This is a genomic window from Pantoea sp. X-Soil-YNGN-785, assembly GCF_059730585.1.
The window spans coordinates 396,018-511,360 of record NZ_AP035943.1 but is presented as its reverse complement, the minus strand read 5'-3'; the positions used below and the strand labels follow the sequence as shown (position 1 = coordinate 511,360).

Annotated in this window: 106 protein-coding genes and 1 riboswitch (1 of these 107 only partly in view); of the genes, 57 read left to right on the top strand and 49 right to left on the bottom strand. The window is 54.7% G+C overall.

Annotation, left to right across the window (positions count from 1 at the left end; translation table 11 throughout):
* Positions 1-111: 111 nt before the first annotated feature.
* The gene (locus AC6I8E_RS21030) at positions 112-1,182 is read left to right on the top strand and encodes a LacI family DNA-binding transcriptional regulator (RefSeq protein WP_095708041.1); all 1,071 of its coding nucleotides are present in this window, start codon (positions 112-114) and stop codon (positions 1,180-1,182) included.
* A gap of 183 nt (positions 1,183-1,365) precedes the next feature.
* Positions 1,366-1,692: a hypothetical protein gene (locus tag AC6I8E_RS21025; protein WP_013196093.1), complete on the top strand. Its 327-nt coding sequence runs from the start codon at positions 1,366-1,368 to the stop codon at positions 1,690-1,692.
* A 113-nt stretch (positions 1,693-1,805) separates the two neighbouring features.
* Here AC6I8E_RS21025 and AC6I8E_RS21020 read toward each other — a convergent pair whose 3' ends face one another.
* Entirely contained in the window at positions 1,806-2,579 is a 774-nt protein-coding gene (locus tag AC6I8E_RS21020) for a COG4705 family protein (protein ID WP_095708042.1), read from the bottom strand.
* 758 nt (positions 2,580-3,337) lie between these two features.
* Between AC6I8E_RS21020 and AC6I8E_RS21015 the strand changes: the two genes are divergently transcribed.
* A complete protein-coding gene (locus AC6I8E_RS21015) occupies positions 3,338-4,585 on the top strand; it encodes a diguanylate cyclase domain-containing protein (RefSeq protein ID WP_497824779.1) in 1,248 nt (415 codons plus the stop codon).
* Between the two features lie 107 nt (positions 4,586-4,692).
* On the opposite strand, the gene AC6I8E_RS21010 is transcribed toward AC6I8E_RS21015, so the two are convergent.
* Positions 4,693-5,076 carry a winged helix-turn-helix transcriptional regulator gene (locus AC6I8E_RS21010; protein ID WP_033784966.1) on the bottom strand — a complete coding sequence of 128 codons (384 nt, stop codon included), beginning with the start codon at positions 5,074-5,076 and terminating at the stop codon, positions 4,693-4,695.
* Between the two features lie 98 nt (positions 5,077-5,174).
* Between AC6I8E_RS21010 and AC6I8E_RS21005 the strand changes: the two genes are divergently transcribed.
* Positions 5,175-5,903: an SDR family NAD(P)-dependent oxidoreductase gene (locus AC6I8E_RS21005; RefSeq protein ID WP_497824778.1), complete on the top strand. Its 729-nt coding sequence runs from the start codon at positions 5,175-5,177 to the stop codon at positions 5,901-5,903.
* 620 nt (positions 5,904-6,523) lie between these two features.
* On the opposite strand, the gene AC6I8E_RS21000 is transcribed toward AC6I8E_RS21005, so the two are convergent.
* The 5 genes from AC6I8E_RS21000 to AC6I8E_RS20980 all read right to left on the bottom strand — a co-directional run bounded on the left by AC6I8E_RS21000 (position 6,524) and on the right by AC6I8E_RS20980 (position 10,145).
* Positions 6,524-6,910, bottom strand: coding sequence for a hypothetical protein (locus AC6I8E_RS21000; RefSeq protein ID WP_147788935.1), 387 nt, complete (start codon positions 6,908-6,910; stop codon positions 6,524-6,526).
* A 186-nt stretch (positions 6,911-7,096) separates the two neighbouring features.
* Positions 7,097-7,330 (bottom strand): hypothetical protein, encoded by a 234-nt coding sequence (locus tag AC6I8E_RS20995; protein WP_497824777.1) that lies wholly within the window; start codon positions 7,328-7,330, stop codon positions 7,097-7,099.
* Between the two features lie 273 nt (positions 7,331-7,603).
* Positions 7,604-8,080 (bottom strand): glutathione peroxidase, encoded by a 477-nt coding sequence (locus AC6I8E_RS20990; RefSeq protein ID WP_033784969.1) that lies wholly within the window; start codon positions 8,078-8,080, stop codon positions 7,604-7,606.
* Positions 8,081-8,248: 168 nt separating this feature from the next.
* Complete coding sequence (locus AC6I8E_RS20985; protein WP_236262739.1) at positions 8,249-9,271, bottom strand: NADP-dependent oxidoreductase; 1,023 nt, start codon at positions 9,269-9,271, stop codon at positions 8,249-8,251.
* Positions 9,272-9,326: 55 nt separating this feature from the next.
* Positions 9,327-10,145 (bottom strand): oxidoreductase, encoded by an 819-nt coding sequence (locus AC6I8E_RS20980; protein WP_201251247.1) that lies wholly within the window; start codon positions 10,143-10,145, stop codon positions 9,327-9,329.
* Between the two features lie 133 nt (positions 10,146-10,278).
* Between AC6I8E_RS20980 and AC6I8E_RS20975 the strand changes: the two genes are divergently transcribed.
* Positions 10,279-10,827 carry a TetR/AcrR family transcriptional regulator gene (locus AC6I8E_RS20975; protein WP_147789023.1) on the top strand — a complete coding sequence of 183 codons (549 nt, stop codon included), beginning with the start codon at positions 10,279-10,281 and terminating at the stop codon, positions 10,825-10,827.
* Positions 10,828-11,005: 178 nt separating this feature from the next.
* Here the strand turns inward: AC6I8E_RS20975 and AC6I8E_RS20970 are convergent, their stop codons facing one another.
* Positions 11,006-11,806: an SDR family oxidoreductase gene (locus AC6I8E_RS20970; protein ID WP_013196107.1), complete on the bottom strand. Its 801-nt coding sequence runs from the start codon at positions 11,804-11,806 to the stop codon at positions 11,006-11,008.
* A gap of 155 nt (positions 11,807-11,961) precedes the next feature.
* Positions 11,962-12,588 (bottom strand): LysE family translocator, encoded by a 627-nt coding sequence (locus AC6I8E_RS20965; protein ID WP_013196108.1) that lies wholly within the window; start codon positions 12,586-12,588, stop codon positions 11,962-11,964.
* A 269-nt stretch (positions 12,589-12,857) separates the two neighbouring features.
* Here AC6I8E_RS20965 and AC6I8E_RS20960 point away from each other — a divergent pair, with 269 nt between their 5' ends.
* Both AC6I8E_RS20960 and AC6I8E_RS20955 read left to right on the top strand, forming a co-directional pair.
* Positions 12,858-13,331, top strand: coding sequence for an Lrp/AsnC family transcriptional regulator (locus AC6I8E_RS20960; protein WP_497824776.1), 474 nt, complete (start codon positions 12,858-12,860; stop codon positions 13,329-13,331).
* A gap of 197 nt (positions 13,332-13,528) precedes the next feature.
* Complete coding sequence (locus AC6I8E_RS20955; RefSeq protein ID WP_147788932.1) at positions 13,529-15,112, top strand: methyl-accepting chemotaxis protein; 1,584 nt, start codon at positions 13,529-13,531, stop codon at positions 15,110-15,112.
* 80 nt (positions 15,113-15,192) lie between these two features.
* Here the strand turns inward: AC6I8E_RS20955 and AC6I8E_RS20950 are convergent, their stop codons facing one another.
* On the bottom strand, positions 15,193-15,663 hold the full coding sequence (locus AC6I8E_RS20950; protein WP_147788931.1) for a DUF1203 domain-containing protein: 471 nt from the start codon (positions 15,661-15,663) through the stop codon (positions 15,193-15,195).
* A gap of 472 nt (positions 15,664-16,135) precedes the next feature.
* On the opposite strand from AC6I8E_RS20950, the gene AC6I8E_RS20945 reads away from it, so the two are divergent.
* Positions 16,136-17,476: an MFS transporter gene (locus tag AC6I8E_RS20945; RefSeq protein WP_095708052.1), complete on the top strand. Its 1,341-nt coding sequence runs from the start codon at positions 16,136-16,138 to the stop codon at positions 17,474-17,476.
* A 1,223-nt stretch (positions 17,477-18,699) separates the two neighbouring features.
* Positions 18,700-19,392 carry a LuxR family transcriptional regulator gene (locus AC6I8E_RS20940; protein ID WP_013196114.1) on the top strand — a complete coding sequence of 231 codons (693 nt, stop codon included), beginning with the start codon at positions 18,700-18,702 and terminating at the stop codon, positions 19,390-19,392.
* Positions 19,393-19,405: 13 nt separating this feature from the next.
* Here AC6I8E_RS20940 and AC6I8E_RS20935 read toward each other — a convergent pair whose 3' ends face one another.
* A complete protein-coding gene (locus AC6I8E_RS20935; protein WP_013196115.1) occupies positions 19,406-20,044 on the bottom strand; it encodes an acyl-homoserine-lactone synthase in 639 nt (212 codons plus the stop codon).
* A 1,027-nt stretch (positions 20,045-21,071) separates the two neighbouring features.
* On the opposite strand from AC6I8E_RS20935, the gene AC6I8E_RS20930 reads away from it, so the two are divergent.
* Positions 21,072-21,317, top strand: coding sequence for a hypothetical protein (locus AC6I8E_RS20930; protein WP_497824775.1), 246 nt, complete (start codon positions 21,072-21,074; stop codon positions 21,315-21,317).
* A 210-nt stretch (positions 21,318-21,527) separates the two neighbouring features.
* Here AC6I8E_RS20930 and AC6I8E_RS20925 read toward each other — a convergent pair whose 3' ends face one another.
* Both AC6I8E_RS20925 and AC6I8E_RS20920 read right to left on the bottom strand, forming a co-directional pair.
* The gene (locus AC6I8E_RS20925; protein ID WP_346436249.1) at positions 21,528-22,475 is read right to left on the bottom strand and encodes a hydroxyacid dehydrogenase; all 948 of its coding nucleotides are present in this window, start codon (positions 22,473-22,475) and stop codon (positions 21,528-21,530) included.
* Positions 22,475-23,167 (bottom strand): RraA family protein, encoded by a 693-nt coding sequence (locus AC6I8E_RS20920; protein WP_110332012.1) that lies wholly within the window; start codon positions 23,165-23,167, stop codon positions 22,475-22,477. Before AC6I8E_RS20920 ends, AC6I8E_RS20925 begins: the two co-directional genes overlap by 1 nt.
* A 173-nt stretch (positions 23,168-23,340) precedes the next feature.
* Here AC6I8E_RS20920 and AC6I8E_RS20915 point away from each other — a divergent pair, with 173 nt between their 5' ends.
* The 3 genes from AC6I8E_RS20915 (at position 23,341) to AC6I8E_RS20905 (ending at position 26,548) form a co-directional block, all read left to right on the top strand.
* Positions 23,341-24,051, top strand: a complete 711-nt coding sequence (locus tag AC6I8E_RS20915; RefSeq protein ID WP_497824774.1) for an IclR family transcriptional regulator — start codon at positions 23,341-23,343, stop codon at positions 24,049-24,051.
* Between the two features lie 457 nt (positions 24,052-24,508).
* Positions 24,509-25,489 (top strand): DUF1852 domain-containing protein, encoded by a 981-nt coding sequence (locus tag AC6I8E_RS20910; RefSeq protein ID WP_107320420.1) that lies wholly within the window; start codon positions 24,509-24,511, stop codon positions 25,487-25,489.
* A gap of 27 nt (positions 25,490-25,516) precedes the next feature.
* Positions 25,517-26,548 (top strand): methionine synthase, encoded by a 1,032-nt coding sequence (locus AC6I8E_RS20905; protein ID WP_033735535.1) that lies wholly within the window; start codon positions 25,517-25,519, stop codon positions 26,546-26,548.
* A 222-nt stretch (positions 26,549-26,770) separates the two neighbouring features.
* Here AC6I8E_RS20905 and AC6I8E_RS20900 read toward each other — a convergent pair whose 3' ends face one another.
* Together AC6I8E_RS20900 and AC6I8E_RS20895 are read right to left on the bottom strand one after the other, a co-directional pair.
* Positions 26,771-29,857 carry an efflux RND transporter permease subunit gene (locus AC6I8E_RS20900; protein ID WP_497824773.1) on the bottom strand — a complete coding sequence of 1,029 codons (3,087 nt, stop codon included), beginning with the start codon at positions 29,855-29,857 and terminating at the stop codon, positions 26,771-26,773.
* Positions 29,854-30,963, bottom strand: coding sequence for an efflux RND transporter periplasmic adaptor subunit (locus AC6I8E_RS20895; protein ID WP_095708058.1), 1,110 nt, complete (start codon positions 30,961-30,963; stop codon positions 29,854-29,856). Before AC6I8E_RS20895 ends, AC6I8E_RS20900 begins: the two co-directional genes overlap by 4 nt.
* A gap of 557 nt (positions 30,964-31,520) precedes the next feature.
* Here AC6I8E_RS20895 and AC6I8E_RS20890 point away from each other — a divergent pair.
* Together AC6I8E_RS20890 and AC6I8E_RS20885 are read left to right on the top strand one after the other, a co-directional pair.
* Positions 31,521-32,150 (top strand): LysE family translocator, encoded by a 630-nt coding sequence (locus AC6I8E_RS20890; protein ID WP_370425556.1) that lies wholly within the window; start codon positions 31,521-31,523, stop codon positions 32,148-32,150.
* A 136-nt stretch (positions 32,151-32,286) separates the two neighbouring features.
* Entirely contained in the window at positions 32,287-32,715 is a 429-nt protein-coding gene (locus tag AC6I8E_RS20885) for a GFA family protein (RefSeq protein ID WP_497824772.1), read from the top strand.
* 15 nt (positions 32,716-32,730) lie between these two features.
* Here the strand turns inward: AC6I8E_RS20885 and AC6I8E_RS20880 are convergent, their stop codons facing one another.
* Positions 32,731-33,279, bottom strand: a complete 549-nt coding sequence (locus tag AC6I8E_RS20880; protein ID WP_497824771.1) for a P-loop NTPase family protein — start codon at positions 33,277-33,279, stop codon at positions 32,731-32,733.
* Positions 33,280-33,560: 281 nt separating this feature from the next.
* On the opposite strand from AC6I8E_RS20880, the gene AC6I8E_RS20875 reads away from it, so the two are divergent.
* The 7 genes from AC6I8E_RS20875 to AC6I8E_RS20845 all read left to right on the top strand — a co-directional run bounded on the left by AC6I8E_RS20875 (position 33,561) and on the right by AC6I8E_RS20845 (position 39,359).
* Entirely contained in the window at positions 33,561-34,445 is an 885-nt protein-coding gene (locus AC6I8E_RS20875) for a hypothetical protein (RefSeq protein ID WP_497824770.1), read from the top strand.
* 205 nt (positions 34,446-34,650) lie between these two features.
* Entirely contained in the window at positions 34,651-35,769 is a 1,119-nt protein-coding gene (locus AC6I8E_RS20870; protein ID WP_497824769.1) for an alkene reductase, read from the top strand.
* Between the two features lie 16 nt (positions 35,770-35,785).
* Positions 35,786-36,100, top strand: a complete 315-nt coding sequence (locus tag AC6I8E_RS20865) for an ArsR/SmtB family transcription factor (RefSeq protein WP_013196130.1) — start codon at positions 35,786-35,788, stop codon at positions 36,098-36,100.
* Between the two features lie 146 nt (positions 36,101-36,246).
* Positions 36,247-36,366: riboswitch (TPP riboswitch) on the top strand.
* Between the two features lie 131 nt (positions 36,367-36,497).
* A complete protein-coding gene (locus tag AC6I8E_RS20860; protein WP_033784984.1) occupies positions 36,498-37,442 on the top strand; it encodes an FAD-dependent oxidoreductase in 945 nt (314 codons plus the stop codon).
* Positions 37,426-37,623 (top strand): sulfur carrier protein ThiS, encoded by a 198-nt coding sequence (gene thiS / locus AC6I8E_RS20855; RefSeq protein ID WP_013196132.1) that lies wholly within the window; start codon positions 37,426-37,428, stop codon positions 37,621-37,623. Before AC6I8E_RS20860 ends, thiS begins: the two co-directional genes overlap by 17 nt.
* A 2-nt stretch (positions 37,624-37,625) precedes the next feature.
* Positions 37,626-38,381 (top strand): thiazole synthase, encoded by a 756-nt coding sequence (locus AC6I8E_RS20850; RefSeq protein ID WP_497824768.1) that lies wholly within the window; start codon positions 37,626-37,628, stop codon positions 38,379-38,381.
* Between the two features lie 9 nt (positions 38,382-38,390).
* The gene (locus AC6I8E_RS20845; RefSeq protein ID WP_497824767.1) at positions 38,391-39,359 is read left to right on the top strand and encodes a ThiF family adenylyltransferase; all 969 of its coding nucleotides are present in this window, start codon (positions 38,391-38,393) and stop codon (positions 39,357-39,359) included.
* Positions 39,360-39,368: 9 nt separating this feature from the next.
* Here AC6I8E_RS20845 and AC6I8E_RS20840 read toward each other — a convergent pair whose 3' ends face one another.
* Positions 39,369-39,782 (bottom strand): ASCH domain-containing protein, encoded by a 414-nt coding sequence (locus AC6I8E_RS20840; protein ID WP_013196135.1) that lies wholly within the window; start codon positions 39,780-39,782, stop codon positions 39,369-39,371.
* 223 nt (positions 39,783-40,005) lie between these two features.
* A complete protein-coding gene (locus tag AC6I8E_RS20835) occupies positions 40,006-40,548 on the bottom strand; it encodes a DsbA family protein (RefSeq protein ID WP_013196136.1) in 543 nt (180 codons plus the stop codon).
* A gap of 317 nt (positions 40,549-40,865) precedes the next feature.
* Here AC6I8E_RS20835 and AC6I8E_RS20830 point away from each other — a divergent pair, with 317 nt between their 5' ends.
* From AC6I8E_RS20830 to AC6I8E_RS20805, 6 genes are all read left to right on the top strand, one after another.
* The gene (locus AC6I8E_RS20830) at positions 40,866-41,135 is read left to right on the top strand and encodes a hypothetical protein (RefSeq protein WP_013196137.1); all 270 of its coding nucleotides are present in this window, start codon (positions 40,866-40,868) and stop codon (positions 41,133-41,135) included.
* A 465-nt stretch (positions 41,136-41,600) separates the two neighbouring features.
* Complete coding sequence (locus AC6I8E_RS20825; protein WP_013196138.1) at positions 41,601-42,194, top strand: fimbrial protein; 594 nt, start codon at positions 41,601-41,603, stop codon at positions 42,192-42,194.
* A 55-nt stretch (positions 42,195-42,249) separates the two neighbouring features.
* Positions 42,250-42,918: a fimbrial biogenesis chaperone gene (locus AC6I8E_RS20820; RefSeq protein ID WP_041456560.1), complete on the top strand. Its 669-nt coding sequence runs from the start codon at positions 42,250-42,252 to the stop codon at positions 42,916-42,918.
* A 123-nt stretch (positions 42,919-43,041) separates the two neighbouring features.
* Complete coding sequence (locus tag AC6I8E_RS20815; protein ID WP_497824766.1) at positions 43,042-45,492, top strand: fimbria/pilus outer membrane usher protein; 2,451 nt, start codon at positions 43,042-43,044, stop codon at positions 45,490-45,492.
* Between the two features lie 16 nt (positions 45,493-45,508).
* Complete coding sequence (locus AC6I8E_RS20810; RefSeq protein WP_497824765.1) at positions 45,509-46,618, top strand: fimbrial protein; 1,110 nt, start codon at positions 45,509-45,511, stop codon at positions 46,616-46,618.
* Positions 46,619-46,827: 209 nt separating this feature from the next.
* Positions 46,828-47,355, top strand: a complete 528-nt coding sequence (locus AC6I8E_RS20805; protein WP_013196143.1) for a sterol desaturase family protein — start codon at positions 46,828-46,830, stop codon at positions 47,353-47,355.
* Here AC6I8E_RS20805 and crtB read toward each other — a convergent pair.
* The 6 genes from crtB to AC6I8E_RS20775 form a co-directional block, all read right to left on the bottom strand.
* Positions 47,294-48,223, bottom strand: a complete 930-nt coding sequence (gene crtB, locus AC6I8E_RS20800; RefSeq protein ID WP_147788918.1) for a 15-cis-phytoene synthase CrtB — start codon at positions 48,221-48,223, stop codon at positions 47,294-47,296. The genes AC6I8E_RS20805 and crtB overlap by 62 nt on opposite strands.
* Positions 48,220-49,698 (bottom strand): phytoene desaturase, encoded by a 1,479-nt coding sequence (locus AC6I8E_RS20795; RefSeq protein ID WP_497824764.1) that lies wholly within the window; start codon positions 49,696-49,698, stop codon positions 48,220-48,222. Before AC6I8E_RS20795 ends, crtB begins: the two co-directional genes overlap by 4 nt.
* Positions 49,695-50,855, bottom strand: coding sequence for a lycopene beta-cyclase CrtY (gene crtY / locus AC6I8E_RS20790; protein WP_497824763.1), 1,161 nt, complete (start codon positions 50,853-50,855; stop codon positions 49,695-49,697). The genes AC6I8E_RS20795 and crtY overlap by 4 nt, the downstream gene beginning before the upstream one ends.
* A complete protein-coding gene (locus AC6I8E_RS20785) occupies positions 50,842-52,137 on the bottom strand; it encodes a glycosyltransferase (protein ID WP_095708069.1) in 1,296 nt (431 codons plus the stop codon). Before AC6I8E_RS20785 ends, crtY begins: the two co-directional genes overlap by 14 nt.
* Positions 52,138-52,146: 9 nt before the next feature.
* Complete coding sequence (locus tag AC6I8E_RS20780) at positions 52,147-53,055, bottom strand: polyprenyl synthetase family protein (protein WP_041456480.1); 909 nt, start codon at positions 53,053-53,055, stop codon at positions 52,147-52,149.
* 219 nt (positions 53,056-53,274) lie between these two features.
* Positions 53,275-53,805: a YtfJ family protein gene (locus AC6I8E_RS20775; RefSeq protein WP_041456481.1), complete on the bottom strand. Its 531-nt coding sequence runs from the start codon at positions 53,803-53,805 to the stop codon at positions 53,275-53,277.
* A gap of 171 nt (positions 53,806-53,976) precedes the next feature.
* On the opposite strand from AC6I8E_RS20775, the gene AC6I8E_RS20770 reads away from it, so the two are divergent.
* Entirely contained in the window at positions 53,977-54,204 is a 228-nt protein-coding gene (locus AC6I8E_RS20770) for a hypothetical protein (protein ID WP_313677350.1), read from the top strand.
* 42 nt (positions 54,205-54,246) lie between these two features.
* Here the strand turns inward: AC6I8E_RS20770 and AC6I8E_RS20765 are convergent, their stop codons facing one another.
* The 3 genes from AC6I8E_RS20765 to AC6I8E_RS20755 all read right to left on the bottom strand — a co-directional run bounded on the left by AC6I8E_RS20765 (position 54,247) and on the right by AC6I8E_RS20755 (position 57,249).
* Complete coding sequence (locus AC6I8E_RS20765) at positions 54,247-54,924, bottom strand: pirin family protein (protein WP_377798002.1); 678 nt, start codon at positions 54,922-54,924, stop codon at positions 54,247-54,249.
* 126 nt (positions 54,925-55,050) lie between these two features.
* Positions 55,051-56,781: a DUF2534 family protein gene (locus tag AC6I8E_RS20760; protein WP_497824762.1), complete on the bottom strand. Its 1,731-nt coding sequence runs from the start codon at positions 56,779-56,781 to the stop codon at positions 55,051-55,053.
* A gap of 45 nt (positions 56,782-56,826) precedes the next feature.
* On the bottom strand, positions 56,827-57,249 hold the full coding sequence (locus tag AC6I8E_RS20755; protein WP_497824761.1) for a DUF2946 domain-containing protein: 423 nt from the start codon (positions 57,247-57,249) through the stop codon (positions 56,827-56,829).
* Positions 57,250-57,467: 218 nt separating this feature from the next.
* Between AC6I8E_RS20755 and AC6I8E_RS20750 the strand changes: the two genes are divergently transcribed.
* Together AC6I8E_RS20750 and AC6I8E_RS20745 are read left to right on the top strand one after the other, a co-directional pair.
* The gene (locus AC6I8E_RS20750; RefSeq protein ID WP_497824760.1) at positions 57,468-58,406 is read left to right on the top strand and encodes a D-2-hydroxyacid dehydrogenase; all 939 of its coding nucleotides are present in this window, start codon (positions 57,468-57,470) and stop codon (positions 58,404-58,406) included.
* Between the two features lie 215 nt (positions 58,407-58,621).
* Entirely contained in the window at positions 58,622-59,575 is a 954-nt protein-coding gene (locus tag AC6I8E_RS20745) for an Rpn family recombination-promoting nuclease/putative transposase (RefSeq protein WP_147788912.1), read from the top strand.
* Between the two features lie 137 nt (positions 59,576-59,712).
* Here AC6I8E_RS20745 and glsB read toward each other — a convergent pair whose 3' ends face one another.
* The 5 genes from glsB to fucO all read right to left on the bottom strand — a co-directional run bounded on the left by glsB (position 59,713) and on the right by fucO (position 64,017).
* Positions 59,713-60,633 carry a glutaminase B gene (gene glsB, locus AC6I8E_RS20740; RefSeq protein ID WP_033784998.1) on the bottom strand — a complete coding sequence of 307 codons (921 nt, stop codon included), beginning with the start codon at positions 60,631-60,633 and terminating at the stop codon, positions 59,713-59,715.
* A gap of 91 nt (positions 60,634-60,724) precedes the next feature.
* Positions 60,725-61,924 carry a CynX/NimT family MFS transporter gene (locus AC6I8E_RS20735; RefSeq protein WP_497824759.1) on the bottom strand — a complete coding sequence of 400 codons (1,200 nt, stop codon included), beginning with the start codon at positions 61,922-61,924 and terminating at the stop codon, positions 60,725-60,727.
* Positions 61,925-62,098: 174 nt separating this feature from the next.
* Entirely contained in the window at positions 62,099-62,269 is a 171-nt protein-coding gene (locus AC6I8E_RS20730) for a YdgH/BhsA/McbA family protein (RefSeq protein ID WP_013196156.1), read from the bottom strand.
* 104 nt (positions 62,270-62,373) lie between these two features.
* Positions 62,374-62,547 (bottom strand): GhoT/OrtT family toxin, encoded by a 174-nt coding sequence (locus AC6I8E_RS20725; RefSeq protein ID WP_008924737.1) that lies wholly within the window; start codon positions 62,545-62,547, stop codon positions 62,374-62,376.
* Positions 62,548-62,868: 321 nt separating this feature from the next.
* Positions 62,869-64,017 (bottom strand): lactaldehyde reductase, encoded by a 1,149-nt coding sequence (fucO, locus tag AC6I8E_RS20720; protein WP_147788909.1) that lies wholly within the window; start codon positions 64,015-64,017, stop codon positions 62,869-62,871.
* A gap of 252 nt (positions 64,018-64,269) precedes the next feature.
* On the opposite strand from fucO, the gene AC6I8E_RS20715 reads away from it, so the two are divergent.
* Entirely contained in the window at positions 64,270-65,907 is a 1,638-nt protein-coding gene (locus tag AC6I8E_RS20715; protein WP_497824758.1) for a dihydroxyacetone kinase subunit DhaK, read from the top strand.
* Between the two features lie 5 nt (positions 65,908-65,912).
* On the opposite strand, the gene AC6I8E_RS20710 is transcribed toward AC6I8E_RS20715, so the two are convergent.
* The gene (locus AC6I8E_RS20710) at positions 65,913-66,791 is read right to left on the bottom strand and encodes a LysR family transcriptional regulator (protein WP_497824757.1); all 879 of its coding nucleotides are present in this window, start codon (positions 66,789-66,791) and stop codon (positions 65,913-65,915) included.
* A gap of 244 nt (positions 66,792-67,035) precedes the next feature.
* Between AC6I8E_RS20710 and AC6I8E_RS20705 the strand changes: the two genes are divergently transcribed.
* Positions 67,036-67,584 carry a YbhB/YbcL family Raf kinase inhibitor-like protein gene (locus AC6I8E_RS20705; RefSeq protein ID WP_370422891.1) on the top strand — a complete coding sequence of 183 codons (549 nt, stop codon included), beginning with the start codon at positions 67,036-67,038 and terminating at the stop codon, positions 67,582-67,584.
* A 52-nt stretch (positions 67,585-67,636) separates the two neighbouring features.
* On the opposite strand, the gene AC6I8E_RS20700 is transcribed toward AC6I8E_RS20705, so the two are convergent.
* Positions 67,637-68,503 (bottom strand): alpha/beta fold hydrolase, encoded by an 867-nt coding sequence (locus tag AC6I8E_RS20700; RefSeq protein ID WP_418163159.1) that lies wholly within the window; start codon positions 68,501-68,503, stop codon positions 67,637-67,639.
* A 177-nt stretch (positions 68,504-68,680) separates the two neighbouring features.
* Between AC6I8E_RS20700 and AC6I8E_RS20695 the strand changes: the two genes are divergently transcribed.
* The gene (locus AC6I8E_RS20695; RefSeq protein WP_497824756.1) at positions 68,681-69,268 is read left to right on the top strand and encodes a CGNR zinc finger domain-containing protein; all 588 of its coding nucleotides are present in this window, start codon (positions 68,681-68,683) and stop codon (positions 69,266-69,268) included.
* A 53-nt stretch (positions 69,269-69,321) separates the two neighbouring features.
* Here the strand turns inward: AC6I8E_RS20695 and proP are convergent, their stop codons facing one another.
* Both proP and AC6I8E_RS20685 read right to left on the bottom strand, forming a co-directional pair.
* Positions 69,322-70,788 (bottom strand): glycine betaine/L-proline transporter ProP, encoded by a 1,467-nt coding sequence (gene proP / locus AC6I8E_RS20690; RefSeq protein ID WP_497824755.1) that lies wholly within the window; start codon positions 70,786-70,788, stop codon positions 69,322-69,324.
* A gap of 295 nt (positions 70,789-71,083) precedes the next feature.
* Positions 71,084-72,277 (bottom strand): aminotransferase class I/II-fold pyridoxal phosphate-dependent enzyme, encoded by a 1,194-nt coding sequence (locus AC6I8E_RS20685; RefSeq protein WP_497824754.1) that lies wholly within the window; start codon positions 72,275-72,277, stop codon positions 71,084-71,086.
* A gap of 218 nt (positions 72,278-72,495) precedes the next feature.
* Between AC6I8E_RS20685 and AC6I8E_RS20680 the strand changes: the two genes are divergently transcribed.
* From AC6I8E_RS20680 to AC6I8E_RS20630, 11 genes are all read left to right on the top strand, one after another.
* Positions 72,496-73,308, top strand: coding sequence for a MetQ/NlpA family ABC transporter substrate-binding protein (locus tag AC6I8E_RS20680; protein ID WP_497824753.1), 813 nt, complete (start codon positions 72,496-72,498; stop codon positions 73,306-73,308).
* Positions 73,305-74,330 carry a methionine ABC transporter ATP-binding protein gene (locus AC6I8E_RS20675; RefSeq protein ID WP_497824752.1) on the top strand — a complete coding sequence of 342 codons (1,026 nt, stop codon included), beginning with the start codon at positions 73,305-73,307 and terminating at the stop codon, positions 74,328-74,330. The genes AC6I8E_RS20680 and AC6I8E_RS20675 overlap by 4 nt, the downstream gene beginning before the upstream one ends.
* Complete coding sequence (locus tag AC6I8E_RS20670) at positions 74,323-74,991, top strand: methionine ABC transporter permease (protein WP_095708083.1); 669 nt, start codon at positions 74,323-74,325, stop codon at positions 74,989-74,991. The genes AC6I8E_RS20675 and AC6I8E_RS20670 overlap by 8 nt, the downstream gene beginning before the upstream one ends.
* Before the next feature lie 3 nt (positions 74,992-74,994).
* On the top strand, positions 74,995-77,310 hold the full coding sequence (locus tag AC6I8E_RS20665; protein WP_312216221.1) for a molybdopterin-dependent oxidoreductase: 2,316 nt from the start codon (positions 74,995-74,997) through the stop codon (positions 77,308-77,310).
* A gap of 130 nt (positions 77,311-77,440) precedes the next feature.
* Positions 77,441-78,460, top strand: coding sequence for an isopenicillin N synthase family dioxygenase (locus AC6I8E_RS20660; protein ID WP_013196171.1), 1,020 nt, complete (start codon positions 77,441-77,443; stop codon positions 78,458-78,460).
* Positions 78,461-78,495: 35 nt separating this feature from the next.
* Complete coding sequence (locus AC6I8E_RS20655) at positions 78,496-79,299, top strand: MetQ/NlpA family ABC transporter substrate-binding protein (protein ID WP_033785173.1); 804 nt, start codon at positions 78,496-78,498, stop codon at positions 79,297-79,299.
* Positions 79,292-80,080: a methionine ABC transporter ATP-binding protein gene (locus tag AC6I8E_RS20650; protein WP_497824751.1), complete on the top strand. Its 789-nt coding sequence runs from the start codon at positions 79,292-79,294 to the stop codon at positions 80,078-80,080. The genes AC6I8E_RS20655 and AC6I8E_RS20650 overlap by 8 nt, the downstream gene beginning before the upstream one ends.
* The gene (locus AC6I8E_RS20645) at positions 80,068-80,736 is read left to right on the top strand and encodes a methionine ABC transporter permease (RefSeq protein ID WP_013196174.1); all 669 of its coding nucleotides are present in this window, start codon (positions 80,068-80,070) and stop codon (positions 80,734-80,736) included. Before AC6I8E_RS20650 ends, AC6I8E_RS20645 begins: the two co-directional genes overlap by 13 nt.
* Positions 80,737-80,745: 9 nt before the next feature.
* A complete protein-coding gene (locus AC6I8E_RS20640) occupies positions 80,746-81,816 on the top strand; it encodes an iron-containing alcohol dehydrogenase family protein (RefSeq protein WP_497824750.1) in 1,071 nt (356 codons plus the stop codon).
* A 97-nt stretch (positions 81,817-81,913) separates the two neighbouring features.
* Positions 81,914-82,531 (top strand): NAD(P)H-dependent oxidoreductase, encoded by a 618-nt coding sequence (locus AC6I8E_RS20635; RefSeq protein WP_497824749.1) that lies wholly within the window; start codon positions 81,914-81,916, stop codon positions 82,529-82,531.
* Positions 82,506-83,114 carry a TetR/AcrR family transcriptional regulator gene (locus tag AC6I8E_RS20630; RefSeq protein ID WP_110331975.1) on the top strand — a complete coding sequence of 203 codons (609 nt, stop codon included), beginning with the start codon at positions 82,506-82,508 and terminating at the stop codon, positions 83,112-83,114. Before AC6I8E_RS20635 ends, AC6I8E_RS20630 begins: the two co-directional genes overlap by 26 nt.
* An 82-nt stretch (positions 83,115-83,196) precedes the next feature.
* On the opposite strand, the gene malG is transcribed toward AC6I8E_RS20630, so the two are convergent.
* Genes malG through malE form a run of 3 tightly spaced genes read right to left on the bottom strand, consistent with a single transcriptional unit; the run spans position 83,197 to position 86,895 of the window.
* Positions 83,197-84,087: a maltose ABC transporter permease MalG gene (malG, locus tag AC6I8E_RS20625; RefSeq protein WP_013196178.1), complete on the bottom strand. Its 891-nt coding sequence runs from the start codon at positions 84,085-84,087 to the stop codon at positions 83,197-83,199.
* A gap of 32 nt (positions 84,088-84,119) precedes the next feature.
* Entirely contained in the window at positions 84,120-85,646 is a 1,527-nt protein-coding gene (gene malF, locus AC6I8E_RS20620; RefSeq protein WP_497824748.1) for a maltose ABC transporter permease MalF, read from the bottom strand.
* Positions 85,647-85,704: 58 nt separating this feature from the next.
* Complete coding sequence (gene malE, locus AC6I8E_RS20615) at positions 85,705-86,895, bottom strand: maltose/maltodextrin ABC transporter substrate-binding protein MalE (protein ID WP_033785017.1); 1,191 nt, start codon at positions 86,893-86,895, stop codon at positions 85,705-85,707.
* Between the two features lie 362 nt (positions 86,896-87,257).
* On the opposite strand from malE, the gene malK reads away from it, so the two are divergent.
* From malK to AC6I8E_RS20590, 5 genes are all read left to right on the top strand, one after another.
* Entirely contained in the window at positions 87,258-88,367 is a 1,110-nt protein-coding gene (malK, locus tag AC6I8E_RS20610) for a maltose/maltodextrin ABC transporter ATP-binding protein MalK (RefSeq protein WP_150015485.1), read from the top strand.
* Between the two features lie 43 nt (positions 88,368-88,410).
* Complete coding sequence (locus AC6I8E_RS20605; RefSeq protein ID WP_013196182.1) at positions 88,411-89,712, top strand: maltoporin; 1,302 nt, start codon at positions 88,411-88,413, stop codon at positions 89,710-89,712.
* A 98-nt stretch (positions 89,713-89,810) separates the two neighbouring features.
* Entirely contained in the window at positions 89,811-90,746 is a 936-nt protein-coding gene (malM, locus tag AC6I8E_RS20600; RefSeq protein WP_497824747.1) for a maltose operon protein MalM, read from the top strand.
* 194 nt (positions 90,747-90,940) lie between these two features.
* The gene (locus AC6I8E_RS20595) at positions 90,941-91,162 is read left to right on the top strand and encodes a type II toxin-antitoxin system Phd/YefM family antitoxin (RefSeq protein ID WP_013196184.1); all 222 of its coding nucleotides are present in this window, start codon (positions 90,941-90,943) and stop codon (positions 91,160-91,162) included.
* Positions 91,159-91,542 (top strand): type II toxin-antitoxin system death-on-curing family toxin, encoded by a 384-nt coding sequence (locus tag AC6I8E_RS20590; RefSeq protein ID WP_201251283.1) that lies wholly within the window; start codon positions 91,159-91,161, stop codon positions 91,540-91,542. The genes AC6I8E_RS20595 and AC6I8E_RS20590 overlap by 4 nt, the downstream gene beginning before the upstream one ends.
* 162 nt (positions 91,543-91,704) lie before the next feature.
* On the opposite strand, the gene malQ is transcribed toward AC6I8E_RS20590, so the two are convergent.
* Both malQ and malP read right to left on the bottom strand, forming a co-directional pair.
* Entirely contained in the window at positions 91,705-93,771 is a 2,067-nt protein-coding gene (gene malQ, locus AC6I8E_RS20585) for a 4-alpha-glucanotransferase (RefSeq protein WP_497824746.1), read from the bottom strand.
* 8 nt (positions 93,772-93,779) lie between these two features.
* Positions 93,780-96,182, bottom strand: coding sequence for a maltodextrin phosphorylase (gene malP / locus AC6I8E_RS20580; protein WP_497824745.1), 2,403 nt, complete (start codon positions 96,180-96,182; stop codon positions 93,780-93,782).
* 282 nt (positions 96,183-96,464) lie between these two features.
* Here malP and malT point away from each other — a divergent pair, with 282 nt between their 5' ends.
* From malT to yfiB, 4 genes are all read left to right on the top strand, one after another.
* Positions 96,465-99,167 (top strand): HTH-type transcriptional regulator MalT, encoded by a 2,703-nt coding sequence (gene malT, locus AC6I8E_RS20575; RefSeq protein WP_313677328.1) that lies wholly within the window; start codon positions 96,465-96,467, stop codon positions 99,165-99,167.
* Positions 99,168-99,529: 362 nt separating this feature from the next.
* Positions 99,530-100,090 carry a regulatory sequestration protein YfiR gene (gene yfiR, locus AC6I8E_RS20570; protein ID WP_497824744.1) on the top strand — a complete coding sequence of 187 codons (561 nt, stop codon included), beginning with the start codon at positions 99,530-99,532 and terminating at the stop codon, positions 100,088-100,090.
* 1 nt (position 100,091) lies between these two features.
* Complete coding sequence (gene dgcN, locus AC6I8E_RS20565; RefSeq protein ID WP_041456499.1) at positions 100,092-101,300, top strand: diguanylate cyclase DgcN/YfiN; 1,209 nt, start codon at positions 100,092-100,094, stop codon at positions 101,298-101,300.
* 2 nt (positions 101,301-101,302) lie between these two features.
* Positions 101,303-101,776: an outer membrane lipoprotein YfiB gene (gene yfiB, locus AC6I8E_RS20560; protein ID WP_033785025.1), complete on the top strand. Its 474-nt coding sequence runs from the start codon at positions 101,303-101,305 to the stop codon at positions 101,774-101,776.
* Between the two features lie 135 nt (positions 101,777-101,911).
* Here the strand turns inward: yfiB and iolG are convergent, their stop codons facing one another.
* The 4 genes from iolG to AC6I8E_RS20540 all read right to left on the bottom strand — a co-directional run bounded on the left by iolG (position 101,912) and on the right by AC6I8E_RS20540 (position 106,517).
* Complete coding sequence (gene iolG / locus AC6I8E_RS20555) at positions 101,912-102,922, bottom strand: bifunctional inositol 2-dehydrogenase/D-chiro-inositol 1-dehydrogenase (protein WP_107320387.1); 1,011 nt, start codon at positions 102,920-102,922, stop codon at positions 101,912-101,914.
* Between the two features lie 9 nt (positions 102,923-102,931).
* Positions 102,932-103,759 (bottom strand): TIM barrel protein, encoded by an 828-nt coding sequence (locus AC6I8E_RS20550; protein WP_497824743.1) that lies wholly within the window; start codon positions 103,757-103,759, stop codon positions 102,932-102,934.
* 91 nt (positions 103,760-103,850) lie between these two features.
* A complete protein-coding gene (locus tag AC6I8E_RS20545) occupies positions 103,851-105,293 on the bottom strand; it encodes a sugar porter family MFS transporter (protein ID WP_497824742.1) in 1,443 nt (480 codons plus the stop codon).
* Positions 105,294-105,614: 321 nt separating this feature from the next.
* Positions 105,615-106,517: a LysR family transcriptional regulator gene (locus AC6I8E_RS20540; RefSeq protein WP_107320384.1), complete on the bottom strand. Its 903-nt coding sequence runs from the start codon at positions 106,515-106,517 to the stop codon at positions 105,615-105,617.
* Positions 106,518-106,617: 100 nt separating this feature from the next.
* Here AC6I8E_RS20540 and AC6I8E_RS20535 point away from each other — a divergent pair, with 100 nt between their 5' ends.
* Together AC6I8E_RS20535 and AC6I8E_RS20530 are read left to right on the top strand one after the other, a co-directional pair.
* On the top strand, positions 106,618-107,685 hold the full coding sequence (locus tag AC6I8E_RS20535) for an SDR family oxidoreductase (protein WP_013196196.1): 1,068 nt from the start codon (positions 106,618-106,620) through the stop codon (positions 107,683-107,685).
* Positions 107,686-107,774: 89 nt separating this feature from the next.
* Positions 107,775-108,431: an SDR family oxidoreductase gene (locus AC6I8E_RS20530; protein ID WP_095707759.1), complete on the top strand. Its 657-nt coding sequence runs from the start codon at positions 107,775-107,777 to the stop codon at positions 108,429-108,431.
* A 176-nt stretch (positions 108,432-108,607) separates the two neighbouring features.
* Here the strand turns inward: AC6I8E_RS20530 and AC6I8E_RS20525 are convergent, their stop codons facing one another.
* From AC6I8E_RS20525 to AC6I8E_RS20510, 4 genes are all read right to left on the bottom strand, one after another.
* Complete coding sequence (locus AC6I8E_RS20525) at positions 108,608-108,907, bottom strand: helix-turn-helix domain-containing protein (protein WP_095707760.1); 300 nt, start codon at positions 108,905-108,907, stop codon at positions 108,608-108,610.
* Entirely contained in the window at positions 108,894-109,265 is a 372-nt protein-coding gene (locus AC6I8E_RS20520) for a type II toxin-antitoxin system RelE/ParE family toxin (RefSeq protein WP_201251293.1), read from the bottom strand. The genes AC6I8E_RS20525 and AC6I8E_RS20520 overlap by 14 nt, the downstream gene beginning before the upstream one ends.
* A 247-nt stretch (positions 109,266-109,512) precedes the next feature.
* Entirely contained in the window at positions 109,513-111,159 is a 1,647-nt protein-coding gene (gene fumA, locus AC6I8E_RS20515) for a class I fumarate hydratase FumA (protein ID WP_497824741.1), read from the bottom strand.
* A 156-nt stretch (positions 111,160-111,315) separates the two neighbouring features.
* On the bottom strand, positions 111,316-112,824 hold the full coding sequence (locus AC6I8E_RS20510; protein ID WP_013196201.1) for an anion permease: 1,509 nt from the start codon (positions 112,822-112,824) through the stop codon (positions 111,316-111,318).
* Positions 112,825-113,412: 588 nt separating this feature from the next.
* Here AC6I8E_RS20510 and AC6I8E_RS20505 point away from each other — a divergent pair.
* Positions 113,413-115,343, top strand: partial view of a flavocytochrome c gene (locus AC6I8E_RS20505; protein WP_312216202.1) — the 5' portion only. The gene runs 850 nt beyond the window's last position; only the first 1,931 of its 2,781 coding nucleotides appear in the window; the start codon lies at positions 113,413-113,415; the stop codon falls past the right edge of the window.

Genomic DNA, 115,343 nt, shown 5'->3' with positions numbered 1-115,343 from the left:
ACAATGTGAAGGTATTACTTTTGCTTTTTATTCGCGCAATGTGACTGCAGTAGTCTGGCTGACATCAGGGCTGTGATAACATTCCGCCATCGGTAATCAGGGATGCGAATTATGAAATCAAAAAATGCCACCTTAGAGGATGTCGCCCGTCATGCTGGCGTGTCGTATCAGACGGTATCAAGGGTTCTGAATAAGTCGGCAAACGTCTCGGAATCAACGCGTCGCAAGGTGGAACACGCAATTGAGACGCTGCGCTACGTCCCTAACCGGCTGGCGCAGCAGCTGGTGGGCAAGCAGAGCACAACACTGGGTCTGGTAACGACGTCGCTGGCATTGCATGCGCCCTCCCAGGTGGCCGCTGCGGTTAAACGTTATGCGAATGCTGCGGACTACCAGGTGCTGATCGCGATGATTGATGAGAACGTCAATCAAAGTTTGCAGGATTGCATCAATGAGCTGAAGTCTCAGCGGGTGGATAAAGTGATCATCAATGTCCCGCTGGAGAGCAGCGCTGCTGAGCAGGTTGTGCAGGAGAACGACGATATTCTCTGTCTGTTCCTTGATGTTGATCCCTACAGCGCAGTGTTTAACGTTTCGTTTAACCCGGCTGATGGCACGCGTGCCAGCGTTAAATATCTCTATGAGCAGGGGCATCGCGAGTTTGCACTACTGGCGGGTCCTGAGCAGTCGGTCTCCGCCAGGCTGCGCTTAAAGAGCTGGCTCGACACGCTGGAAAGCTACCGTCTGAAGCCGGTCAGCATCAGCCACGGTAACTGGGATGCGCAGAGTGGTTATAATGGCGTGCTGCAACTGCTGCGTGAAGCGCCGGAGTTCAGTGCACTGCTGGTGGGCAACGATCAGATGGCGCTGGGTGTGCTGAGTGCGCTGCATCAGCGCGGTGTGGCGGTGCCTGGGCAGATTTCGGTGATTGGCTACGATGACACCTATGAAAGTGCCTTTTTCCATCCGGCGCTGACCACGGTGTCGCTGGATCTCGATTTGCAGGGCAAAGAGGCGGTTGCGCGTCTGTTACTGGCCAGTGAGCAGGATGAGCAGCGTTCCTCCTCAATTCTGCCGGCAAAGCTGGTGGTGCGCAGCTCGACCGGTATCGCCGGACAACAGCAGCGAGATTTAAAGCAGATTGCAGAACAACTACGGCTGATTGCCAGCCGGCTTGAGTAGCAGGGGCCAGACAAAGATAAAAAAGCATAACAACACACCGCTGCTATGCTCAGATCAGGATAACGCTTCTGAATGTCAGAAAAATTACCCATTGCCTGAGCTGGTCGGTAAACGGGCACTTTTATTACCTGTAAGCCAGCCGGCATGCTCAGCCCGATTCCTCTCCATCCAGGATGTGACACTATGCTGTGGCTTGAACAGGGACTTTACCTCAGGATCGAAGAATTAGCGCATGGCCCCCGGCCGCTGCCGCTTTCCAGTGGCTTTACCCCGCAGACCGCTTATCGCGCGCTGGGCTGCTTTAACCCCTCTGAAACCTCGGATGCTTATTACATTCTTTCAAATGACCGCGACGAAATCTGGTTTATCTGCAACCGGCATCTTAGAACCGTTTTTCTTGATGCCAGCAACACGGCATTTCGGGTGAAAATGCAGGAGCCAGCAGAAAGTCTGCCCGTCCTCTCTGCTGCACATGAAGGGCGTATCGTTTCCATCGAGCGGCCAGCCTGATTTAACAGCCTGCGCGGACGATGACAGATCAGATAATAAAAAAGCCGCCATCACTGGCGGCCCTGACTACGTTTAAGAATAAGTGTGACCTGTAATTCTTCCTATAGCGCTTTTTAATTCGCGGGGGCGGTCTTCATTGCCGGGCGCTGTGGCAGGACCACCAGAAAAGCGATGATGATCAGTGCCAGCGTCAGCGAGGCGCCATAGCGGCTCAGTGCGAGTCCGCCCGAAGCAAGGGGTTTATCCAGGAAGTCACCGACAACCGCACCCAGTGGCCGGGTCAGGATAAAGGCTGCCCAGAACAGCGCGGTGCGTGACAGGGAGGTAAAGCGACTTGCCGCCCAGATGATCGCCAGCGCGCCGACAAACAGCAGGATCCCGCCATCATAACCCAGGCCTTCGCTGTCTGCCGTCCAGTCACCCAATGCGGTGCCCAGTGTCTGAGAAAACATAATGGTGACCCAGTAAAAACTCTCAGTAACACCGTTGCTTACCGAACTCACTGCAACCGTTCCACAGGTCATTTTCCAGAGGAAAAGAGAGAGGATCAGCAGAGTGCTCAGCAGCAGCGTACCGCCCAGATAACCAATGTTCAGTGAGCGATCGGCAAAGTCTGCCATCGTTGTACCGACGGTGGTCGTTGCCACGACGGTGAACCAGTAGATCCATTTATTGAAGCTGTTGCGATTGATCTGCACCACGACAGCGACCAGAAAGATGATGGCGAAAATCAGTGTTCCGGTCAGGTAACCGAGATTCATCGACATCGTCACCGCATCGCCGCCGGTTTCACCCAGGGTAGTCGCAGCGATTTTGGTCAACCAGAACGCCGCGGTAACGGCCGGCACTTTACTCAGAGCGTGAGAAGCTGTGTTGTTATTTTGCATAGGGTGATACTCCGGAAAAGCCCAACATGGGCTAATACAGCGGGGATGTTATAGGATTATTCTTAAGGAAAGATTAAGCTGGAGGCGAGTCGAGAGAAATTTTTGATGGGCTTTTTACTGCTGCTCTGAGAATAGAAATGCGCCACGATGTGCAGTTTTTTACAGGCTAAGCGCCATTATTATTCTGTTTTAAAGGCGTTTTTATACATCTTTCCTGCTATTAAATCGTCACAGCCCTGAAGGAATTTTCAGAATGGCTCAGATGGCTCTCTCTGTCAGCACATCATCTATGAGTAAAAAAATTAACAAATTGTGAGGCGCAATTAATTGCCAGCATCATAGCCTTTTCGGCCCGGCTATCTTTTCCCCCGTCATTCAGCCAGCGGGAATGTTATCACTGAGCGCCCCCCAAAACCCGCAGGGCTTTACTGAAGCAGCGATGTTCAGCCGGTTTCATGGTTCACAGCCCTCAGACAATATGCTGTGATTAAAGATTATGCCCCGATGAGCCGATATAAACAGGCTAATACTTCTGATACTGCAGCCTGACAGCTTTGCGTAATGCCACAGGAGAGGGCACCTCAGAAACCGCTGCCGGAAAGGCCTCAGTTTCCGCCAGCATTTATCACGGCCCGCAATACTGAACCTTTATGCATAGCCTCCCTCAGCTACAGGCAGGCATTAACGGTTATAATCAGGTCTGTAGCGACGTGTATTGAACTTATTTAAAATCGTCAGCAACGTCGGAGCCGGCCGCCATGAACCCAATGATCAAACCTTCTTTTACCGCTGTTTGGTCTACGGATGCCCAGGGGATCTGCATCGCCAGTCAGGAAACTCCTGCGGGTCTGATGCCTGAACTTAAGGGCGTGACGCTGAGTTCATGGCTAAGTCTGGCGCAGGCTGACGACGATGCAAAGATCGCGCTGCAGCTGACTGCAGCCCTGGAATTGCTGACGCCTTTCCATATTGAAGTGCCGATCCATTGTCTGGATGGCAAGACGCGTCGGGTCCTTGTTTCCGGCCTGCCGGATTGCCAGCCTGGCACCTCCCATCTGCAGTACAACGGCTTTATTCTGGATGTGACCGGGCAGCGTAAAGCACTGGAAGATGCGCTGCGCACGGCGGCGGAATATCGCCTTCTGATTGAAAACAGTACCGATCTGATTGCCCATTGTGACGCGGAAGGCAGATACGTATCAATTTCTCCCTCTTACAGCGAAATCATAGGCTGGACCACCGAAGAGGTTGTGGGGCAACTGGTGGTGGATTTCCTGCACCCGGATGACCGCGAATTAGCCACCGAAGCGCTGGGATGTATCTTCAGCGGCGGGGTACTGCCGGATGTTGTTGAGGTGCGCAAACTGCATCGCGACGGCCATTACATCTCACTGGGTACCAAAGCCTGTGGCGTCATCAATCCTAATTCAGGAAAAAATATTGGTGCCGTGCTGGTATCGCGCGATATCACGCGGGACAAAGAACGGATGCGTAATCTTGAGAAGCTGGCAACCCTGGACACGCTGACCGGGCTGCACAATCGTGCCTGGATTAACGAGAAGGTGGGATTCATGCTGGCGCAGGCAGACGATCAGGCCTATACCACTGTGATGTTTATCGATTTGAATGGGTTCAAGGCGGTGAACGATTTGATGGGTCACGCGACCGGCGATGCCCTGCTGCAACAGGTCAGTGAACGGCTGCGACACTGTATGCGTCCGGGCGATTCAGTGGCGCGTCTGGGTGGCGATGAGTTTGTCGTGGCTGCTAAGTGCAGCAATCACGAAGCCGCATCCGCGATTGCCCTGCGGATTATTGACAGTCTGCAGGCACCTTTCGCCATCGATAATATGGATGTTCGTATTGGCGCGGCGATTGGTATCAGCCTTGCCCGCTTCGGGACAGCAACGGCCAAAATGTTATTCGAAAACGCAGATAAGGCGATGTACCAGGCTAAAGCACGACGTGATGGTTCTTATCAGTTTTTTGAGCCAGCAGGGGAGTAGCCGTTGTATATGATGGCGGGTCTCCGCTTTCACTCCTGTCAGGCTTATCCTGAACTTATCTGCTCATCACCCTGCGCTATCATGCAGGAACGGTGCTCAGGCTAAGTTCATGCAGATTCTTCGTCATCCCGCCCTTCATCATAACCCGCCTGTGCCTGTTCCATGGCGCCTCCATGTTGCTTTGCCCAGTTCACCAGCGCGACAAAAGGCTCCTGCAATGTCCGGCCCAGCGGCGTAATCGCATATTCGACCGCCACTGGCGATGAAGCAATCACGCGGCGGCTCACCAGTCCGTTGCGTTCCAGCCGGCGTAATGCCTCTGTCAGAGATTTATGGGTGATGGGGTCGAGCCTGCGCTTGATGGCATTAAAACGCGAGGGCTGAGAGCACAATACGGTGAGGATTAAAACCGACCACTTATTCGCTACCTGTTCCAGGACAGGGCGGGTGCTGTTGATCTCGGCCAGTAGCTGAGTGATGTCAGTAGCCATGAGGTTTCCTTGAGGATATCTGGTGTACATCAGGTGCGTAATTGACACTAAATATAATAAATATACCATCAGGTGTCTAACCTCTATCCGGAGTCGCAATGATGAAACTGAATGGAAAAGTCGCCCTTGTCACCGGGGGTAATAGCGGTATCGGCCTTGCTGTCGCTCGTCGTTTTGCAGAGGAAGGTGCACGCGTGTTTATCACCGGCCGGCGGGAAGCACAGCTGGCTGAGGCAGTCGCACTGATCGGCGGTCAGGTCGAGGCCATTCAGGGCGATATCACCCGCACAGACGACCTTGCGCGTCTGTTCGAAACCCTTGGCACCCAAGCGGGTCGCCTCGATATCCTCGTCAACTCTTCAGGTGTGTCTGAACCGGCCAGCCTGGAGGAAACCACGGAAGAACACATCGATCGCGCTTTTAATCTGAATGTGCGAGCCATGGTGCTGACGGTGCAGCATGCGGTGCGATTGATGGGTGAGGGCGGCAGTATCGTGCTGTTGGGTTCCGTTGCAGGCGCGATAGCGAATCCCGGTTATGGCAGCTATTCCGCCAGCAAGGCTGCGGTACGGTCTTATGCACGCACCTGGAATAGCGAGCTGGCACCGCGCGGCATCAGGGTTAATACGCTGAGTCCTGGTCCTACCAACACGCCGATGTTTGACCGGGCCAGCGATGAAGTCAGGCAGACGCTGACCGCCCGGATCCCGGCAAAGCGGCTGGGACACCCTGAGGAAGTAGCGGCTGCGGCACTGTTTCTGGCTTCAGATGAAAGCAGCTATATCAGTGGCACCGAGCTGGTCATTGATGGCGGGATGATTGCTTAGGAGATTTTCGTCGAGTGATGGGGGATGGCTTAATGGCATGGCAGGGAGGGTTTGGACTCATTAAGACGCTCCCCCGATAAGAATGTGTCTAAGACTGATATTTATACCCTTAGATTTGTTCTGGTCCGTCTTTACTGTTCAGAGTCAGAAGTCAGTCCGCAGCGTAAAATCATATTGCGTCAGTTTATTATTTCTGCAGGTTTTTCACTTTCGGGAGACCAGTAACCCCCACTGCCATGATAGGTTTCAGCTCCCAGCACGAACGTGGTTCCGCAATGATTACAGGCGAAATGGTAATCAACGATATCCCCCCAAATCATCTGTTCAGCACATTCTGTAAAGGTAAACTGATTACAGTTTTTGGTGGTTGTAACTTCGGAAATTATCTCCTCTTTAAGCGCGTTATGTGCAATACGTATAGCTCGGCTCAACTGGCGAGGTTCTCGAATAATGTATTTAACACAGAGATCCTGACAGTACTTACAACTCATTCTGTAAAACCTCCTTTTTACCTGAATGTTCAGGTGAAGCGCTATCGCCGGGCGCTGCCTATCACTTCTGAAGAGGCAGTCGCTATCTCTTCGGAAAACTATAAATGTGTTCTATGCAATGATGTGTATTCATTGTGAAGCAGAACGTCGGTCCATAATCTCTTTCACGTAATGCTCAATACCAATGTGATGTTCACGGTTTATTGCAGAAATAAATGTCTGAAGGAAATCTGATGCTGAGTGAAGTGTATTTACAATCAGTTTATCGAAGTCTTTCTGGGTAAATCGGTCATAGCCTTTGAGCGTCGAGCGCTGAAGCAAGGTATGCGCAGTAATTTCGAGAACCGCGCGTCTGTAATCATCGGAAAGCAGAATATCAAGATCGTCCCGGCTGATCTCAAAGTCAAAGTTATAGCTCATGAAACCAGAATCGACAGGCAGTGAGTAGGTCAGCTTCCCATCCTCCAGTGTCACATGAGGCTCATATCCCTCACCCATAAGGTGTACTGACTGCATATTCATCTCCTATATTTTACTGGCGCTGGTTATTGCTAAAACGATTTCATTAATTGAAATCATTAATCAGACAGATTGAAGAGGGTTCTTAATCCCTGATGACTGCATGAATATCTCAGCCTTCCCTGACAGTTATCGAACCCGTTCCCCAGAACAGCATGACTGACTTTAACGACTAAGCGCTGCTTATCCCCTGACTTCCGTCCTGGCCTCCGCGACCACCCAGACCACCAGACCCGCCAGGGCCCGCGTTTCCGCCGTTTCCGCCTTTCCCACCTGGTGAGTTGTCGGACGATCCGCCGTTACCACCATTTCCTCCGTTAGCATCCCTGTTCGTATTTTTATAGTGATTATGGTGATGGTGTTGAGTGCCGGGTTCTGCACCAGCACCGTCGCCACCATTCCCGCCACGGCCTCCATTTGAAGCTCCATTGCCGCCGTTGCCGCCATTCAGACAATCGGTGCCAGAAACGCCATTCCTGCCATTCTGACCATCAGGGGAACCGCTTTGATCATCCAGACCATTCTGGCTTTCGCAGGCAGTGAGTTGCGTAGTGAGTAGGATCTGAGTATTCGCTGATACCGGCAGGCAAAATATCCCGAGCGAGAAGGAGACGAGGGATAATAAATGTCGGAACCTGAACATTGTTAATTCATCCTCCTGGTTGATGGTCACCCGCCACAGCCATGCCCTCAAAGGGCAGCAAGAATGGCGGCTTCCATTTTCTCCGGCGTGGTGGTTGGTGCAAATCGTTTAATCGGTTTACCGTCGCGCCCGATCAGAAACTTAGTAAAATTCCACTTAATACGACCACCCAAAACGCCGGGTAATTCATCTTTCAGGTAATGAAAAATCGGGTGCGTTGAGGTGCCATTGACATTCACTTTGCCAAACATCGGAAAACTTACCCCGTAGTTAATGTGGCATGTCTGCGCAATTTCGTCGGCTCCGCCAGGTTCCTGATTCCCAAACTGATTGCAGGGAAAACCCAGTACCACCAGCCCCTGATCGGCATATTTTTTGTAGAGGGTTTCGAGGCCGGCGTATTGTGGCGTGAATCCACAGTGACTGGCGGTGTTAACGACCAGCACGATCTTGCCAGCGAAGTCGGACATCGGTACAGGCTGGCCGTTCAGGCTGGTGGCTGTGAGTTTATAAAAGGCAGACATGTTGTAATCCTCAGTGCGGAAACTGTTTTACGCCAACATTAGCACAGAGCACATGAGGAAAGTGGAACATGGAGAGCAGGTACTGAGTGAGAAGGCCCGGCATCCGGATTTCAGACGTTATCGCCAGGCGCTGATGATTATTTCCGCTTCTGATGTAAATCCTGGTTGTTATTCATGATGAATTTTAACCACGACCTTACCCTTTGCATGTCCCTGTTGAAGCCAGTTAAGAGCATCCTGAGTTTCTGCAAAAGGGAACACACGGTCGATCACTGGCCTGATTTTTCCAGCTTCAATTAAATTGCTCATCTGCCCCAGCTGGTTGCCATCAGGACGAACAAAAAGAAAGGAATAATCCAGACCGCGCTTTTTTGACAGTCGCAAAATCCTGCGGCTCATCAGGCCAAATATCATCCGCAGAACGATATTGAGTTGTCTGGTACGCGCAAAATTAACGTCTAAAGGCCCTATCAGAGAGACTATTTTTCCGCCTGGCTTGAGGATGTTCATAGATTTCTCAATCGAATCACCCCGAAGCGTGCCGAGGACAAGATCAAAGCCACTCAGCACGTTTTCGAATTCCTGCTTTTTATAGTCAACGACTTGATCTGCGCCCAGCTGACTGACCCACTCCACATTAGCTGAACTGGTCGTCGTCGCGACCTTTGCGCCAAGATATTTCGCCAGCTGAATCGCAAAGCTGCCAATTCCTCCCGAACCTGCCGGAATGAACACCTTCTGCCCTGGCCGCAGACGGGCTCTCTCTGTGAAAGCCTGCCAGGCGGTGAGGCTGACCATCGGGAGCGAAGCAGCCTGAACGAAATCCAGATTTTCAGGTTTGATGGCCGCGAGACTTTCAGGGACCAGGGCAAACTCGGCCAGTGAGCCGTTGCCCCTGTCGAAAATGCTGGCGAACACTTCATCACCCGGACTAAAACGCGTTACCTGACTTCCTGTTGCAATAACCACACCCGCCAGATCACTGCCCAGAGTCGCTGGAAGTTTAAAATGTAAAACCGGTTTGAATATTCCCGTAGGGATCATGTTGTCTATGGGATTCAGACCCACAGCATAAACTTTCACCAGGATTTCATTGGGACCGGGGCTAGGGTAATCCACATTATCAAATCCCAGCTCAGGTGATTTTCCGTAGCGTTTAAACGTAAAGGCTTTCATCATGCTGGTTTTCATTTATTCATGCTCTCCAATAACACCCAGACCGTAGCCCGTTCCGAAAATTTCATTTTCAGATTCTCGTATCGAGCTGAAGGCTGTTCCGCACGACCTTATCCAGCAGGGTTGCAGGCGCAAAGCGGAGGACGAAATTCAGTTTTGCTGCGAGCGTTCCCGCCGTGTAGCGTATTTTTGGCCGTGAGGACTGGGCCGCTTTAAGCACCACCGCAGCCACGACCTCCGGACTTTCCGCTTCAGCCATTGCCTTACCGACCACTTTCTTCAACTTAGCCCGGATGAGTTCATACTCTTCAAGCTTCGCATCCGGTTCGATATTGTGGACTTCAAACTGCGTTTTTATGTATGCCGGCTCAATGACAGAAACCCTGATGCCCTGGGTGCGCAGTTCATGATCAAGTGCGCCTGTATACCCCTCGACCGCATGTTTACTGGCCGCATAGAGTGCGACATAGGGCAGTGGCACGACCCCCAGAATGGAACCGATATTGATGATGCGCCCGCTGCCCTGGCGACGCATGTAAGGCAGTACGGCGCGTGTCAGCCTGACGATACCCATGAAGTTTGTGTCGAAGATATGCTGCGCCTGTTCGACAGAACTCTCTTCCGCCGCTGCCGGAGCGACGCCAAAGCCTGCGTTGTTCACCAGCAGGTCTATTCGACCCTCAAGCTGCATCAATTCGTAAATAACACCCTCTACCGAAACGTCGTCAGTCACATCAAGAGCGAGTAATGGAAAGGGCTGTTTACTCGCCTGTGGGCCACGACGGCTGGTGCCATACACTTTATAACCCGCTGCTAAAAGTTTGTTCGCAGAGGCTTCACCAATGCCAGAAGAGGCGCCGGTCACCAGTGCTACACGTTTTTGGCTCATTCTGAGTACGCTCTTGTAATAGGGTTCGGAGGAATAACTGATTTAATGATGATGATCATAATCAATAAAGTCAACTTGTTTGATTATGATCATCATCAATGTATGCTTGGGTTCTGTTTCAGGAGGAAAAAACATGAAAGTGTCTAAAGAGCAGGTTCGCGAAAACCGGTTGCGGATCGTTGAAACGGCGTCAGAGCTTTTTCGTGAGCGTGGTTACGATGGGGTAGGCGTCGCTGAACTGATGTCAGCCGCCGGGTTAACACATGGCGGTTTTTACAAGCATTTTGGGTCGAAAGCGGATTTGTTAGCTGAAGCGATGAGTTGTGGTTTCACGCAGTCGGCAGAAAAAACCGAAGGGGTAAGTCGGGAAGCGTTTATTGAGTACTACCTTTCCCGTCAGCATCGCGATGACATGGGAAAGGGGTGCGTGATGTCGGCTCTGGGCACCGATGCAGCCCGGCAGTCTGAATCAATCCGCGAGACATTTGCGGCCGGGATTGAACGACAGATTGCCATCCTGGAATCCCAAAATGTCACGCGGGCAGAGCTGATAAATACCATTGCGCAGCTTGTTGGTGCATTGATGCTTTCGCGAGCCTGTCCGGATGGTTCCGGACTCGCTGATGAGATTCTGGAGGTCTGCCGGGCGCGTTTGCTCCGTCCTGATGCCAGTGGGATTTGAGCGGTGCTTTTCCGTTTAACTGGAACGAAGCCAATGTGACACAGGCTAGACTGCCCAGCCTGCTGGCATCTCATTTGCGGCAGCGGGAGCGCGTAATCCGGACTTCCCGTTCCGGATAGAGGTTCCACCAACAGGTTTCCAATCAGTCGATCACCCACCTGGTACAGTGACTTATGACTCAGCCATTATCGCGGAATCCGGGATAAAGACTCATTCCGCCATCAATAAACAGTGTGGTGCCGTGAACATAGTCGGAAAGGTCACTGGCCAGCCAGACCACCGCATTCGCCACATCTTCCGCCGCACCGATACGTCCGTAAGGGATGAGTTTTAACAGCGCTTTGCCCGCTTCGCCCTGAGTAGTTTCTTCGTTAATAGCGGTTGCGATAGCGCCAGGTGCGACTGAGTTTACGCGTATACGGTCTTCACCCACTTCCTGTGCCAGGCTTTTCATCAGTAAATCAACCCCGCCTTTTGAGGCAGCGTAGTTAACATGTCCGGCCCAGGGAATGAGCTGATGCACCGAGCTCATGTGAATGATCTTACCTACAGCCCGGCTGATCTCCGGGCGGTGCGCCTGGTCACGAAACTGACGCAGCGCAGCCCGAGCGCAAAGGAACTGCCCGGTCAGGTTCACATCCAGGACGGTATTCCAGTCTGCAAGCGACATCTCAATGGAAGGCGCATCTTTCTGCAGCCCTGAGTTCGCCACCAGAATATCCAGCCTGCCAAATTCAGCAATCGTCTGAGCAAAGAGATTTTCTACGTCAGCTTCCTTTGAGACATCACCCTTTACCGCAATGGCGCGTCCACCGTCTGCACGGATTTTGTCAACCAGTTCTTCGGCAGGTTCCGCCTGGCTGTGGTAGTTAACCACCACACCGGCACCAGCTTTGGCGAGTGCTTCTGCACAGGCATAGCCGAGACCTGAGCTGGCGCCGGTAACCAGCGCAACCTGATTTTCGAGTGATAAGATCATGAGGCTTCCTTAATTCTGTTAATGATGAGCGTCTTAACATGGACGAGTGCATAGGCCTGAGTCACTGAATTATAGATGCGAAGTGCAGGGTTGCCCGTGGTTTCGCCTGACATGCAGGGTCGGAAGGAGTTGATCCATAACAGCCGGTAATGAACTTAAAGCGTCTTTACCACCATCCCAGCCGCAGCCAGCATCATAATGGCTCCGGCTGAACGGAAAACGAGTCTCTGCGCTTTTGCACTGGTCAGAAGATGACGAATCCTGAGCGCGGCCAGAATAAAAACCGCACCAACACTTAACAGCACGAACACGGTAAGTGGAACCAGAATTCCTCCCCAAATCTGTAGCGAGACATTATCCAGAGAGATAACCAGAGGCAGTATCGCCAGATAGAAAGCGATGGTTTTAGGGTTCCCAAGCGTGATGGTCAGCCCTGAAAACCAGGCTGACGCCAGTTCTCGTTTTGTCGCTTTCTGGTCAATATTTATTGCCCGAGGCTGGTGGCACCAGAATTGCCATGCAAGCATGAATAAATAGAGTGAGGCAGCCCAGTTAATCATCGTGAAGACGGCGGTATAGCTATGAGACATCACTGCCAGGCCAAACACCGCAACAGATAAATAAATTAAATCCCCGAGAATAAGGCCAGCCAGCATGGTAAAGCCAGCTACCGCACCACCACTCACGCTGCGAGCGACTAATGCGGTCATTCCCGGCCCCGGAATTGCGGCGGCTAAACCGAGTGCAGTCATATAAGATATTATCAGAGCAATATCTGACATAATTCTTCCTTCCATAATATTATTTGAAGAGAGAGGATGTTTAATACTTTAAAAAAATGGTCTGTCCGTGATTTATTTAAAATAAGATCACGACATACACTCAATCTGAATTCAGTTTTCCACTTTTGCTATTCGTAATAACACGTTGAAAAAGTAAATATATTATGTCGCAATAAGCGGGAAAATTGTTACCTATATCATTTACTCAATACTGATTTTGTGGTAAGAATTACCCTTTATCAGTGCTATAACGAAAGGAATTTCCGACTATGACCCTAAGTCCGACAGATATGAAAATCCTCGAGATTTTACAGGACGATGCTCGCGTCACTAACCAGGTTCTGGCAGAAAAGATAAACCTCTCAGCTTCTCCCTGCTGGCGCAAAGTGCGCAGGCTTGAGGAAGAAGAAGTGATTCAGGGCTATCGTGCTGTTCTTGACCGCAAGAAAATCGGTCTGGGCGTGATGGTTTTCATTCGGGTCGTCATTGACAGTCATAGTGAGGCCGAGGCCAGAAAGTTCGAAGAAGAAGTAAGTGCGCTGGAGGACGTGGTGGCCTGCTATAGCATCGGTGGAGATGCCGACTTTCTGCTACAGGTTGTAGCATCGGATCTGGACTCCTATGCTGATTTCGCAATGTCAGTGGTACGCAGATTGCCAGGCATTAAAGAAATGCAGAGCATGTTTGTGCTTAAAGAGATCAAACCCCTCGTTTCTTATCCTATTAAGAAAATCGCTGAGTAGACTAACGCCGCCGGGACAGCCCGCGACAGAATATTTAGTTAATAGTCCAGATGTCAGTTACATCAGCATTAGAAGAATTTTACTGCATAAAAAAAGCCCTCAGGACTTGCTCAGCCATAAAGTCCATGCTTTACCGCGTCGATAACTGTTGTACCGGGATCTGCCGGGGCATTGATTGTTTTCACCACGGAAAAAATATGAAACTTAATCATTTTACGATAGGGCAAAGACTCAGTGTGATGGCCGCCATCCTGCTACTGGCGACCCTGCTTGTCGGTTTGCGAGGCATTACCCTGAATACTCAGGCTTTGCAGAAAAATACCGACATCATGGCAAGCGAAACGCGTGTCGCGGAGAGCATTGATACTGCACGTAATGCACAGGTTCAGTTTAAAATTCAGGTACAGGAGTGGAAAAACACCCTGTTACGCGGCACACAAGGCATGCGTGTTTTCGAAAAATACAAAGCGGCCTTCCTGGCGCAGAGTGATAAAACTCAGGCGCTACTCCATCAATTGCTGATACTGCAACCCGAACTGGGGATGGATACGACCCAGGTGAAACAGACGATCGAGCTACACGCTCAGCTCAGACAAAAATACCTGGTTGCGTTGCAAAACTACGACATCCAAAACCTCGCGAGCGCCCAGCTGGTTGATGGTCAGGTCAATGGCATCGATCGTGAGCCGACCAAAATGATTGATGACGTGGTTCATCGTACGCTGGCACATGCCCAGAAGCTCAATGAACAGATGACGGCGCAAAATCTCGCCCAGTATCAGGAAACCCGCATGACCTTATGGATCGCGATGGCGGGTATTTTGCTTTCCGGCGTATTAATCACTGCCTGGTTAATCCGCAGCATTACCCATCCATTGCGCGAAGCTGTCAACATTGCGCGCACAGTAGCTTCAGGCGATCTGCAGACCGTGATTCGCCCCAGCGGACGCGACGAAACCGCAGAGCTGATGACGGCGTTGCGAGAAATGAATATCAGCCTGACTTCCATCGTCTCTGGCGTTCGCACCGGCACGGAGAACATCGCCTCAGCCTCTGTTCAGATTGCCCAGGGCAGCCAGGAACTCTCCTCGCGTAATGAAGCGCAGGCAGGCGCGCTTGAAGAAACTGCAGCCTCCATGGAGGAACTGACTTCGGTGGTGAAAAATAACGCGCAGAACGCCTCTCATGCCAGCAGCATTGCACATGATGCCCGCTCCATTGCGGGTCAGGGCGGCAACGTGGTGGAAAAAGTCGTCCACACCATGAGCGAAATCCAGCAGTTCTCAAACGAAATTAACCAGATCATTACAGTCATTGATGGTATCGCTTTCCAGACCAATATTCTGGCCCTGAATGCTGCGGTCGAAGCGGCGCGTGCGGGTGCCGAAGGTCGTGGTTTTGCAGTAGTCGCGGCGGAAGTCCGTGCTCTGGCACAGCGCTCAGCAAAAGCGGCGAAAGATGTGCGTATCCTGATCGAACGTTCTGTGAATTCAATCGGGCAGGGCAACGAACTGGTTCAACATGCCGGTACGACAATGGAAGAGATTATTTTACGCATTCATCAGGTCAGTGAGCTGATTGAAAACGTTTCGTCGGCCAGTAACGAGCAAAGTGTCGGTATCGATCAGGTTAATCTGGCGGTCACCCATATGGACGCAGCCACGCAGCAAAACGCCGCGCTTTCTCAGCAGTCCACTGCTGCGGCGCAGGCTTTACAAGCGCAGGCTGAAATGCTGCTTGCCAGCGTAAGCGTGTTTAAAATTAGTCCTGCACGTGCTTAATCTTTGATGTCAGGGCAGGGTACTTCACGATATCTTGCCCTGACAGTTTTCAGCGTAAATAGAAGCCCGGTTCTGAATATTCATTCACAACGCTCAGCGCAACAGGAATAGCAACCCCGCTTCGCATTATGTATCTGAACATAACTCACCTGCGGATCGGCAAAAAAACGGCGCAGCAGAACTTCAGCAAAATTTCCTTCAGCTATGTCTGCCGCTATTAAAAAGTGTTTTTCATCATAAGCACGTAATGACAGCACTCTGTTGTGCAGGACTTCAGGTAATTCATTGTGGTAAATGCCTTGTTGGGTGCATCCCTCCCAGACATAAATCGCGTGCGTGCCAAAATAGGGTGTGTCTGCAGCCTGATAAATATGATTGATCAGAAGGGCGGTTTCACCTGCAGGAATATCACACAATGAGATTCTGTCGGGATAACCAGGATAGCTCTCCACCTTTTGACGTATTGCGTTGTGTTCTTTCAGATAGCTATCGCTCTGTCCAAAAAGATGAGTAAATGGCCCGGCATCCAGACCTGAGATTTTAAAATTCATGATATCGCCTGTCGTTTTCAGCAGTGAAGAATGACGTTATCGGATATCGTTTGGTGAGACTCGCCGTTTTCGGTCAGGGATTTTTGGGAACGAGACTGTCAGGGAATTGCACTAGATGTGTCCCCCCCCTCAGCCAGCTTTGACAACCTTACTCATGACAAACTTTTACGGATGTTAATACCTTTCCATCCGCGATAAGCCGTCAAATTGCCTTCACCTTTCTGCCCATCGCGCATCTCTGGTAACTTGTAAAAAATTCCCTGAACGCTACCCCGCTAACGACATATCCGTCACATAAAACAAAACTGCCATGTACTTTTTTGTGACAAATAACACAACCTCATTACATCCTCAGGCAGGGGCAAGATTTTATCGTGATAATGGTTTTACTTAGTACATTACTGTTTTACAGAGTACAACAAGCCGCTTTCTCCACTGCCCTTAAGCCGATGACAAAATTGTGAGGATCATCATGTCTGAAAAACAGCACATCACGACATTCTCTGCTGATATTGAGCAGCAGACCGTTAAGAAGGTGGTCTGGCGCATTTTGCCCTTTCTGATTGTCTGTTATCTGATTGCCATCATCGATCGCGGCAACATCGGAATGGCTTCGTTACAGATGAACGAAGATTTAGGGTTGTCGAAAGCCGTATTTGGTTTTGCAAGCAGCCTGTTTTTCGTGGGTTACTTCCTGTTTGAAGTTCCCAGTAACCTCGCCATGCAGAAAATTGGGGCAAAGATCTGGATCTCTCGCATCATGGTGTCGTGGGGCATTATTTCGGTCTGCACTGCTTTTGTTGAAAGTGCCAATACGCTCTACGTATTGCGCTTTTTACTGGGTGCAGCTGAAGCAGGATTTTTCCCTGGCGTAATTCTTTATCTGACGTACTGGATCCCGGGCAAGTACCGTGCGCGTGTGATTGCAACGTTCATGGTGGCAATCCCGGCGGCAAACTTTATAGGATCGCCTATCTCCGGTCTGATTTTGTCGCTCGACGGCTGGTTAGGCATGCGCGGCTGGCACTGGTTATTCATCCTGGAAGGTATTCCGGCGGTGATTCTGGGGATTGCCGCTTTCTTCTTACTCAGTAATCGTCCGACCGATGCCAGCTGGCTAAATCAGGAACAAAAAGCGTGGCTGAGCACGACTATTCAGGCAGAAAACGAGAAGAAAAAAGCGATTGGTCATATCTCGCTATGGCAGTTACTGCGTCATAAGCATATCTGGGTGATGGCACTGATTTATGCGGGGGCTTCTGCGGCGGGATCAACTCTGAGCGTCTGGTCTCCGCAACTGCTGAAATCGTTCGGGCTGGATAACTTCACAACCGGTTTAGTCAATGCGATTCCTTACGGTCTGGCATCCATTCTGATGATTGTATGGGGCAGAAGTTCTGACCGGAGCGGCGAGCGTCGCTGGCATACCGCGTTAACGCTGTTCCTGATTGCAGGTGGTCTGCTCTCCGCCTTTATCACCAACAGCCTGACCGGCAGTGTTGTCATCCTGTCACTGGTATTAATTGGTGCCTACTCAATGAAAGGACCTTTCTGGGCGCTGGCGTCGGGATGGATGTCTTCCACTACCGCTGCTGCGGGTCTGGCTGCTATCGGTGCGATGGCGAACCTGATTGGCGGAGGGTTAATGGTCAACGTTTACGGCATCATTAATCAGGCGACCGGCAGCCATACGCTGGCAATGATGCCACTGGCTATTCTCTGCGGCATCGGCGGTATTGCGGTGCTGGTTATGGGGCGCAAAAAAGAGTTAAACATCGAAGTTGACACTCACGCTTCGCCAGTCAGTAAATAACGTAGCATCACCTGCAGATGCTGAGCATTGCGTCTGCAGGTGAGTCCTTTCAGCTTTTACTGCCACAAGAACACTGTTTTAACTGCCAGAAAACTCAAGGCACATCCTGTGAACGTTCTTCCAAAGATATTAAGTCGTCGATAGACTCATTCAGCAGATACCAGATTAGGTTTTGTATTTCAGGTTCTAACTTTAAATAGTGATTTGACCCTACAAGTGAATTTAAATCCTCGCACATTAAAGTGATTGCTCAAAGCCTGCATCAGGCTGGAGCGAAGAAACAATTCCCTGTGGGCTAAAGCGTTAATATTATTGCCCTCAGAAAGTAGATATATCTGATGGAGCAATTTATATAATTCTTGTTTTACAAAGTTGGTGAGGGTTAATAAGAAAGTTCAGCAGTTGCTCAGGATCAGAAAAACAGGATGCAATCCAGGAAGCACTTCGTTTAAAAGGTGTGTGTCAGGCGTCAATACCTGCTGGAAAATCCATGATCCTAATCCCCGCCTGTTGAAGACAGAGCCATACCCGAACATAAGAGAACCGGTCTGATACAACGCACTGAAAAAACTCATTTTATCAGTCTGGCAGAATAACACGCCTGCTTAGTCATGTTCGCCACAATCAGGCATAACAAAACCACAATTTTAATGGCTCTGTTCATCCAGACCAGCCGGGCGCTGGTTAATATGCGGGCTATAGGTATTAACGTCCAAAAACATGTATACAAGCTATGAAACAGATCAACACAGCGTCTGCTGTCTTCAACTGACATTAACAGGCGTTTCCTCACTACAGGGAATGCCTGAAACCAGGGATTGAATGATAATGCATAAAGCAATGATGTATATGCGCAAAACAAGTGCTGATTATCAAGCGGTTACGGTTCTTATAATCTATTGCCTGTGCACTATCTTGTGACATTTCCTTACCAGGGATTTGTCAGGAAAGTTGCTGTTGTCGCTTCAGACAGGCCTGCATTATCCCGAACTCTCAACACTTATTCGGCTATTCCCATCTATCAGGGTGTTCTGTCAACGTCTCGATAACCGTCAGCAATCCCATGAACTCATCCTGTCCTCACTGTCTTAAGGCAGAAATGAGTGGAATATTGCTGTATGATGTCGTCACTTCGATAAGTGAGTTGGGTAAACATACGATTCAATGTCGTTTATGAACCCGATTATACTTGTAAGCCACTAAACCTGAAGGTAGCAACTGACGTGAAGGATACCTACTACAACGACCAAAAGATAAATTCGTTAATCAAGGATGAACTGGATGCGTTCTTTGAGGATTACCAGGGTGTTATCTATGCATACGCTATTATGAATAAAAAAGACCCTTCGCAGATGCAAATTATTAACAACAACCCGGCGTGGTTTGATGTTTACCTTGAAAGGAAATATCAGTTTATCGATCCCGTCATTATCCGTGGTTTGCGCTGCGTTGAAGACTACTTTTGGGAGAATGAAGTTATTTTGTCAGAAGGTTACAACCTTACCAGGATTTTCAACGAAAGTTTTCAATATAACATTTATCGGGGACAGACATTTCCTCTGCATGACTACCTGAATAATCTGGTTGTGTTATCTGTTATTGGGAAAAAGGAATTTGATTTTGATATTGATAAACATCGTGCAAAATTCATGAGTTTCCTTATTCATCTGCATCAGAAGACGCTCAATCTGTATAGTCAACATCAGCAGAAAAAGAATGCCTTTTTATCACCGCGTGAGCGACAGATTCTTAAGTGGGTCAGCGACGGCAAAACATATGCTGAGATTGCTATTATTTTATCTATTGCGGAGCGTACGGTAAAATTCCATATGGGTAATGTAATGAAAAAACTCGGTGTTAATAACGCAAGACACGCGATAAAACTTGGCGCAGAACTCCGCTTACTGGAAAACTGAGCCAGATACTCATTCAAAGATGGCATAAGTGCTGTAGCTTTTCACGAAGCCAGTCAGAGTGTTTGTCCTTGATGATGATATCCTCAATGACGTTACTGTTAGCAGGCATAAAAATGTAGTAGATATCTTCTCCCTTTTCGGAGAACCCTTTTTGAATTACCTCTGTTTTCCAGTTGGCGTGACGAAATATGGCATACATGCCGCGACTGACCACTGCGTACATCCCTGTATATTTCTTCTTCATGCAAAAAATAATCATTGCAAGAAATAATGCTTTACTGGCGGGTAAACCATCCAGTTTTGCAGCGTCACGTCGTTCTTTGTCTAAAAACAGGCGAGTAATTTCACAGCAGGGCATATCGGTAGGGAGACGACACACTGCTGAAAAGTACTTATGGAAAATTTCGCTCATCATCGTCGGCTGGGTAGAGTCTATGAATCGTGCACCGCATAGCAACTGTCCGTCGTGCACACCCAGTAAGTAAGTGGTGTTTTTATTGTCAAAAAAGTCCTTTTCCATGCCGTCAATGCATTCGACTTCCCAGTCGAGTCGATCCCGAAATGTTTTTCTTCTGAGCCGGTATAACTCATTCGCTTCTTCAACCGATAGTTGATCATAATCACGCAAAAAAAAATCAATAGCAGAACTCATTAACTCGCCCTCAATAATCACATGATGAAACTATTGCCCCTGCCCTTTAGGACAGCTTTTATTATATCGTACAGGTCTTATAATAAAAATGTGCCTGACCACTAAGCACTTTCATTGCCCGGCGGTCAGGTTATCAAAGACCAATGCAACACCAGGGAAAACCAGACGAGATTATGTAATATTCAAAGTCTCGCGTACAGAGTGCAAAAAGCATTCAAATAATAAAAATACCAGAATACGAAAAAAGTCAAATAACCATCATTAATTTATTGCCCCTTATTGTTTTAAGGGGCAAAATTTCCTGTTCAGTTAATCCAGTCAAATAATGAATGTAAAATTACGCATTGAGCGAGCAACATTGCTGTTCATTTGATAGCCAATGCAGTCAGTCTGCCTGGAAGTACTTCAGCAGTTAGCCAGCCAGCGGTATCATAAGGAATGATCAGTTGGTAATATCGAATTGTTTAACTTCTGATTTTCAATTTACCTGATTTGCCAGATTTTAAGAACGCTTCCGGCGATTCTGAGATCACCCGGCTCTGCAAAAATTATCAGCCTGCTGACAGTTATTCATTATTTTTCGCGCATGAAAAATATCTCTGAACCTATTTTTTCCGGGTATTAATCCTCGATACCGCCATCGACGTTCCCATCAAATCTATACTGCGTTGGCTCACCAGCTAAATTAAGCGTAACTTAATATCATGCTTAAAGGCCATGGCTCGTTAACGTGGCAAATAATTCAGGCTCTGATCGTTATCCGTCATGAGGCGGTTTATTGTTTTTCATCTGGATGTGGCATCAACTTATCGGTATTACCGGCAGTGACCCGTAATGAGGTTATCCTACCCTGAGAGAATGGCTCGCGACAGGATCGTATCTAATAGCTAAGTCTCAGTTTCAACAGGCATTTTCGTTAAAACTGTCACGTGCCCTAAAATCAGGGCATCGCGCTGGTGTGAGGCTTAATTTCCCCAGTGAGGTTATTCGCTTAAGACCTGATTTTGTTGGGGTGTACATCGTAAACATGGCAAAGGTTCTGACACAAAAAAATCCTTCAGGGCAACTAAAAAAGCTCTCTTTTCCGGTCACAATTCTGCTTGCTGAACAGGATGAGCTGTTTGATGTGAAACGAATGACTGAGTTTTTCAGCAGCTGCGGCAATTCACATTTAAGCAGTCAGGTCGTGAAAAAGTGCAGGCATCTCGATTGCATTTTTGAGCTGACCGACAGCATGAAAAAGCATTTCGCACGCCTGCCTTCAGGAATATGAGGCTCAGAACGGATGTGATGATTTAGACAATGAGAAAGCCTTTCTCATCAGTCTGACTTCAGCTGCTTACTAAAAGCAGACACGCATTATTCATAACCCACGTGCCTCGATGATAGCCTCTTCAGCGCCTTTAGTGATTGCAGAGACTCAAACCTGTAAAAATGCCGACTAAATACCGTTACAGCCTGTTTAGTCGGCTACAGAGATGGCTCAGGATACCGCGCTTTCGTTTTTCAGGGACTCCAGAACGTTCAGAATATTACTGGCCGCCACCGTACCCATCTTCACGTAGGAGTTATCACTGACGCCGCCAATGTGTGGCGACAGAATCACATTTTCAACATGCTGCCAGATATGCGGCGCCGTCAGAGGTTCAGTGGGGAAACTGTCCAGTGCGGCCCAGGCGACGGTGCCATCATTCAGCGCCGCTAAAAGCGCATCATCATCAATAAGACCGCCGCGTGCCGTGTTTACCAGGATGGCGCCTTTTTTAAACAACGCCAGTTTCTCTGCATTGATCATCTGGCGGGTCTGTTCGGTCAGCGGACAGTGCAGCGAAATAATGTCTGCCTGTTGCAGCAGATCATCAAGTGAAGCGGACTCACACTCATCAGGAAAGGTTTTTGCAAAAGGATCATAGGCGAGCACCTTCATGCCAAACGCCCGCCCAATGCGGGCAACGCGACCGCCAATTGCACCAAGCCCGACCAGACCCAGCGTTCTGCCTTCCAGCTCTACAGATTTATGAGTGGATTTGTCCCAGTGCCCCTGACGCATGCGCTGATCCAGCGTTATCACGGATTTGGCGCAGGCTAAAATCATCGCCCAGGTATGCTCGGCTACAGCGGCTGCGTTGGCACCCGGCGCAGACTGAACGCGGATATCGCGTGCCGCGGCTGCCTGTTGATCGATAACGTCAATGCCGCTGCCGTGTTTGGAAATCACGCGCAGGGCAGGTGCAGCATCCATGATGCGGGCATTAATTTTTCCGTAACGGACAATTATCGCCACCGGATTATGCTGCTGGCAGAGTCTGAACAGGGTATCTTCGTCGGGCTGTTTGCCTGCATAAACCAGACTAAACGCGTTCAGCAGGCTGACCGCCTGCGGAGCCAGATCGCTGGCCGTGACCAGAATGACGGGAAGTTGGGTTGTCATCAGAGCGTCTCCCCATCCGTCAGCATGCCAGCGGTTTGCAGGGCTTTCTCCAGCCACGGCGCGCGAAGGTCACCATCACGAATGGCCGCAATACGCCCGGTCTCGAAATCCAGTTTTTTCTGCGCCAGTTCGAGCAGGGCAGAGATCTCTTCACGCGGCAGAATCACCACGCCATCAATATCACCGATGACCAGATCGCCCGGCTGAATGGCTGCGCCCGCGACAGAAACCGGGTAGTTTACCCGTCCCGCAACAGATTTGGTCGGGCCACAGGGATTCAGGCCCGCGGCAAACACCGGGAAACCGTTCGCGCTCAGTGCATCGGCGTCACGAACCGCGCCATCAATGATGATCCCCGCGATGCCGGAGGCTTCAGCCTGGGTCGACATAATCTCTCCGATTAAGGCACAGCTGATATCGCCTTTGCCATCAACCACAATCACGTCGCCTGGCTGGGCGATTGCCAGTGCGGCATGGATCGCCAGATTATCGCCAGGCCGGACCTCGACGGTGATAGCGGGACCAGCGACTTTCATCGTGGAGGCTACCGGTTTGACGCGACCATGCAGCGTTCCGCGTCGACCGGCGACATCCGCCAGTATCGCGGCCTGGAACTGAGCCGCCTGTTTAACAAGTTCTGGCGCGACACGGATAATGTCGCGATTGATGAAGGTATTCTCTGCATGTGGCATAGATCATTCCTCTTTAGTTTTACCAGGTACAACTTAGTTGTACAATATAAAACTACTATATCGATGTTAATTCGCATCGCACCAGTGTTAAGCACTCATTTGTGATGTAAATACGATGTGAATCACAAATTGCGCGGTAAACTGCCTGCCGTCGCATACAGGAGGACGTACCAATGGGGAATGAAGGCGTAATTGCCGTAGAAAAAGCGCTGGCGCTGCTGGATTGTTTCAAACCTGGCGAGGAGTCGCTGACGCTTACCGCGCTGGCGCAGCTATCGGGTTATCACAAAACGACGGTCTATCGCCTGATGAACTCACTTGAGCGCATGAATTATGTGATTCGCCGCGACAATGGCGTCTATACCCTGGGGCCGAGGTTGCTCTATCTGGGCAAGCTCTATGAGCAATCCTTTCATCTGGCCAGCATTGTTCAGCCTGAGCTTCACGCTCTGGCGACCGCGACGGGCGAAAGCGCCTCATGGTATGTGATAGAAAACGATCAGCGACTCTGTCTGTTCAGAGCTGAGCCTTCTGAAGGACTGCGTGAAACGCGTCTGCCCGGCACCTTTCTGCCGCTGGATAACTCTGCCATCGGACAGGTGCTTCGCTACTGGGGAAAGAACGAACCCCTGTTTGAGGCTGTACCTGAACTACCGCTGTTTACCTCCGGGATGCGCGATCCACACATTGCGGCATTTTCCGTACCGGTGTTTGGAGAAGGCGACAGGCTGCTCGCTGCGCTGGCACTGACCGGGCCATCGTCACGTCTGACGCAGGCGAAGTGTGAAAGCGGACTGGGGAAACGGATGAAAGAAGCGGCCAGCCGACTTTCGGTTAAATCAGGCGCGCATAAAGTGACATGCGATAATTTTTACAAGATTTAGCAGACGTGAAGGGCACAGGTGATTCCGTGTCAGCGCTGTGCTCTTCCAGAGCGGCAAGATTTTCTGGCTGGAGTCGGTCGATTTAAGCCAGGGTGAATTAAGGGATGTCTGGCTTGCCTGAGTACTTAACTCTCAAAAGATCCGCCGCTGTGATGGAGTGATATTAAGTCATTGATACTTTTTAAAATAATTTACTTCCGGTGCGCCTTTAAACATTCTGATTTAACGTCAGATGTTTAATGGCACGCTGGCCGCATGAAAAATCCCCCACTTTCCCGCCTCAACATGAATTTCCTTCATGTTCGTTGAAATTTAATCACTTTTTTTCAACCGGATGTTGAGGCATAAAGTAAGAATTGTTAATAACTTTGAGTCATATGACTGGGTGTTAAGGGATAGCAAAGCTGCATAACCCTGAAGCAACAAATCATATCAGCGACCAGGATACCCGATAGCGATGAACAACTTAGCCTTTACCCTCAAGCGCATTCGTTTCGACGAAAACTATAACCCTTCGAAAAATACGCGGGCGACGACTAACTTCGCGAATCTGGCGCGTGGCGAAAAACGCCAGGAAAACCTGCATAACGCCCTGGCGATGATCGACAACCGGTTCAACGCGCTGGCGCACTGGGATAACCCAAAAAGCGACCGTTACGCTGTCGAACTTGAGATTATTTCTGCTGAGCTGAATCTTCAGCCAGGCAGCAACGACGAATCGTTCCCGGCGATTGAGATTCTGAAAACCCATATCGTCGATCACAAAACCGGTGAACGTTTCGAGGGGATTGTCGGCAATAACTTCTCCTCCTACGTGCGTGATTATGATTTCAGCGTAGTGCTGACAGAACACAATAAAGGCCAGACTGAATTCAGTCTGCCGGATGATTTCGGCCAGCTACACGGCAACATTTTTAAAAGCTTCGTCAACTCAGCGGCCTATAAAGAAAACTTCAATAAGTCGCCGGTCATCTGCCTGAGTGTGTCGAGCAAAAATACCTATGTGCGTACCGGTAATGTGCATCCGGTGCTGGGCATCGAATACCAGCAGGATGCGCCTTCGCTGACTGATTTTTATTTTGGAAAAATGGGCCTGAAAGTGCGTTTCTTTATGCCGCAGGGCAGTGTTGCGCCGCTGGCCTTCTACTTCCATGGTGACCTGCTCAGCGATTACACCAATCTTGAGCTGATCAGCACGATCAGCACCATGGAAACGTTCCAGAAGATCTATCGCCCGGAAATCTACAACGCGAATTCTGCAGCCGGACAGTGCTATCAGCCAACGCTGCAGCATCAGGATTATTCATTAACCCGCATCGTTTACGATCGCGAAGAGCGCAGTCGTCTGGCCGTTGAGCAGGGTAAGTTTACTGAGGCGCATTTCATCAAGCCGAATCAGACACTTCTCGCACAATGGTCTGCTGAATCCGTTCTTTGATTAATTAAAAACAAAAGGTCACCTGCTATGAAAACTTTATTACCGACATCCACTGCGGGCAGCCTGCCTAAACCGTCCTGGATCGCGCAGCCAGAGGTGCTCTGGTCACCTTGGAAACTGCAGGATGAAGAGTTAGTTGACGGTAAAAGAGATGCACTGCGTCTCTGTCTGGACGACCAGGTTCGCGCCGGCATTGATATCGTCAGTGATGGTGAGCAGACCCGTCAGCACTTTGTGACGACGTTTATTGAACACCTCAGCGGCGTAGATTTTGAGAAGCGTGAAGTGGTCCGCATCCGTAATCGTTATGACGCCAGCGTGCCGACCGTGGTGGGTGAAGTCTCACGTCAGAAGCCGGTATTTGTTGAAGATGCAAAAATCCTGCGCAAGCTGACCGATCGTCCTATTAAATGGGCGTTGCCGGGTCCGATGACGATGATCGACACCCTCTATGACAATCATTATAAAAGTCGTGAAAAGCTGGCCTGGGAATTTGCAAAAATCCTCAACCAGGAAGCGAAAGAGTTAGAAGCCGCGGGCGTTGATATTATTCAGTTCGACGAACCAGCCTTTAACGTCTTCTTTGATGAAGTGAATGACTGGGGTATCGCCGCGTTAGAGCGAGCTATTGAAGGGCTGAAGTGTGAAACCGCCGTTCACATCTGCTACGGCTACGGCATTAAAGCGAATACCGACTGGAAGAAAACGCTGGGTACAGAGTGGCGTCAGTACGAAGAGGTCTTCCCGAAACTGCAGCGTTCAGCTATCGACATCGTTTCACTGGAGTGCCAGAACTCGCGCGTGCCGATGGATCTGATCGAGCTGATTCGCGGTAAAAAAGTCATGGTTGGTGCTATCGACGTGGCTACTCATGAAATTGAGACACCGGAAGCAGTCGCAAACACGCTGCGCAAAGCGCTGCAGTTCGTGGATGCTGAAAATCTCTATCCTTCGACTAACTGTGGCATGATTCCTCTGCCGCGTCAGGTTGCCAATGGCAAATTGCATGCGTTGAGTGCGGGTGCCGAGATTGTCCGCAGAGAAATTCTGGGAAAATAATCTTTTCCTGAGCAGTTCAGTCCGGCTTCAGATGCCTGAAAGCCGGACTGAGGCTGCCCTTACTTTTACTTTGTCTGTCCCGCTATCCATCTCTGTAGGCTCTTCATTCCACTCCTCTTAAATCACGTTGAGATTCCCTGCTATGAAACCTCAGTAACGTAATCCGCTATGCTGTCGGGCGTGAATCACCTGGTCAGCGAGCACGCCCGTTGCAGATTACGTTCAGCTCAGCGTTTCGTCAGCGGAGCGGGGGTGATCCGGGCGGATTCTGAACCAGATCGCGTACATCGCTGGCAGGAATACCAGCGTAATCAGGGTGCCGCCTAATGTTCCGCCAATCAGGGTATAGGCCAGCGTTCCCCAGAATACGGAGTGCGTCAGCGGAATGAAGGCCAGAATGGCAGCCATTGCCGTCAGCAGCACCGGACGCGCACGTTGTACCGTTGCTTCCACCACCGCATCAAAAGGCGAGAGTCCTTCATGTTCATTATGGTGAATCTGGCCTATCAGGATGAGCGTGTTACGCATCAGGATGCCCGATAGCGCTATCAGTCCAACCAGTGCATTGATGCCAAACGGCTGGTTAAAGAGAAGTAGCGTCGGCACTACACCAATCAGTCCCAGAGGCGACGTCAGAAAGACCATCACCATCGCCGACATCGAACGCACCTGCAGAATGATAATCAGCAGCGTCATGGCGATCATAATCGGGAACAGCGGTGCCATTGCTTTGGTCGCTTTACCAGATTCTTCAATCGAGCCCGCCTGTTCAATGCGGTAGCCCGCTGGCAGTGAATTGATGATGGGCTGCAACGCGTTGAGCATCTGCTTTGAGACATCCGGCGGCTGCAGATGCTCAGCAATATCACCGCGCACCGTCAGCGTCGGGGTGCGATCGCGGCGACGCAGAATCGGATCTTCCATGCGTACGTCAACGTCGCCAATCTGAGAGAGCGGAATACGCTGACCTGAGGAACCGACTAAGGTAAAGCCCGCTATTCTGGCCGGATCGAGGCGGATGTTACCCGCTGCGCGTCCCATAACCTGCACGGAGCGGATATCTTCACGCACTGAGGTAATCGGAACGCCAGAGAGCAGGAACTGAAGCTGCTCTGCCACCGCATTCGATGTCAGCCCCACGGCCTGCAGGCGATCCTGATTAAGCGTGAAATGCAGCGTCGGCACCCTTGGACCCCAATCCGTATTAACTGTTCTCATCAGCGGACTGGCCTGTAGCACTGCCTCTACGTCGGCTGCGATGGTGCGCAACGTGTCGGCATCCGGCCCCATGATGCGATATGCCACCGGATAGGGCGAGTAGGGACCAAACACCAGCTGTGTCACGCGGATGCGCGCCTCTGCTGCAAGTCCATCAGCCGCCGCCTCGCGTAACCGGTGCTTAAGTGCTTCGCGCGCTTCCTGGCTGTCCGTCAGCACAACTATTTTTGCAAATGAGGGGTCAGGCAACTCGGGAGCCATGGCCAGATAAAAACGCGGTGATCCTTGTCCGATATACGATGTGACGATTTTTGCCTCCGGCTGCTTCTGCAGCCAGGCTTCGATTTTTGCCGCCGCGTTGCTGGTCTCCTCAATAGCGGTGCCATAAGGCATCTGGACTTCCACCAGCACTTCCGGGCGGTCAGAGGTGGGAAAAAATTGTGCGTTAACCATCCCCATGCCGAGCACGGCAAGCGTAAACAGAGCCACCACCGAACCGGCTACCAGCCATTTACCTGCGATGACGCGGCCCAGAATATAACGGAAGCGGTTGTAATGGCGGGTGTTATAAATCGCGGTATGTCCTCCCGCCACCGTTTTGATCTCCGGCAGCATTTTCACGCCAAGATAAGGCGTAAACACCACCGCGACTATCCACGAGGCGATCAGGGCGATACCGACAATCCAGAACATATTGCTGGTGTACTCACCGGCAGTAGACTGTGCAAAACCGTTGGGCATAAAGCCCACAGCGGTAACCAGCGTACCCGCCAGCATCGGTGCCGCCGTATGACTCCATGCATAAGCAGAGGCTTTGATGCGGTCATAACCTTCTTCCATTTTGACCACCATCATTTCAATCGCGATGATGGCGTCATCGACCAGCAAACCCAGGGCAAGGATCAGCGAACCCAGCGTGATGCGATCGAAATTTTTGCCGGACGCCTCCATCACAACAAACACGATAGCCAGCGTCAGTGGCACGGCTGCGGCGACCACTACACCAACCCGCCAGCCCATACTGACAAAGCAGACCACCATGACCACCAGCAGGGCGACAAAAAACTTGATCATGAATTCGTCTACGGCTGAACTGATGTTGACGGCCTGATCGGTGACCTTCGTCAGCGTCATACCCAGCGGCATGTCGTCATTAATTCTGGCCGTTTCCTCATCCAGTGTCTTACCGAGATCACGGCCATTCCAGCCGTCGCGCATAACGACGCCTAACAACAGCGCCTGTTCGCCCTGATTACGCACGATAAAGGTCGCCGGATCTTCATAGCCTCGCTCCACAGTCGCGACATCTGAAAGGCGCAGTGTTCGGCCCCCGGCAACGACAGGCGTCTGGCGAATCTTCTCCAGGGTGTCGAAGGCGCCATCAAGACGGATAAAAATCTGGGGACCGCTGGCATCTATTGAACCGGCCGGGGTCAGCACGTTCTGACTGTTCAGGGCAGAAAAGATATCCTGGGGAGAAATGCCGAGCGTGGCCAGCCTGTCATGAGAGAACGAGATAAAGATTCGCTCACTCTGTTCACCAATAATGTTGACCTTTTTTACGCCGGGTACATGCAGAAGCTGCTGGCGCAGCGATTCAGCATCCCTTGCCAGCAGACGCTGCGGCTCCCCCCTGGCCTTAAGCGCAAATAAGGCAAAAGTCACATCAGAGAACTCGTCATTAACCATCGGTCCGATAACGCCCGCGGGCAGGCTGCTGGCTTCATCACCGACTTTCTTGCGCGCCTGATAGAACTCTTCCTGTACCTGTGAAGGCGGCGTGCTGTCCTGCAGTGACAGCAGGGTAAACGCCAGACCCGGACGGGTATAGGTCTCACTGCGGTCGTACCACTTAAGCTCCTGCAGACGCTTCTCCAGCGGCTCAGCAACCTGATCCTGCATCTCCTGCGCTGTAGCACCCGGCCAGGCCGTGATAAGGGTCATCTGCTTGACGGTAAAAGGCGGGTCTTCCGCTCGCCCCAGTTCGAAGAACGACAGGATACCGGCGACAGTAATCAGAATGATCAGGAAGAGGGTAATCGAGCGCTCGCGCACAGCCAGCGCCGAGAGATTGAAACGTTCCTTGCTCATGGATGACTCCCCGCGCTGCGCTCGTTGCCTTGCGGTGCCGTGCGCACTTTTTCACCCTCATGAAGCAGGTGCGCGCCAAGCGCAACGACCTGCTCACCCGGCTTGAGGTTTCCGACAACGCCGGCATTGTCATCCCCAAGGTTGATCACCTGCACCGGTCGCCATGAGACGGTTGTGGGCTGACCTGAAATGCCCCAGACGCCCGGCCCTTTCCCCGGATCGTAGAGCGCGGCTAAGGGCACGTTCATGACCGAAGCTTTGCTGGCGTTTTCCGCGATGTTAAGCGTGACGGTCGAGCCGAGCGGTGCATTAGCCAGTGAACCTTCCAGGACATATCTCGCTTCAAAGGTTCGCGTCACCGGATCAGCGGCATCGGATAGCAGGCGTAACCTGGCGGGCACCTGTTTATCGCCGGAGCCATAAAGCGTGGCCTGAGCATCGCTGTCCGGCGCAGGCCTGAGCGTCTCCGGTAATTGCACAATGGCCTCGCGCTGACCGGCTCTGGCGAGGCGGATAACGGCCTGTCCGGCACTGACCACCTGACCCGGTTCTGCCAGCGTATCCACGACAACGCCATCGGCGTCGGCCAGAAGCACCGCATAACCGGTTGCATTCTGCGCGACACTGGCCTGGGCCTGTGCGGCTCTGAGATCGGCTCTTGCCGTATCGGCGGCGGCCTTTATCTGGTCGTAGGCTGATGCCGACACGGCACCCGTCGCGACAAGGCCGCGATAGCGCGCTTCATCCTGCGTGGCTTGCTTAGCCCGTGCCCGTGCTGCCTCCACAACCTGTTGCTGAGCCTGAGACTGCAGTGTCAGGTCAATCGGATCCAGACGCATCAGCGGCTGACCGCGTTTGACCGCCTGACCGGTATCCACCAGACGTTCAAGGATTTTGCCTTGTACTCTGAAACTGAGATCGCTTTGAATCCGGGCGACCACAACGCCGGTAAAGGCGTGGGTTCGTTCTATCGCGCTTACCACGATTGCAGTCCGCACCAGAGGAGCCTGGGTACGGGGATCGTCGCGGGTGGAAGGTTCACCGCAGGCCACCAGGGCCAGCGGCAACACGTAAACAGCAAGGGTGGCGGATTTAAGCCTGAGCATGAGTTCCCTTAAAGCGGTAACAGGATAGTTTGCGCATTTTCATTCCTGTGACCAAATAAGTCAATGGTCACAAATGGCTGAATTTTCGTCATGAACAGATCAAGATATGTCACCGTGAAGGGGTTATTAAAAGGGTCATGGCAGCTGAAGAGGGGTGATATCAGGGGATGAGGGCAAAGAGAGCGGTTCCTGGACGCCTTGCATTTTTTGGGCGGCAGGCACAGTGCATTTGTGAATGCTCAGGAGATCGGCATCGGCAAAGTTTGCCCCCTAACGTCAGTGATCCTGATTGACAGGAAGTGACCATTGTTTGATTAGGTCACTGATTGTGAGTGATGTCAGGCATAACGATGTTGCTCCAGCTTACGCGGGAAGCAACGTCTGAATAGCCATTAACGCGCAACTGCCACTCTGTAAGGACAGCTTATCGCCGCCGTACCTGCTGCCTGCCGGTTCTTATTAAGCCGCATCCGTAAAACCTGCAATATGTGAATGATTAGTAAATTTCTTTGCCAGCGGATATAACATATTGATAACCTCGCATCGCAGAGAAAAATATGGCGCTTTCACACGAGTTAATTCTGATTTTTACGACCTATTTTGTCGCGACGGCCAGCCCTGGACCGAGCAATATGGCGATAATGGGGACAGCGATGAAAAAGGGCAGAGGTGCCGCGCTGGCGCTGGCTGCGGGTGTCGTGAGTGGTTCGATGATCTGGGCGCTGCTCGCAGCCTGCGGTGTGCTGACCGTGCTGACAACCTTTGCTCAACTGCTGATTACGTTAAAAATTGGCGGCGGAATATATCTGCTCTGGCTGGCGTTTAAAGCCGGTAAATCTGCATTACGCCGCACGGAAGCCGGTGAATTTAAAACCAGCGATACCCGGGTCGCTTATGGCAGCCTGTTCCGTCAGGGTATCCTGATGCATATCGGCAACCCCAAAGCGATTCTGACCTGGGTGGCGATTATGTCATTTGCCCTTAAACCGGATGCGGTCGCCTCGACGTTACCGATGATCATCTGCGGCTGTGCGGCGATCTGCATGGTTGTATTCGGTGGCTATGCTTTGCTGTTCTCGACAGCTGTAATGAGCGCTTTTTACCGCCGCATTCGTCGCGGGCTGGATGCGCTATTAGCCTGTTGCTTTGCGCTGGCAGGATTGAAACTGGTCTTCAGCCGCAACTAATTACAGCTAATGATGGCGGAGCGTCATCCGTTTTGATTCATCACCCGGAACGATCAGGTGATGAGCCGAAGCGGCAGCAGGCGATGCAATCCGATAGCCCGCGCACAACCCCGAATCCTGATTCAAAAGGCGAAAAATGAAAGGCTCATGTCTGTGTGAAACCGTTATTTTTGAGATTTCGGTAACCCCCATGCTCTATTACCGCTGTCACTGTTCACTGTGCAGAAAGCAGACCGGAACCGGTTATAACCTGGCAACGCTGATAAAAGAGCGTGATTTTGCCTGGATAGCAGGCGAAAGCCAGATCGCGTCGTGGCGTAAACCAACAGGTTATCGCACTGACTTTTGCGTCAGCTGTGGTTCTGCCGTTCCAAACCGATTGCGCGACCGGCCTTACATCTGGCTTCCGATCGGCTTACTGAATACTCCAGTCGCGATGCACTGCATAGGGGATTATTGTACCGATGACGCCATGCCGTGGGACCATACCCGCTCAGAGACTAATCATGCGGGGCCAGTAACGTCGCTGAATGCACTGCTGACGAGCTTAAAGATTGTTGATTAATCACAGCGGTGTGGGTTACTTATTTTTTAACTTTAAGCCCCAGTATTCCGAACAGGCTTTAATCTCGTGTGGAGAATGAAGCAGAACTTTTGGCAATCTGGCCTGGTCGTAAAGCGTCTGATGATACTTACGATTCTGCGGGGCAGTACGGATAATATATTTCAGCATCTCCAGGGTTACGGACTCTCTGCTCATCCCGAGCCCCCCTATTCGCGGTGTCGATGAATAACACCTGCGAATATAACGCAGCAGTGCCACGGTCACTTTTACATCCAGAAGAATCAATCCCGTGGCATGAGCAAAGCGTTCCTCAATGCATTTTGTATAATTTCCCTCCATTACCCATTTTTCCTGACTCACTGCATCTGCATGCAAATGGCGAAATGCTTCCGGTGCTCTGGGAATCCATTGACTATTCGGAAGATGGTGAAGTTGATCAAGATGAACAACAGGTAAATTCGTTTTGCGGGAAATAGCCTCAGCTAAGGTAGATTTGCCACTGTTTGAAGGACCCATAATACAAATGCGTGGTCCCAGCGCCTCTAAAGTGAGTGCACTATTCACTATATCTCCTTTGAATTTTCCCTTCTTAAATGAATAACGGCCTGCTGACATGATGCTTTTCTATGCAACTTGCAAGGTTTAAATCTCAACTGGAATGTGTTGACCTGCGAGAGGCGTAAATAAAGGCTGCTGAAGGCATTATGAATCAAAATCATGTCAAAGCGTATCTGATGATCTGGTTTTCAAATAATCCACCCTCCTCACGGATTGTATTTTTTTCGGTAAAGATTTGTTACATCCTGCCGATTAATTACTCAATCAATCAAACCGTAGAGGGCATTATGGTACTAATCAATGGACTTACAGACGGCGTGGCAAATAGCTATGTCGCTTCCGGCGCAATCAAATCATCTTCAGGCGACAATACCGAGTCTGTTACCGGAAAAAGGCTTCCCGACACTGTAGTTATCATCTCTCAGGAGGCAAGAGACCGCCTGATGCAGGTCGTTGCTGAACCTGTCTCCGTTGAACAGCAGGATAAAACCCTGAACGATCTGCTGGCAAGCCGATCAGCTCATCAGGGACCCACGTTTAATCTCGGTTATGCGCTTTTCAACGATCCCTATACAAACTGGGATGCAAGGACATTCCGTCCGCTACTGGATATGACGACAGATAACACCCAGGCCAGTATGGATGAATTTGCGGGTGCGCTTCATCAGGTGCTCGCTGAAGGTCAGGTGGGACAAAATCAGTACGACAACAGTGATACCTCTGAAGCGATGACAATAACGTTGACGCAGGTGAAACTGCACAAACTTATTGAGAAATATGTTCCGGATGACAAGCGGAAGCAGGCGACGGGCATTGTTGATGAAATGATCGACGGTAAAGTGGCATTCCGCGAAGAGCGCACGCTGCTGGGGGCACAGCAAAGGCTGGATATCGCGCATCAATATGGCACCCGTGAAATCGTGGCGGATGCGCGTGATTATCTCACCCAGGTAAAGAGTGGCTCCGCGCGGCCACAGAATGAACTGGCCAGAATGTTTGAAGCGACAAAATCGGGCAGTGACATGAACGCCATTTTCAGCGTGTTTGCCGATGTGATTCGTTCCACGCCGAATCCAGACAACAAAGCGCAACCCTCAATCGATGACGCACTTAAACAGCTGGAGGTTTATCGCCAGCAGTGGCAGGCGTTCGCTGATAAATACATCGCTTAAACAGTGATGATCCTTCGGCTGGGGGCTCTTTCGTGGCAATAAAGCCATCCTGAGAGCCGCGTCTGCAGGATGGCTACGATGAGGCTGTTTAGTCAGATGAGATACTCTGATAAATCCGGCTTAAAACAAAAAGCACTGATTACACATTTACAAATTTAAATGTGTAAATATAATGGCGCCTCTTACACATCAGAGGAATTTTGTCATGCCGTCACTGTTTACCCCCCTGAACCTGGGCGATCTCACACTTCGTAACCGCATTGTATTGCCGCCACTGACGCGTTGTCGCAGTGAACAGCCGGGCAATATTCCCGGCGAGTTGATGGTGGAGTATTACCGCCAGCGTGCCAGCGCGGGACTAATGATCACCGAAGGCACCCAGATTGAACCTCGCGGGCAGGGCTATGCATGGACGCCGGGGATCCACAGCGACGCCCAGATCGCGGGCTGGAAAAAGGTCACAGAGGCGGTACATCAGGAAGGCGCCACGATTTTTTGCCAGCTCTGGCACGTTGGTCGCGTCTCTCACAATGAACTTCAGCCAGGCAAGCAGGCTCCCGTTGCGCCTTCAGCCATCGCCGCCGATAACGTTCGGGTATTCATTGAAACCGGACCAGGCGCGGGGATACTGACCGCACCCAGCGAACCACGGGCACTGACCAACGCGGAAGTCAAAGAGATCGTGGCGCTTTACCGACGCGCGGCGGAAAATGCAAAAGAGGCCGGTTTTGACGGTGTGGAACTGCATTCTGCCAACGGTTATCTGATTAACCAGTTTATTTCGGAGCACACTAACTTCCGCACGGATGAATATGGCGGCTCAGCAGAGAATCGTCTGCGTTTCCTGCGTGAAGTTGTTGAGGCGGTCAGCGCGGTATTTGGCAGCCACCGTGTTGGCGTGCGGTTTGCGCCATTGTTTTCGAGTACTGACGAAGAGCGCGTCTATCTTGGCCTGGTTGAAAGCGATCCCCATGCGACCTATATCCGCGCCGCGGAGTTGCTGAATGAGCTGGAAGTTGGCTATCTCTCTATTGCCGAAGCGGACTGGGATAATAGCCCGGATATGCCAGAGAGTTTCCGGGTTGCGCTGCGGGAAACATTCCGTTCTCCGATCATCTATTCTGGTCGCTACACGGCGGAAAAAGCACAGCATATGCTTGATAAAGGCTGGGGCGATCTGGCGGGTTTTGGCCGCTCGTTTATTGCGAATCCCGATTTGCCGGCACGCATTAAAGCAGGTTATCCGCTGAATCCCGTCGATCACGCTTCCCTGTATGGCGGCACTGAGAAAGGCTATACTGACTATCCTGTTTTTCAATCCTGATCTTATGTGAGGCGGCATGTCCCCCGAAAATGCCCTGAAGTTACTGTCCAACCCGACCCGGGTGGCAGTACTAAAGTGGCTTAAAAATCCTGACGAAGCGTTTGCGGGCTATTCTCAGCTCTATCCCTTCGCTCAGTATGGCGTCTGTGCCACCCTCATCCAGGACAAGGCGGGCTTATCACAGCCCGCTACTTCGTTATGCCTGAAAGCCCTGCACAATGCGGGGCTGGTCGAAGCCAGCAAAGTCGGGAAGTGGACCTATTATCGCCGCGCTGAACCACGTATTCGTGAAATAACCGACGTGGTGACACAATCGCTGCAGGCGCTTTAGGGCGCCTGCCGTTTCAGCACTTCTCTGTTATCTTATCTGCGAATGCTGAGTCTTTGCACTTACAGTAAACGCCTGCACCTATCCCCCGGATTTCTGACTCGTCTTCACGCACGCGGCTTGACGAAGCTGCCCGCTTAACTTACAACTAAAGCCGTCAGGGGAGTCTCGCCAGAGAGACTGAGAGGCTAATAGCGCAGTGCGCGGCTTAGCGACCCTTAGAACCTGACCCAGTTGATACTGGCGTAGGAAGACGGGTATCGCATCCGATACTTGCCGCAGGCGCGCGTTCGCGACGTCTTTGCCTATTCCCTCTGTATCACGGGTCTTCGTTAACCGATAACGAGGCCAAAGTGAAACATCTCATTCTTAATCACTCTCTTCCTCTCCGGTGGGCACCATGAGCCGCTGGTCGGTGCTGGGCAGCGGCGTTGCCGGGCTGTGTGTCGCCACGCTACTGCTGGAACGGGGAGAAGCCGTTGAAGTCATTACGCAGCCTGACTGTCGTGCCGCCTCGCACTGGGCGGGGGGCATGCTTGCGCCCTGGTGCGAAGCAGAAAGCGCGCCACACCAGGTCATCGAATGGGGCCAGCACGCTGCCGGATGGTGGGCGAAACGCGTCGACGGCGTGGAGCAGCAGGGCACGCTGGTGGTTGCGCCACCGCGTGACAGCCGCGAACTGACGCGCTTCGCCAGCATGACGCAGCAGCATCAGTGGGTCGCCCCCGGTGACATCGAACCGGCGCTGGAAAATCGCTTTGCCCGCGGCCTGTTCTTTGCTGCAGAGGCGCATCTTGATCCGCGCTGCGCACTGCAGCAACTGCGCGTCACACTGCACGAGGCGGGCATACCCTTTCACAGCGGCAAACCCGGCGGCAAAATCATCGACTGCCGCGGCATCCACGCTCTTGATCAGCAGCCCGCTCTGCGCGCCGTGCGGGGCGAAATGTTGATCCTGCATACGCATGACGTTCAGCTCTCCCGTCCGGTCCGTTTGCTGCATCCGCGCTTTCCCTGCTATCTGGTGCCGCGTGCCGGAGGCCACTTCATGCTTGGAGCCACCATGGTCGAAAGTCACGACAGCAGCCCGATCAGCGCCAGGGCGATGATGGAGCTGCTGAGCGCGGCTTACAGTCTGCATCCGGCGCTGGCTGAAGCACGGATCGTAGAGAGCGGCACCGGTCTGCGTCCCGCCTACCGCCAGAACCTGCCGGAAGTCCGCTATGAAAATGGGCGCTTCTCGTTAAACGGGCTGTACCGCCACGGCTTTTTACTGGCCCCGATTATGGCTGAAAAACTCATGCTGCAACTCACTCAGGAGATGACTCATGCGAGTTCAACTTAATGGACGCACGATTGAAACCAGCGCAACAACGCTGGCGGAACTTATGGCGGAGCAGCAGATCGACCCGCGCACCGTCGCCACCGCACTGAACGGTGAGTTTGTGCCGCGCAGCCGTTATGTCAGCCAGCAGCTTCAAGCGGGCAGCCAGCTGGAAATCCTGTCACCGATGCAGGGAGGTTAACCATGTTCTATCAATTCACTCCGCAATCCCGTTTTCTGCTTGGCACCGCCGGATATCCGTCACCCGACATTCTGCATCAGGCTATCGATGCATCAGGTGCGGAGATAATTACCGTCAGTCTGCGTCGTGAAGGCAGCGAAGGCGGTGCCTTTCGCACGCTGTTGCAGCGGCTCAACAAACGGATTCTGCCGAATACCGCGGGCTGCCATACGGTAAAAGAGGCGGTGACGACGGCACAGATGGCGCGTGAACTGTTCGACACGCCGTGGATCAAGCTGGAAGTGATTGGTCATGCCGACACGCTGCAGCCCGATCCCTTTGCGCTGGTTGAAGCGGCCCGGATCCTCTGCGCTGATGGCTTCCAGGTCTTTCCCTACACCACCGAAGATCTGATTGTCGGCGAGAAGCTGCTGGAAGCGGGTTGTGAAGTGCTGATGCCCTGGGGCGCGCCAATTGGTTCCGGCCAGGGGCTGCGCAACATCGAGGGACTCCGCGCCATGCGTGCGTGGTTTAAAGATGTGCCGCTGATAATTGATGCGGGCATCGGTGCGCCAGGCCAGGCGGCGCAGGCGATGGAGATGGGTTTTGATGGCGTGCTGCTAAACACCGCGGTGGCGAAAGCACGCGATCCGGTGCGGATGGCGGGTGCCTTTGCCGCCGCGATCCACGGCGGGCATGAGGCGTTTCAGGCGGGATTGATGGAGCAGCGTGACATGGCGTCAGCTTCAACACCCATTTTTGGTCTGGCACAGTTCTGAGGAGCAGCAATGGATCGGTATCAGCGACAGACCATGTTGCCGGAGATCGGTGAAGCAGGGCAACAGCGCCTGAGCAGGGCAAGGGTGCTGGTGGTGGGTGCGGGCGGACTCAGCGCGACACTGTTGCCGTTACTGGCCGGCGCGGGCGTAGGGTTTATTCGGCTTTACGATGGCGATCGGGTTGAGCTGCACAACCTTCACCGGCAGACATTGTTTGGCATTGGGGATGTGGGCCAGCCCAAAGCAATCTGCGCGCAGCGCGCGCTGGCGCAGCGAAATCCTGACTGCCACGTTGAGGCGCATCCCCGGATGTTGAGCGCCAGCCAACTGCCGCAGGCGCTGGAGGGGATCGTTCTGGTGGTGGATGCGGCGGATAACTTCGCCATTACCTATCAACTCTCTGACGCCTGCTCTCCGCGTGGTCTGCCGCTGATCTGCGCCTCGGTACTGGGTCGTAAAGGTTACGTCGGTGGATTCTGCGGCGGTGCGCCCGGTTATCGTGCGCTGTTTCCTCAGTTGCCGATGGCTTCGGGTAATTGCAACACGGCTGGCGTAATGGGGCCTGCGGTAGCAACGCTGGGCGCGATGCAGGCGCAGATGGTGCTGAGCGTATTGCTGAAACTGACGCCATCGCCGCTCGGCTGCATGATCCACTGCGACTTTGTGGACTGGCACGTCAGGCAATTCCGCTTTGATGACGCGCCTGAACCCGACGCGCCGGGCATCCCGTTTATCGATAAGCCGATGCTGAGTGAGGACGATTGCATTGTGGAACTGCGCAGTCCAGACGAAGCACCGGTCAGTGTGGCCGAACGGGTGCTACGCATTTTGCCGCAGCAGATAGCGGCCTGGCAGCCGCCGTCCGATCGGCGCGTGGTGCTGGTGTGTGCCAGTGGCATGCGTGCAGCTCAGGCGGCAGAAAACCTTGCCGCACGGGGGATCACGCGGCTGGCGCTGATGGCGGCAAACACGCTGTAGCCTGCCGGTCTACACAACCTCGACCAACTGGAACGTCTCGAAAATCAGCTCCATTTCCTTATGGAAATAGCCTTCACGCTCAAAGTAACGCTGATGCTCCTGGCGCCAGTGGTCGAGGCTGAGATCGCCTTCACCTTCCAGCATCGCCATCTCTGGCGTGACGCGGTCAAAACGCGTCAGGAACAGTCCGGTGGTACGGATCACGCAGACGGGCTGCTTTTCGCCGTTCAGCACAATGCTGTAACCACCTGGCTGCGGCAGTGCTTCCTGCTCCTGCCAACTCTGCAACGAACCGCAGCTTGCTACCTTCTTTCCGGCAATAATCAGCGTTGCCAGCGCGCTGGCTAATTCCGGGGAATCACCGAATGCATCTGTGAAGGCACCCGGATATTTGTCCTGCAGTTGTTCCAGCGTCATCGACATCCGAAAATCCTCAATAAAATAAGCGCCTGACCGGCATAAATACAGGTCAGCGTCGCTGTTAAGATGATGGTGCAGCAGTGTAGATGCTGCTGATAGCGCTACAGCTTACCCGGCCTGCTCATGGGAAAACAGGCTTAATTTTCAGGAGATTGGGTTTGCGTGCGTGCGGGATTGCAGAGGAGAGATACAGTCTGACGCGGCCAGCTACAGCCGCGTACAATAACTAACGCATCAGGAAGCTCGCCCAGTGTTCAATGTCGTCACCGCTGCTGATGTCGGGTTGCACCAGACCGTTCACCATAAAGGTGGGTGAAACGTGAATACCATTCTGACGGGCATATTTGCAGTGCCATTTAATTGCATTCTGCAGATCGGGCTGATCAAATGCGGCGCTGGCATCCACGCCGCTGTACTCTTTCAGGCGCGCCAGAATCTGGTTCGGCGTCGCATCGCGGTTCGGGCCGGTACAGTGATCGGTAAACTCAAACTCTTCGCGATGATCGGCGACGGCCTGCATCACCGTCTTCGCCGCCTCTTTACTGTCGCTGGCGGCGGCAAGGATATAACGCACAATCACGCCGGAATAGAGGTGCCACGGCTGTGATTGCAGGCGAATCTTCAGGGTCATCTTCTCTTCACCCACGTGCGCCAGTAACGCGTCAAATTTATTGAACGCGCGTACCGAAAAAGGGCAGGTGGGTTCCAGAAAGACTTCAAAGATTGCGGGACCGTGGCCCCAGACCAGGACATCAGCATGCTGACTCATCGTAAACTCCTTAAAGATAAACGGAACGGGAAGTGTCCTTACCCTGGCAAATTCGCATCACATCAGCCAGTTAAGAATCAGCCGCAATTGTTACAAAAAACAGCAATCAGCGGCTGACCTGCGCGTAACAGGCGACAGCCAGGGCCATTAATCGTTAGAATTATCGGCTTTGGCATTCTCAACAGCTGGCCCTGCATCGTCACTTGCGAGCAGCTATAGTTATCTGCAGAATTTGCTCGACCGAATGATGAAGCCATTTCTGCTTTTTGCCTGCTGATCGTCTGCCTGGGACCGATAAGCGTTAGAAGAGGTTGATTTTGTATACCGATCTTACCTGGAAAATTCTCCATCGCGTCATCAACAAGACGATCTCTGACATGCTGGATGAGCAGCAGAGTATTGACGTGTTATCACTGCGCGCACGGCTGCATGAGCTGGCTGAAAAAGAGGAGGATGAGGTCATGGTGCTCTGTTACTGGCAGGCGAGTAAAATTCTGCTTCGACTCCCCACCACCGTGACAGCCAGTCAGTTGATGGTTGCCGCACGTCACGCTTTTCGCACGCCGATGGATCATGATCGGCTTTAAGTTCTACTGACCGGCGACGGGCGAGCCAGACATTCATCTCAGATTATTTTCGGAGCAGGGATCTGAGCCTCGTAATGATCGTGGCGGGCAATTATTCAGGACGTCCATCCATGACTTTATTGTGATTACTCTCTAAGTATATTCTCATTCTGGAGTCTTTATTTTTTCAATGTAAATAGAATGCGCTACAGAAGTGAATATAATATTTGATGAGTGCAGTGAAAAGGTCAGTTAATACTTTTCTTAAATTGTCACAGGTTGATCCAGAACAATAAAAGAGGTTGTTATATTTCCTGAAGGGACAAGGGAAAACGTCTGTTTATCTTTTATATAGTTATGCGCCATTAATATGCTGGTAACATAATAAACTCCGGGTTGTTATGTTGGCGCATTTAATAAATGCATATCTATCCATCAGGTGGCTGACCCCAGCCACTTTGTATGTATTGAAAAGAGACAGGTTTGATGAATATCAGAAAACGTATTCTGCCAGTGGCACTGGCTGGACTTATGATTTCCGGATCGGCATTAGCAGCAGCAACTGACGGCCCATCACCGATGAATACTAATCCGGGAGCATCAGCCGGCACTCAGGGTGCAGGTGGCGAAGTGAAATTTACTGGTGAAATTACCGATGTTTCATGTGACGTTTCAACTGCCAGTAAAAAACAGAGCGTTGATTTAGGTAAATGGGCAAAATCCTATTTCGAGAGCCGCACCGAAACGACCCAAACCCCCTTCACTATTTCAGTCAAGGACTGCCCGGCATCGGTTACTAAAGTGGCTGTATTGTTCGATGGCGATAAAGACGCTGGGGATAATACCCTGCTGAAAGTGGCCGATGGAGGCGCTACCGGCGTGGGCATTAAACTTTACGAAGGGGACCGCAGCACGCCGATCGCAATTGGCTCCATCTCTAAAGGGGTTGATAAAATGGTGGAGACCGAAGAGGGCGGTTCTGCTGACCTGATTTTCTATGCCGATTATAAAAGTGATGGTGCTGAAATCGCAGTCGGTCCGGCCAACGCAGTTTCAAACTTCGTGATGGTTTATAACTGATAAATAGCAGGGGCAACCCTGCTTTTCCTTCTGAAGATTAATGGCGTAAATGGCTATGTTTAAGGTAATAAGACTTATTTCGCTTTTCTCTGCGTGTATGCTGAGCATGGCTGCTCATGCAGGTGTTGTGATGGGAGGGACGCGTATTATCTTTGTGGAAGGAAAAAAGGAGGCAACGCTTTCGGTCACGAATCAGGATAAAAATATGCCCTATCTGGTGGAGTCGTGGATAGAGAATTTCAATCCAGATAATCATTCCCGGGTGCCGTTTATTGTCACGCCACCGCTTTTTCGTCTCGATGCGGGAAAAGAGAATCTGTTAAGGATTAATTATCTGGGAATGCCGCTGCCGAAAGATCGTGAATCGGTGTTCTGGCTCAATGTGAAATCTATTTCACCCACACCACGCGATAAAAGTAATCAGCTGCAGGTCAATATTAAATCGAAATTCAAGCTCTTTTATCGACCAAAAGGACTGGAGGGAAATCCGGCTGACGCCTGGCAACAACTCTCTTTTCGCCATGAAGGCAGGCAGCTTATTGCGCATAACCCAACCCCTTACTTTGTCTCTTTTTATTCGCTTAGCGTTAATCATCACACCATTCAGGACCCAGGCATGATTGGCCCGGGTGAGGATCGTCAGTGGACCGTCGCCGATTCCGGCGCAGTGACCTGGTCTGCGATTAACGACTACGGCGGCATCACCGAACAACGTACGCGCTAACTGTTTTTTTGATTTGAATCCGGGGCACTAACAGTGAAAGTCACTCCACAGGCTGAGACAGGCAAGAAAAGGCACGCGAAAACGTTTCACGCCTCTCCCTGGCTTGCAGGCGTTCCGGGTCTGATGCTGCTCATGTTCTGCCCGTTGCGTGGTGCCCGCGCGGATGACTACTTTAATCCTGCGGCGCTGGAATTTTCATCCGATCAACATAATGCCACCGATCTCCACTATTTCGCCCGTGAAGGCGGTCAGCAACCGGGTACCTATCATGTCACGCTGTTACTCAACAACCGGGTGATTGATAGCCGCGATGTCACTTTTGTGCAGGGCAGAAACGGGCTGCTTCCGCAACTGACGGTTGCAGAGCTTTCCGCAATGGGCGTCAACGTTGATGGCTTTTCCGCCTTCAGCCGCTTAAAGAACGGTGAGACCATTGACGAGCTGAGTGAATTCATACCCGATGCTGCGGCCGACTTTGATTTCGCGCATCAGCAGTTAAATCTTTCCATTCCTCAGATCGCCCTGAAAATAAAAGATCGCGATTATGTCGATCCTTCGCGCTGGGATGAGGGCGTATCGGCTGCTTTTGTAAACTATAACCTCACCGGAAGCAGCAGTCGTAATGAGAGCGACCGGTGGAATTCAACGCTGCTCAGCCTGCGCAGTGGAGCCAATTTTGGCGCATGGCGACTGCGTAACACCGCCACCTGGCGCTACGATCTGGTCAGCCACTGGCAATCCCAGACCACTTATCTGGAGCGGGATCTTAAGACACTGAAAAGCCAGTTTCGGGTCGGGGATACTTATACCTCTGGCGACGTTTTTGACAGCGTGCAGTTTCGCGGTGTGCAGATCATGTCTGATGACACCATGCTCCCGGAAAGTCAGCGCGGCTTTGCGCCGGTGATACACGGCATCGCCCACAGCAATGCGCGGGTCACGGTGAGTCAGCATGGCTATGTGATTTATGAAACCGTGGTTGCACCGGGCGCATTTGAGATCAAAGATCTCTATCCCACCGCACAGAGCGGTGACCTCGACATCACTATCCATGAAAGCGATGGCTCGGTACGCACCTTCACTCAACCTTACTCTGCAGTGCCTTACATGCTGCGTCAGGGTCATCTGAAATACAGTGTCAGTGGTGGTCGTTACCATTATTCAGGCAGTAACAATCTGCGTTCACCTGAGTTTGTGCAGTCCACGCTGTTTTACGGACTGCCGCATGACTTTACCGCCTTTGGCGGCGTTCAGATGGCGCAGAATTATCACGCTGTAGCGATCGGTCTGGGTAAAAGTCTGGGCGATTTTGGCTCGCTGGGAACCGATGTGACCGTAGCCAAAACCCGTTTACCGGAGGGCCAGAGCAGCAGTGGTCAGTCAGTCCGCGCACAGTATCAGAAAAATTTCGTCTCGACGAATACCACCTTCAGCATGGCAAGCTATCGCTACTCCTCCAGCGGCTTCTATGCCTTCAGCGAAGCCAACGCGATGACCAGCCCGGCAAGCTACGTGGCTAACAAGCGCAGTCGCTCGGAGATTTCGATCTCGCAGGGGATTGCTGATTATGGCAGCCTTAGCGCTTCTGCCTATGTGCAGCGCTACTGGCGATCAAATAGTGAAGATCGCACCCTGCATCTGGGCTTTTACAGCAATTACAAAGCCATTTCCTGGGGCGTTGCCTGGTTTTACACCGATTCGACCAGCGCCCGTAAGGCTGACCGCGCAGTCTCGTTTAATGTCTCTGTTCCCTTCAGCGCGCTGCTGCCAGACAGCTCTGTCAGCTACAGCATGAACTCCAGCAACGATGGGGATGTCTCGCAGCAGGTTAGCCTGTCGGGCAGCGCGTTGCAGGACAACAACCTGCACTACAACCTGCAACAGGGCTATGACAGCCAGGGACAAAATCTGAACAGCAACGGCTCACTGGACTATCGCGGCAGTCGCGGCAGCGTCAGTGCCGGGGTCAGTCATGATCGCCACAGCACTCAGTTTAGCTATGGTCTTTCGGGCGGCATCGTCGCGCATGCACACGGCATTACGCTGAGCCAGCCGCTGGGCGATACCTTCGCGATCGTTCGTGTGCCCGATACGGCCGATGTGGGTATTGAGAGCAGCAGCAATGTGGTCACCGATGATCGCGGCTATGCGATTGTGCCATCTCTCTCGCCCTACCATGAAAATGCTATCGAACTGGCAACTGACACGCTGCCTGACAACGTTGATGTGGAACTGGATGGACAAACGGCCATCCCAACCCGCGGAGCGATTGTGATGGCCGACTACGCCACCCATGTGGGTAACCGGGTGCTGTTCACGCTGACCTGGCAGGATGCCTTCCCGCCATTTGGTGCGGCAGGTCAGATTGCCCGCGCCGCAGAGGGTAAAGAGGGCAGTACGAGCGGCATCGTCGCTGAAAAAGGCGAACTCTATCTGAGTGGGGTACCCGCTCAGGGTGTTATCGAGGTGAAATGGCAGGAAGAGGGGGTGGAGAAAAGCTGCCGCGCGCCGTTCCGCCTGCCTGCCGCCAGCGGTACGAACCCGGTCAGACTGGTCTCGGCGGTTTGCCAGTAATTTACAGGAATTTAAGATGAAATCAGTTCTGCGTTTAGTGAAAGGGCTCATGCTAATCATCCCGACATTGTGTGCTTTACCTGCACTGGGGCAGGAGTCCTGTCAGGGCGTCAGCCAGGTGGTTGTTCAGGTGCATAACGTCAACTATGTGCCAGGCGCAGCTGATGGCACACCCATTTCTGCGCAGATGCCGCTGCAGAGTGCCAATGCCTTTACCTGTAACAAAAACAGTGGCGAGCAGGGCTATAACTACAAAGATATGGGGTTTGAAATTAATGCTGAAGAGTCCGGCTTGCAGACCAATATTGCGGGCGGGCACAATACGCCGATATACCGTGTTCCGGGGGTCGAGAGCATCGGGTTCGCGATTGGTTTCAAGGAGCCGTCTTATTGCGGTGGCAGTTTCGCTGATACCACCGGTAAGGGCAAAACCAGCTCGATCTGTAACTCTCAGACCAGCCCACAATTCAATTCTGCCCACGACATAACCCTTCAGTCCTATGTGGTGTTCTATAAAATTCCCGGACAGAGTTCGCCGCTTAATCCTGGCGAGCAACCCGCCTCTGTCGGTGAGGTGAACGTTGGCAATGCCAGCTTAAAGGTCGGGGACAGCGCAGCAAGCAGCCAGCCAATCAATGACAAGCCGCAAATTTTCCTCTCCAGCTTTACCGTGCAGTATGGCAGCTGTTCTGTGGTCACCTCCCAGTCCGCCATTAATGTGGACATGGGAAAAGTGAGTAAGGCGGAATTCAGCGGTATTGGCAGCCGGGCAGGAAGCGAAAAAGGCTTTCAGATTCAGGTGATGTGTGAACACAGTGCCGCCGTAAAAGTCGGCTTCTTTGGTATGGCTACATCAGGCGATAAAGATGCCATCAGCCTGACGCCGCAGAGCAACTCAGCATCCGGCGTGGGCATTGCGCTGACCTATGGACCCGGTCTGCAGGTCCCGGAAGGTCAGCGCGTGCCGCTAAATGTTTCAACCGACCAACTGCCGGTGCTGACGACGGTCTCTTCTCCCAACCAGGCGGCGTCGATGGCGTTTAACGCACAATATATTCAGACTGACGGGCAGGTGATGGCGGGAAAAGCGGACGGCACAGTGACGTTCAATCTCGTTTATAATTAACAGGCACAGGCTGTGCATCACTGGCGAATGTCGCGTGATGCTGGCTGTAGGTGTTTCTGCCTGGAACATTGCGTCCGCTCAGCATCGCTATATGGCCCGTCTCCTGCAGCAATCGTTAAAACCCGCTAACCCCGACCCGCGGTTTTCCCTAATCTCTGTTAAGATAATTCCTCTGCGCCACTTTGCAGGATGCATGTTCGGGAGAAGCTATGTTGTGGATTTGGAATGCCCTGATTGTTCTGGTCACCGTTATCGGCATGGAGATAACGGCGGCGCTGGCGCACAAATATATTATGCATGGCTGGGGATGGGGCTGGCATCTGTCACATCATGAGCCACACAAGGGCTGGTTCGAGGTTAACGACCTCTATGCGGTGGTGTTCGCAGGCCTGTCGATTTTACTTATTTATCTGGGCAGCACGGGCATCTGGCCGTTGCAGTGGATCGGCGCAGGGATGACGCTCTATGGCCTGCTCTATTTTATCGTCCATGACGGTCTGGTCCATCAGCGCTGGCCTTTCCGCTATGTGCCACGCCGGGGTTATCTGCGCCGGCTTTATATGGCACACCGCCTGCATCATGCCGTACGCGGCAAAGAGGACTGTGTTTCGTTTGGTTTTCTCTACGCGCCGCCGCTGTCAAAACTGCAGGCGACGCTCAGGGAACGTCACGGCGTTAAACGGGGCGCTGCCAGAGATAAGCCGGGCGCGGAGCAGGATGCGCCATCCGGGAAGTAACCGCCTGACCGGATGCCGCCATCAGCATGACCAGTTTCTCTGGCGTGCTGGTGGACTGACGTTGATCCCACGCCTGTGCACCCGCCTCAACCACTTTCATCCCAATCTTACGATAGACCTGTTTTGCTGTCGCAATGGCCCACGCTGAACGCAGCGGTAAACCGGGTAACCCAGCCGATGCCGATCGATAATAGGGCTCTGCCGTCTCCACCAGCCGGCGGGCAACGCGGCTGAGTGCCTTGCGATTGCGCGGGTCCGCCAGCGTCTCCCGTGTCAGCCCCTCTTCAGCCAGCCATTCTGCGGGCAGATAGCAGCGTCCCGTTTCGGCATCTTCAACGATATCGCGGGCAATATTGGTCAGCTGAAACGCCAGACCGAGATCGCAGGCGCGATCCAGCGTCGCGTTGTCGCGCACGCCCATAATCTGCGCCATCATCAGGCCCACCACGCCCGCCACGTGATAGCAGTAGCGCAGCGTATCATCCAGCGTCTGATAGCGGGTCTCATGGACATCCATCGCAAAGCCTGCCAGATGATCAAAAGCGTAAGCCGGCAGAATATCGTGCGCCATCGCGACCTCCTGAAAGGCGGCAAAGGCAGGCTCATGCATCTGCGATCCGGCGTAGGCCTGGCGGGTTTTCATCTCCAGCTGCGCCAGGCGCTGTTCGGCGGATTGCAGTGACGGCGTATCGTTGCTGAATCCCAGCACCTGATCGTCAATCACATCATCACAGTGACGACACCACGAGTAGAGCATCAGCACACTGCGTCGGGTTTTGGCATCAAACAGTTTTGATGCCGTGGCAAAGCTTTTCGAGCCCACTTCCATGGTTTCTACGGCATGATCGAGCAGTGACGGACTATTCAAGCCAGATCCTCCAGCATCAATCCTGCGGTGGCCTTGGCCGAACCAATCACCCCTGGAATGCCCGCGCCAGGATGGGTGCCCGCGCCGACCAGATAGAGATTGTTAATATTTTTATCGCGGTTGTGGGGCCGGAACCAGGCGCTTTGCGTCAGAATCGGCTCGACCGAAAACGCCGAGCCCTGATACGCATTCAGTTCATCGCGGAAATCAAACGGCGTGAACATGCGGTGCGTCACCAGCTGACTGCGCAGGCCCGGCATGTAGTGCTGTTCCAGATAGTCGAAGATGCGATCGCGCAGGCGCGGTCCTTCCACGGCCCAGTCGATATCGGCGGTGCCGAGGTGCGGCACCGGTGCCAGCACGTAATAACTGCCGCAGCCAGCGGGTGCCAGTGACGGATCGGTCACGCAGGGCGCGTGTAGGTAAAGCGAGAAGTCCTCTGCCAGGGCATCTTTGTTAAAGATCTCATCAATCAATTCACGGTAGCGCGGGCCAAAGCAGACCGTATGATGCGCGAGCTGATCGTGATGATGATTCAGACCAAAATAGAGCACAAACAGCGAGTTGCTCATGCGCTTGTTCTGCAGGGATTTTCCCCTGGCTACCGCGGCGGGATGCTGACTCAGCAGTTCACGGTAGGTATGAACCACGTCCGCATTAGAGGCCACCGCGCGGGTCGGGAATACGCGGCCATCTTTCAGGTGCACAGCGGTGATTTTATTTTCCTGCGTCTCCAGCCGGGCAACGCTGGCATTCAGCTCCACTTCGCCGCCCAGATCTTCAAACAGCTTCACCATGCCCTGCACCAGGGCACCCGTGCCGCCACGCGGGAACCAGACGCCCCATTCACGTTCCAGCGCATGAATCAGGGTATAGATTGACGAGGTGGCAAACGGGTTTCCGCCTACCAGCAGCGAATGGAAAGAGAACGCCTGACGCAGATGCTCATCTTCAATATAGCTCGCCACTTTGCTGTAGACGCTGCGCCACGCCTGCAGTTTAGCCAGCTGAGGCGCGGCACGTAGCATGTCGCGGAACGACAGAAACGGCACGGTCCCAAGCTTCAGATAACCTTCCGCAAACACCGCTCGGGAATAGGCCAGAAAGCGACGATAGCCTTCAACGTCGCGCGAATTAAATGCGCTGATCTGCGCCTCCAGCGCGGGCTGATCGTTGTCATAACTGAATACCTTGCCGGACTCCCAGCAGAGGCGATAAAACGGCTTCACCGGCAGGAGTTCGACATAGTCAGAAAGCTTCTTACCTGCGAGGTTGAACAGCTCTTCAATAGCGCTGGGATCGGTAATCACCGTGGGGCCAGCATCAAAGGTAAAGCCCTGATCCTCGTAGACATAAGCGCGGCCGCCAGGCTTGTCACGCTGCTCCAGCAGTCGCGTAGGGATCCCTGACGCCTGAAGGCGAATGGCCAGCGCCAGACCACCAAAGCCTGCACCAATTACTGTCGTTCTGTTCATTGCATCGCCTGTTGACGGTGAGGAGTCATAATAGCCTGTAGCGCAGCCAGTACGGGAACCGGCGGCTTGCCGCTTAAGATGCGCAGCCGATCAGACACAGTGAGTTTTCCCGCATAAAAACGGGCAATCAGACCTTCGGGAAGGCCATAAAAACGTTGCATAACCTGCCAGCGCTGGTCAGCCGGACCCGCCAGAAACAGCATCCGGTTCAGCATGCGGAAGAAGCGCTGCTGCTGCCAGGTGTGACCGGCAAACTGTTCAATGGTGGCGTGCAGGGTCTCTGAGGTGAACGACTGCATCTGCGCAAGCCGGTCAGCCAGAGCGACCGCCAGCGGCAGCGAGTAGCCGGTGGTGGGATGGAATAACCCGGCACGCAGACCGCTGCAGGGCTGATCGCGTGTCTGCCAGAAAGCGTCCACGTCGCCGGTCAGCGTAATCGGCAACGCACCCTGTTCTTCACGCAATAGCTGTTTTAACTGCCAGCCCTGCTGAGCGGCATAGTCACGGATATTCTGACGGGCACGATCGCCTTCCAGCGTGGCGTTATCAATATAGTGGGTATCTTCAATCAGCAGCGTATCCGCCGAAAAGGGCAGGCTGTAGACAAAGCGATAGCCTGACTGCTGATCCACGGTCGCGTCCATGATGATCGGTGCGGTCAGGCCATGAGGTGAACTGAGCTGCCACTCCTGACCCACAAACGCCTGGAAGCCCATGCGCAGCGCACCATCGGGCTGATAGCCGCGTCCATCGATCACTGCGTCAGTTTCCAGCACCCGGTCATCCGCCAGCGTGACCGAGCGTGAAGCAATGCTCGCCACGCGGGTGTTCAGCAGCAGATCCGGCGCAAACCGGTCGCGGATAACCTGCGCGAAGCGCTCTGCGGTGACGCAAAAATAGCCGCTGTTAAGGGTACGGTTTCGTTGCGGAAAGCGCACCTCATAACCGGGCCAGTGATGAACCACCAGCGGAGCAATCCAGTGATGCTGCGTGTCGGTGAGATCGTCCGCATGAAACGACCAGGTATGATGCGCGCCAGGCTCACTTTCTGCATCAATCAGCAAAATGCGCAGTGAAGGGCGCTGCTGGCGTAAACGCAGGGCGATTAAGCCATTAGCCAGCCCTGCGCCCACCAGAATCAGATCATACCGCGGCATAATCTCTCCTGGTGATGACCGGTTTGCGGGTCTGCATCGCCTGCTCGACGATATCCGCCGCCAACGTTGTGCCGCCCGCCTGACAGAGCGCAGTGCGCAGTGTTTTCATCTGCTGGCCGTAGCTTTCATCAGCCAGCAGGGTCTGAAGCTGACGGGCCATCGCGTGGCTGGTGGTGAAGCGTGAAGCGCGACGTCCGATACCGTGCCAGACCACTCTGGCCGCGACGCCTGGCTGATCAAAGGCCAGCGGAATCGCCAGCAGTGGCGTCAGATGGTTAACGGCATCCAGCACGGTATTCATGCCACCGTGGGTAATCGCCAGATCGGCCTGCGCCAGTGCGGCAGCCTGATCGGCAAAATCGACCACCTGTACATGGCTGGACTGCGCCAGTTTTTCCGCCTGAAACGGTGACAGGCGACCGCAGTGCGCCAGCAGCAACTGCGCGTCGATCTCCTGGCAGGCGCGAACGATGGTTTTAAACAGGCCGTAGCGATGTCCCTGCAGCGTACCGAGTGATGCGAAAATGCGCGGTCTGTCGCCGTGCGGGAAGTAGCGAGGCTGCGACGCGGCAGGCGCTGTTACCGCTGCACGCAGCGGGCCGACCGAATGAAAATGGTCGGGCAACGCCTGGCGGGGGAAATCGAGTTCCGGCATCAGCTGGCTGATCTGCGCCAGGGGTGAAAAGCAGTGATGCAGCTTTTCCCGTGGTGTTAATCCCATCGCATGGGCATTGCGGGCGATAACGCGATCGTGACGGCGCATCAGCCAGTCATAGATCTTTTCACTGGCGCGATAGCGTTCGCGTGCCTGATCGGTGTTTGCATAGTCAAACGGCATCACGGCCAGCGGAAAATCGGGTTCGCGGTTAAGTGGCAGCGCACAGGCCACAGAGACGTAGGGCAGGTTCAGAGACTCTGCTGCCAATGCACCGGCTGGCTCCATCTGATCGACGATCACGCCATCAATCGCCAGCGTCTTCATCGCCACCGGCAGTTCACGGCAGAGCATCTCTGTGCTGCGGGCCATCTCATTGATTAACTTAAGCATCGACGGGCCAAGAGGATGCGCCGCCAGCTGCAGGGTATGCGCCAGACTGCCTGCCGGATGCGAAGCGAGACCCAGCGGGAAAAAGCCGATCCTGCTGTCAGTCAGTAGTGCGCTGACATCCGTCTGCTGGAGAAAGGTAATCTGGTGTCCGCGTGCGATTAAGGCCTGGCTCAGATGCGTGAGCGCCTGCACATGGCTATAGAAGGGCGGTGCAATGACCGCAAAGTGGCTCATGCAGCATCCTTAACTGACGGCAGCGAGTTTTTTCTCAAACCAGGCCTGAACAAAATGATGAGTGGCATAACCGTCCTGGCAGGCCGAAAGCAGATGCTCGCTGGCACAGCGCAGGTGATCGCGCAGTCGCGTTTCTACCGCCTGAGGCCCAAGCAGATTGACCAGCGTCGATTTCCCGTCATCCTGATGGGCATCTTTGCCGGTATCCGCCATGCCGTCGGTGAGATCGTCCAGCAGCTGAAAGGCCTGACCGAGATTCAACGAGAAGCGGTGTAACTGCTCGCGCGCCTCTTTTGGGGTTTCTGCCACAATAGAGGCCATCTGCATCGAGGCGCAGAACAGGGTGCTGGTTTTGTAATGATTGGTCATCAGAATCGCGTCGGCACTGCGTGGCTTGTCGCCTTCTGAAAGATCCTTAAACTGACCCTGAACCAAACCCTGCATGCCGACCGCGTGGGATAGCTCCGCGACCGCATCGGCTCTGGCGGCCGCCGTTAAGCCTTCAGCCATTGCCACCACGCCAAACGCCTTACTCAGCAGCGCCACTGCGGCCAGAATCGCGACATGTTCACCATACTGGCAGTGAATGGTTGGTCGTCCGCGACGCAGCTGTGCATCATCCATGCAGGGCATGTCATCCAGAATCAGGGAGGCGGCATGCACCATCTCAACCGCGCAGGCGAGATCCAGCAGCCCGGCAGGGGTGGCGCTACAGCCGAGATCGCGCGCGGCCAGCAGCAGCAGCAGCGGGCGAATACGCTTTCCCGGTGCCAGCGCACCCTCGCGCATTGCCGCGCCGACTAAATCACGTTCACTCTCAACCGGTAAAAGCTGATCAAGCCGATGCTCAATGTCGTTCAACAGGCTGGCTGCATCACTGTGGCTGAAATTGACGTGTTGTTCTGCACAGACCGTCATCATGGCTGTCCTTATCTACAGAGGAAGTCACAGCAGGTCGAAATGATTCGATGCCATCTTCAATAATCGTCCCCGACTGCCACAGCATAGTTGGCAGGTTTTCAAAGAACGGCGGGTAAATCCATTACAACTAAGCGTAGCTTACAGCGATAAAAATGTCGGCGAATTCAGCAGCATTCCGCGTTTAGACGCGCCATCCTGACCACTATATTGCCTGAATCAGCCCAGCAATGCGCGCAGCTGTTTCATCACGCTGGCGACATCCTCATCTGATAATGCGCCATCTTTAGCGAAGCGCACAATCCCTTCCGGGTCAATCACCACGACGGACGCGCTTTCCGGCTGAAGATGCCAGCTATGGGCAGTGACGCCACTGCTGTCGATAATAAATTGCTGCCAGGGTGCCGCTTTTTTGCTGGAGGCGATGCTGCGCACCACAAAAATGGCACTGCCGGGCAGGGCATCGTCGGTATTTACGATGGTGGTGGTCTGGAAGCGGTCACGCGGCAGACTTGCCTGCTGAATGGCCTTGATTAAGGGTGCGCTCTGGTCTTTTGCAGAAAGCCGGCCCGCTACATGAATCACCAGACGCACTTTTCCGGTCAGTGTCTGACTGTTCCAGCGCTGATAATTTATATCGCCCTCATTGAGGAGCATTTCCCCTTTATCGGCAACATAGACGGGCGGGACTGGCTGGCCTGTGGTCAGCGTGTGAGCCGTGGCAAAACCGGAAAACAGCAGAGCAATCATCAATCCATAATGGCGCACGGGTTCCTCACTTCTTTTCGTTTTACGGCAGGCGAGGCGAGCTATCTCATCAGCAGGCAGAAGATTAGTACCACATCTATGTTTCAGATCAATAAAAGCATTAAAGATTTGGGCTGAAAATGCAGGGAATATTTTGTTAACAGGAGGTGGAAAATGAGTACAGCACTGATGACCTTGCCAGAGTTTGCCCGCTACATTGGCATCGCTACACCGACGCTGGCGCGTGCCTTTTGCTGCCGTGGATCGCTGGCGGGTGTGCCGCTGCCGCAGGCGCTGGATGATGCACCGCTGACACAGCGCCACTGGCTGAGCGACGATGTACGCCAGTTTGATCATGCCTATAAGCGGGTGCAGGCGATGCAGCAACGCCATACGCTTTAATCTGTGTGGAACAAAAAAGCGCGGGAAACGTCCCGCGCTATGTTATGCAATGTTGTCTGGCCTGACCAGGAAGCAAACCAGATTGGCATCCCTGTCGCCCGTGATCTCCATGCTGCTATCCAGTCCGCTCACCGCATCGCCACGACTGAGTCGCTGATCGCCAATGCGAATAATCCCTTCCAGCACGGTCAGGTAAGCCACAAAGCCCGGCATTGAGGGCACGTCCACCGTCTGGTTACGCTCCAGCAGCGTATCGTAGATATAGACTTCCTGGCGCAGTTCCAGCGGGGCGTCAGACTCTTCCGGCCCGGCCAGTTCGGTCCAGCCGTTAGTCATGATGCCCTGATCGCGCTCCAGCACCTGAGTCATCGCTTCACCGCCTGGCTGCGAAGGCCGGATAACGGCCTGCAACAACTCCGCTTCATAGAGCGGTACTGACTCTTCGTACTGAACACCCTCACCGGCATTCACCACCATCACCTTTTTCGCAGAGAGCTGGGTACGCTCGCCGTTGCTGTCCTGATGCTGCATTGAACCGCGCCACAGGTAGGTGAACACTTCTTCATCCTGATGCTGCTGCATCGGGAGCCGGGCATCCAGTTTCAGCGACATCAGGTCAACCGTGAGCAACGGGCTAAGCGCCTCGCCAGGTCGCTGACGACGAACGGTAAAAGGACCGTACTCAAACAGTTGTTCAGGATTAGCTCGCACAATGTTCATGATTTGTTCTCAGATAAAGGAAGGCATAACAACGATCATAGACCTCAGGCGCAGAATGAGAAGCCGGATGATTTGCCCGGCTTCGTCAGTTATTTTGAATAAAAAATCACGCGGGGCGCCATCGGCTTATTTGCCCTGTTCGTCGCTCTCACCCAGGAAGAAATACCAGAGTGGGATCGACAACAGCCCGGTAAAGACCGTGGAGTAGAGCAGGATCATCATCGCCTGGGTGATATACATGGTCAGTGACCAGTGGCTAAAGGGGATCTGATACTGGTCAATCACGCCGCCAATCATCGCATTCGCCATCACTGAAATCACAATCAGCGCAAGCACCGTGACGCTGCGGAGAAAATAGCGCATCTCTTTGCGCTTTCCGGCGAAGCGTGACTGGACGATAGCCAGCGGCGACTGCTTATCTGGCGCAATTTCTTCCCGGATGACCGACGCACGCTGCGCGCTGCGCCAGCGCTGAATATCCAGCAGGATCAACACAACCAGGCTGATGCCCATAACAGGCAGCGCATAACCCAGCGCCAGCGTCACTATCAGGCTGGTGCCCTGTGCATAGCGCGGCAGTGCAAGCCAGGCGGACAACAGCGTCTGCGAGGGGCTGAGCTGGGGAACCGCCGGGCGGCGAATCCACCACATGCGGTAGCCCAGCACAATCATCGCACAGAGTCCAAAGCCGAACAGGGCCAGAATCAGCTGGTTAGGCAGACCAAACAGTACACCCATATGCGCATCCACGCCCCAGCGGGTCAGTTTCGCCACCAGCGGGAAGCTGGCGAACTCAACGCGGTCGACCACGCTGAAATCAGCCGGATTGATGGAAACCGCATCGACCTGACTTGGCCAGCTGCGATCAATCTCCGACACCGCCCAGGCCTGTTCTGCGTTCTTAGGCTGACGCAGCTCCAGTTTCGCGGCGTGCAGTCCGGCCTGGCGTGCTGCTGCCAGCGCCTGATCCCAGCTGCCATTCGGTTGATTCAGGACCACTGGCGCGGCGGTTCTGGCTGGCATGGTCATGCCGGACATCGTCATGCCGATCATCGCACCGCGATGGTCAGCATGCGGATCGGCGGCTTCGGCGGGCGCGTCACCGTTCAGTGCGGTGTTAACCTGCGGCGTTTTCCAGCCAAAGTCGCTGCGCATCTTTTCGATATTGTTGCCTGCCCACTGTGACCAGGTCAGTCCGGTTACTGAAAAGAAGACCAGCCCGATAGCCAGCAGCAGGCCCAGCGTAACGTGCCAGTGACGCGTTGCCGCAAAACCGCTGCGCACTTTTCTGCGGGTGCGCGGTGGCCGGGTGCCGGACCATAAAACGATCCCGCCCAGCGCGGCGACCCACAGCCAGGAGGCTGCCAGTTCGCTGTAGTTACGGCCAAAATCGCCCAGCAGCAGGCCGCGATGTAGCTGATCCAGCCACATGCGCAGCGGCAGCACACCGCTGGTGCCATACACCGTCATATCGCCTTTCACCTGCAGCGTGTAAGGATCGATAAACAGCGATCGCGATTCTGATGGGCCAAGCTGAGGCTCAGCAAACTGCACGCGGGTTGTATCCTGCGGACCCGGCGCGGGACGCACGGCATAGATACGTGCTGATTCACCCGCTCGCGCACGTGCGGCAGCAATCTGGGCTGACAACGGCTGCGCCTGGCCCTGTGCATCGGTAGTCAGGGCATCGTGGTAGATCGCCTGTTCCAGCTGCGGCGTCAGAACATAGAGTGTGCCGGTGAGCGCGGCGACAAAAATAAACGGCGCGATAAACAGGCCGATGTAAAAATGCAGGCGGCGAAAAAGATTAAACAGCGTGCCGCGCGGTGCAGGGATAATTTCCTGAGAAGAGGACATAGCATTCCACACTTTTCAAAAGACAAAGGCGACTGGGTGACGTTGTCACACAATCGAATCAGAAAGCAGTGAGTGTGACGCGAAAGCAGGTGGCGCTCGTGGTCGGTGGAGACGCAACATCCATCGCCAGGGGGGCGGATTAATCGCAGAGGGCGGCGGGGCGCGGGTGATCAGGTTCATCCACCAGATGAACGGGATAAACACCCAGAGCATCAGCGGTACATGCACCAGTAAATCGCAGTAGCCACAGGCAAAACCAGGATCCATCATCATCCCATGGTCCGCCATCGACATCATCTCGCTGTGATGATGCATCATCGGCATCTCTGCGCTCATGGCAGATGCACGTTGCATCGTGGCGTGATGCTCAGCCAGATTCTTTGAAATCATCGGGGCAACAAACAACAGCAGCACAGCCAGTATCGCAATACCGGCAGTGAGTCGATGTCTGAGTGAAGATTTCTGCATGATTTCAACGGGCACAAGGGGTGAAAATTACGGGCGGCAGTGTAACGCGAAGGGGATAAAAGAGTTAAATAAAGTGGCTTCTGTTCCGAAAAATTTCGCACTCTTTGAACATATTCACTTTAATTCCAGCATCATTTAACTTAGATGTTACCCGTTAAATACATACAAATAACATTGATGGGTCGGTTGCATTAAACCAAACCCATAAAGGACTGAAGATGAAAATTGTAATGCTGGATGGTGACACGCTGCCTGTCTCTCTGCCGACCGGGCAACAACAGGCTGACTGGGAGATTCGCGCACAGACACCGGTCAGTGACATTGTCTCTGCGCTTTCGGGCGCGACGGTTGCGATTACCAATAAGGTGCAATTGCGTGCCGATACCCTGGCGCAGCTTCCCGAACTGCGCTTTATCTGTGTTGCGGCGACAGGTTATGACTGTATTGACCTCAACGCGTGCCGTGACCGCGGCATCGTGGTCAGTAATGTGCCCGGCTACTCCACCCAGAGCGTGTCTGAGGCGGTGATCGCCGCCATTTTCGCCCTGCGTCGTCAGATAATGGCCTATGCCGTTAATACCCGCATCGACTGGCCGCAGGCGCAGCACTTTTGTCTGCATCGTCAGCCGATAGGGGATATTGGCGGCGCCACGCTGGGTATCGCGGGCAAAGGTGATATCGGTCAGGCGGTCGGCAGGCTGGCCCAGGCGCTGGGAATGCAGGTGCAGTACGCGGAGCGCAAAGGCAGCGACAGCGTGCGTGAGGGCTATGTCAGCTTTGAGCAGATGCTTGCCACCAGCGATATTATTTCGCTGCACTGCCCGTTAAGTGACAGTACCCGTCAGTTGATTGACCGTGAGGCGCTGGCGAAAATGAAACCGCATGCGCTGCTGATTAACACCGCACGCGGTGGACTGATTAACGAGGCCGATCTTGCGGAGGCATTAAAGCAGGGGCTGATTGGCGGCGCGGCGCTGGATGTCCTGAGCAGCGAACCACCTTCTGCCGATAACCCGCTACTGGCAGATTTGCCCAATCTGCTGCTGACGCCGCACATCGCCTGGGCGAGCCGCAGCGGCGTAGAAAATCTGGTAACTGGCGTGATGGCCAATATCGCGGCCTTTATTCAGGGCGAGCCGGTTAATGTGGTGAGCTGAGCGGGGTGGAATGGCTTTTTAAGGCCCGCTATTCGTTGATATCCAGAGCAACCTCGTAGAATTCAGGAAAAGCGTTTTACGGGGTTCAATCATCAGAGTATTCATTTCTTTATTTCCATCCGTACTTTAAACGTTCGTGCGCTACGGGATTTAGCGCCTTTTACTGGCTTTATCAGCCGTTGTCAGCGCTTCAGGAACAGAAAGGATTCTGGTCAGTGAAAAAGAACAACAGCACGCCCACGCCTCATAATGCAACATTCCGGCAATTTCTGACTCAGCCGGATATTGCCCGGGATTTTATGGCGCTGCACCTGCCGCCAGAACTGCGCGAATGCTGCGATCTCAGCACATTGAAGCTGGAGTCGGGGTCGTTTGTCGAAGATGACCTTCGGCAGTACTTCAGCGATGTGCTTTACAGTCTTAAAACTACCGCTGGCAATGGATATATTCATGTACTCATTGAGCATCAGTCATCACCTGACAAACATATGGCATTTCGGCTGATGCGCTATGCAGTGGCTGCCATGCAGCGCCATCTTGAAGCTGGGCATAAGAGACTGCCGCTGGTGATACCCATACTGTTTTACGCGGGCAGACGCACTCCCTCTCCTTATTCGACCCGGTGGCTGGATGAGTTCGACGACCCGTTGCTGGCGGACAGGCTTTACAGCCACAGTTTTCCGCTGGTCGATGTCACGACGATTCCTGACGATGAGATCATGCAACACCGCAGCATGGCGGCACTGACCCTGTTGCAGAAACATATCCGGCAGCGGGATCTGGCAGAACTGATGGACAGGCTGGTATCCATTTTGATGGCAGGCGATCACTCTTCATCGCAGGTGATATCACTGATAAACTACATTGTGCAGGCGGGCGAAGTATCAGACGCCAAAACCTTTGTACAGGAGCTGGCACAGCGTGTGCCCCAACACGAGAACGTACTTATGACTATCGCACAACAGCTTGAGCAGATAGGGCTTGAGAAAGGCATTGAGCTGGGCATTGCACAAGGTCGCATCGAAGGCAAAGAGATCGGACTTCAGGAAGGAAGGCAAAGCATGCAACTCAGAATTGCCCGCACCATGCTGACGAGTGGGATGGATCGCAATACTGTCATGCAGATGACCGGTCTTACAGAAGAAGAGCTGGCACAGCTTTCGCACTAAGAATTTTTGAGCGCCGATTAACGCTGACGACTCAAATCGCCAGCTTACTGCACTGAAAATATAAAAATCAGCCTGCCGGAATCATGGGAACACCATCGCTTTTCATCACGGCAAGCCTGTTATTTGCGCGCTCAGAATCAAAATATCGAGCGTCCCAGCTTTTCCGTCAGCAACTCCAGTACAGCGGTACCTGCCAGCGAATTACCTGCACTGTCCAGCCCGGGTGACCAGACGGCAATGCTCATCTCGCCAGGGATGACGGCAATAATTCCGCCACCCACGCCCGACTTCGCAGGCATCCCGACCCGCCACGCAAACTCACCTGCGCCGTCATACATCCCGCTGGTGATCATCAGTGCGTTAATCTGCCGTGCCTGACGCGGTGTAATCATCTGGCTGCCATCCAGTGTTTTACCCTGATTGGCCAGATAGACGAAGGTGCGCGCCAGTTCAACGCAGTTCATCGACAGCGAGCAATAGTGGAAATAGGTCTGCATGACGCTGGTGACATCGTTATCGAAATTACCAAACGACTTCATCAGCCAGGCGATCGCGGCATTGCGGGCAGAATGCTCAAATTCAGAGCGGGCAACGTGGCGATCATAATTGATATCGGGCTGCTGGCTCAGCTGGCGCACAATTTCCAGCATTCGCTGGCGCGGCGCGGTCAGGCGGGTTTCCAGAAGATCACAAATCACCAGCGCCCCGGCATTAATAAACGGATTACGCGGCTTGCCCTGTTCCAGCTCCAGCTGCACCAGGGAATTAAAGGGCTGGCCTGATGGCTCTTTGCCCACCCGCTGCCAGATTTCACTGTCATCATAGCGGGTCAGCGCCACGGTCAGCGATAGCGCTTTGGATATGGACTGAATCGAAAAGCGCGTCTCCGCATCGCCCGCCTGAAAGAGGGTGCCGTCACGCAGGCAAACGGCTATGGCGAGATTGTCGGCCGCGACATCGGCCAGCGCGGGGATATAGTCAGCGACTTTTCCCCTATGGACCAGCGGACGCACCTGATCCAGGACCTCCTGCAACAGAGCATTATTCAGTTCAGACACGCACTTTTCTCCCGTCGGTTTTCGCTGACCGGCAATGCGCTATGCATTTGCGCCCGGTCAGTCATCTGTTATGAGTCGCTGAGCCGCATTTTCAGCTGATGGGTTTTGATTGTGCTGCCAGCGGAGCCAATACCATCTGTAACAGGCTCAGCAGTGCCAGCACGCTGAAGGGCAGCGTCCAGTTACCGCTCTGTTCATGGAGCACGCCAAAAAACAGCGGGCCCAGGGCAGCCAGCGCATAGCCCACACATTGCGCCATGCCTGAAAGTTGTGAGGCCTGACGATGATGGGTGGCGCGCAGATTAAACAGCGAGAGGCAGAGCACCAGTGAAGCCCCGGCGCCCAGTCCGGCCAGTGTCAGCCAGATCACCGCCCATTGCGGATTAAGCAGCAGACCTGACATACCGAGGAAAATACCCGAGGAAGCAATGAATGCGGTGAGCCGGGCATCTTTCACCCGCTTCAGCGCAACCATACAGCCCAGGTTAGCAACGATTGCAATTGCCTGATACCAGAACAGCAGCCAGCCAGCCTGCGCCTGAGTGAAGCCATTATCCTGAGCAAATACGGCAAACCAGTCGATCAGGGTATAAAACGCCAGCGATTGCAGTGCCATGAACAGGGCGATTTGCCAGCCACCGGCTGAGCGCCACACATGATGATGTGCACCCGATTCGTCAGCTGGCGCTAAAGTTGACTGCCGCTGACGTAAAAGCGGCAGCCAGGCGAGCAGCGCAACCAGTCCCGGCAGCGCCCAGACAACCAGTGAGAGTCGCCAGCCCGCCGTTGAGTACTGGCTCAGCGGTACAGCAATGCCGGACGCCAGGCTGGCGGTAATCGACATGGTGGCGGCGTACAGGCCAATGTATCTGGCGGTATGGGCGGTGAAATCGCGCTTAATCAGCGGCGGCAGCAGTACGTTGGCAGCGGCAATGCCTGCGCTCAGCAGCAGCGTTCCGCTCCATAACGCCGCTTCAGCGGGCAGCCAGCGCAACAGTGAACCGGCAGTAATCAGGCACAGTGCGCCCCACAAACTGCGTTCCAGCCCGACCCGATTTCCCAGCCAGGCGGCAGGGGGGGCGAGCAGGGCAAACAGCATCAGTGGAATAAAGTTAAACAGGCCTGCTTCGCTGGCGCTGAGGCCAAAAGTCTGGCGAATATTCTGCAGCACCGGGCCGACGGCGGTAATCGGTGCCCGAAGATTCGCTGCGGTGAGCAGCAGGACGAACAAAAAAAAGCTGGCGCTGGAAAGCGCAGCGAGGGGTTTAGCTTGCTGTTGTACAGGCATCATGGCAGGGATCATCACATGCAGCAGTGCTGCGGGGGGCGTTGGTTGACGTTAACGCTTACGCATCAGAATTGATGTCTGGGCGCTACTTTACTGACCGGTTAGCGGCCTGTAAAGCCTTGTTATGTGATGAAATAGCGTAAATGCGATCTCGCCTCAGCGATCGCTGTAAACTGATTAGTGGAACTCGGGCTCGGGGAAGTGACCGCAGTCGTTCTGGCTGGGATTAGAGCCGGGCTGGCAGGTCTGCTGCCGGGTTTCGGCCGCGGGAACCGGTTTTTCAGCGTGCCACGGGGCGCTACAGGCACTGAGAAGAGAAACCAGAATCATCACACTGACTACGCGCATATCCGCTCCTTATTAACCGTCATGAGTAAGGTCACGTCGGTGATCGGCGGTTGGCAGGTCAGGGACGTCTTACCTGAGTGTGGTCGCTAAGGGGATATTGTCAATTAAAACAGCGCAAACATTAGCGCCACAGGAAAACTCATCGGCCAGGTGGCACCCACCAGAAAGGCGCTCAGCAGTTTGATGCTCAGCTTATCTTTGGCAATGAAAAAGGTGATCAGCGTCGCGACCAGTGCAACAACGGCATAGAAAATTAGCATACCCTGGTACAGTGTCATTGATATCTCCGCAGCGTCATTATGGTTTTCGCTGCGCATGATGCGGAGTTTTGTGATCCAGATCAAGTGAATCAGGGTTTAGCATCTAAAGAAATTACCGGTCAATGCGGCTGACTTGCTCTCTGACTTCCATGAAGATAACGGGCGATTTCAGGCTGAAAACCGTGCCGGAAAATGCGGGTCGGACCTTTGCGGATGCCGCGATCCTGTCTGAACAACTCCTGGCGAATGATTGCTGACTGACCGTGGCCATGACGTAAAAAAGCCCGCGATGGTGGGCGGGCCTGATATTGAAGTGCATAACGACACAGCGTGCGTGTTTTAACTCTGACGATAGAGCGCCATCACCGCTTCCAGATCCGGCGTGCGTGGGTTGCCGCCGGTGCAGACGTCATCCAGTGCCGCCTGCGCCAGTGCAGGAATATCTGCCTCTTGCAAGCCGACCTCACGCAGCGAACGGGGAATGCCCACATCCCGGCAGAGCTGACGAACCGCAGCGACAGCCGCTTCCCGCGCCTGATCCAGCGTCAGCGTGTCGATCTGTTTCACACCCATGGCGCGAGCGATATCGCGATATTTTTCGCCTGTTGACGGGGCATTCCACGCCATCACCTGTGGCAGCAGAATGGCGTTCGCCACGCCGTGCGGCACGTTATAAAAGGCACCCAGCGGATGCGCCATACCATGCACCAGACCAAGTCCGACATTGGAGAAGCCCATCCCGGCCACATATTGCCCCAGTGCCATCTGTTCAACAGCATCAATATTACCCGCCACCGATTCGCGCAGCGAGTGGCTGATAATTTCAATGGCTTTGAGGTGCAGCATGTCAGTCAGGGGCCAGGCACCGCGCGTAATGTACCCTTCAATTGCGTGAGTTAATGCATCAATTCCGGTGGCAGCTTTCAGCGAGGCGGGCATGCTCGCCATCATCTCCGCATCAATAATCGCCACTTTTGGAATGTCATGCGGATCGACGCAGACAAACTTGCGACGATTCTCTTCGTCGGTAATGACATAGTTAATGGTGACTTCTGCCGCGGTGCCTGCCGTGGTTGGAATGGCGATGATGGGCACGCACGGATGACGGGTTGGGCTGACGCCTTCCAGGCTGCGGACATCTTCGAATTCAGGGTTGTTGATAATAATGCCGATCGCTTTGCTGGTGTCCTGCGGTGAGCCACCGCCGATGGCGATAAGGTAGTCAGCACCTGATTCCCTGAACACGGCAACGCCCTGCTGCACCACCCGGATAGTCGGATTCGGTACGACCTCATCATAAACCGCCCAGGCAAGCTGATGCTGTTCCAGCAGGTCAGTGACCCGCTTCAGCGCGCCTGCTGCAACCAGCGCTTTGTCAGTGACAATAAGCGCTTTACGCATCCCGCGACGCTGTACCTCTTCAGGCAAATGACGTAATGCGCCAGCACCAAACCAGGCGGTTTCATTCAGAATCATACGTTGGGTCATCAAAACATCCTCTGTTAACAAATGGTTTTCTACGATCCGTGATCCGCTGTGCAGGTTCTGCGCATAACCTCTCAGTTTCAGGTAAGGACATTTGATAAAAATCAATGAATTAGTAAAAAGTGATGCGCGCATTTCATTCAGACAAGACTTTCGTCTGATGGGGTTGCGATGAGAGGCGGTGAATTATGCCCATCGTCCGTTGTGTGCAACACTTCTTTATCACAAACCCGTCCGCCCATGAGGAATGAAAACATGACCCGATTCGTAATGAATAAGAAGGATGATCTCGTCGACAGCGCGTTAGATGGCATGATTTACGCCAGTCCCTGGCGTAATCTGGTGCGGCTGCAGGTCGATCCCCACATTCGCATCGTGATGCGCAGAGACTGGAAAAAACAGCAGGTCGCACTGATCTCCGGTGGCGGTTCCGGCCATGAGCCTGCCCATGTCGGCTTCATCGGCAAAGGGATGCTGACGGCGGCCGTCTGTGGCGATGTGTTTGCCTCACCCAGCGTTGATGCGGTTTATAACGCCATCATCAACCTTACCGGTGACGCGGGATGCCTGCTGATTGTGAAAAACTACACCGGCGACCGACTCAACTTTGGGCTGGCGGCTGAAAAGGCCCGCAATGCAGGGTTCAGCGTCAATATGGTGATTGTCGGTGATGATGTGGCCTTACCGGATAATCCTCAGCCACGCGGCGTGTCAGGCACGTTGCTGGTGCATAAAGTGGCAGGCTTTGTCGCCGAGCGGGGTGACGATCTGGCGGCGGTAACTGAGGCCGCAGAGGCCGCCAGTCGTGCTATCGCCACCATGGGGGTCGCGCTTTCCAGCTGTCATCTGCCGGATGAACAGACGGGCCAGCGGGTGCCCGACGGCAGCGTGGAAATGGGGCTGGGGATTCACGGCGAGCCGGGCGTTGACATCATGCCGACTCAGAACAGTCAGCAGATTGTGCAGCATCTGCTGGAAAAGGTGATGCCAGGCAAGGATCAGCCCTGCGCGCTGCTGGTGAATAACCTTGGCGGGATGTCGGCGCTGGAGATGAGTCTGGTCACACGCGATCTGATTGAGTCGCCGCTTAGCCAGGGAAGCCGTTATCTGATAGGTCCGGCACCGCTGATGACCGCGCTGGACATGAAAGGCTTTTCCGTCACCCGCATGACGCTGACGCCGCTGTTAGAAGCGGCGATCTGCGCCCCGGTCGAAGTGACCGGTTGGGTTTCGGCGGTTGAGATCACATCACTGAAGCCGGTTAACGCAGCCCGGGAGGCGACAGCGCATCCGGTGCAACCCTCCGAAAACCCGGCGGTCGCTGCCTTTGTGAACCGCATCTGTGAAACGCTGATCGCCAGTGAAAGCGAGCTGAACAAACTGGATGCGCAGGTGGGTGACGGGGATACCGGGTCGACCTTTGCTGCTGGTGCGCGTCAAATCCAGCGTGAATGCGCCGATAATCAGCTGCCGCTGAATGTTCTGCCCGACCTGCTCGCGGTAACGGGTGAGCGACTGGCCACGGTTATGGGTGGTTCCAGCGGCGTGTTGATGGCTATCTTCTTCACCGCCGCCGCGCAGCATTTGTCGGATGGAGATGACTTACCGATCGCTTTACAACAGGGTCTGGAAAAAATGAAGCAGTATGGCGGGGCTAAACCGGGCGATCGTACACTGATTGATGCGCTCCAGCCCGCGATTGAGGCGCTGGTGGCGGGCAAATCGCTGGCAGCCGCAGCAGATGCGGCGCAGCACGGCAGTGATGCAACCGCCAGCATGGGAAAAGCAAAGGCGGGCCGATCATCTTATCTCAACAGCGCGAACCTGAATGGCGTGCCCGATCCCGGTGCGGTTGCAGTCGCCAGCGTTTTTGCGGCATTAAAAACGCTTTAGATCAGTTACGGCGCTAAACGCGTCTGTAAAAAGGCCAGTAACTGGCGGTTTACTTCGCTGCGCTGACGGTGCTGCGGGTAAACCGCATTCAGTGAGAGCGGTGGAGGCTGGCAGCCGTCCAGCACCGTCACCAGTACCCCCCTTTGCAGGGCTGACTCAACGATAAAAGCGGGTAGCAGGACCAGTCCGAGTCCCGCCAGGGCGGCATCACGCAGCACTTCGCCATTGTTACTTACCATAGGGCCCTGAACCGCCAGCCACTTCGCTTTGCCATTAACCTGCAGTTCCCAGCCATTCTGTCCTTCCCGTCCATAGCGCAGACAGGCGTGTTGCAATAACTCATCCGGATGTTGAGGCGTGCCAGCCCGTTTCAGGTAGTCAGGACTGCAGCAGATCACCCGCTTCAGTTCGCCCAGCGGGCGGGCAATCAGCGTGGAATCGGCCAGGGTGCCAATACGGATTGCCATATCGACGCCTTCGCCAATTACATCAACATAGCGATCCGCCAGCTCAATCTGAAACTGCAGTGCCGGATGATGACTCAGAAATTCCGCAATCAGCGGTGACAGGTGGCTCATGCCAAACGACATCGGCAGATTGATGCGGAAAGTGCCGCGCAGCGTATGCTGCTGCTCCGACACTGCCAGTTCGGCTTCCTGAATCTCATCCAGAATGCGCTGAGCATGTTGCGCAAACAGCAGACCCGCATCCGTCACTGACAGCTTGCGGGTGTTACGTATCAGCAGACGTACGCCTAATGACGCTTCCAGCGCGGCCATGCGGCGGCTGACATACTGTTTCGATAACATCAGCTGCTCAGCGGCTGCAGTGAAGTTACCAGCATGTATCACGGCGATGTAAATCCGGAGATCTTCAATCTGCATAGTGTCCACTTATCGGTGAGAGTGACGGGGTTTCAGGCGAAAACTCAGCGGCAGGCGTTAACTTATATCGGGTAATGCGTCTTAGGGCAACGCGTCAGCACCCTCAGCCAGCGCGACAGCGATCATAGATTTGCCGTTTCGCAATATTTAAACGGGCGGTCATCCGGGCTAAATGAGTTAAAGCCGTTATAGTAAGCAGGCAGTGATGCAATCCATCCGGAATTAACCTGATAAGGAGTGGCTGGTGAAAAAATTACTCTGCGCAACGGTGCTTGCCGTTTTGCCAATAACCGCGCTGGCAGCGTCGGTGTTTACGCTGCAATCACAGGACTTCAGCGATAATGCGCTACTGGACAAAAAGTTTGCCGGTGCCAATAAAAGTAATCCTTCCTGCACCGGTGAGAATATTTCTCCCGAGCTTAACTGGTCTGCGATTCCGGCGGACACCCGTAGTCTGGCTCTGCTGATGACCGATCCGGTCGGGGCCAAAGGGCTGGGCGTGACACATATGGTGGCCTATAACATTCCGGCCAGCCGTTCGTCGTTTGCGCAGGGCGCGCTGACAGAGGGCAAGGACTATACCGGCGGAAAAAATACCCCCGGGACACAGCACTATTACGGACCTTGTCCACCGAAAGGCAGCGGCCTGCATCACTATAACTTTGTGCTGATCGCCACTGATTTGCCGGTGGGCCAGCTGAAGCCGGGGTTAACTCAGGCAGAGCTGGTGGCCCAGTTGAAAGGTCACGCCCTGGGCGCGGCCAGCACGGTTGGCCGCTTCAGCAACGAATAAGCGTTGAGTTTTCAGAGGCAGTGACCTGTAGCCTGCCTCTGCGCGCAGCGGGTCAGTCGCCGCTGAACATCTCACGGATGCGCATCGCGATGTGATCGGTATGGGTCTCCAGCGCGAAGTGACCGCTATCCAGCAGCTCGACCACCGCCTGCGGATTATCGCGCTGCCAGGCCACGGCGCCGGGTGGAATAAAGAAAGGATCGTGTTTGCCCCAGATCACCAGCGTCGGGAGCTGCTGCTGGCGAAAGAATGCCTGAAATTCCGGGTAGCGTTTGAGATTGCTGGCGTAATCAAGGAACAGTGCCTGCTGAATATCTTTGTTTCCGGGACGCTCCATCAGCAGCGTGTCCAGAGTATAACTTTCCGGGGCGATCTGCTGCGGATCGCTGACCCCATGCAGATACTGCCACTTAACCCCTTCGGCTGTCAGGATGGCGTCGCGGATCACCTCACCGTTTTCCTCGCTGGGTTCCGCCCAGTATGCGCGAACCGGTGCCCAGGCGTCTCCCAGTCCCTCCAGATAGGCATTACCGTTTTGCGATATCAGTCCGCTGACGCGATCCGGGTAGGCCAGCGCCAGCCGCAGACCTGCGGGAGCACCATAGTCGAAAACATACATTGCGTAGCGTTTCAGCCCGAGTGCATCGACAAACGCGGTAAGCGTCTGGCCGAGCGCGTCGAAAGTCCATGAATAGTTACGTTCGGCGGGGACGTCAGTAAAACCAAAGCCAGGCAGATCGGGCGCGATGATATGGAACTTATCGGACAGAAGCGGGATGAGATTGCGAAACTGATGAGAAGAGGTGGGAAAACCGTGCAGCAGTAGCAACACCGGCAGTGATGGATCGCCCGCTTCACGATAGAAAACATTAACGCCGTCGGTCTGCTGATAACGATAAGAAACAGAGTGTGTGTGCATGATATTTTCCTGTAACTGGTTAAATGGCATTTATAGGGTTACAAGGGCTTATTATGCAGCGATTATGTAACCTGTCAAATTGATATTTAGTGGTTACACCAGGCCGTCTGTAACTATTATTCTGCCTTTTTATCGGTTACAGTAGCGTCAGAAGATTTCAATAATGAGGGCGACATCATGGCGGAAACGCAATCACACTCCGGCCAGGGGCCGTGGTTTCTGGCCGATCATCCGGCGCTGGATTTTATCAACACCGAGGCTATCGCAGAGGGGCGGCCACACGATTTCTGGCAAAGCGATCAGGATGTTGAAGCCTGGCTGCAACAGGCCGGACTGCTAACCGACGGATCTGCGCCGCAGTATGAGCCGGGCGCGCTGGTGCAGGCCGCACGTCAGTTACGTCAGATTGTTCGTGATGCTGTGCAGCAGCATAAAGCAGGTGAGAATGTGAGTACTGAGGCGCTGAATGTCTGGCTGGGCCAGGCAACGAGTCACCTGCAACTGAGTGGGGAGTCGGGTTCGCTGACTATCCGGCGCGTTTACGCCAGCCAGAACGTAAGGCAGCGACTGGGACAGGTTGCAGAACAGGCTGCAATGCTGCTCACGCAGGAAGATTTCAGCAGAGTCCGAGCCTGTGAACATCCCGACTGCACCCTGTGGTTTTACGATCGTACCAAAGCGCATCGCCGCCGCTGGTGCAGCATGGCACTGTGTGGCAATCGGGCGAAAGTTGCGCGTTTCAGGGCAGTAAAATCAGGTGGGTAGAGCGTGCGTCTGCCAGATAAAAAAACACCCTGCAGGGCAGGGTGTCAGAAACGTTATTTAGCCGCGGTCGTGGCGGACTTTTGCCGTTTACGCAGCTTATCGATTAGTCGATGGGCTTCCGCTTTGGTTGCTACCGCAGGTGAGGAGCCGGTCAGCGGCTGACGCGCCGTTTCCCGTACCGTCAGAATGGTCAGCAGGCCAATCACGCCTGCGCCCATCATGTAATAAGCGGGCATCATGTTGTTTTTGGTGGTATCCACCAGCCACGCGGTAATCAGCGGTGTGGTACCGCCGAACAGCGACACCGACAGGTTAAAGCCGATAGCCAGTGCGCTGTAACGAATATCCGTCGTAAACAGGGCTGGCAGCGTCGAAGGCATGGTGCCGCTGAAGCAGGTGTGCAGCACGCCCAGAATCAGCAGGCCGCCAAATACCGCCCACATGTTGCCGGAACCAATCAGCATAAAGCTGGGAATGGCGAGCAGGATCAGGCCTACTGCTCCAAAGCCAATCACCGGACGACGACCAATGCGATCGGTCCAGCGCCCCCACAGCAGCGTCAGCGGCATCATCACGAACATCGCCACCATCACCAGCAGCAGACCACTCAGCTCTGGCAGTCCCAGTACGCCGGTGAGGTAACTCGGCATATACGAGGTCAGCATGTAGTTAGAGACGTTGAACAGCAGTACCAGACCGATACATTTCAGCATAGGCGCACGATACTTGCTCAGCATCTGCATCAGCGTCAGGCGCGGTTTGCTCTGCTCCAGCGCTTCCTGCTTTTCCATGTGCTGCTGGAATGCCGGGGTTTCTTCCAGCTTCAGACGGACATAGAGGCCGAACAGACCCAGCGGCGCGGCAATAAAGAACGGCACGCGCCAGCCCCAGGACATCATCGCCTCGTTCGACATCACGGTGGTCATCACCGTGACCAGGCTGGCCCCGAGCAGGTAGCCGCCAATGGTACCGAACTCCAGGAAGCTGCCCATAAAGCCACGGCGTTTGTCGGTGGAGTACTCCGCAATAAAGGTCGCTGCGCCACCATATTCACCGCCGGTCGAGAAGCCCTGAATCAGGCGCGCAACCAGCAGCAGAATCGGGGCCATAATCCCGATCGACGAATAGGCCGGGATCAGCCCGATGCAGAATGTCCCGATCGACATCATGATCATCGTCATCGCCAGCACTTTCTGGCGGCCGATGCGGTCACCCAGCGGGCCAAACACCAGGCCGCCAATCGGACGCACGAGGAAGGCCGCCGCAAACGTACCAAAGGTGGCGATCAGCTGCACCGCGTTGTTGGCATCCGGGAAAAAGACTTTGCCGATGATGACGGCAAGATAGCTGTATACGCCAAAGTCGAACCATTCCATCGCGTTACCGAGCGCCGCTGCGCCAACTGCGCGCTTCAGCATGTCGTTATCGATGACGGTAATGTCGTCAACAGTCAGCTCTTTGGGCTTCCTGTTCCAGAAATGTTTCTTTGGGTGTTCAGACGATGTGTTTCTGGTGTCCATATTCTCCTCAGGTACTTCAATGAAGGAGTCTTATAGCTTTCGCAGCCGCAAATAATGTTCAGAAGAAACCGTGGAAATGAAAGCTATAAGAAGCCGAATAATTTTTAAGTGAAGCGGCAGAAACCGCAGCCGGTAAACCTTAGACTACGAATGTAAGGTTTTGCAAGTTTTCAGCCGAAATAACTGGCTTTGCTGACAAAACCAGCACACTGCACTTACTCATGCCTGCTTACGCTCATAAACATTTGGTCATATCCCGCGTTTATGGCTCAGATGCTGTCTGGCGCTGATTTCATCAGCCACGCCTGCGCTCATTAATCAGCTTCAGGCCGTCAATGCGGTCCAGCGCCTGCAGCAGCTGTTCCGTGCTGGCGGTCAGGCTGATACGGATATAATCTCGCCCGGCGGGGCCAAAGCCGTGACCTGGTGCCACCAGCAGATGACACTCTCGCAGTAACAGGCTGGCGAACTCCTCGCCGGTAAAACCGGGTGGCGCAGGCAGCCAGAGGAAAAAGGTGCCCTGACGAGCGCGCACCGGCCAGTGCATCGTTGCCAGCCTGGCGAGTACCACGCGACGCCGCTGGTGATAAGGATCAGCCAGACGGTTAAGTTGCTCAGCAGAGAGCGACAAGGCGGTGATGGCGGCATCCTGCACCGCGCCAGACACCGTGCTGTAGCTGTGAGTATGCAGTTTTTTAAAAGCCGCAATAATCGAGGCGTTTCCCACAGCAAAGCCCACACGCCAGCCTGCCATTAACGCGCTTTTCGACAGGGTGTAAATTTCCACCCCCCAATCTTTGGCATCGGGCTGGGTCAGCAGACTCAGCAGCTGCTCGCCCGACTCACTGCCCAGCGTGGCGTAGGCGAAGTCATGGATCAGCGGAATATGGTGCTGGCGGGCGAAAGCCAGCGCGTCGGCGAACAGCGCGGGCGTCGCCAGTGCGCCGGTGGGATTATGGGGATAGTTGAGCATAACCAGACCGGCGCGCGCGGTAATCTCATCCGGCACCTGAGTAAAATCGGGCAGGAAAGCGTTGCGCGCCTCCAGCGGGATGCCATAAAAATTGGCACCGGCCTGGCGTGCTGCTGAGCGATAGATTGGATAACAGGGATCGGTGGAGATTAATACCTGGCCCGGGTTGAGCAGGGCGCGGGGAAAGCCGTTGACGCCAATGTGCGCGCCCTGAAACAGCGCAACTTCGGTATCGGGATCCAGCATGACCCCATAGTGACGCTGGTAAAAGTCAGCGATAGCCTGACGCAGGGCGGGCTTTCCCCAGAAGGAGGGATACTCATGATTTTCAGGCTGCGCCGCCGCAGCCTGAAAGGAGGCGATGACCGCAGGCGGCGTAGGCTGACGTGGGCTGCCCGATGAGAGATCGATAAGCGGTAACTGCGATGCATCCAGTTCTGCTGCCTGCTTCTCGAGTAAGCTGAAAAGATTCTCTTCCAGCCCTGCGACCAAATCTGAAGCTGCAAACTCCGCCATAACCGTCCCGCAATAAAGAGTGTGAAGCGGAAAAGAATGACACAGCCGCGTTTCATTTCGTTAGCAGAAATAACGCTGAAGATTGCCGCCATCTGGATATTCAGCCTGTGACTATCGTTAGCATAAATAAGCCAAAGTCGGGGCCGGTTTTGCCTGTTCCTGATTGTAAGGGCTGTGATTAAATCGATTGCTCTCACAATAATGAATCAGGAAGCATTATGCGCATTACTTCACGGGGAATTATTTTTTCACTGACGGCTGTTTCAATTTTTATCTCTGCTGCGCAAGCCGCAGACCAGAAAAAAATACGCATCGGTTTTAATCCGGGTCCGTATAAAGAGCAGTTTGAACAAGGCGTGGCGCCTCTGTTAATTAAGCAGGGTTATACGCTGGAATATAAAGATTTCAGCGATGGCATTCAGGTTAATGATGCTGTTCATCGCGGCACGATTGACGCCAATATCATGCAGCATCCGGTCTATCTGAAGTCGGTTAACGATCGGCTTGGCATCGATAATGTCGGTATTGTGCAGGTGCCGACCCCGCCAATGGGGCTCTATTCTGAACGCGCAAAAACGCTGACGCAGCCTGCGCCAGGCAGCACGGTCTCTGTGCCGAATCAACCCTCAAATGAGTATCGGGCTGCGCTGTTACTTCAGAGCATAGGCTGGCTTAAAATCAGCCCGAAGAGTGATGCCGCGACCTTCTCGCAGAAAAACATTACGGAGAACCCCTACAAAATCGTGCTGAAAGAGATGGATAATGCCCAGCAGGTGCGCGCACTGCCTGATGTGGATTTTGGTGTCATTCAGGGTAACTTCGCGGTCTCCAGTGGGCTGAAACTCAATTCCGCGCTGAAACTGGAGGCACCAACCAGCCAGTTTATTAACGTGGTAACTGTAGCAGGTAAAAATAAGCAGGCTCAGTTTGCCCGTGACATTATTGCCGGCTATCACTCGCCGGAATTCAAAGCGTATATCACCAGTAATGCGCAATATGCGGGCTATCTGTTGCCAGACTATTTCAAATGAGTCAGACGGCTATCGCGTTTCACCAGGTCAGCAAAATCTTTGCACGTAACGGGACAGAAGTGCAGGCGCTGCAGGATATTAATCTGCGCATCAACCAGGGCGATATTTTTGGCGTTATCGGCACCAGCGGTGCCGGAAAAAGCACGCTGCTGCGCCTGATTAATCATCTGGAAACGCCGACGACCGGCACGGTGGAGGTGCAGGGTGAAGCGTTACAGGGGATCAGCAAAAAGCGGTTAATTGACGTCAAAAAGCAGATTGGGATGATCTTTCAGCACTTTAATCTGCTCAATGCCCGTACCGTATTTCACAATGTGGCCATCCCGCTGATATTGCAGGGACGGAGTAAAGATTTTATCGCCACCCGCGTGGCGGAACTGCTGGCGTTTGTGAACCTCAGCGACAAAGCCAACAGCTACCCGGACGAACTCTCCGGCGGTCAGAAACAGCGCGTCGGGATTGCCCGTGCGCTGGCGACCAATCCTGCCATTCTGCTGTGCGATGAGGCAACGTCGGCGCTGGATCCTCAGACCACGGTGCAGATTCTGCTGTTGTTACAGGAAATCAATCAGCGTTACGGCATCACCATTGTGCTGATCACCCATGAGATGTCGGTAGTGCAGAAGATCTGCAACCGGATGGCGGTGATGGCGCACGGGCGCATTGTTGAACAGGGCGATGTCCTGACGCTGTTCGCCGAACCGCAGCAGGCGGTGAGCGCCAGCTTTGTGCAGTCGGTCATTCACGATCGCCTGCCACAGCAGACGCTTGAATTGCTCAGCGAGCATCCGGCAGCCGACGCGTTGCGGCTGGAGTTTGTCGGCAGCACGGCACAGCAGCCGGTAATCAATCAGCTGATCCATAACTATGAGGTGGAGGTGAATATTCTGTTCGCCAGCATGACGGAGGTGCAGCGCACCATTCTGGGTTTCATGATTGTGCAGATCAAAGGTGAACCCGCGCAGCGCGAGGCGGCGATTCAGTTTCTCACCGCGACCGGAGTAAAAATCAGTGATGTCTGAACTCTTTGAAACGGCTGTAACCGGCGATCAGTTCCTGACGGCGATGCAGGACACGCTGATTATGGTGGGGCTGTCGCTGGGCTTTGGTTCGCTGCTGGGGCTGCCGCTGGGCATTATTCTGGTGGTCTGCCGGCCGGGCGGAATACAGCCGCAGCGTCTGGTGCATCAGTTGCTGAACCCCGTTGTGAATATTATCCGTTCGCTGCCGTTCGTTATTCTGCTGATCACTATCCTGCCGCTGACGCGCCTGCTGGTGAACACCACGATCGGCACGGCGGGTGCCATTGTGCCGCTGGTGATCTTTATTGCGCCTTATATCTCGCGGCTGGTGGAAAGCGCCCTGCTGGAGGTCGACGAAGGTATCCTGGAATCAGCCAACGCGATGGGGGCCACCACGCTGCAGACTATCTGGTATTTCATGCTGCCGGAGGCCGCTTCTTCACTGGTGCTGGCGCTGACCACCGCCACCATTGGACTGCTGGGCGCCACGGCGATGGCGGGCACGGTGGGTGGCGGCGGCATCGGTGACCTCGCCATTACCTACGGTTATCAGCGCTTTGACGCCTTTGCCACGATTTCGACTGCGCTGGTTCTCATTATTATTGTCCAGCTTCTGCAAACCCTGGGAACGCGTATTTCACGCCGTATCCGACGCGAGTAAACCATGAAGAAGAATGATTTAGCGGTAATGCACTGGGGCACCTATCACGTCACCACCGACGGCGATACGCTGACGTCGGTCAGGCCGGTGGCGTGGGACCGTAATCCGTCCGCTATCGGTCAGTCGCTGCCGGGCGCGGTGCAGAGTGAAACCCGGGTCAGAAATCCGGCTGTCAGGCTCGGCTATCTGCAGAACAGAAGCGCTTCACGCAGCAGGCGCGGCAAAGAGCCGTTTGTCGAGGTGAGCTGGGAAGTAGCACTGCAGCTGGTGGCGGACGAGCTGGCGCGGGTGAAAACCGGGCACGGCAATGAGGCGATCTATGCCGGTTCATATGGCTGGTCCAGCGCCGGACGATTTCATCATGCCCAGAGCCAGCTGCATCGCTTCTTTAACCACTACGGCGGCTACACCGCCAGCACCAATACCTACAGCATTGCGGCCGGTGAACGCACGCTGCCGCACATCATCGGTAATCTGGATGAGTTACAACGTCACCATACTCACTGGCCGGTACTGGCGGAGTATTGTGAACTGTTTGTGGCGATTGGCGGATTGCCGCTGCGCAATGCGCAGGTCAATGGCGGTGGGGCTAACGATCATGCGCTGGCTCACTGGCTGACCACACTGCGGCAGAATGGCACCCGCTTTATCAACATCAGTCCGGTCAGAAACGATCTCGCCGGGGTGGCCGACGCGGAGTGGCTGGCGATAAAGCCCGGCTCCGATACGGCGTTACTACTGGCCATCGGGCAGGTATTGATTGCGGAATCCCTGTATGACGCGGCCTTTGTGGCGCGCTACACAGTGGGTTTTGAAACCTACGCGGCTTATCTGCAGGGTGAGCATGACGGTCTCGTCAAAACGCCCGAATGGGCCGCGCCGCTGACCGGGCTGGCAGCCGATCAGATTCGCGGGTTAGCACGACAGATGGCGGCTCACAAAACGATGGTCAATATTGCCTGGTCAGTGCAGCGTGCGCGGCAGGGCGAGCAGGCGTTCTGGGCCACCGTCGCCACCACTGCGCTATTGGGGCAGATTGGCACGCCCGGCGGCGGGCTGGGGTTTGGTTACGCCTCAACCAATCTGGCGGGTGCCGCCCGGCGACAGTTCTCCGGGCCCCGGCTGCCTGCCGGCCATAATGCCGTACAGCAGACTATACCGGTGGCACGTATCGCTGACATGCTGCTCAATCCTGGCGGTCTCTACGCGTTTGACGGGCAGCAGCGGGCCTATCCCGACATCCGACTGGTCTACTGGGCGGGCGGCAACGTCTTCCATCATCATCAGGATATCAACAAGCTGATACGCGCCTGGCAGCAGCCAGATACCGTGATTGTGCATGAGCAGTTCTGGACGGCGCAGGCCAGATTTGCCGATATCGTCCTGCCTGCCACCACTTCGCTGGAGCGTGAGGATATCGGCAGCGCCAGCAACGACGGCTTTATTATCGCCATGCCGCAGCATCTGCCGCCGTTTGGGGTGGCAAAATCGGATTACGCCATCTTTGCTGAGCTGGCGCAGCGGCTCGGTTTTGCTGATGTATTTACTCAGGGGCGCGATGAGCGCCAGTGGCTTGAAGCCATCTACGAAGACTCCCGGCCACGCGCAGCGGCGCAGGGCATCGAACTGCCGCCCTTTGAGGCCTTCTGGTCACAGGGCGTGGTGGAATATCCCGCGCCTGACACACCGCAGATCCTGCTCAACGCGTTCCGCGATAACCCGGAGTCGGCCCCGCTCAGCACGCCATCGGGAAAAATCGAACTCTTTTCGCAGCGGGTGGCTGACTTTGGCTATGAAGAAGCGCCTGGCTTTGCCTTCTGGTATCCGCCGGAATATCAGGCTCAGCAGCAGGAGAAGCAGCAGTGGCCGTTGCATCTGCTCTCCAGCCAGCCGCGAACCCGGCTGCACAGCCAGTACGATCATGGCCGGGTCAGCCGGGCTACCAAAATTGCCGGGCGCGAGCCGCTCTGGATGCACCCTGAGGATGCGGCTGCGCGTGGCATTGAGGAGAACAGCATCGTGAAAGTGTTCAACGGACGCGGCGCGCTGCTGGCGGGCGTGCATCTGACGCAGGATATCCTGCCGGGGGTAGTGCAGATGTCGACCGGGGCCTGGTATGACCCGCTCGAACAGCAGGAGGGCAAGCCGCTTGATAAACATGGCAATCCTAATGTGCTGACCCAGGATCGCGGCAGTTCACGACTGGGCCAGGGGTGCAGCGCGCAGACCTGTTTTGTAGAGATTGCGCTTTACCACGAGACCCTGCCTGAAATCACAGCGTGGTCGCCACCGGAATTTGTGATCCCGACCACAGAGTAATCTGCGGGCGGGGACTTAAGGGGCGGTGGGATATTCCCATCCGCCGCATATCCATAGCAGGATTAGTTGGTAGTTAACGCATAACTGAAATGGCAAGGTAAAACGATTCTATGCCAACAGAGTGTTAATCATGAGTGCGTTAACCCCATCAGAATTGCCGGTCATTGATTTCGCATTATTGTCAGGTAATCAACAGCAGCAGCGACAGGTTCTGGAAAAATTAAGCCAGGCCGCGCGTGATGTCGGTTTCTTCTACTTGATTAATCACGGTATCGACCGTGAATTACTGGATGAGGTTCAGCGGGTCGCGCGGACGTTTTTTGCTCTGCCGCAGGCGGACAAAACGGCGGTCGCGATGGCCAACTCACCGCATTTTCGTGGTTACAACCTGGCGGGCGTGGAAATCACCCGCAGCCAGCCCGACTATCGTGAGCAGTTCGATATTGGCGCAGAGCGCGAAGCGCTGCCCGTCACCGCCGATTCCCCAACCTGGCAACGCATGCAGGGGCCGAACCAGTGGCCTGAAGCCTTGCCTGAATTGCAGACGGTGGTGACCCGCTGGCAACAGCAGATGACTGCCGTCGCGCTGGAACTGCTGCGCGCCTTTGCCGAAGCGCTGAACCTGCCACGTAACGCCTTCGATAACCTTTACGGCGACTATCCCAACGAACATATCAAACTGATCCGCTATCCGGGCCGCACCGAGGGTGAATCACGCCAGGGTGTAGGTGCACACAAGGATTCGGGTTTCCTGACCATGTTATTACAGGACGACCAGCCGGGCTTGCAGGTTGAGGTGACGCCGGACAACTGGATCGATGCCTCACCTTTGCCGGGCGCGTTTGTGGTCAACATTGGCGAACTGCTGGAGCTAGCGACCAACGGCTATCTGCGCGCGACGGTACACCGCGTGGTGTCGCCGCAGCAGAACAATGAGCGGTTATCCATCGCCTTCTTCCTTGGCGCACAGCTCGACGCCGTCGTGCCAATCTATCAGCTTCCTCCACAGCTGGCTGAGCTGGCGCAGGGACCGAGCAGCGATCCGCTTAACCCGCTCCTGCGAGAAGTGGGCTGGAATTACCTTAAAGGCCGGCTGCGTTCGCATCCGGAAGTTGCCCAGCGTTTCTATCCCGAACACAACACCCACTAAAAACTACGACTGATAACGATAAGAGATAAATGATGATGATTAAAAAGCGCTTTCTGGTTCTGGCTGGTCTTTCACTGCTGATTGCTCAAAGTTTACAGGCGGCACCGCTGCGCGTGGCGGCCGATCCGCTGCCGCATGCGGAAATCCTTGAGTATGTCAAAACTCTGGATCCGAAACTGGATATCAAAATTGTTGAGCTGAGCGGGGGCGTGAATGCCAATGAACTGCTGGCATCCGGGGATGTCGATGCCAACTACTTCCAGCATCTGCCTTATTTAAAAGATCAGGAGAAAGCGCTGGGAAAAACCTTTGCCGTGGTCGCCAGTGTGCATATTGAGCCGCTGGGGATCTACTCGCGTAAGGTGAAATCGCTGGCAGCGTTGCCAGAGGGCGCAAGCATTGCCGTGCCGAACAACACCACCAACCTGAGCCGCGCACTCTGGCTGTTGCAGGATAAAGGGGTGATTAAACTTAACGCGCAGGGCGAGGCGGGTTCGACGCTGGTGACGCCGAAAGATATCAGTGAAAACCCGAAGAAAATTAAAATTGTTGAGATCGAATCACCGCAGCTGCCAAGGTCACTGGATGACGTTGATGCCGCCATTATCAACGGCAACTATGCCCTGGAAGCGGGTCTGAATCCGGCGAAAGATGCGCTGGGGCTGGAGTCCGCGGCGCATAACCCTTACGCCAACCTGCTGGTGACCACGCCTGAACTGGCGAAAGATCCGCGAGTGATTCAGCTGGCGAAAGATCTGCGCTCGCCGCAGGTGGCAGAGTTCATCCGTAAAACCTATCAGGGCTCTGTGATTCCGGTCGCGGACCAGCAGCATGATTAAGCTCAGTCATCTCAGCAAACACTATGCTGGCGCACCTGCGCCAGCGTTAGACGATATCTCTCTGACCATTGAAGAGGGCACCATCTTTGGTATCCTGGGCCGGAGCGGGGCGGGCAAAAGTACGCTGCTGCGCTGCCTGAACCGGCTGGAGAGTCCATCCAGCGGGCGGATTGAGATAGATGGTCAGGATCTCGCCACATTGAGCCTGGCGCAGCTGCGTCAGCAGCGCCAGCAGATGGGGATGATCTTCCAGCACTTCAATCTGCTGCATTCCCGTAACGTGCAGGACAATGTCGATCTGGCGCTGGAGATTGCCGGTGTGCCCAGGGCGGAGCGCCGCCAGCGGGTCGCCTCGCTGCTGAAACTGGTGGGGCTGGAGTCCTTTGCGGCCGCCTGGCCGTCGCAGCTCTCAGGTGGACAGAAACAGCGCGTCGGCATCGCCCGCGCGCTGGCCGGCCGCCCGCGTTATCTGCTGTGCGATGAGGCCACCAGCGCGCTGGACCCCGAAACCACCACCTCGATTCTCGATCTGCTGGCCGATATTCAGCAGCAGCTCAATATCACAGTTGTGTTGATTACCCATGAGATGGCGGTAGTAAAACGTATCTGTGACGGTGCGGCGCTGCTGGAGAATGGCCAGCTGGTCGAGAGCGGCACGCTGAGCCAGATCATGGGACGTGAAGAGGGACGCCTGCGCAAAATGCTGCTGAAGGATGGCGAAGCGGACCGGGCGTTTATTGAAAAATATCAGCGAGAGGCATTAACCCGATGCGTAGCATGAGTAGCGATCGGTTTCAGGAACTGCTGTTGAACGCCACAGGCGAAACGTTATATATGGTGCTGCTGGCGGCACTCTTTACGGTTGCGATAGGTTTACCGGTGGGCGTGCTGCTGTTCCTGACCCGTCCCCAGGGCATTCTGCCTAACCGCGCGATTTCACTGCTGCTCAATGCGCTGGTCAATACCGGGCGCGCGCTGCCGTTTGTGGTGCTGCTGATCGCACTGATTCCTTTTACCCGCCTGCTGGTCGGCACCACGCTCGGCAGTACCGCCGCGATTGTCCCGATTACGCTGGGCGCCTTTCCCTTCTTTGCCCGCATCGTGGAGAACGCGCTGGATGAGGTCGATCGCGGCCGCATTGAGGCGGTAGTCTCAATGGGCGGCACGCTGTGGCATATCGTCAGCCGCGTATTGCTGCCGGAAGCACTCCCTGCGCTGGTGGCGGGCATTACCCTGACTATTGTGATGCTGATTGGCTTCTCGGCGATGGCGGGTGTGGTCGGCGGTGGTGGACTGGGCGATCTGGCGATTCGCTACGGCTATCAGCGCTTCGATAACCAGATCATGGCGGCCACCATTGTGGTGCTGCTGGCGCTGGTAATGCTGATTCAGAAACTCGGTGACCGCCTGGTGCGTTCGCTGGCTTATCGGCGTTAAGGGGCATCGATGTTTCGTGTAATGTCGCCGAAAGGCTACCTGCAACGGCCCGGACTCCGGTCTGAAGTGGGTGAGATTATCCGGCCGCTGGCCTCGCATATTCACATCCTCACGTCGCCGAACGCCTGGCAGGCGGTGAATCCGGCACTGACCATCAGCCTGGAACAGGCAGGTATTCGCTGGCAGCTCGACATGCTGACCGGTGAATGCACCGATGCGGCGATAGCTGCACTGCAACAGCGGGTGCAGACGCACGGAGCCACCCTGATTCTGGCCGTCGGGGGCGGGCGGGTGCTGGACTGTGCCAAAGCGGTCAACGATGCCCTGCCGGATGTGCGGCAGGTCAACTTCGCCACGCTGGCTGCCACCTGCGCGGCCTGGTCTCCGCTGGCAATTATCTATAACGAGCAGGGCGGGCATCTTCGCAGTCAGCCACTTAATGCCATGCCGGAATGGATTCTGGTGGACAGTGAAGTGATTGCCCATAGCGACGTCCGCTACCTGCGATCCGGTATTGTTGACGCGCTGGCAAAATGGTTTGAGTTTGAACCTTATCAGCGACAGACGCCGCACCGGATGGCGCTGGATCTTAAAGTCGCCGCCGCCTGGCAGGCGGTGACGGTGCTGAAACAGTGGGGTGAAACGGCGGTGGCCGATAACCTTGCGCAACAGGTCACCCCGGCGCTGGAGAAGGTGATTGAAGCCAATATTGTGCTGGCAGGGCTGGCGAACAGTATTCAGGACGCAATGGCGACGCCCGGCTTTGCCCATGTTATCCATGATCGTCTGACGCACCAGCCGGAACTGCATCACTGGCTGCACGGCGAAAAGGTCGGTTTCAGCCTGCTGATCCAGTCCTGGATTGAACAGCAGGGCAAACAGGTCGAGCCGGAACTGCTGTCGCTGCTGCGCCGTTTCCACTCGCCCCTGACGCTGCCCGCGGCTATCGACGCCGACACCGTGCGGCAAATCGCGCAGCAAATCCACTTTCCGGCCGCCAGCCTGGCACATCTTCCCTTTACGTTCGACCCTCATCAACTGGAGCAGGCTCTGCTGGCGACGGCTGCGTTTAATCCGTAAATGCGGTTAGTCAGAAGAACAGACGTTGCTGCTTGCTAACCTACCAATAGTAACTTACCTTTAGTAGCTTATTGGCTAATCAGGTAAGGTGACAACGATGCATGCACTCATAGTGACTTCCCATCCTGACCAGGATGCGCATTCCCACCACGTGGCGGACCAGCTGGCGCAGGGCATAATCTCGACAGGGCACCATACGGTTGAAAAGGCCGATCTGGCGGCAGAAGGGTTTGATCCGCGCTTCACGCTCGATGATCATCGACGTTTCAACGGTCAGGCTATGGCATCGCCCGAAGTGCTGGCGGAACAGCAGCGACTGGACCGCGCCGATGCGCTGGTACTGGTCTATCCGATTTACTGGTGGTCATTCCCGGCACAGCTAAAAGGCTGGATCGACCGGGTGTTTATCCAGGACTGGGCCTTCAGCGAACAGGATGGTCGGGTAATTAAACGCCTTGGCCATCTGCCTGTGCATCTGCTGGCGATTGGCGCGGCGGACACCCGGACCTTTCTGCGGCGCGGCTATTTCACCAGCATGCGTAATCAGATTGAAAACGGCATCTTTGACTATTGCGGTGCGCCGGTGGTGACCAGTGAGCTGTTACTGATCGGCGATGAAGGTTATCCTGAGTCGCACTATCAGCTGGCGCAGGCTCTGGGCCAGCGTCTGTTCGCCCATCAGGAAAAACATGACCGTAGAAAAAACACCTCGTAAGCGTCTGTCACGTGAGGCCCGACGCAGGCAGTTGTCAGACGTCGCGTGGCAGATAATGCAGACAGAAGGCAGCGAGGCGCTGACGCTGGCACGGGTCGGCGACGCCGCGGGAGTCAGTAAACCGGTGGTATATGATCATTTCACCACCCGCCATGGGCTGCTGGCCGCACTGTATGACGATTTTGATCGCCGCCAGAGCGAGCGGATGAATGCGGCGATGGATGCTGCGCCAGTCAGGCTGCAACAAAAAGCGGACGTGCTCGCGGCCTGTTATGTCGATTGTGTGATGACGGAGGGGCGCGAAATCCCCGAACTGCTCTCCGCGCTCAGTACCTCACCGGAACTGGCCGCCGTCAAACGCCATTATCAGCTCGACTTTATTGCCCGCTGTCAGTGCTGGCTTGCGCCTTTTGCTGGCAGCAGTGGTATTGCGGAAGCCGGCATGTGGGGGCTGCTGGGGGGCGCGGATGCCATCGCAGGCGCAGTGGCACGCGGCGATATCAGCAAGCCGGAAGGTCAGCAGGCGATAGCGGCTATGGTGATGGCGCTGGTGGCAGACAGTCTGGCGTCAGAAGTGGATTAGAAAAAAGGCGGCCCGCAGGCCGCCGAATCATTCAACCACAACAGGCGTTGTGTAAGCAGTGGCAACGTACAATGATGATCGTTTAGCCCTTCACCCCGCCCGCGGTTAATCCGCTTACCAGCCAGCGCTGTGCCAGCAGGAAAACCAGGGTGATCGGAATCGCGGAGAGCACCGCCGCCGCGGCAAAATCCCCCCACAGGTAGTTCTGCGGATTGAGGTACTGCTGCATCCCCACCGCCAGGGTATAACTGTTGACGTCGCGCAGCAGCAGCGAGGCGACCGGCACTTCAGTCACCGCGGCGATAAACGCCAGAATAAACACCACCGCCAGAATCGGCACCGACAGCGGCAGCAGCACCAGCCGGAACGCCTGCCACGGCGTTGCGCCATCCAGCGCGGCGGCCTCTTCCAGTGACCCATCGATGGTTTCGAAATAGCCCTTAATCGTCCAGACATGCAGCGCAATGCCGCCCAGATAGGCGAAGATTACCCCTCCGTGGGTATTCAGCCCGATAAAGGGCAGATACTGGCCGAGACGATCAAACAGCGCATAGAGCGCCACCAGCGAAAGCACCGCAGGGAACATCTGGAAAATCAGCATCCCTTTCAGCAGGCTGGCGCGACCGGTAAAACGCATACGGGCAAACGCATAGGCGCAGGTGGTGGAGAGGGCCACGATACCCAGCGCACTGATTGCCGCAATCTTGATCGAGTTCCATAACCACAGCAGCACCGGGAAGGGTGGCGGCGTCACGCGTCCGTCGGCATGTTCAACGCTAAAGCCCAGCGCCAGCCGCCAGTGCTCCCAGGAAATCTGCTCCGGGATCAGGCTGCCGGTGGCAAAGTTACCGGCTCGCAGGGAAATCGCGATCACCATCAGCAGCGGAAACAGAATCGCGGCAATAAATAACAGCAGCAGCAGATGCGTGGTCAGCAGACGCAGCCGTTGCGATTTGGGTTGTACCATAGCCATAACAACTCCTTAGCGCCTGGTCCATCAGGCTATTAATCGAATTTCATCCGCGAGGCTTTCAGGTTAATCACCGCCAGCGCACCCACCAGCAGGAAGATCAGCGTGGCAATGGCGGCCGCCAGACCAAAGTCCTGCCCGCCACCGCCTTCAAAGGCGATACGCCAGGTATAGTTCACCAGCAGGTCGGTATAACCGGCTGGCGTGGTAGTGCCCAGGCGATCCGGCCCGCCGTTGGTCAGCAGTTGCACCAGCACAAAGTTATTAAAGTTAAAGGCAAAGCTGGCAATCATCAGCGGCATCAGTGGCTTCAACAGCAGCGGCAGCGTAATCAGGAAGAAGTTCTGTAGCGGTCCGGCACCGTCCATCGCTGAGGCTTCATAGAGGTCGTCGGGAATGGCTTTCAGCAGCCCCATGCAGAGGATCATCATGTAGGGATAGCCGAGCCAGGTGTTGACGATAATCAGCATGGTGCGTGCCAGCGTCGGATCGCTGAACCAGGCGGGCTTCACGCCAAACAGCGCGCTCAGCATCACGTTGATCTCACCAAAGCTCTGGTTAAACAGCCCCTTGAAAATCAGGATCGAGATAAAGGCTGGAACGGCATAGGGCAGAATCAGCATCACCCGATAGACCGCTTTGCCGCGCAGCGCTTCCCACTGCACCAGACAGGCCAGCACCATGCCCACGGCGACGGTCAGCACCACGGTGATCAACGAGAAGAGCAGCGTCCAGCCAAATATCGCCAGGAACGGCTTCTGAATCCCTTCGTCGGTAAAGACCCGCACGAAGTTTTTCCAGCCGGTATTCACGGTGAAACCGGGACTCAGCGTTTCGTTGCCCCAGTTATTGTCTGCGTTCACCGCCTGATAAAAACCGGTCTGCGGATTAGCGCGGTAACGCGTGCCGCTCTGCTGGTTAATCAGCTCATCCTGCGCGCCAGCCCGATAGAGCGGCTGGGTACCGGAGAACTGGCGCAGCGAACTCATCCGCAGCTGACGACCATCCGGCAGCTCGGCGCGGAGCTGGCTCAGCGCCTGACGATGGGTGGTGATCGCTCGGAACGTCGCCCGTTCGCCTGCAGGTGTCGTGGCAGGCGTCATTTTCAGCGTCTGATCTGCGCCAAATGCAAATGGCGGAGAGACAAAATTGTCTTTGCCATCGTTCAGCACCAGCTGCCAGCGATCGCCCGCCGGGAAGAGTGAAAAATTCACCGCCTCACCCGACTGGAAGGTGCGGCCCAGCAGCACCTGCTGCGCCCGCTCAAAGGTAAGCTGGTTGGTACTGCTGTAGTTGGTAAAGGCGATAGCGATGGTGCAGGCGAGGGGGAACAGCACAAACAGTGCCATGCCGGCGACGCCGGGATAGACATAGCGCCACGCATAAGCGCGACGGTTGGCAAAAATCCACAGTCCGGTTGCGCTGAGGATCAGCGTCAGCAGCGCAAACAGATATTCGCCCTGCGCGTACATCAGCACCAGCAGATAGCCGACCAGCAGACAGCAGAGCCCGATGAGAACGCTTTTCAGCAGCAGACTGCGCGTTTTCGGTTTTCCTGACATGATGCGGTTTTCCTTAACGATTACTCAAGCCGGGTTGCCCCGGCTGTAAAGGGAAGAATTACTTCTTCAGACGGGCCTGGGCATCTTTCAGTGCGGCGTCAACGCTCTGACGTCCGCCCAGCGCGTTCAGGGTCGCGGTGCGCATCGCGTACCAGAAGGCCGCCATCTGCGGGATGTTTGGCATGATGTCGCCCTGTTTCGCGTTGCTCATGGTGGCGGCGATACGCGGATCTTTCTCCAGCGTCTGCTGGTAAGATTTCAGCGCCACGGCACCCAGCGGCTTGTCTTTGTTAACCGTTTCCAGCCCGGAATCGGTCAGCAAATAGTTCTCCAGGAACTCTTTCGCCAGTTCTTTGTTCGGACTGGCGGCGTTGATCCCGGCGCTCAGTACGCCGACAAAGGCTTTAGACGGTTTCCCGTTCAGCGTCGGCAGTTCTGTGACGCCATAGTCGATGCCGCTCTTATCCAGATTGCCCCATGCCCACGGACCATTGATGGTCATGGCGGTTTCGCCCTTGTTGAATGCGGCTTCGGCAATCGAGTAATCGGTGTCCGCATTCAGGGTTTTGGCTTTAACCTGATCGACCAGGAATTGCATGCCTGCTTTCGCCCCGGCGTTATCGACGCCGACATCCTTCACGTCATAGTGTCCGTCGGTCAGCTTAAAGGCATAAGCCCCGCCCGCAGCCAGCAGCGGCCAGGTGAAGTAGGGCTCCTGCAGGTTAAACATGATGGCGCTTTTGCCTTTGGCGCGCAGTTGCTTGTCGAGCGCGGCCATCTCTTCCCAGGTTTTTGGCGGAGTCGGCAGCAGCTTTTTGTTGTAGATGAGTGACAGCGACTCAACGGAAATCGGATAGCCGATCAGCTTGCCGTCAAAGCGCACCGCATCCCAGGTAAACGGGAAGATCTTCTCGCGGAAGCTGGCATCTGGCGTCACTTCTGCCAGCAGGCCCGACTGCGCGTAGCCGCCAAAACGGTCATGCGCCCAGAAGATAATGTCCGGGCCATCGCCGGTCGCTGCGACCTGCGGATACTTCTCTTCCATTTTGTCAGGATGTTCGACCGTGACTTTGATACCGGTCTCCTGCTCAAACTTCTTACCCACTTCGGCAAGGCCGTTATACCCCTTGTCACCGTTGATCCAGATGACCAGTTTACCTTCCTCGATTTTTGCCATCGCGCCTGCTGAAAAGAGCACGGCAGAGAGGGCAGAAAGGGCCAGAATTCGTGCTCCGGTTTTCATCGTCATAAATCCATCCTGTTAGCGGAAGTGGTGAATGCTCTGTCGGCATCATTGTGCGTATCCACACCGGCATCTCATCCTCCCGCGCTCTACGCCCCTGGCGTAATCGCTGTGATCGCACTGGCAAAAAGCGCCTTAGGCGCGAGCTGAAGCGGTAAAAAATCCTGCAGGTCTGCGTCAGCGATCACAAAAAAGCGCGGCACCGCGCGGCCTGCCGCGTCAGCCCGCGTTTTTCCTCCTCCCGCCTCCTCCCCCAGCAGATTGCGTGGCGGCGGAGGATGTGACTCCCTGTTTCCTCTCGCATAGTGAGCCCCGGAACCCGTCTGCCGCCCGGCAGACACGAATGTGCAGCTAAGAGGGAAGGGATCATGGCGAGCGTTGTGCTACGCAATGTCACAAAAGCCTGGGGCGATACGGTGGTGTCGAAAGATATCGATCTCACTATTCGTGAAGGGGAATTTGTTGTTTTCGTTGGCCCGTCGGGCTGTGGCAAATCGACGCTGCTGCGCATGATTGCCGGACTGGAAACCATCACCAGCGGCGAACTGTTAATCGGCGACCGGCGCATGAATGAGGTGCCGCCTGCTGAACGTGGCATCGGCATGGTGTTTCAGTCTTATGCGCTCTATCCCCATCTGTCGGTGGCGGAGAATATGTCTTTCGGCCTGAAGCTGGCCGGGGTGAAAAAAGCGGAGATCCATCAGCGCGTCAATCAGGTCGCTGAGATTCTGCAACTGGCGCACCTGCTCGATCGCCGTCCCAAAGCCCTCTCTGGCGGCCAGCGTCAGCGCGTGGCGATTGGTCGCACGCTGGTGGCGGAGCCGCGCGTCTTTCTGCTCGATGAACCGCTGTCGAATCTCGACGCCGCGCTGCGCGTTCAGATGCGCATTGAGATCTCCCGTCTGCATAAGCGCCTGAAGCGCACCATGATTTACGTCACCCACGATCAGATCGAAGCGATGACGCTGGCTGACAAGATTGTGGTGCTGGACGCCGGGCGCATTGCGCAGGTCGGCAGGCCGCTTGAGTTGTATCACTATCCCGCTAACCGCTTTGTCGCCGGGTTTATCGGCTCACCCAAAATGAATTTCCTGCCGGTCAAAGTGACCGCCACCGCCATCGATCAGGTGCAGGTGCGGCTGCCGAATCAGCAGCTGGTCTGGCTGCCGGTGGACAGTGCCGGGGTCCAGGTTGGCAGCAATATGTCACTGGGTATTCGCCCGGAACATCTGCTCTCCAGCGATATCGCCGACGTTACCCTGGAAGGGGAAGTGCAGGTAGTGGAACAGCTGGGGCATGAAACACAGATTCACATCGAGATTCCCGCTATCCGTCAGAACCTGGTCTACCGCCAGGAGGACGTCGTGCTGGTAAAAGAGGGCGCCATCCTCGGTATTGGCCTGCCGCCCGAGCGTTGTCACCTGTTCCGCGAGGACGGGAGCGCGTGCCGCAGGCTGTATCAGGAGCCGGGTGTATAGCCCTGCCAAAAACAATAAAAGCAATGACCTCAGGAGATAGAAAATGTTAACTCTGCGCAAACTTCCCATTGCCGTTGCCGTCGCGGTGGGAACCCTCTCCGCCCCGACGATGGCGGTTGATTTTACCGGTTACGCCCGTTCCGGCATTGGCTGGACCGGCAGCGGTGGCGAGCAGCAATGTTTCCAGGCGACCGGCGCTCAAAGTAAGTACCGTCTGGGTAACGAATGTGAAACCTACGCCGAACTGAAATTAGGCCAGGAAGTGTGGAAAGAGGGCGACAAAAGCTTCTATTTCGACACCAACGTGGCTTACTCCGTAGCACAGCAGAATGACTGGGAAGCGACATCACCCGCCTTCCGCGAAGCCAACGTCAAAGGTAAAAACCTGATCGACGCACTGCCAGGTTCCACCATCTGGGCCGGTAAGCGCTTCTACCAGCGTCACGACGTTCATATGATCGACTTCTACTACTGGGATATCTCCGGTCCGGGCGCGGGTCTGGAAGATGTTGATCTCGGCTTTGGTAAGCTCTCTTTCGCGGCAACCCGTTCGTCTGAAGCCGGCGGCTCTTACACCTTCTCCAGCGATCGTATCCGTGACTTCGCCACCAGCACCGCCAACGACGTGTTTGATGTGCGTCTGGCCGGTCTGGAAACTAACACGGATGGCGTGCTGGAACTGGGTGTCGATTACGGCCGTGCCAATGCCCGTGATGACTACCGTCTTGAAGATGGTGCGTCGAAAGATGGCTGGATGTTCACGGCTGAACATACCCAGAGCATGCTGAAAGGCTACAACAAGTTTGTGCTGCAATACGCAACCGACGCGCTGACCTCGCAGGGCAAAGGCGTGCCGCAGGGCACCAGCCTTAATAATAACGGTGACATGTATCGTATTCTCGATCACGGCGCAATCTCGCTGGCGGAACGCTGGGACCTGATGTACGTCGCCATGTATCAGAACATCGATCTTGACAACAACCGTGGCACCGAGTGGTACACCGTCGGTGTGCGCCCGATGTACAAATGGACGCCGATTATGAGTACGTTGCTGGAGCTGGGCTACGACAACGTGAAATCGCAGCAGGCCGGCGAGCGTAATGGACAGTACAAAGTGACGCTGGCGCAGCAGTGGCAGGCGGGTGACAGCATCTGGTCACGACCGGCGCTGCGTCTGTTCGCAACCTACGCCAAATGGGATGAGAAGTGGGGCTATAGCAAAGACAACGCCGGCGATCTCACTACCTTCGCCTCTGCTGACTCCACCGGCAACGGCATCCTGACTAACAGCCGTGGCAACAACGACGAAGTCACCTTCGGCGCGCAGATGGAAATCTGGTGGTAAACCTTTTCTGACAGGCGCGGCCTCGCGCCTGAGGGATCTCTTTGGTCGTGATGTGCCATTGCCTGGTTCACACCGCGACCTGCAATAAGGTACGCATAATGAAAATGAAAAAACTGGCTGCACTCTGCCTGAGTGCGGCGCTGCTGGCAGGGCACGCTCTGCCTGCCCTGGCCGATGTTAATCTGGTGCCGCAGGATCTCTCCGCTGCACCCGTGGTGGCTCCCGAAACGTTACAACGCCTGAGCTGGCAGCCGCTGGAGGCCTCTCAGACCCAGACCACTAAACTGGCTAATAGCGGCCAGACGCTGAACGCGCCACACATTGCCGGGCCGGTCGCGGCCTACAGTCTGCCCGCCACGATTGGCGAACTGACGCTGACGCTGAGCAGCCTTGTGGAGAACGGTCAGGTTTTTGCACCAAACGTGCTGGTGCTGGATGAAAATCTGCGTCCGGCGGCCTGGTTTCCCAGCCGCTACTTTACCTATCAGAAGCCGGGTGTGATGACGGCTGATCGGCTGGAAGGCGTGATGAAACTCACGCCGGCGCTGGGCCAGCAAAAGATTTACCTGCTGGTGTTCACCACCAACAGCGATATGACACAGACCACCACGCTGCTCGATCCGGCCAAAGCCTATGCCCAGGGCACCGGTCATGCCGTACCGGATATCCCCGATCCTGTTGCCAGCCACAGCCGTGAAGGCACGATTAAGCTGAAAATGCAGACCAGTTCCGGCTCCTCGATTCTGGTCGGGCCGCTGTTTGGCTCATCCGGGCCAGGCCCGGTCACAGTGGGTAACAGTGCACCGGCGGCAACGGCCTACAGCGCCACGCCCGCTCCGGCCGCCGCGCCAGCGCCAAAAGCCCGTGCTGAACCGATCATGAGCGACACCGAGCATTACTTTAATCAGAAGATCACCCAGGCAGTGAACAGCGGCAACATCGACAAGGCGCTGAAACTGCTGGATGAAGCCGAGCGGCTGGGTTCTACCTCTGCACGGCAAACCTTTATCAGTAGTGTTAAAGGCAAGGGGTGATGCTGCCCCGACGCTATTGATGTTGTTCCATCTGGTGCGCTCTGGCGCACCTTTTTTTGTTGCGACACGCACCCTTGCCCTGGTGTTGTCTGGCTGAGCAATCTGTATAAAAACGGGTGAGCAAACATAATGCTCTGAAGTTGCGAGTTGTACGTTACTGATGTACATTTGATTATCTGATTTCAGGAGGCTATATGCGTAGTTACACCACCACTGAGGCCCGACAAAACATTGCTGAAGTCATGGACACAGCTACGGCCGGTGAGCCTGTAGAAATAACCCGGCGCGATGGTTCTTCTGCTGTACTTATCAGTCGCGACGATTTTAATGCCTGGCAGGAAGCAAAACTGGATGCCGAATTTGCCGACATTATGGGGCGACATTCACGTACGGTGAAGGCACTGGCTGACCGATGAAATGGGTTAGTGCTCAGGAGGTGATAGCTTTTCATGATCGTCTGCTGGCTGTTCTGCCAGGTATCAAGGGTATGCCAGAACCCCAGAGAGCAGAAGCTATCATTTATAGGGTACAGAACCAGCTCTATTATGAAGGTGTGGAAGATATCTTTGTATTAGCCGCCATCTACCTCATCGCTATATCCCGGGGACACATTTTTAATGATGGTAATAGGCGAACTGCATTTTTCGTCACGATGGTTTTTTTGAATCGTAACGGCATAGCTATACGTGATGAAGATAATGAACTCGAAGAATTAACGGTATCTGCCGCTACTGGTGATGCCACGACTGAGGTCATTGCTGCTGTATTGCGGCGATTATCGTTTTTGTCTCCGTAAGAGTCATTTTTGTTGTCAGCCCTGCATGTTTGAAATTTTCTCCGCCTAAACGTAATAATCCGGGAGCAGGTTTTCGTCTGTAAATGATGACGACAGGATTTGCTATCAAATGAGCAAACCCCGAAAATTTCGGGGTTTGCTCTTTTAATCTTAACTCCAGCCTTAACCCCGCAGCAGCCGCTTACGGCGAGCCGTCAAATCCCTTAACAACATATCAGTTTCCGCATCGCTGAACAGTGCCTCCACAGTCACGCTCAGCTTGCGTCGCCAGTTCGGGTATTCGTCGCTGGTGCCGGGAATGTTGACCGGCGCGGCCATATCCAGCCAGTCCTCTGGTTGCAGACCCAGCAGGGCGCTGTGGCTGTCCGCCAGATAGCGCTGCATCGCCCGGTTCAGTGCTTTACTCATCCCGGTGCGGCGTGCATCGCGTCCGGCACGTTTCGGCAGCGCACCGACCCGATGCAGACTGTTCAGCAGCGCCTGTTTCGCCCGGAGTCGATCCTGATACAGCCCGGCCAGCACCACTTTGTCCGGATAAAGACCGAGTTGCGCGCCGGTCGTCAGATCGTCACTTTGCCACCAGCCGCGCAGCGTCGGGAGATCGTGCGTGGTGGCGACAGCCATCGCCTGACGTGGCCAGCTGGTGGGCGGACGAAAACCGGCGTCGGAGGTCTGTTCGAACCAGAGCACTTTATAGGAGTAAACGCCGCCATCCCGCAGCTTATCGACAATCGCTTCCGGCACGGTGCCGAGATCTTCGCCAATAACCATGCAGCGATGACGCTGGCTTTCCAGTGCCAGAATCGCCAGCAGATCGTCGATGGGATAGTGCACATAAGCGCCATGGTCGGCACTTTCTCCCGCCGGGATCCACCACAGCCGCATCAGCGCCATCACATGATCGATACGCAGCGCGCCGCAGTGACGCATGCTGGCGCGCAGCAGGCTGATCCACGGCTCCCACGCGCGCTGACGCATCACCTGCGGATCCATGGGCGGCAATCCCCAGTCCTGACCGCGCGGGCCAAGAATATCCGGCGGTGCACCAATGCTGGCTTCCATGCAGTAGAGATCGCGCTCGCTCCAGGTCTCCGCGCCACCCTGGGCGACGCCCACCGCCAGATCGCGGTACAGTCCGATCGGCATCTGCTGCTGCTGGCAACAGTTCCAGCAGCTTTCAAACTGCTGTGCGGCCAGCCACTGCAGCCAGAGCCAGAAACGCACCTGATCCTGATGCTGATTTAAAAACGTCTGCACCGCCGGGCTGCCGGGATGCTGCAACGCCTCCGGCCAGACCGGCCAGCCCCAGCGTCCGCTGTCCTGCGCCATCTGATCCGCATGCAGCGCATCAAACAGCGCCTGATGCAGCAGGCTCTCGCCGCCTTCACTGACAAAAGCATTAAACGCCTGCACCTCAGGATCGATGGCGTCACGCTGGGTAAACTGCGGCCACGCCAGGCTCAGCGCCTGAATTTTCAGCCGCGTCACCGCCGCATAATCGACCCATTCGGCTGCGCGAGCCTGCGCCAGCGTCTGCTGCGTCTCCGGCAACTGCCACCAGGCCTGTGCGGCGGCGCTCTGCCGGAAGTCAGTCACCGCGTTCACATCGATGTAAAGCACATTGAGCCAGCGCCGGGAAGACGGGCTGTAAGGACTGGCGCTCTCCGGGCTGGAGGGAAACAGCGCATGAACAGGATTAAGGCCGACGAACGCGCCGCCGCGTGCGGACACCTGCGGCAGCATGCGGCGCAGATCGCCAAAGTCGCCAATGCCCCAGTTTTCGGCCGAGCGCAGGGTATAGAGCTGCACGCAGGCGCCCCAAAAAGACTCACCAGCCAGCAGTGCCGGCGGTTCATAACAGCGGGCGGGGGCAATAATCACCCGGCATGACCACTGCTGCGCGCCCTGTTGCAGCGTCAGCTGATGATAGCCTTCGGGCAGCGGCGGCAGATGCAGCGGCTGGGCGGGTTGGCAGCGACCGGAGCTAATCTCACCCGCCTCGCTGATGAGATGCCAGTGGGTATCGTCGCTCAGCTGCGGCGAGAGGCTGAGAGACTCGCCGCTGCGAAAAATTACCGCCGGTGGCAGCGGCGCGCTTAGCGGATGCGCAGGCTGCATCACCGCCAGCAACCGCTGGCGGGTCAGGGTCGGAATCGCCTGTGGCTTGCCGTGTGCATTGATATACTCAGCGGCGATGCCTGCCAGAGAAAATTCATCCAAAACTTTCATGGCGGTCCTTAGCGTTTCGCTTGCCAGATGCGCTGCTGGTAATCGCGGATCGCGCGATCGGAGCTGAACATGCCACAGCGCGCGGTATTGAGGATGGTGGCACGCGTCCAGGCCTCCTGATCGCTCCACAGCAGTTCAACCTGCGCCTGTGCGTCCAGGTAGGGCTGGAAGTCAGCCAGCACCAGATAAGGATCGCCGCCTTCCGGGCCAAGACTGTGCAGCATCGCGTCAAACGCGTGCAGGTCGCCCTGGCTGAAGGTGCCATCTTCCAGCGCCTGTAACACCTGATTGAGCTGTGTATCTTTTTTGCGCCACTGGGCCGGGGCATAGCCCTCTGCTTTTAATGTCTTCACCTGTTCCACGGTATGCCCGAAGATAAAGATGTTCTCGCTGCCGACCTGCTCAGCGATCTCAACGTTGGCGCCATCCAGTGTGCCGATGGTCAGCGCACCGTTAAGCGCCAGCTTCATGTTACCGGTGCCGGAGGCTTCTTTTCCGGCGGTAGAGATCTGCTCAGAGAGATCGGCGGCGGGAATTAGCCGCTCGGCAACGGAGACGTTGTAGTCGGGAATAAACACCACTTTCAGCCGGTCGCCAATACGCGGATCCTGATTAATCACCTTAGCCACTTTGTTGATGGCGTAGATGATATTTTTTGCCAGCGCATAGCCCGGCGCGGCTTTGGCACCAAACAGCACCACGCGCGGCGCGCGATTCGCCTGCGGATCGCTGACCAGCGTCTGCCACAGCGCAATGATGTGCAGCAGGCTGAGATGCTGACGTTTGTACTCATGCAGGCGCTTAATCTGCACATCAAACAGCGCGGTCGGGTCGATTTCGATACCGGTGCGATTTTTGATCCAGCCGACCAGCGCCTGTTTGTTCTGCTGCTTGATGGCGCGATAGTCCGCGCGGAAGGCGGCGTCATCTGCAAAGGCTTCCAGTCCCTGCAGGGCATCGAGATCGTTCAGCCACGGCTTGTTCAGCGTTTGGGTGATCAGCGCACTCAGCGCCGGGTTGCACTGATTAATCCAGCGGCGCGGCGTAATGCCGTTGGTGACGTTATGGAATTTCTCCGGCCACAGCTGGTGATACTCCGGGAAGAGATCCTGCACCACCAGTTTCGAATGCAGCGCTGCCACGCCGTTAACGGCAAAGCCGCTGGTGACGCAGAGATTGGCCATCCGCAGCTGGTTGTTATGCACCAGCGCCAGTTTGGCCCATTTTGCGTCATCGTCCGGCCAGCGCGCCTTGACAGCCGTTTTCAGCTGCGCGTTCAGGGTGTTGATAATCATCATATGGCGCGGCAGCAGGCTGCGCACCAGCCGGACATCCCAGCTCTCCAGTGCTTCCGGCATCAGGGTGTGGTTGGTGTAGGCGAAGGTGTGCTGGGTGATCTGCCACGCGCGATCCCAGCTCAGCTGATGCTCGTCCAGCAGCAGACGCATCAGCTCCGGAATCGCCAGCGTCGGATGGGTGTCGTTCAGCTGGATCACTTCGTAATCGGCCAGGGTTTCAATGCTGCGTCCGGCCAGATGATGACGACGCAGAATGTCAGCCAGCGCGCAGGCGCACTGGAAATATTGCTGCATCAGACGCAGTTTTTTACCGTTCTGGTGATTGTCGTTGGGGTAGAGCACTTTGGTCAGTTTTTCTGCATCAATGCCCTGTTGTTCCGCGCGCAGAAAGTCACCGTCATTGAAGCGACCCAGATTAAACGGCTGCGCATGTTTCGCCTGCCACAAACGCAGTGGCTGACTGATGCCATTCTCAAAACCGACCACCGGCAGATCCCAGGCTTCACCAGTCAATTCAAACGCCGGCTGCCACTGCGGCTGCCGCTCAACGGTCACCACTTTACCGCCCAGTCCGACCCGAACGTTGAGCGCGGCATTGTGGTTAAACCACGGATAGCGATCGCGCTGCCAGTCATCCGGGCCTTCAATCTGTGCGCCCTGTTCAAAGCGCTGGCGGAACAGTCCGTACTGATAGTTCAGACCGTAGCCCGTCGCAGGCTGACCCACGTTCGCCATGGAATCCAGGAAGCAGGCCGCCAGACGACCGAGGCCGCCATTGCCCAGCGCCGGATCCGTTTCGTTTTCCAGCACGTCGGTCAGTGAAACGTTCCAGGCCGAGAGCGCATCGTTAACCGCGTCATACCAGCCCAGGTTCAGCAGGTTGTTGCCGGTCAGGCGGCCAATCAGAAACTCCATCGACAGATAGTTAACATGGCGCAGGTCTGTCGGGACCGGGGGAGCAGGCTGCGCGGCCAGCATATCGGCCAGCGCACCGCTGATTGCCTGCCACCACTGTGCGTGGGTCATCTCCTGCGCATCGCGCAGGCCAAAACGCTGCCACTGACGGGTCAGGGCCGCGTTGAACTGAGTCGGGTTGAAATCGGGCTGTGTCATGGTTGATGTCCTGTAAAAACAAAAAATGGCTCAATGTGGCGACAGTCTGCCCGGGTGGAAATCATTGCTCATCCTCCTGAAAAGAATTAGGGCAGGAGGATAGGGAGGGTGGAGAGTATGAGGCTAATCCGAAATCATCACAGGAGTGTGATTGCGCCCGCTTTTGTAAAGTTTAATTAATGGGTTTGCTTGCATTCATCTGACGAAATGCTGAACCTGTGTAAGGAATAATTACGAAGCGTAAAATAATGATGCGCTCGACAAATGGAGAAACGCGCGCCCATGTTAATACCCGCCAAACTCAGTCGCCCGGTGCGTCTTGAAGGCACCGTGATCCGCGAGAGATTGCTGCAAAAGCTCACCGCTGCCGGTAACTATCGGCTGGTGCTGGTGACCAGTCCGGCGGGCTACGGTAAAACCACACTGGTGTCACAGTGGGCGGCGGGAAAAAGCGATCTGGGCTGGGTTTCTTTAGATGAGGGTGATAATCAGCCGGAACGCTTCGCCGATTACCTGATCGCGGCACTGCAACAGGCAACACACGGCGGCTGTCCCCGCAGTGAGCTGCTGGCGCAGAAGCGGCAATATGTGAATCTCAATGCGCTGTTTTCCCAGCTGTTTATCGAGCTGGTGGAGTGGCAGCAGCCACTGTGGCTGATCGTTGACGACTACCATTTGATCACCAATCCGGTTATCCATGACGCGATGCGCTTTTTCCTGCGCCATCAGCCTGAAAATCTGACCCTGATTCTTATGTCTCGTAACCTGCCGCAGCTCGGTATCGCTAACCTGCGGGTGCGGGAACAGCTGATCGAACTGGGCAGCCAGCAGCTGGCGTTCACCCATCAGGAAGCGCGCCAGTTTTTTGACTGCCGTCTGGCGGCCCCGCTGGAAAGCGAAGAGAGCAGTCGCCTGTGTGATGATGTCGCGGGCTGGGCGACGGCGCTGCAGCTGATTGTACTATCGGCACGCCAGGGAGCCAGTTCGGCGCAGCATTCCGCCCGGCGTCTCTCCGGCATTAATGCCAGCCATCTCGCCGACTATCTGGTGGAAGAGGTGCTGGATAACGTCGATCTGCCGACCCGCCATTTCTTGCTGAAAACCGCGCTGCTGCGCTCAATGAATGATGAACTGATCGCCTGCGTGACCCGCGAAGAGAACGGTCAGATGCGGCTGGAGGAGATCGAACGCCAGGGACTGTTTCTGCAGCGCATGGACGACTCCGGCTGCTGGTTCAGCTACCATCCGCTGTTTGGCAACTTCCTGCGTCAGCGCTGTCAGTGGGAACTGGCGGCGGAGCTACCTGCATTGCATCGGGCGGCAGCCGAGAGCTGGATGGCGCAGGGCTTTCCGGGCGAGGCGATTCACCATGCGCTCGCCTCGGGCGATGCCACCATGCTGCGGGACGTGCTGCTGAAGCATGCCTGGACGCTGTTTAATCAGAGCGAACTGCCGCTGCTGGAGAACTCTTTAAAAGCGCTGCCGTGGGAGATGATGCTCGACAACCCGATGCTGGTGCTATTGCAGGCGTGGCTGATGCAGACTCAGCATCGCTTTTCAGAAGTCGACAGCCTGCTGGCGCGTTTTGAGCAGGCCAGCTACTGCGAGATTGACGCGGCACTGCGCGGTGAATTTAATGCGCTGCGCGCTCAGGTGGCGATCAACGATGGCAAGACCGATGAAGCGGAGCGGCTGGCGAAAGTGGCGCTTGATACCCTGCCGGCCAGCCGTCACTACAGCCGCATTGTGGCAACTTCGGTGCATGGTGAGGTGATGCACTGCAAAGGCGAGCTGGACGATTCACTCAAGCTGATGCGACAGACCGAACAGATGGCGCGTCGCGATGAAGTGTGGCATTACGCGCTCTGGAGCCTGATTCAGCAGAGCGAAATTCTGTTTGCGCAGGGCTTTTTGCAGGCTGCTTATGAGATCCAGAGCCGCGCCTTTGTGCTGGTGGAAGAGCAGCATCTGGCGCAGTTCCCGCTGCATGAGTTTCTGCTGCGTATACGTGCCCAGCTGCTGTGGGCCTGGGGACGACTGGAAGAGGCGGAGCAGGCGGCGCGCGAAGGCATCAAGGTGCTGAACGGTTATCAGCCGCAGCAGCAAATCCAGTGTCTGGGATTGCTGGTGCAGTGCTCGCTGGCGCGCGGCAATCTCGATAACGCCCGCAGCTACCTGAACCGTCTGGAAAACCTGCTGAACAACGGCAACTGGCACAGCGACTGGATCGCCAATGCCGATAAAGTCCGGGTGATCTACTGGCAGATGACGGGCGAAAGCCAGAACGCCCGCAACTGGATGCGGCAGACACCTAAACCCGCCTTCGCCAACAACCATTTTCTGCAGGGCCAGTGGCGGAACATTGCCCGCGCGCAGATTCTGCTGGGCGATGTCAGTCAGGCGGAGGTGGTGCTGGAGGAACTGAACGAAAACGCCCGCGCCCTGCGCCTGATGAGCGACTTGAACCGTAATCTGCTGCTGCTGAATCAAATCTACTGGCAGACCGACCGCAAAGCGGAGGCGCAGCGCGTGCTTATTGAAGCGCTGAAACTGGCGCGCAGCACCGGCTTTATCAGCCACTTTGTGATTGAAGGTGAGATGATGGCGCAGCAACTGCGGCAGCTGATACAGCTTAATACCCTGAATGAGCTGGACAGCCACCGCGCCCGCCGCATCCTGCTGGAGATCAACAAATACCACCGTCACAAGTTCGCCCATTTCGATGAAGGCTTTGTCAGCCGGTTGCTTAACCATCCTGACGTGCCGGAACTGATCCGCACCAGCCCGCTGACGCAGCGCGAATGGCAGGTGCTGGGGTTAATCTATTCGGGCTACAGCAACGATCAGATTGCCGGTGAGCTGGCGGTGGCGTCTACCACGATCAAAACCCATATCCGCAATCTCTATCAGAAACTGGGCGTGTCACATCGCAGCGAAGCGATGAATCAGGTGCAGTCGCTGCTGAAAATGATGGGGTATGTCTGAGGGTATTAGGGGGACAGATTAATTGCGGAATATCGCTGGCGCGATACATTATCAGCATCACGTATATTCTGACCTCTTTATCCAGTCTGTGCCTTAAAACGAATAGCTGAGCGGATTGCTGCACCAGAAGAGAGACGTAACTACCCACCACAAATAGCCGGTGAAATGCGTTAATCCTCTGCTGGCCGTCTCTGTCAAAAGCCGTTACGACCAAAGACTATTCCGTGAATAAGCCTATCTGAAAGTATAAGCAGAAGGATCTATAGCTAAGAAAATTCTGTGTGCAAGCGTAACCCGCGCTATGTTAATATTTGTGCGCTTATTTAGCTCTCCTGCCGTGCGTAGCATTACTGGAACGCAGTATGACCGATAAATATCACCTTCATCATGACGTCGATGTGCTGCTTCTGCTGCGCCGCATCTGCCAGATCGCCTTAACGCTACTTATTCTGCTGGGTCTTCATCCCTCTGTTGCGCTGGCCGGGATAAAGGATAACAAGGCTAATCGTATCGTCAGCGGCATCATCAGTTTTACCCACTGGCAAAATTTAAATAAACCGCCTGAATTATGTGTTTTTACTTCAGCGCGCCATCTCTCTTTGCCGGAAAACAGCGCCGCTGCAGCAGCGACATTCACCGTTGTCTATCTTACGGGTGCAGGTGATCTCGCGTCGCATCGCTGCGACGCTCTTTATTTCGGCGATCAGACACCGCGGCAGCAGGTGGAGATTATTGAGCAGCTGAAGGGAAAAGCGGTGCTTACCCTGGCAGAGAACAATGCGGAATGCGCTGTGGGTGCCGCTTTTTGCCTGATTTTTCAACCGGACCATACGCACTTCTCCGTTAATCTCGATTCACTTGCCAGAAGCGGTGTCAGAGTGAATCCGGATGTGCTTTTACTCTCCCGCGAGGGAAGTGAATGAAATGAAATTCGATAAACTAAAGCACGATAAATCATCCATCCGCAATAAACTGCGGAAAATAAGCACCATCAATTCGGCGGTGATATTACTGTTGTGCTGGTTGTTGCTGTCATCGACGTCGCTCATTTTTATTAAAAACTATGAGAAATGTAACCTTGATTTAATCGGCTCAACGCTGAGCACCACGCTCACTGCGGCAACCGTATTTGCCGACAGCTACGATGCGCGTAATAAAATCGAACGGTTTGGCAATGAGGGCATGTATGACTCTGCAAAGCTGGTTACCCGCGATAACATCGTTCTGGCTAAGTGGCATGCACAGCGGGAACAGACAGGATGGTTTTCACGGTTGCTGCGTGAGTGGATTTACCTCAAACCGCTTAACGTCAATATCATTCATGCTGACGTCGTTGTCGGCACCCTGACGCTGGAAGGCACCGTGACTGGCGCGGTGAGTTTCCTTCAATACTCCTTCATGATCCTCTCTGTCGGGATGCTCTGCGTGTTGATTATTTCACTGATGCTGAGTGAATTTCTGCATCGGGGTATTATTGCGTCGCTCCGCACCATTACCAGTTCGATTCACTATGTGATTCACTCGGGTGATTTTTCCCTGCGTATTCCGGGTGGCCCGATCAGAGAATTTCAGCTCTTTTCCGATGACCTCAACTCCCTGCTGATGGAGATGCAGTCACTCAAGGCGTCGTTGCTTCGTGACAATCGCTCGCTGGCAGCGAAAGCGCTATCCGATCCGCTGACCGGTCTTGCCAACCGCAGCGCCTTTTCTGCTCGTCTGACTCAGCGCCTTGACCAGCCACATGAGCACGAACGCTTTGCGCTGCTATTTCTGGATGGCGATCGCTTCAAGAGCATCAATGATAACTGGGGTCATGCCGCCGGAGACGAAGTATTAAAAGCGATAGGCTCGCGTCTTTTATCGCTGGCGTCTGAACAGGATTTAGTCGCGCGTTTAGGTGGGGATGAATTTGCCATGCTGGTCAGCAGCCAGACGAGTGAGGCGCAGTTACAGCAGCTTATGCAGCGCATTGACGACACCATCGGGGAACACATTCTTATTGCAGAGGGCATGCCGGTTACGACCTCGGTAACCATTGGCTACGCGTGGTCACAGCCTGGTGATACGGTTGAATCTATTCTTGAACGTGCCGATATGAACATGTACAAAAATAAGCGAAAAAATAGGGCGTAAATATGAAGAGAAACCTTTCCCTGCTATTGCTTACGCTGGCGCTGGTCGGTTGTCAGTCAAAAGCGCGTTTCAGCGACGCGCAAATCGCAGCGATGAAAAGTGCCGGATTCACGCAGAATATGGAAGGCTGGGGATTAGGCTTATCCGATAAGATCCTGTTCGGTGTAAACGAATCAGAGCTGACACCCTCCAGTAAGCTCACCATTCAGGGGATGGCGAAAAATCTGGCGTCGACCGGTATTCAGCATGTACGCATAGACGGGCACACTGACAATTACGGTAAACCCGATTATAACCAGCAGCTGTCGCTAAAAAGAGCGAACGCGGTCGCGGCTCAGTGGGCGGAAGGCGCGGCGATACCGCGTGAGAATATTGTGACGCGTGGCCTGGGCATGAGTTCACCGGTTGCCAGCAACAACAGCGCGCAGGGTCGTGCCCAGAACCGACGCGTGGCCATTGTCATCACCGCGCCGTAACTATTCAGCGGCCGCATAATTTTGCGGCCCGCATTTATGATAGTGGATTGCCTGATTAGCCATAGCGGGAAGCGTTACTGAAAAGGGGGCGGGACAGCGAAGTGCACGGTGGAATTCCACCGTGCATTTTTCCTGTCAGCGATAAAACGCTGGTCTGGCTGGCATAGTAACCGGCACGATCCCGCCGGACGTCTGCGCCGCAACGCAGGCATCGGCGGCTACGGCAGCGGCATAGCCATCCCACGCGGAGGGACCGGTCATCTCACCGCTGATGACATTGTTGATAAAGGCCTGTAACTCCACGTCATAGGCATCGATAAAGCGCTTTTTCCAGTCCGTCAGAATGGTGGTCGAGAGCTTTGCCGCGCTGCGCAGTTGCACCGAAACCGGCTCCGGCAGGCGTGCAATGCCGCTTTCACCCACCACTTCACACTGAATGTCGTAACCATATTCACAGTTCACGAAAATTTCGACATCAATGCGCGCGCCTTTAGTGGTCTCCAGCAGTACGATCTGCGGGTCACGCAGGTGAGACGACGCCTTACGGGTTTTACGCGGGAAGATCACCTGCACGCTGGCATAGTCATCATTCAGCAGCCAGCGCAGCACATCGAGTTCGTGGATCAGCGTGTCGGTGATCGCCATATCGGTGGTGTAGCTGTCACCCACTTCCGGGTTGCGGTGCGCGCAGTGCAGCATTAAAGGCTCACCAATCTCGCCGCTGTCGATCACCGCTTTCAGTGCACGATAGCCACTGTCGTAAGGACGCATAAAGCCGACCTGCACCAGCTGACGTCCCGCTTTGATCTCCGCCTCCACGATATTCATACAGCCCTGCGCGGTAACGGCCAGTGGCTTCTCGCAGAACACCGCTTTGCCCGCCTCAATACAGGCCAGCACAAAGGCTTCATGCGTCGGACCCCAGGAGGTGACCAGCACCGCGTTAACCTGCGGGTCGTTGATCAGATCAATCGCATTGTCATAAATGCGCGCTTCCGGTGTCAGTTCGTCAACAATCTGCTGGCAGTTGTCGCGGTTGATGTCATTGAGTGCCACCACGCGCGCATTCTGTAAAACGGTACTGCAACGGCGGATATGTTCGCGGCCGATTGCGCCGGTGCCGATAACACCAATGTTAATGGTCATAATGATTCCTTACGCTGAGTGGTTTAACAGCTGGATGCTGTTGCGAATTTCGCGGGTAATGTCCGCTTCCTGCCAGCTGTTCATCACGGAGGAGAACGGCTCAAAGGCATAAAGGCCGGTGTAGCCCATCTTCTCCAGCCGCTCTACCTGTTCTTTGCTGCGCAATCTATCATCTGCGCTGAGCATAATGCGCTCTTCGTCTGTCAACTGACTGACCGGGCGCGGGTCGGTGACGCCGGAGAGGTGAACCAGACCGATTTGCTGAATGTCGATTTCCTGCTCAAAGGTCTGCTCCGCATCCTCAAACAGATGATAATGGAAGGTGTCGATCAGCAAGCGGAACGGCACGCCCGCTTCGCGGATGAGCGTCTGCGCCTGGGTTGCTGAACGCAGTGAGCTTTGTGGAAAGCCGAGCGGCTCAACCAGCCCCTGAATGCCTGCGTCGGCGAACAGCGGGGCCAGCGTTTTCAGCGCGCTAATGGTGTCGGCGGCGCTGAAGGGCGTGCCGTCATTGAGCGGGCAGAGCACCAGTGATTCTGCGCCGACAGCCTGCGCATCGCTTAACAGCTGGCGGGCGCGTTGCAGCACCTCTTCATTCAGCTGGTTAAACGGATAGAGCGCGTTGATGGTGACAATCCGGATGCCTGACTCACGCGCCAGCGCTTTTACCTCATCGCCGCTGAGATCGTCGGTGACGCGTCCGCCGGGCATATCATTGCGCAATTCGACATTGTGGATACCGAGCTGGCTGACCAGTTTAAAAAACTGCGGGATGCTCAGGCTGGGCGCTATTTTACGATTGACGCAAAAACGCGCATTGGGAATATTCAGGCTCATAACAGTTTCCTTAAATTATGGGTGCGGTGTTAAGGGCGATCGGGTCGTCATGCCTCATGACATTTTTTATTTCATTCACAGCGAGCAGGGGTTATTTGTTGCCGTTATAGAGCGCATAGAAATAGTGCTCCACCTGCTCAAGACTTCTTCCCCGGGTCTCGGGAATAAACTTCACAACAAAAACAGAACCGCCGATGCCGATTGCGGCGAATATAAAGAAGGCACCGGCCAGACCAAATGCGGCTAATAACAGCGGGAAGGCCATGGAGATGGCAAAATTCGCAATCCACAGCGAGAAGACCGCGCCGCCCATACAGATGCCGCGCATCCTGGCCGGGAAGATTTCCGACAGCAGCAGCCAGGTGACCGGTGACAGCGCGCCCTGCTGGAAGCAGAGAAACATCAGCATGCCCGCCAGCACCAGATAAGCCCGAACCAGGTTGACTGTGCCGTTGAGATATTCCGGCATCAGCCAGCAGACCAGCCCGATAAAGAACAGGCAGCAGGTGCAACCCATCTGTCCGATTAACACCAGCGGGCGACGGCCCGTTTTGCCGATTAACCAGATGCCGGCCAGCGTCATGACCACGGAAATCACCCCGTTGGCGATGGTGGCGAACAGCGCGGCATCGTTGCTCAGCCCGGCGGCGGTGAGCATGGTGGGCGCGTAATACATGATGGTATTGACGCCGGTCAGCTGCTGAATCGCAGCGATGCCAACGCCCAGCAGGAAGATTTTCATCAGCCAGGGCGTCGCGAGATCGCGCAGGCGGCCTTTACCCCGCTGGCGGTTCTCTTCGATGGTTTCTTCAATCTCTTCCAGTTCCCACTCAACATCTTCAGCGGCGCGGGTTTTTTCCAGCACCTCACGTGCAGCCTGGCTGCGGCCTTTCATCACATGCCAGCGCGGGGTTTCAGGCATAAATATCATGCCGATCCAGAGCAGAGCGGCGGGAACTATCGACAGCGCCAGCATCCAGCGCCAGGTATTTTCGCCGCCCCAGATATCGTTAAAGGTGGCGTTTGAGATATACGCCAGCAGCTGACCGCTGACGATCATCAGCTCCTGCAGAGTGACCAGCTGGCCGCGTTTATTGGCGGGGGCGATCTCTGCGATGTAAACCGGCACGGTGGCCGCGGCACCGCCCACGGCAAAGCCCAGGAACAGGCGAGAGGCGATCATCCAGGTGACATCCGGCGCCAGGGCAGAGCCGATAGCGCCAAAGGCGAAGATCAGCGCCAGCGCAATGATGATGCGGCGTCTGCCCAGGCCATCTGCCAGATGACCGGCCGCCAGCGCGCCAAAGGCGGCACCAAACAGCAGGGAACTGGTGACCAGCCCGGTGGTAAACGGGGTGAGATGCAAATCGCCGCGCATAAACAGTAGCGCGCCCGAAACCACGCCCGTGTCATAACCAAACAGCAATCCACCCAGGGTAGCGACCAGCGCAATAATCTTCACAAAAGGCTCGGTGCGGGTGGCGCTATTTGGACCGGAGGCCGGGTTCGACGAAATATAAAGTTCTTTTTCCATGAAAACTCCTGGTAATAACAACAAAGACAAAACGTCAGAACATGAAGAAGCCATCACCCTACTGATATTTTTATTTCGGGTTAAATTATATTTGAAACTTAGTTTTCATTATGTGAGTTCAAGCCTTCCGCGCTTTTTATTTTGATGGGATTCCATCAAATCAAAAATAAAGGCATTAAACTTAAAGGGTTTATTTGTGGGGATAAAAGATTGCGGATATTTCGGGCAGGGAAAAATGGGCACCAATGCCGGGCCGAAAAGAGCAGAGGAACAGGGTCAGGATGAAATTTCCTAACCGCTGTAATCAGAAGTAAGCCGGTATCAGCGAATGGCGAGGGCGTTGAGTGCCGACAATAATGCATCCACTTTTGGCAGGAACTGTTTGCGGCGTGGCCACACCACGCTCAGCGTCAGCCCGTCGGGCTGTAACTGCGGCATAATAATTTCCAGTTCACCGGCGGCCACGGCGCGCTGAATCAGCCAGGAGGGCATCTGCGCGACACCCAGTCCGGCAATGACTGCCTGAAGCTGTGCATCGACGTCGCCCAGTGCCAGCCGATAGGGCACGTCGCGCCAGTGGGGCTGACCATCTTCGGTGGTAAACAGCCAGGGTTTGGTTGTGCCATCCACGCGCTCATAAAGAATTGCAGGATGGTTCAGCAGCGCTGCTTCATTTTCAGGACGGCCTTCGCGGTCAAGATAGGCGGGAGAAGCACAGAACTGCATCTTTTCGCGACCCATGTTACGCCAGCCCAGCGACGCGGGAAGGTCGGGCGCACCGCCGATCCGCACTGCCACATCCACGCCTTCCTCAAACAGGTCAACAAAGCGATCGGACAAACTCAGGCTCAGTGCCAGCTCCGGATTTTGCTGGCAGAAGGGCATCAGCACCGGCATGACGTTGAGGCGTCCAAAGGTGGTGGGTACTGCCAGACGCAGACGGCCGGATGGAATGGTGCGCTGGGCGGCCAGTACCGCCTCGGCTTCGGCCAGATCCTCCAGCACCCGCAGACAGGTCTGATAGTAGGCGCTGCCCGCGTCGGTCAGATTCAGGCTACGCGTGGTGCGCTCCAGCAGCCGCGAGCCTAAGCGCGTCTCCAGGCGGCTGACGCTTTTGCTGACCGCCGAGCCGGTCACGTGCAGACGTTCAGCCGCGGCGGTAAAGCTGCCGCACTCCACGCTGGCGACAAAGGGCAGAATATCTTTGAGGCGATGATCGTGCATCGATTAGTGAACTCAGGTTGAGAATGCTGTGAATAAATGCCAGAGATAAGAACTGAATTCTCTATTAGGCTTAGCATTACGCAAAACGAGGAGAAATCAAATGAAAAAGCACGCTTTGATTGTGGGCATCAGCGGCGTTATTGGTCGCGCACTGGCAGATAAATTACAGCAGGAGGGCTGGCAGGTCAGTGGCCTGTCACGCGGACGTGGTGCAGTACCTGAAGGCGCAACCAGCCTGACCGCCGATCTGACCGATGCAGATGCTGTGCGTGACGCATTGAAAGAGGTCAAACCGGACGCGCTGTTTTTCAGCGTCTGGGCGCGTCAGGAAAATGAGAAAGAGAACATCCGCGTTAACGGCGGCATGGTTCGCAACGTGATTGAAGCCCTCGGCGATCGCCTGAAAGGTTCACACGTCGCGCTGGTGACCGGGCTGAAACACTACCTGGGTCCATTTGAAGCGTATGGCAAAGGTGCCGTGCCGGTTACGCCGTTCCGTGAAGAGCAGGGGCGTCAGCCGGTCGATAACTTCTACTATGCGCAGGAAGATGAAGTGTTCGCGGGCGCAGAGAAGTATGACTATCGCTGGAGCGTGCACCGTCCGCATACCATCATCGGCTATGCCGTAGGCAACGCGATGAACATGGGGCAGACGCTGGCGGTTTATGCAACATTGTGCAAAGAGAAGGGCTGGCCGTTTATCTTCCCGGGTTCGCCGGAGCAGTGGAATGGTGTCGCGGATATGACCGATGCCGGTCTGCTGGCCGAGCAGCTGCACTGGGCGGCAACGTCACCGAACGCCGCGAATCAGGATTTCAACGCAGTCAATGGCGATGTGTTCCGCTGGAACTGGATGTGGCCAAAACTGGCTGACTACTTCGGTATCGAAGCCGCAGAGTACCCGGCGCAGATGATGCCGCTGGAAAATCGCATGCAGGAAGCTGACAGCGCATGGCGGGCGATTGCAGAACAGCATCAGCTGCGTGAGGCTGATGTCACTAAGCTGGCTTCATGGTGGCATACCGATGCCGACCTGGGCCGCCCAATGGAAGCTTTCACCGACATGAGTAAGAGCCGCAAAGCGGGCTTTACCGGCTACCGCAGTACGCTGGACTCCTTTACGCAGCTGTTTGATAAACTGAAAGCGGAAAAAGTGATTCCGGAATAAACCCAGCAGGCGCCGCATCAGGCGCCTGTTTCGTTTCTGGCAGATAGCTATACTCTGACACCTGATCAGTGAATGGAGGAGTGGATCTTATGGCGACATGTTTCATTATCGGTGCGGCGGGCAAGGTGGGCCAAAAGCTGACCCGTCAGCTGAGCAGCAAAGGTCACACTGTCACGGCATTGCACCGTAAGCCGGAACAGGCTGATACCCTGCAGGCCGCAGGCGCTAAGCCTGTCGCGGGCGATATTCAGCAGCTTAGCGTGACGGCGCTGGTAGCATTGATGACCGGTCACGACGTGGCGGTCTTTACAGCGGGTGCGGGCGGTGCCGGTATCGCGCTGACCAATGCCATCGACGGTGAAGGGCTGAAGCTGGCTGTCGCAGCCGCAGAACAGGCTGGCGTGTCGCGTTTTATACTGGTATCCGCTTTTCCGGATGCGGGCCGCGGTAAAACGCCATCAGAGGGATTTGAGAACTACATGCGGGTGAAGCGTCTGGCGGATGCGGAGCTGGTGGCGAGCAAGCTGGAGTGGGTAATCCTGCGGCCTGGCACGCTGACCGATGAAGCTGGTACGGGTCGGGTGCATGCAGATCTGGCGATCCCCTATGGTGAGATCCCGCGCGAAGATGTGGCGGCGACGCTGGTCGGGCTGATTGAGAATCCGGCGATTAAGTATCAGATCGTCGAACTCACCAAAGGCGATGAGCAGATCGATGTGGCGCTGCAACGGTTGCAGCGGGGTTAACAAGGTCTGATAGCGGCGCTTTCATTCAGTGACTGCAAATGAAAGTAAGCGCCGGCTATTTTTAACTCTCTAAATTCAGGACATTTCTGTCGTTATTCTCAGCTTGTCACTTTATGAGGACAGCCATTAAAAACCCCACCGTAGCGGAGCGAGGATGCGGCCTGAAGCAGAGTCTGTTAAAGACTTAGAGCAATACGCTTGCCGTCGGGTAACGTGACATCGAGAGTCAGCTCTCCTCCCAGACCGGCAATATAGCGTCTCAGCGTTGAGAGCTTAGGATCGTTATCAACGTTTTCTATTTTAGCAACAGAAGGTTGTTTGACGCCTAAAACTTCAGCTAGATGCGTCTGTGAAACAGATAATTCCTCACGCAGTCTGGCAAGTGTGATCTCCTGACGGATTTCAGCAGCACGGGATTCTATTCGCGTACGGCTCTGCGGGGAGCGTTTAGCCATCATTTCTTTAAGCGTTGCCATCGTCTTTAATCTCCGGTGATGCCAGATGCGAGGTGAACTCGGCATCTGCAATTTTAATCATACGTTTGTAGAACAGTTTTTCATCTTCACCTTTTTTATCTCCTGCACACAGGACAATCGCCTTGCGTTCAGGATCAAAGGCGAAGAACGCGCGAAATGGATGTCCGCCAACCTGTACTCGCAACTCTTTCATGTTTTTATATTCAGACGCTTTAACCTGATCCACATGCGGACGCCCTAATTGAGGGCCAATCTCTTCAAGTATCAGCAAGTAGGCTGCAATCTCTTCCTGAACATCGTCGTTCTGCTTTTCATACCAGACATCAAACAGCGTTCTTATGATGACTTCCCATGTCATTAATCCATCTCCATATAACCTGAAAGCTATGATTAGCTTATAACCTGTGAGGTATAATGGCAAATTATCATGAGTGCAAAATTGGTGGGTAAAGAACCATTTTGTCTGGATTGACAATCAAGTTTGAGCTTCAGATCTGGCACCACGAGGATCAGTATGTGCAGGATCTCTCTGACAGCTAAGTGGCCTGATTTTCCTCATAAAAAAAGCCCCGAAAACGGGGCTTTTTTCTTATCTGACGCAGTTTTTACTTCACGCATTTCGCGCAGTGCGCGCGCTCAATATGCTGGAAGAAGTCATTACCTTTGTCATCGACCAGGATAAACGCAGGGAAGTTCTCCACCTCGATTTTCCAGATCGCTTCCATTCCCAGCTCAGGATACTCCACGCATTCCAGACTCTTGATGCTCTGCTGCGCCAGCACCGCGGCCGGGCCACCGATGCTGCCCAGATAGAAGCCGCCATGTTTATGACAGGCATCCGTCACCTGCTGGCTGCGGTTACCTTTTGCCAGCATGATCTTGCTGCCGCCGTGGGCCTGCAGCAAATCAACGTAGGAGTCCATGCGGCCTGCGGTAGTCGGGCCGAGTGAACCGGATGCATAACCTTCAGGCGTTTTGGCCGGACCGGCGTAATAGACCGGATGATCTTTAATGTACTGCGGTAATCCTTCGCCGTTATCGATGCGCTCTTTGAGTTTGGCATGAGCAATGTCGCGCGCCACGATAATGGTACCGGTCAGTGACAGACGGGTAGAAACAGGATACGCAGAAAGCTGCGCCAGAATTTGCTCCATTGGACGGTTGAGATCAACCTGTAACACCTCACCTTCGCCCTGCTGACGCAGCGCTTCCGGTATCAGGCTGCCTGGGTTGGCTTCCAGTTTCTCAATCCAGATACCTTCGCGGTTGATCTTCGCTTTGATATTACGGTCAGCCGAGCAGGAGACGCCCATGCCGATCGGGCAGGATGCGCCGTGACGCGGCAGACGCACCACGCGGATGTCGTGCGCGAAATATTTGCCGCCAAACTGCGCGCCAAGGCCGAGCTGCTGCGCCGCTTCCAGCAGTTCCTGCTCCAGCTGAACGTCGCGGAAAGCCTGACCGTGCTCATTGCCTTCGGTTGGTAAGCCGTCGTAATAGTGCGTAGAGGCGAGCTTAACGGTTTTCAGTGTGCTTTCAGCCGATGTGCCGCCGATAACAAACGCAATATGGTAAGGCGGGCAGGCTGCGGTGCCGAGGGTGCGCATTTTATCCACCAGGTAATTTTTCAGCTTGCCGGGGCTCAGCAGCGCTTTGGTTTCCTGATAGAGATAGGTTTTGTTAGCGGAGCCGCCACCTTTAGCGATACAGAGGAATTTATACTCATCGCCATCGACGTTGTAGAGGTCGATCTGCGCCGGCAGGTTAGTGCCGGTGTTCACCTCTTTGTACATATCCAGCGCAGCATTCTGTGAATAGCGCAGGTTATCTTCGATATAGGTGTTGTAGATACCCTGTGACAGTGCGGCTTCATCACCGCCACCGGTCCAGACGCGCTGGCCCTTTTTGCCCATGATGATCGCGGTGCCGGTATCCTGACAGGTTGGCAGCACGCCTTTGGCGGCAATTTCAGAGTTTCTTAAAAACTGCAGGGCGACATATTTGTCATTGTCGCTGGCTTCCGGATCTTCAAGGATGGAGGCTACCTGCTGCTGATGGGCCGGACGCAGCATGAAAGAGGCGTCGTGGAAAGCCTGCTGACTCAGCAGCGTCAGCGCCTGCGGGTCGACTTTAAGGATCTCCTGACCCTCAAACTCGGCGACCGAGACATGCTCGCGAGTCAGCAAATAGTATTCAGTATCTTCGTGGGACAGCGGAAAAGGGTTCTGATAGACAAAAGGTTTGTTCGACATTTTTTCTCACTTAATGACCGGCTGAACCTCCGCGGGCAGGCTGCGGGGCGCAACATCATAGGCGAATTCATTGTTTATTATGCTTCCCCGCCGCGGGTGCGACGGGGAAGTGAAGGAATGGTATCTTATAACGCGTTGATCTGCATGTTGTATCCGTCAGAACATCCACACCATCCACGGATAAGCAATCACCATCATGGAGACCAGGAAGATGGCACCAAAGATGGTACCCAGACGCCAGTAATCTTTAGTCGGCAGATAACCGCTGCCGTAATAAATCGGGCTTGGGCCAGTGCCGTAAGGGGTGATGATGCCCATCACACCCAGAGAGGTACACAGCATCAGGCAGAAGACCGGCATATTGATGCCCGGGATTGAGGCTGCAATGGTCAGCATGGCCGGTAACAGGGCTGTGGTATGCGCGGTGGTACTGGCAAACAGGTAATGCAGCAGGAAGAAGGCGATTAACAGCACTACGGCTGAAATCTGTGGGTCGTAACCCTGCAGCAGCATGCCACCTTCTTTACCTAACCAGGCGATAAAGCCGACACGGGCCAGACCATCAGCCAGCGCCACCAGCGTTGCGAACCAGGCAAAGGTGTTCCAGGCCGGTTTATTGCTGGTAATGTCGTTCCAGTTCAGGACGCCTGTCCAGAGCATCAGTACCACCACCAGCAGGGCAGCCATCGCAGGCTCAATCCATGAGGTGGCGAAAATCCACATCAGCAGGGCACAGACCACGAACACCAGCAGCAGGATTTCGTTACGGGTCAGGCGGCCCAGTTTTTCCAGTTCAGCGATAGCCCATTTCGGCACTTCATCGTTGATTTTGACTTCAGGCGGATAGAACCAGTAAGCCAGCAGCGGCATAGTCAGAATCAGCAGCACACCCAGCGGCAGGAAGGCCAGGAACCACATACCCCATGAGATATCGAAACCGATGATGCTTTTTACCAGCGCCAGTGCCAGCAGGTTAGGTGCCAGCGCTGACAGGAACATTGAGCTGGTAATACAAGCTGCGGTGATGGCAACCCACATCAGATATGAACCGATCTTACGGGCGCTCGGGTCGTTGGGTTTAGAGCCATACAGCGGAGGCAGGTTAGCGATAATCGGATAGATAGTACCGCCACTGCGCGCGGTGTTGGACGGTGTGAAGGGTGCCAGAAGCAGATCAGCGAAAGTAATGGCATAACCCAGTGTCAGGCTGCGGCGACCCAGATACTTCACCAGAATCAGGGCCAGACGACGACCAAACTGCGTCTTGTCATATCCGGCGGCGAACATAAAGGCACCGAAGATGAGCCAGACGGTGGAGTTGCCGAAACCGCTGACCGCCCACTTAAAGGACTCACTGGCGACTTTGAATTTCGGGTCAGCCAGTTCCGCCGGGCTGAAAAGGACAAACTGACTGAACAGGGCGATAGCGACGACGCCGGTCAGGCCGATAACAGCACCCGGCAGCGGTTCAAAGATCAATCCGACAATCACGCCGACAAAGATGGCGAAGAAGTGCCAGGCGTAGGGTTCAAGACCGGCCGGCGTCGGCACCAGCAACAGCAACACGGCAACGATGACTGGCAGAGCCAGCATGATAGCTTTCTTTTTACCCGCCGCCGCAGGTGCGGCTTTAGGGGGTTCAGTTACAGCTGAGAGTGGTTTCATAGTATTTTATCTGCAAGTTGAGAAGAATGCGATTTGCGCCCCGGACCTTCACTGATGACTTTCTTATTTATTCTTAATGGTGTGAATAAACCGCGATGCACTGATTTTTTTAATCTGCTGCTGCACTATTGAGCAGCATATTTAAATCCATGTAAATATGATGCGATTTTTGCAAATATAGATTTTGATCCAGATCAAAGAAATTTATTCATTATTCCCCATTTTTAACATTTATTTTTTATTTATATTTCTGGCATCGACATTCTGACAGTTTTGTGAAGCTAATCGACAAATCTCCGGAAGGTCTGACCCGAAGTATTCATCTTAACATTCTGATGATTAAGGGTAAATTATTTATGTAAATGGATGGTTGATTTTTAGTTACCCATGGTTAACAATTAATATAACCTCACTTCCTGAATTCAGCAAATAAAGACTCTGAATCGATTAAAAGTTAAAAAAGTAAATTTATCGCTTATGAAAGCAAAGAAAAGGGTATATTAGATGTATGACATCGGACCACTTAATTAAGCGATAATTTGCGTCCGCTAAAAATTTCCAGACTTTTAAATCTTGGAGTTTATCGCAATGAAATCTCTCACCCCCATCCTTAATCCCCTTACCCTGCCTGGCGGCGCTGTGTTGAAAAACCGACTGGTGATGGCTCCTATGACCACCTGCACCGGTTTTTATGACGGAACGGTCACCAGCGAACTGGTCGAGTATTACCGCGCACGTGCAGGCAGCATCGGAACCGTGATCGTCGAGTGCTGCTTCATTGATAACCGCGGCCCGGCGTTTCCGGGTGCCATCGCTATCGACAGCGACAACAAAATTCCCGGCCTGAAACGCATCGCGGACGCGATTAAATCTGAAGGCTCTACAGCCATTCTGCAGATCTATCACGGTGGCCGCATGGTCGAGCCGGAACTGATTGGCGGGAAAACACCGGTTGCGCCGAGCGCCATTGCCGCACCGCGTGAAGGGGCAACTAAACCCCTGGCGCTTAGCGCCGAAGAAGTTGAAACCATGATCACCAAATTTGGTGATGCGGTGAACCGTGCTATCAAAGCCGGTTTCGACGGCGTCGAAATTCACGGTGCTAACACCTATCTGATTCAGCAGTTCTATTCTCCGAACTCTAACCAGCGTGATGACAAGTGGGGCGGCAGCCGCGATAACCGCGCACGCTTCCCGCTGGAAGTGCTGGAGATCACCCACAAGATGGCGGAGCGCTTCGCCCATAATTCGTTCATCATCGGCTATCGCTTCTCACCAGAGGAGATCGAAGTCCCTGGCATCCGCTTTGATGACACTCTCTATCTGCTGGAAAAACTGGCTGCGCGCGGACTCGACTATGTTCACTTCTCTGTCGGTCAACTGCTGCGCCCGTCCATTGTCGATACGCAGGACCCGACGCCGCTGATCGAGAAATTCGTTGCGATGCGTTCGCCCGTGCTGGCAAAAGTGCCGGTGATTGGTGTGGGCGGCGTGGTAAATAAAGCCGACGCCGAGCTGGCGCTGGAAAAAGGCTACGATCTGGTAGCGATTGGTAAAGCCTGTATCGCCTATCCGAACTGGGCTGACCGCATCATCAATAACGAACATCTCGAACTCTACATCGACAGCAACAAACGCGAAGAGCTGCAGATCCCGGAACCGCTGTGGCGCTTCTCACTGGTTGACGCGATGATCCGCGACATGAGCGAATCGGGCCGTAAATACAAAGCGGGTGTTTACCAGGAGAAAGTTGAAGCCGAAGCGCTGAAGCTGAAAATCAACGTTACACTGGATACCGACCGAATTACCGACATCTCGCTGGTGCCGGACGACACGCTGGATGTGGATTTCACCACCACCTTTGAAAGCCTGCGTAACCGCATTCTGGTGGCTAACAGTCCCCACGTTGATGCGATTACCGGCGCGACCACCCAGAGTGAAGCGCTGAAAAAAGCGGTTTCCCGTGCGCTGACCACCTCCAGCAAAGAGCATGTGATTGAAGAGGGTGGTAACCCTAACGCACCGCAGAACTACGATGTGGTGGTTGTGGGCAGCGGCGGTGCCGGTCTGGCGGCCGCGATTCAGGCGCATGATGAAGGCGCACGCGTGGTCATCATCGAGAAGATGCCGACCATCGGCGGCAACACCATCAAAGCGTCTGTGGGCATGAACGCCGCTGAAACCCGTTTCCAGAAACTCAAAGGCATCGAAGACAGCAAAGAGCTGTTTTTTGAGGAGACGCTGAAGGGCGGTCAGTTCAAAAACAATCCGGTGCTGCTGCGTGAGTTTGTTGACCTGGCACCTGAGGCGATAGAGTGGCTGGCGGATAAAGGCATTGAGCTTAACGACATCACCATTACCGGCGGGATGAGCATCGACCGAACTCACCGTCCGGCTGACCGTTCAGCGGTGGGTGGCTTCCTGATCAGCGGCCTGGTGAAAAACATCAACAGCCGCAACATCGAAGTGCTGCTGGAAACCTCGGTTGCTGAGATCCTCTATGAGAATGGCGCAGTCGC

Coding starts and splice junctions, on each gene's coding strand:
- AC6I8E_RS21030 (WP_095708041.1), top strand. CDS start 112: ATGAAATCAAAAAATGCCACCTTAGAGGATGTCGCCCGTCATGCTGGC.
- AC6I8E_RS21025 (WP_013196093.1), top strand. CDS start 1,366: ATGCTGTGGCTTGAACAGGGACTTTACCTCAGGATCGAAGAATTAGCG.
- AC6I8E_RS21020 (WP_095708042.1), bottom strand. CDS start 2,579: ATGCAAAATAACAACACAGCTTCTCACGCTCTGAGTAAAGTGCCGGCC.
- AC6I8E_RS21015 (WP_497824779.1), top strand. CDS start 3,338: ATGAACCCAATGATCAAACCTTCTTTTACCGCTGTTTGGTCTACGGAT.
- AC6I8E_RS21010 (WP_033784966.1), bottom strand. CDS start 5,076: ATGGCTACTGACATCACTCAGCTACTGGCCGAGATCAACAGCACCCGC.
- AC6I8E_RS21005 (WP_497824778.1), top strand. CDS start 5,175: ATGATGAAACTGAATGGAAAAGTCGCCCTTGTCACCGGGGGTAATAGC.
- AC6I8E_RS21000 (WP_147788935.1), bottom strand. CDS start 6,910: ATGCAGTCAGTACACCTTATGGGTGAGGGATATGAGCCTCATGTGACA.
- AC6I8E_RS20995 (WP_497824777.1), bottom strand. CDS start 7,330: ATGGAGGCCGTGGCGGGAATGGTGGCGACGGTGCTGGTGCAGAACCCG.
- AC6I8E_RS20990 (WP_033784969.1), bottom strand. CDS start 8,080: ATGTCTGCCTTTTATAAACTCACAGCCACCAGCCTGAACGGCCAGCCT.
- AC6I8E_RS20985 (WP_236262739.1), bottom strand. CDS start 9,271: ATGAAAACCAGCATGATGAAAGCCTTTACGTTTAAACGCTACGGAAAA.
- AC6I8E_RS20980 (WP_201251247.1), bottom strand. CDS start 10,145: ATGAGCCAAAAACGTGTAGCACTGGTGACCGGCGCCTCTTCTGGCATT.
- AC6I8E_RS20975 (WP_147789023.1), top strand. CDS start 10,279: ATGAAAGTGTCTAAAGAGCAGGTTCGCGAAAACCGGTTGCGGATCGTT.
- AC6I8E_RS20970 (WP_013196107.1), bottom strand. CDS start 11,806: ATGATCTTATCACTCGAAAATCAGGTTGCGCTGGTTACCGGCGCCAGC.
- AC6I8E_RS20965 (WP_013196108.1), bottom strand. CDS start 12,588: ATGTCAGATATTGCTCTGATAATATCTTATATGACTGCACTCGGTTTA.
- AC6I8E_RS20960 (WP_497824776.1), top strand. CDS start 12,858: ATGACCCTAAGTCCGACAGATATGAAAATCCTCGAGATTTTACAGGAC.
- AC6I8E_RS20955 (WP_147788932.1), top strand. CDS start 13,529: ATGAAACTTAATCATTTTACGATAGGGCAAAGACTCAGTGTGATGGCC.
- AC6I8E_RS20950 (WP_147788931.1), bottom strand. CDS start 15,663: ATGAATTTTAAAATCTCAGGTCTGGATGCCGGGCCATTTACTCATCTT.
- AC6I8E_RS20945 (WP_095708052.1), top strand. CDS start 16,136: ATGTCTGAAAAACAGCACATCACGACATTCTCTGCTGATATTGAGCAG.
- AC6I8E_RS20935 (WP_013196115.1), bottom strand. CDS start 20,044: ATGAGTTCTGCTATTGATTTTTTTTTGCGTGATTATGATCAACTATCG.
- AC6I8E_RS20930 (WP_497824775.1), top strand. CDS start 21,072: ATGGCAAAGGTTCTGACACAAAAAAATCCTTCAGGGCAACTAAAAAAG.
- AC6I8E_RS20925 (WP_346436249.1), bottom strand. CDS start 22,475: ATGACAACCCAACTTCCCGTCATTCTGGTCACGGCCAGCGATCTGGCT.
- AC6I8E_RS20920 (WP_110332012.1), bottom strand. CDS start 23,167: ATGCCACATGCAGAGAATACCTTCATCAATCGCGACATTATCCGTGTC.
- AC6I8E_RS20915 (WP_497824774.1), top strand. CDS start 23,341: ATGGGGAATGAAGGCGTAATTGCCGTAGAAAAAGCGCTGGCGCTGCTG.
- AC6I8E_RS20910 (WP_107320420.1), top strand. CDS start 24,509: ATGAACAACTTAGCCTTTACCCTCAAGCGCATTCGTTTCGACGAAAAC.
- AC6I8E_RS20905 (WP_033735535.1), top strand. CDS start 25,517: ATGAAAACTTTATTACCGACATCCACTGCGGGCAGCCTGCCTAAACCG.
- AC6I8E_RS20900 (WP_497824773.1), bottom strand. CDS start 29,857: ATGAGCAAGGAACGTTTCAATCTCTCGGCGCTGGCTGTGCGCGAGCGC.
- AC6I8E_RS20895 (WP_095708058.1), bottom strand. CDS start 30,963: ATGCTCAGGCTTAAATCCGCCACCCTTGCTGTTTACGTGTTGCCGCTG.
- AC6I8E_RS20890 (WP_370425556.1), top strand. CDS start 31,521: ATGGCGCTTTCACACGAGTTAATTCTGATTTTTACGACCTATTTTGTC.
- AC6I8E_RS20885 (WP_497824772.1), top strand. CDS start 32,287: ATGAAAGGCTCATGTCTGTGTGAAACCGTTATTTTTGAGATTTCGGTA.
- AC6I8E_RS20875 (WP_497824770.1), top strand. CDS start 33,561: ATGGTACTAATCAATGGACTTACAGACGGCGTGGCAAATAGCTATGTC.
- AC6I8E_RS20870 (WP_497824769.1), top strand. CDS start 34,651: ATGCCGTCACTGTTTACCCCCCTGAACCTGGGCGATCTCACACTTCGT.
- AC6I8E_RS20865 (WP_013196130.1), top strand. CDS start 35,786: ATGTCCCCCGAAAATGCCCTGAAGTTACTGTCCAACCCGACCCGGGTG.
- AC6I8E_RS20860 (WP_033784984.1), top strand. CDS start 36,498: ATGAGCCGCTGGTCGGTGCTGGGCAGCGGCGTTGCCGGGCTGTGTGTC.
- thiS (WP_013196132.1), top strand. CDS start 37,426: ATGCGAGTTCAACTTAATGGACGCACGATTGAAACCAGCGCAACAACG.
- AC6I8E_RS20850 (WP_497824768.1), top strand. CDS start 37,626: ATGTTCTATCAATTCACTCCGCAATCCCGTTTTCTGCTTGGCACCGCC.
- AC6I8E_RS20845 (WP_497824767.1), top strand. CDS start 38,391: ATGGATCGGTATCAGCGACAGACCATGTTGCCGGAGATCGGTGAAGCA.
- AC6I8E_RS20840 (WP_013196135.1), bottom strand. CDS start 39,782: ATGTCGATGACGCTGGAACAACTGCAGGACAAATATCCGGGTGCCTTC.
- AC6I8E_RS20835 (WP_013196136.1), bottom strand. CDS start 40,548: ATGAGTCAGCATGCTGATGTCCTGGTCTGGGGCCACGGTCCCGCAATC.
- AC6I8E_RS20825 (WP_013196138.1), top strand. CDS start 41,601: ATGAATATCAGAAAACGTATTCTGCCAGTGGCACTGGCTGGACTTATG.
- AC6I8E_RS20820 (WP_041456560.1), top strand. CDS start 42,250: ATGTTTAAGGTAATAAGACTTATTTCGCTTTTCTCTGCGTGTATGCTG.
- AC6I8E_RS20815 (WP_497824766.1), top strand. CDS start 43,042: ATGCTGCTCATGTTCTGCCCGTTGCGTGGTGCCCGCGCGGATGACTAC.
- AC6I8E_RS20810 (WP_497824765.1), top strand. CDS start 45,509: ATGAAATCAGTTCTGCGTTTAGTGAAAGGGCTCATGCTAATCATCCCG.
- AC6I8E_RS20805 (WP_013196143.1), top strand. CDS start 46,828: ATGTTGTGGATTTGGAATGCCCTGATTGTTCTGGTCACCGTTATCGGC.
- AC6I8E_RS20795 (WP_497824764.1), bottom strand. CDS start 49,698: ATGAACAGAACGACAGTAATTGGTGCAGGCTTTGGTGGTCTGGCGCTG.
- crtY (WP_497824763.1), bottom strand. CDS start 50,855: ATGCCGCGGTATGATCTGATTCTGGTGGGCGCAGGGCTGGCTAATGGC.
- AC6I8E_RS20785 (WP_095708069.1), bottom strand. CDS start 52,137: ATGAGCCACTTTGCGGTCATTGCACCGCCCTTCTATAGCCATGTGCAG.
- AC6I8E_RS20780 (WP_041456480.1), bottom strand. CDS start 53,055: ATGACGGTCTGTGCAGAACAACACGTCAATTTCAGCCACAGTGATGCA.
- AC6I8E_RS20775 (WP_041456481.1), bottom strand. CDS start 53,805: ATGATTGCTCTGCTGTTTTCCGGTTTTGCCACGGCTCACACGCTGACC.
- AC6I8E_RS20770 (WP_313677350.1), top strand. CDS start 53,977: ATGAGTACAGCACTGATGACCTTGCCAGAGTTTGCCCGCTACATTGGC.
- AC6I8E_RS20765 (WP_377798002.1), bottom strand. CDS start 54,924: ATGAACATTGTGCGAGCTAATCCTGAACAACTGTTTGAGTACGGTCCT.
- AC6I8E_RS20760 (WP_497824762.1), bottom strand. CDS start 56,781: ATGTCCTCTTCTCAGGAAATTATCCCTGCACCGCGCGGCACGCTGTTT.
- AC6I8E_RS20755 (WP_497824761.1), bottom strand. CDS start 57,249: ATGCAGAAATCTTCACTCAGACATCGACTCACTGCCGGTATTGCGATA.
- AC6I8E_RS20750 (WP_497824760.1), top strand. CDS start 57,468: ATGAAAATTGTAATGCTGGATGGTGACACGCTGCCTGTCTCTCTGCCG.
- AC6I8E_RS20735 (WP_497824759.1), bottom strand. CDS start 61,924: ATGATGCCTGTACAACAGCAAGCTAAACCCCTCGCTGCGCTTTCCAGC.
- AC6I8E_RS20730 (WP_013196156.1), bottom strand. CDS start 62,269: ATGCGCGTAGTCAGTGTGATGATTCTGGTTTCTCTTCTCAGTGCCTGT.
- AC6I8E_RS20725 (WP_008924737.1), bottom strand. CDS start 62,547: ATGACACTGTACCAGGGTATGCTAATTTTCTATGCCGTTGTTGCACTG.
- fucO (WP_147788909.1), bottom strand. CDS start 64,017: ATGACCCAACGTATGATTCTGAATGAAACCGCCTGGTTTGGTGCTGGC.
- AC6I8E_RS20715 (WP_497824758.1), top strand. CDS start 64,270: ATGACCCGATTCGTAATGAATAAGAAGGATGATCTCGTCGACAGCGCG.
- AC6I8E_RS20710 (WP_497824757.1), bottom strand. CDS start 66,791: ATGCAGATTGAAGATCTCCGGATTTACATCGCCGTGATACATGCTGGT.
- AC6I8E_RS20700 (WP_418163159.1), bottom strand. CDS start 68,503: ATGCACACACACTCTGTTTCTTATCGTTATCAGCAGACCGACGGCGTT.
- AC6I8E_RS20695 (WP_497824756.1), top strand. CDS start 68,681: ATGGCGGAAACGCAATCACACTCCGGCCAGGGGCCGTGGTTTCTGGCC.
- proP (WP_497824755.1), bottom strand. CDS start 70,788: ATGGACACCAGAAACACATCGTCTGAACACCCAAAGAAACATTTCTGG.
- AC6I8E_RS20685 (WP_497824754.1), bottom strand. CDS start 72,277: ATGGCGGAGTTTGCAGCTTCAGATTTGGTCGCAGGGCTGGAAGAGAAT.
- AC6I8E_RS20680 (WP_497824753.1), top strand. CDS start 72,496: ATGCGCATTACTTCACGGGGAATTATTTTTTCACTGACGGCTGTTTCA.
- AC6I8E_RS20675 (WP_497824752.1), top strand. CDS start 73,305: ATGAGTCAGACGGCTATCGCGTTTCACCAGGTCAGCAAAATCTTTGCA.
- AC6I8E_RS20670 (WP_095708083.1), top strand. CDS start 74,323: ATGTCTGAACTCTTTGAAACGGCTGTAACCGGCGATCAGTTCCTGACG.
- AC6I8E_RS20665 (WP_312216221.1), top strand. CDS start 74,995: ATGAAGAAGAATGATTTAGCGGTAATGCACTGGGGCACCTATCACGTC.
- AC6I8E_RS20660 (WP_013196171.1), top strand. CDS start 77,441: ATGAGTGCGTTAACCCCATCAGAATTGCCGGTCATTGATTTCGCATTA.
- AC6I8E_RS20655 (WP_033785173.1), top strand. CDS start 78,496: ATGATTAAAAAGCGCTTTCTGGTTCTGGCTGGTCTTTCACTGCTGATT.
- AC6I8E_RS20650 (WP_497824751.1), top strand. CDS start 79,292: ATGATTAAGCTCAGTCATCTCAGCAAACACTATGCTGGCGCACCTGCG.
- AC6I8E_RS20645 (WP_013196174.1), top strand. CDS start 80,068: ATGCGTAGCATGAGTAGCGATCGGTTTCAGGAACTGCTGTTGAACGCC.
- AC6I8E_RS20640 (WP_497824750.1), top strand. CDS start 80,746: ATGTTTCGTGTAATGTCGCCGAAAGGCTACCTGCAACGGCCCGGACTC.
- AC6I8E_RS20635 (WP_497824749.1), top strand. CDS start 81,914: ATGCATGCACTCATAGTGACTTCCCATCCTGACCAGGATGCGCATTCC.
- AC6I8E_RS20630 (WP_110331975.1), top strand. CDS start 82,506: ATGACCGTAGAAAAAACACCTCGTAAGCGTCTGTCACGTGAGGCCCGA.
- malG (WP_013196178.1), bottom strand. CDS start 84,087: ATGGCTATGGTACAACCCAAATCGCAACGGCTGCGTCTGCTGACCACG.
- malF (WP_497824748.1), bottom strand. CDS start 85,646: ATGTCAGGAAAACCGAAAACGCGCAGTCTGCTGCTGAAAAGCGTTCTC.
- malE (WP_033785017.1), bottom strand. CDS start 86,895: ATGACGATGAAAACCGGAGCACGAATTCTGGCCCTTTCTGCCCTCTCT.
- malK (WP_150015485.1), top strand. CDS start 87,258: ATGGCGAGCGTTGTGCTACGCAATGTCACAAAAGCCTGGGGCGATACG.
- AC6I8E_RS20605 (WP_013196182.1), top strand. CDS start 88,411: ATGTTAACTCTGCGCAAACTTCCCATTGCCGTTGCCGTCGCGGTGGGA.
- malM (WP_497824747.1), top strand. CDS start 89,811: ATGAAAATGAAAAAACTGGCTGCACTCTGCCTGAGTGCGGCGCTGCTG.
- AC6I8E_RS20595 (WP_013196184.1), top strand. CDS start 90,941: ATGCGTAGTTACACCACCACTGAGGCCCGACAAAACATTGCTGAAGTC.
- AC6I8E_RS20590 (WP_201251283.1), top strand. CDS start 91,159: ATGAAATGGGTTAGTGCTCAGGAGGTGATAGCTTTTCATGATCGTCTG.
- malQ (WP_497824746.1), bottom strand. CDS start 93,771: ATGAAAGTTTTGGATGAATTTTCTCTGGCAGGCATCGCCGCTGAGTAT.
- malP (WP_497824745.1), bottom strand. CDS start 96,182: ATGACACAGCCCGATTTCAACCCGACTCAGTTCAACGCGGCCCTGACC.
- malT (WP_313677328.1), top strand. CDS start 96,465: ATGTTAATACCCGCCAAACTCAGTCGCCCGGTGCGTCTTGAAGGCACC.
- yfiR (WP_497824744.1), top strand. CDS start 99,530: ATGACCGATAAATATCACCTTCATCATGACGTCGATGTGCTGCTTCTG.
- dgcN (WP_041456499.1), top strand. CDS start 100,092: ATGAAATTCGATAAACTAAAGCACGATAAATCATCCATCCGCAATAAA.
- yfiB (WP_033785025.1), top strand. CDS start 101,303: ATGAAGAGAAACCTTTCCCTGCTATTGCTTACGCTGGCGCTGGTCGGT.
- iolG (WP_107320387.1), bottom strand. CDS start 102,922: ATGACCATTAACATTGGTGTTATCGGCACCGGCGCAATCGGCCGCGAA.
- AC6I8E_RS20550 (WP_497824743.1), bottom strand. CDS start 103,759: ATGAGCCTGAATATTCCCAATGCGCGTTTTTGCGTCAATCGTAAAATA.
- AC6I8E_RS20545 (WP_497824742.1), bottom strand. CDS start 105,293: ATGGAAAAAGAACTTTATATTTCGTCGAACCCGGCCTCCGGTCCAAAT.
- AC6I8E_RS20540 (WP_107320384.1), bottom strand. CDS start 106,517: ATGCACGATCATCGCCTCAAAGATATTCTGCCCTTTGTCGCCAGCGTG.
- AC6I8E_RS20535 (WP_013196196.1), top strand. CDS start 106,618: ATGAAAAAGCACGCTTTGATTGTGGGCATCAGCGGCGTTATTGGTCGC.
- AC6I8E_RS20530 (WP_095707759.1), top strand. CDS start 107,775: ATGGCGACATGTTTCATTATCGGTGCGGCGGGCAAGGTGGGCCAAAAG.
- AC6I8E_RS20525 (WP_095707760.1), bottom strand. CDS start 108,907: ATGGCAACGCTTAAAGAAATGATGGCTAAACGCTCCCCGCAGAGCCGT.
- AC6I8E_RS20520 (WP_201251293.1), bottom strand. CDS start 109,265: ATGACATGGGAAGTCATCATAAGAACGCTGTTTGATGTCTGGTATGAA.
- fumA (WP_497824741.1), bottom strand. CDS start 111,159: ATGTCGAACAAACCTTTTGTCTATCAGAACCCTTTTCCGCTGTCCCAC.
- AC6I8E_RS20510 (WP_013196201.1), bottom strand. CDS start 112,824: ATGAAACCACTCTCAGCTGTAACTGAACCCCCTAAAGCCGCACCTGCG.